This is a genomic window from Ruegeria arenilitoris (assembly GCF_013030985.1).
Classification (GTDB): Bacteria; Pseudomonadota; Alphaproteobacteria; order Rhodobacterales; family Rhodobacteraceae; genus Ruegeria; species Ruegeria arenilitoris_B.
The window spans coordinates 1-114,967 of record NZ_WPYP01000002.1 but is presented as its reverse complement, the minus strand read 5'-3'; the positions used below and the strand labels follow the sequence as shown (position 1 = coordinate 114,967).

Below are 114,967 nucleotides of genomic sequence, written 5' to 3'. Positions count from 1 at the left end.
TCGGCCAACCTCAAGGAATGTATCCGCGCCGCGAAATCGCGCGTGGCCTTCATCAATACCGGTTTCCTGGATCGGACGGGGGATGAGATTCATACCTCAATGGAAGCTGGCCCGATGTTGCCCAAGGGCGACATCAAGAACACGCCGTGGATTGCCTCTTATGAGGATCGCAACGTCGATATCGGTCTGGCCTGCGGCCTGAAGGGTAAGGCGCAGATCGGCAAGGGGATGTGGGCGATGCCCGACCGGATGGGCGACATGCTGGATGCCAAGATCGGCCACCCGCAATCCGGCGCCACCTGCGCCTGGGTACCGTCACCGACCGCCGCGACCCTGCACGCGACGCATTACCACAAGGTCGACGTTCTGGCCCGTCAGGACGAACTGGCCGCGGGTGGTGCCCGTGGCACGCTGGGCGATCTGCTGACCCTGCCGCTGCTGGGTGGCCGCAACCTTGGCGATGACGAGATCACGCGTGAGATCGAGAACAACGCGCAAGGCATTCTGGGCTATGTGGTGCGTTGGGTCGATCAGGGCGTGGGCTGCTCGAAAGTGCCCGACATCAACGATATCAGCCTGATGGAAGACCGCGCGACCTGCCGGATTTCCAGCCAGGCGCTGGCCAACTGGCTGCACCATGACGTTGTCTGGGAAGAACAGGTCATGGCGGCGATGCGCAAAATGGCCGCTGTGGTGGACCGCCAGAACGAAGGCGACCCCGCCTACATTCCAATGGCGCCTGGCTTCGACGGCATCGCCTTTCAAGCCGCCTGCGATCTGGTATTCAAGGGGCGGATCCAACCCTCGGGTTATACCGAGCCGGTCCTGCACGCCCGCCGTCTGGAGCTGAAAGCCAGCCTTTAAACCCGAATACAGAGAGGAAAGAACATGGCAGTTACTCTGCGCAAAGCCCGCACGATCATTCGCAAAACGCTGGAAAAAGGCCGCGAGATGGAGCTAAAGCCTCTGTCCGTTGTGGTGCTGGACGCAGGCGGCCACGTGATCGCGTTTGAGCGTGAGGACGGTGCGGCCCCCGGCCGATTTGCTATTGCCCATGGCAAAGCCTACGGCTCGGTCATGCTGGGTATGGCGGGTACGGCGCAAATGCAGAGGGCCGAAGCGCAGGCCTATTTCATGGCCGCTGTGAACGGCGTCTATGGCGGACAAGTTGTACCGGTTCCGGGCGGCATTCTTCTTCGCGACCGCAAAGGCGCAATCATTGGAGCTGTTGGTGTAACCGGCGATACCTCGGACAATGATGCGACCGCAGGAGTGACCGGAATTGAGGAGGCAGGTCTGATCGGAGAAATCTGATCTCGACCGGCCTTCATTGGTGGGAAAGGGCGGTTTCCGGGATATTTTTCCGGAAATCCAGCTAGTGCCGAAACAGAGTTCTGGAGAAATCAAAAAAATCGGAACGCTGTGTGCGTGATTGAACACGTCCTTGCGCTGTCATGCAGGGCGTGTTCTGTTGCACGTTTCCATTGCTGCGGATAGCTTTCCTGTTAAGCAAAATAACTGCAAGGAATACGGAATGTCTCGGCCCGTCGTCGGTATCATCGGCAACTCTTACCTCATGAACGATGAATACCCGACCCACGCGGGTGGTACTATGAATTCTGAAGCTGTGGCCAACGTTTCGCACTGCCTGCCGCTGCTGATCCCGTCTGATCCGCGTTATGTCACGGTCGAGGAATTGCTTGAGGTCTGCGACGGCTTTCTGCTGACCGGCGGGCGGCCGAATGTGCATCCCGAGGAATATGGCGAGGACGCCACCGACGCGCATGGAGAATTCGACCGGGCGCGGGACGCGATCACCTTGCCTCTGGTCCGGGCCTGCGTGGAACGCGGCCAGCCGTTCATGGGCATCTGCCGCGGGTTCCAAGAGGTCAACGTGGCGATGGGCGGGACGCTCTATCCGGAAATCCGCGATCTGCCGGGCCGGATGAACCACCGGATGCCGCCGGACGGTACGCTGGAGGAGAAATTCGCCCTGCGCCATGTGGTGGCATTGAACGACGGTGGCGTGTTTCACCAACTGTTCGGTGCTCCCGAGGTGATGACCAACACACTGCACGGTCAGGGCATCAAAACCGTCGGGCAGCGCGTCGTGATTGACGGGCACGCGCCTGATGGCACTCCCGAGGCGATCTATATCAAGGACGCACCTGGATTTACCCTGTCGGTGCAATGGCACCCGGAATGGGATGCGATCAACGATCCTGTCTCGCGGCCACTTTTTGAGGCATTCGGCGCGGCCGTACGTGCTTGGGCGACAGGATCGGACGCCGGGTTGATGCAGCAAACGGCGTGAATTTCGCGCCGGCCCGTAAGAGAGGGACCGGACCGGCGCAACGCGATCAGACCAGCAGGTTGAACTGATTGATCAGTGGTAGGGTGCGGGCGCGTTTTCCGGTCAGGTCGAACAGAGCATTGCCCAAGGCGGGCATGGACGGTGGCGTGCCGGGTTCACCCGCGCCACCCATATGACGGTTGGTTTCCAGCACCCTGACTTCGACCTGCGGCGCGGTGTGCATGCGCAGCGCGTCATAGTCGGGGAAGTTGAACTGCTCGACCTCACCCTCGGCAAAGGTGATCTCGCCATAGCAGGCTGCAGACAGACCGTACATCATGCCGCCGAACATCTGCGCCTTGACGTTTTCGGGATCCAGAGCCAGCCCCATGTCACAAGCAATCCACGCCTTGTTGATGCGGATGGTACCGTCTTCGTCGACCACTTCGATCACCTGAGCGACCGGAGTGCCGAAGCTGTAGGTGAACGCCACGCCGCGCCCGACACCATCCGGCGTTTGGCCGGTCCAGCCCGACATCTCTTTGACAGCTCCCAGGCAGCCCGCCGAAGGCGCGTGCTCGGATTTCATCAGTTCCAGTCGGAATTCCAGCGGGTCCTGACCGGCGGCGTGGGCCATCTCGTCCATGAAGGTTTCATGGAAGAACCCGTTGTGGCTGTTGCCGACCGAGCGCCAGAATCCGACGGGGACGTCAAGCTTGGCGATGTGGCCGCTCATCCGGTAATTCGGCACCGCGTAGGGTTGGTTGAAAAAGCCTTCGACCAGCACCTTGTCCGGGCCTGCGCCGGGCATTCCAGTGTACCGCGTCACTGCCTGTTGGGTGCAGGATTGCGCCGCCACCTTGCCGTCGATCAGAACCGCTTTGCCGTCCTGCACTGCTCCGCGCATCCGGGCGATGGCGCCGGGGCGGAAGTAGTCATGGCGCATGTCCTCTTCGCGGCTCCACGTGGTCTGAACCGGAGTGCCAGGCATGGCCATCGCAACCTTGGTGGCGATATCACCAAAGTCCAACTCACCCCGGCGACCAAAGCCACCGCCTAGATAGGTGGTGTGGATTTGCACGGCTTCGGTATCCAGGCCGGCTGTGTTGGCCACACGAAAGCGGATCAGGGTCGGGGCCTGGTTGCCGCACCACAGTTCCAAAGCGTCACCGGTATAAAGCGCGGTTGCGTTCATCGGTTCCATCGTGGCGTGAGCCAGATAGGGCAGACGATACTCTGCCGTGATCTCTGTCGCACCCTCGGGCGTTACATCGACATCGCCGTCATCGCGCATGGTCGAGTTTGGGGCGCCGTCAAATGCCTCGGCAATCTTGGCAAAGATACCATCCGTGTCGGGCGGATAGGGGGCGTCACCCCAATCAACGTCGATGGCCTCGACCGCCTGATTGGCGAGCCATGTGTTGTTGGCGATCACCGCAATGCCGGTGCCCAGATCGACAATCTTCTCGACCCCCGGCATGGATTTTGCGGTACTGTCATCGAAACCGTTCATTGCGCCGCCCAGCTTGGGGTTCATGCGGACGGCAGCAAATTTCATGCCGGGCAGGCGGACGTCCACACCGAACTCAGCTGTCCCAGTCACCTTTTCGACCATGTCCAGACGCGGCTGGGTCTGGCCCAGATAGCGCCACTCGGACGGATCACGCAAAGGTGCCTCGATCGGCTCAAGCTTGGCGACATCGACGGCAAGCTCGGTATAGGGAATCCGGTCTCCGTTTGCGGCGACGACGTGGCCCGAGGCGGTTTTCAGCTCGCTGCGATCCACGCCCAACCGGTCAGCTGCGGCCTGTTTCAGCGTCTCGCGAGCCGAGGCTCCGGCCTGACGCATCCGCTCGAACCCGTCTTTCATCGAGGTCGACCCACCAGTGACCTGCAGACTCAACGCCTTACCGAGCACACCCAGCGCCTCGCCCAGATTGTGTTGGAAGTCTGAGATGTCATAACCCTTGTTGGGCAGGCTTTCCCCCATCAGGGCCGAGTTGTAATAGGCCGCTGCCGCCGGACCGTGCAGAACGGTGATCTGGTCCAGATCCACGTCCAGTTCCTCGGCGATCAGCGCGGCCCATGTGGTTTTGACCCCTTGGCCCATCTCAGCGCGTGGAGCGAAGAGCGTCACGCCGTTCTGGTCTATCAGGACAAACGGGTTCAGCGCCGCCTGACCTTCACCGGGTTTCAGCGGGTTTGCAGCGGGGCGGCTGACGTAATAGGCGCCGAACGCCACGCCGCCGACAATCGCGGCGGAACCGATCAGGAAGGTGCGGCGGAGGATTTTTCCAACAGACGCCATCGTTTACGCCTCCTTCAGTTTAGCAGCCGCGTCATGGATCGCGGCGCGAATACGGGGGTAGGTGCCGCAGCGGCACAGGTTGCCTTGCATGGCTTCGTCGATTTCTTCGTCCGAGGGGGCAGGGTTTTCAGCCAGCAACACAGCGGCCTGCATGATCTGGCCTGACTGACAGTAACCACACTGCGCCACCTGATGATCGACCCAAGCCTGTTGGAGCGTGCTCATCGCACCGGGCGAGCCAATCCCCTCAATGGTGGTCACATCGCCCCAGACATCCGACAGCGTCACCTGGCAGGACCGCACGGCCTCGCCATTGATATGCACGGTGCAGGCTCCGCAGGCGGCCACGCCGCAGCCGAACTTGGTTCCGGTCAGGCCGACTTCATCCCGCAGCACCCAAAGCAGGGGGACGTCATCGGGCAGGTCAACCTGATGTTGCTTTCCATTGATCTTCAGGGCGGTCGCCATGGCGCACCTCATCTAGCTGTGGCAGGTTATGTGACATAATTGGCTTAAAGTGTCAGTATGTCAATTGACAAAATGTACAAAAAATGTCACGAGTTCTATCATGGTGGAAACAGTTGACGATTCACGGCAAAAGGCGATCCTGAATTCTGCTTTTCAGGCCTTTGCCACTTATGGATTTCGAAAAACCTCGATGGATGACATAGCGCGCGGGGCGGGAATGTCCCGGCCAGCCGTCTATCTGCATTTCAGGAATAAAGAAGCGATCGTCAGCAAACTGACCGAGATTTATTATGCCGAGAAAAGCGCGGCAGTCGCCGAAGCTCTGGCAGCTTCAGGGTCGGTGTCCGACGTTCTGGCCCGCGCGATAAAAGCCCAGACCGAGGGGATGGCAACGATACTGGCCTCACCTCATGGGCTCGAGATGCTGGACAATACCAAGTCCATGGCGGCCGAGATCATCTCGGAAGGTGAGGCCAGGATGGCGGGCCTCTATGCCGATTGGTTGACGCAACAGGCGCAAGCCGGGCGGGTGCGCCTGCTGGCCGATGCGGTCGAGACCGGTCGGACGATCACCGCCACGCTCAAGGGGCTCAAGCTGATTGGGGCCGGGGCCGAGGTCTATGAACAGCAGGTGGCGCAGGTCGCCGCGCTGATCGGCGCGGGGCTTGAGGTCAGGTAACCCGCTGGCGCACCTTGTATTCCGGTGCATCCCACAAACGGTTCTGCATGATGTCGGTCAGGATTTCGACGGCGCGCTCCACATCCTGTTCGTCGATGTAAAGCGGCGTGAACCCGAACCGCATGATATTGGGTGAACGGAAATCTCCGATCACGCCGCGGGCGATCAGGGCCTGTATGGCGGCGTACCCGTCAGCAAACCGGAACGAGACCTGACTGCCGCGCTGGCTCGGATCGCGCGGGCTTGCCAGTTGCAGTTCGGGGCAAGCGGCTTCGACGCGAGCGATGAACAGCTCGGTCAGGGCGATGGACTTGGCGCGCACATCCGCCATGTCCGCCATGTCCCAGATATCCATCGCCGCCGAAAGAGCGGTCATCTGGATGATCGGAGGGGTGCCAACCCGCATTCTCTCGATCCCGCTGCCCGGGCGGTAGTCCAGATCAAAGGCAAAGGGGGCCTCGTGCCCCAGCCATCCGGATAGGGCGGGGCGCGCACGATCGGCCAGACGCGGGGCGACATAGATGAAGGCGGGCGCGCCGGGGCCGCCGTTCAGGTATTTATACGTACACCCGACAGCGAAATCGGCATTGCAACCGGACAGGTCCACAGGGATCGCCCCGGCGGAATGGGCCAGATCCCAGACGGTCACCGAGCCGTTGGCATGGGCCAGTTCGGTCAGCGCCTTCATGTCGTGCATACGGCCACTGCGATAGTCGACCTCGGTCAGCATCAGGACGGCGACGTCTTCAGTGATGTGAGCGGCCACGTCCTCGGGCGCGACAACTCGCAATTCGTAACCCGGCCCCAGCGACTTCAACAGGCCGTCCACCATATACAGGTCCGAGGGGAAGTTGCCGTTATCCGAAAGGACAACCTTGCGATCCGGGCGCAGCTCAAGGGCCGAAGCCACGGCCTGATATACTTTGATCGACAGCGTGTCGCCGGTCACAACCGTTCCGGGTTCCGCGCCGATCAATCGGCCGATACGGTCGCCCAGCCCGGTCGGCAACGCCATCCACCCGGCCTTGTTCCATCCGGTGATCAGCATCTGGCCCCATTCGTTGACCAACATCTGGTTCACCCGATCAGTGGCGGCGCGCGGCAGCGGACCCAGCGAGTTGCCATCAAGGTAGATGACGCCCTCGGGCAGATCGAACATGGCTTTGGTCGCAGAGAAATCGGTCATCGGGGGGCTCGCCAGACTGTGTCACGAATTGGTGGTGTTCTTCGAACTATCCGATCCGCATTTGCCTGTCCATTGATGCGACATACTGAGCTTTTGCCAATTTGTTCCGAAAACGGTAGGACATCGTCCGGAAGCGACACTTTTTTCGCTTCGTCAATTGCGGAGAGTGAACATGCGCCGGATCGACTTACCGCCTGTCTGGCTGGTTGGATTTGCTTTGCTGGCTTGGCTGCAAGCGCGCCATTTTTCGCTGGGGCTGTCTTTGGACAGCGGCGTTACCGACCTGCTGAGCGGCATCCTGATCGGGGGCGGTATCCTGTTCGCAGTCCTGGCAATCGTCGAATTTCGCCGTCACAAAACGACGGTCATCCCGCATGAAACGCCCTCGTCTTTGGTGCAAACGGGTATCTACACCCGCAGTCGCAACCCGATTTACGTGGGCGATGTTCTGATCCTGGCCGGGCTTGTTCTGCGGTTTGATGCGGTGTTGTCTCTGATTTTGGTACCTGTCTTCGTGTGGGTACTGGAACGCCGCTTCATACTGCCCGAAGAAGACCGCCTGCGCCGCACATTTCGCGCGGATTTCGCTCGATACGAGCGTAAAACCCGCCGGTGGATTTAGAGTGGCCCATGTCATGACATTACGTAACAAATGCTGCGCTTGCGAAATAATGTTGCGCAGGATACATGTTTGCTGAACAAACATAACCGACCACACGCTCGGATCGAGTGAAAACTAGGGGGACTGCCAGTGAAGATAGGCACACCAAAGGAAATACTGGACGGTGAGAACCGGGTCGCGATGACCCCGGATTCGGCTGTGCAGTTGCAGAAGCTGGGCTATGAATGCGCCATCGAAAAAGGGGCGGGTGCTGCTGCTGGTTTTTCGGATGAGGCCTATGAGGCTGCGGGCGTCGAGATCGTGAAAACTGCCGCGTCGCTGTGGAAAACCGCCGATATCGTCGCCAAGGTCCGGATCCCGACCGAGGCCGAGATGAAGCGTCTGACCAAGGGCAAGACGCTGATTTCCTTCTTCAACCCTGCAGGCAACGAAGAGGGGATGGAGTTGGCAAAGTCCAAGGGCGCCAACGTCATCGCCATGGAAATGGTGCCGCGGATTTCGCGTGCTCAGAAAATGGACGCGCTGTCGTCGATGGCCAATATCGCCGGTTACCGCGCGGTGATCGAAGCAGGCAACAACTTTGGCCGCTTCTTCACCGGTCAGGTGACGGCGGCCGGTAAGGTTCCGCCTGCGAAGGTTCTGATCGTCGGGGCCGGTGTGGCCGGTCTGGCCGCCATCGGAACCTCGACCTCTCTGGGTGCGATCACCTACGCGTTCGACGTGCGCCCCGAAGTGGCCGAGCAGGTCGAATCCATGGGTGCCGAGTTTGTCTATCTGGACTTCGAGGAAGACCAGCAGGACGGCGCGGCGACCGGCGGCTATGCTTCGGTTCAGTCCGAGGAGTTCCGCGAAGCGCAGCTGGCCAAGTTCCGTGAGCTTGCTCCGGAAATGGACATCGTCATCACTACCGCCCTGATCCCCAACCGTCCGGCTCCCAAGCTGTGGCTGGAGGACATGGTCAAGGCGATGAAGCCGGGCTCGGTCATCGTTGACCTTGCAGCCGAGCGTGGCGGCAACGTGGAAGGCACCGTGCCGGACGAGAAGGTCGTCACCAACAATGGCGTGACCATCATCGGCTATACCGACTTCCCCAGCCGGATGGCGGCGCAGTCCTCGTCTCTGTACGCGACCAACATCCGCCACATGATGACCGACCTGACTCCTGAAAAAGACGGTCAGATCAATCATGACATGGAAGATGACGTGATCCGCGGCGCGACCGTGACCCACGAGGGCGAGATCACCTTCCCGCCGCCGCCGCCCAAGGTGCAGGCGATCGCGGCGCAGAAAAAGCCCGAGGTCAAGGAACTGACCGCGGAAGAGAAAAAGGCGCAGGAGATTGCGGCCTTCAAAGCGCAGACCAAGCAGCAGTTCACCCTGCTGGGTGTCGGCGGCGCGCTGATGCTGCTGGTGGGGCTGATCGCTCCGGCCAGCTTCATGCAACACTTCATCGTCTTCGTGCTGGCGATCTTTGTGGGCTTCCAGGTGATCTGGAATGTCTCGCACAGCTTGCACACACCGCTGATGGCGATCACCAACGCGATCTCGTCGATCATTATCGTTGGGGCCTTGATGCAGATCGGGTCGGGTTCGTTCCTGGTCATCCTGCTGGCGGCGTTGTCCGTCTTCATGGCCGGGATCAACATCTTCGGCGGCTTCCTCGTAACCCGGCGCATGCTCGCCATGTTCCAGAAATCTTAAGGAGGCCGGGCACATGGAATTTGGCTTCACCACTGCCGCCTATGTTGTTGCGGCTGTTCTGTTCATCCTTTCGCTCGGCGGTCTGTCGAACCAGGAAAGCGCCAAACGCGCGGTTTGGTACGGCATCGTCGGTATGGCTCTGGCGGTCTTTGCCACGCTTGTTGGCCCCGGTTCCGGCCTGTGGCTGCTGTCGCTGCTGCTGATCGCCGGTGGCGGCTTCATTGGCCAGTATGTTGCGCAGCGCGTGCAGATGACCGAAATGCCGCAGCTGGTGGCCGCGATGCACTCGCTGGTCGGTCTGGCAGCTGTGTTCGTCGGCTTCAACGCGCATTTCGAAGTTCTGAACGTCGCCGAAGTGATGGCGGTTGCAGATGCCTCGAAAGAGGTGCTGTACACCGGGCTCGGAGGGTTTGGGCAGCTGATCGCCAAGAAAACCCCGGCGGAACTGTCGATCCTGCATGTCGAGCTGTTCCTGGGTGTCTTCATCGGTGCGATCACCTTTACCGGCTCGGTCGTGGCCTATGGCAAGCTGGCGGGCAAGGTGACTTCGGCGGCAACCAAGCTGCCCGGCGGTCACGCGCTGAACGCAGCCGCAGCGGGTCTCTCGCTGATCTGCCTGATCTGGTACACCGCTTCGGGCGGCTTCTTCCCGCTGTTCCTGATGACGCTGGCGGCACTGTTCATCGGCTATCACCTGATCATGGGTATCGGTGGCGCCGACATGCCGGTGGTTGTGTCGATGCTGAACAGCTACTCGGGCTGGGCGGCCGCGGCCATTGGCTTCTCGCTGGGCAACGACCTGCTGATCGTGGTCGGTGCGCTGGTCGGCTCGTCAGGTGCGATTCTGTCTTACATCATGTGTAAGGCGATGAACCGGCACTTTGTCAGCGTGATCCTGGGCGGCTTTGGTGGCCCACAAGGGGAGCAGATGGCAGTGGAAGGTGAACAGGTTGCCATCGATGCCGACGGCGTTGCGGCCGCTTTGAACGACGCCGACAGTGTGATCATCATCCCCGGTTACGGCATGGCGGTGGCGCAGGCGCAGCAGTCGGTCTCAGAACTGGTCCGCAAGCTGCGGGCCAAAGGCAAAGAGGTGCGCTTTGCGATCCACCCCGTTGCCGGTCGTCTGCCGGGTCACATGAACGTGCTGCTGGCCGAGGCGAAGGTGCCGTATGACATCGTTCTGGAAATGGACGAGATCAACGACGACTTCCCGGACACAGACGTGGCCATCGTCATCGGCTCAAACGACATCGTGAACCCTGCGGCGCAGGAAGATCCCAACAGCCCCATCGCCGGCATGCCGGTTCTGGAATGCTGGAAGGCCAAGCAGGTATTCGTCTCGAAACGCGGTCAGGGTACCGGCTATTCGGGCATCGAAAACCCGCTGTTCTTCAAGGAGAACACCCGCATGTTCTATGGCGACGCAAAACAGTCGCTCGACAAACTCCTGCCAATGATCGACTGATCAGCAGGTTTAGCCAAACTGCAAAGGGCGCCTACGGGCGCCCTTTTCTCTTTTTCTTGGCAGGGGGGCTTTGCCCCCAAACCCCCCAAGATATTTTTGGCCAGATGAAGCAAGCGGGGTATCATTGGGCAACGCAACTCTGGGAGGCCGGTGATGCAAAAGGTGAATGGTATAGGCGGCATGTTCTTTCGCGCGCGCGATCCTGATACCCTGAGTGCCTGGTACGAAAAGCACCTTGGCGTCAATTACTATGATCCTGTGCCTTGGAAGCAGCGCGAGGGGTACACGGTGTTTGCCCCCTTTGCGCAGGACACCGAGTATTTCGGGCGGGCAGAGCAGCAATGGATGATCAACTTCCGCGTGGATGATCTGGCCGCGATGATTGCGCAGCTACAAGGTGCCGGGATCATGGTTGAAACCCGCGATGAATGGGACAGTGAAGTCGGAAAATTCGCCCGCATTCACGACCCCGAGGGCAATCCGATTGAGCTGTGGCAGCCAAATCAATGACATAGCTGGAAATGTATACAGTCGTATCCATGTAAGTATATGAAATAAAAAGAGAATTGATGTATTTCCGATGTCCCGTATAGTGCCGGGGTGAATCGGAGCCCTATATGACGCCCATCGACGACCATCCGCTGCGCTATGCGCTGGCCAATGAGCTGCACGCGCGCCCTTTTCCGGTGGCGGGAACCCCGTGCACTGTGGCTTTTCTTGCGATCAAAAAGCCCGAAGCCGCCGCGGCGCGGGATCGGGCTGAGGATCTGGCCCATTTGATCAATCTGCTGGATCGACACGGTGCACAGCATCCGCAGCCGCAGGCCACTCACTACGCAGGGCAGATCGGTCGTCACTGGTTGAAATGGGAACAGCATACCGAATTTGTTACTTACACCGCGATCACTCAAAACGTCAGTGACCGTGCCTTCAACCCTGCTGACTTTGAGGTCTTTCCACCTGATTGGTTGATGTCCAGCCCCGGCCAGCGCGTTACCTCGGCCATGATCCGTGTGGTCGAACGGCAGGAGGATGAAGCGGTCCAGGCGTCGCTGGCGGATTGGTTTGAGCCCGAAAGCCTGGCCGTGGCGCGGGTGTTGGACGATGCAGCCATCTGCGCCTGCGATTTCCGCATCGATCCGGCCGGTCACATGCGTTTTGCGCTGTTTGTAACCAAGGGCTCCGGGCGGCGCAGGACCGGTCGCATCATCCAGCGCCTGTGTGAGATCGAGACCTACAAGGCGATGTCGATGCTGGGTTTCGCTCGGGTCAAACAGCTGATGCCGCGCATTGGCGAGTTGGACAGAAGGCTGACCGGCTTGATGGGGCAAATGACCGACAATTCGGCGCATCCCGACGAATTGCTGCCCGACCTACTGTCAACCTCGACCGAGCTTGAGACCCTCTCGGCCCAATGCTCATTCCGCTTTGGGGCCACCGGCGCATACGAGGCGATTGTGAACCAACGGATCGAGGTGCTGCGGGAGGAGCGGTTTGAGGGGCGTCAGAGCTTTGCCGACTTCATGATGCGTCGTTACGATCCTGCCATGCGTACCGTGAAATCTACGGAACGTCGCCTGCAGGCGTTGTCTGACCGGGCCATTCGGGCGGGTGAATTGTTGCGTACGCGGGTTGACGTGGAGCGCAGTGCGCAGAACCAGGCGCTGTTGGAAAGCATGGATCGCCGCGCCGATCTGGCCCTGCGCCTTCAGCACACGGTCGAGGGGCTCTCGGTCGTGGCGATCAGCTATTATGCCGTCTCGCTGGTCAGCTATGTGCTGTACCCACTGACCAAGGCCGGGATGAGCAAGGGGATGTTGACGGCGGCGGTGACGATCCCGGTGGTGCTGGCGGTCTGGTTCTTTATCCGGCAGGTCCGCAAGCGGCTGGAATGAACGGCATTTGCCAATCCGCTGCAAGCCTGTAGAACGGGGGTGAGTGGCGCTTTTTGCGAAGGAAACCCGGTGATCGGACTTGTGGCCGCGTGGCGGGCCGTGGCTGCCATGTTCATCCTGAACGGTGCGCTGTTCGGCATCTGGGCGTCTCGTATTCCCGCCGTGCGCGACCGGCTGGACCTGACGCATGAGGCGCTGGGTTTTGGCCTTTTGTTCATGGCGGCTGGGGCTGTGTGTTCCTTCCCGGTGACCGGGCGGCTGACCGACCGGTTTGGTGCCGTAGCGCTGACTCGGGTCATAGCGGTTCTCTATACGCTGTCTCTAATCCTGCTGGCCATGGCGGGTGGGTTCTGGACGTTGGCGGCGTTCCTGTTTGTTTTCGGGGCATTTCACGGCTCGATGGACGTGGCGATGAACGCCTGGGCGGCCGAGGTGGAACAAGCCTATCGCAAGCCGGTCATGTCCTCGTTTCACGCGATGTGGAGCCTTGGGGCCGGGCTGGGAGCGCTCAGCGGATATGGCGCGGTGCAGATGGGGCTGACAGTGATGCAGCACTTCTTGCTGGCCGGTGGCGTGGTCGTGGCCTTGGCGCTGGCTTTATCTTGGGTGCGCTGGTCGTCCCGCAAGGCCGCATCGCCTGGGGGCACGTTTTTTGCACTACCCTCCGGCGCGCTGATCCTTGTCGGTTTCACTGCCCTGTGCGGAGCGCTGGGAGAAGGTGCCGTGGCGGATTGGAGCGCGATTTTCCTGCGCGACGTGACCGGAGCAGCGGAAAGCACCGCGGCCCTCGGGTACGCCGTGTTTTCGGTGACCATGGTGGCTTTCCGGTTGGTCGGGGGCTTTGTGATAGCCCGTTTTGGCCCTGTTGCCACCGCCCGTTTCGGTGGCGTTTGCGCGGCGTTGGGCGTGCTTGGAGTAGTCTTGGCAGGCGAGGCTGGGCTGGCGCTGGCAGGCTTTGCCATGATGGGGGTTGGTTATGCCGTGATCATGCCGCTGGCCTTCAGTCGCGCGGCCAATGACCCGCATGTCCCGCCCGGACAGGCCATAGCCAGCGTTGCGACGCTAGGTTACGGAGGGCTGTTGATCGGCCCGCCGCTTATTGGGTTTCTGGCGGAAATGCTTACATTACGACTGGCGTTCACAGCCTTGCTGCCTTTGGCTGTTCTAATTGTCCTGTTGTCCGGCGCGCTGCGGCCTGCGCCTCTGGATTGACGCCACGAATTCAAGCCGAGGTGTGCCTCGGTGAAAAGAACAAGATGGGAGATAACCATGCCGATCAAGAACCGTTTCGCCGAGTTGCAGGGTGAAATCACCGAATGGCGCCGGGACATTCATGAAAACCCCGAGATCCTGTTTGAGACCCACCGCACAAGCGCGTTGGTCGCGGACAAGCTTAAGGAATTCGGCTGTGACGAGGTCGTGACAGGTATAGGTCGCACCGGGGTTGTTGGTGTTATCAAGGGCAAGGTCGATACAGGCGGTAAGGTGATCGGCCTGCGGGCGGATATGGATGCGCTGCCGATCCATGAGGCGACGGGTCTGGACTATGCCTCCAAGACCGACGGGGCGATGCACGCTTGTGGTCATGATGGGCACACGGCGATGTTGTTGGGGGCGGCGAAATACCTCTCGGAAACCCGGAATTTCGACGGAACCGTTGTGGTGATTTTCCAGCCGGCGGAAGAGGGCGGCGGCGGCGGTCGCGAAATGTGCGAAGACGGCATGATGGACCGCTGGGGCATTCAGGAGGTCTATGGGATGCACAATTGGCCCGGCCGCCCTGTAGGCAGTTTCGCCATTCGTCCGGGCGCGTTTTTTGCGGCCACTGATCAGTTCGACATTACCTTCGAAGGCAAGGGTGGGCATGCGGCCAAACCGCATGAGACGATCGATACCACCGTGATGGCCGCGCAAGCGGTGCTGGCTTTGCAGACGGTTGCTGCGCGCAATGCTGATCCGGTGGACCAAGTGGTGGTTTCGGTGACGTCGTTTGAAACATCCACCACCGCCTTCAATGTGATCCCGCAGAGGGTGCAGGTGAAAGGAACCGTCCGTACGATGAGTTCGGAGATGCGCGATCTGGCAGAGAAACGTATCAAGGAGATTTGCAACGGTGTGGCCGCAACCTTTGGCGGGACCGTCGAGGTGACCTATTACCGGGGATACCCGGTGATGGTGAACAGTGACGCGCAGACCGATTTCGCGGCTGATGTGGCGCGATCCATTTCCGGCAGCTGCGACGAGGCGCCTTTGATCATGGGCGGCGAGGATTTTGCCTTTATGCTCGAGGAGCGTCCGGGGGCTTATATCCTGGTCGGCAATGGCGACACGGCCGCCGTGCATCATCCCGAATACAACTTCAACGATGAGGCTATTCCGGCAGGGTGCAGTTGGTGGGCCGAGATTGTGGAACAGCGGATGCCTGCGGCTTGATCTTGGGATGCCGAAGCGAGGGGCCAGCCCCTCGCGCTCCCCGAGATATTTTTAGACAGATGAAGTTGGATCCCGGTCAGACAAGCTGAGTTGGGTGCAGAGCGTTTCGACGATGGAATCCAGTGCGGTTTTTTGGGTGTTCACGCAGGATTTTGCAGCGCTGCGCGCCGTGTCCAGAGCGTTCTGATCCGACAGCCAGGTTGCCACGCCGGCGGCCAGGTCGGGGGCGGATTGGACTTGCAGCGCTCCACCTGTTTCGATCAGCGGGGCAAAGGTTTCGGCGAAGTTGAAATAGCCCGGTCCGGTGATCACTGCGGCTCCGGCCTGTGCGGGTTCGAACGGGTTGTGGCCGCCGATCTCTTTCAGTGATCCGCCCAGAAACACGATGGGGCAAAGGGCGTACCATGTGCCGGTCTCACCCAGAGTGTCAGCCACGTAGATCTGCGTTTCCCCGGTGATCTGATCTCCGGCAGACCGGAATGCCGCGGTTTGTCCGGCCTGCTCAATCAGCGCGGCCACGTCATTGCGGCGTTCAGGGTGGCGGGGGATCAGCAACAAAAGCAGATCGGGCCAGCGTTTGAGCAAATCTGCATGGGCCGTCAGTACGGTTTCTTCTTCACCCGCATGGGTGGAACTGGCGATCCAGACAGGGCGGTTTCCGATTTGCGCGCGGATGTCCGATAGCGTGGGTTCATCCACCGGCAGCGGGTCGGACATCGCCTTGAGGTTTGTGCCGGGTTGAACACGATCCGCCCGCGCGCCCATGTCGATCAGGTTTGCCGCCGTCTTGTCATTCTGTGTCAGGAACAGGCGGAAGTGGTCCAGAATGAAGCGCGCCGTGTCGGGGCGTTTCTTCCAACCTTGGACGGATTTGTCCGACAAGCGCGCGTTGAGCAGCGCCAGAGGGATACCACGCGCCGCGCCTTCGACGATCAGGCGCGGCCAGATTTCGCTTTCGACAAAGATACCGGCGTCGGGGCGCCAGTGATCCAGAAAACGCCGAACGGGGCCGGGCATGTCGAGGGGTGGGTATTGGTGGCGTGCGCGCGCCGGCATTCGCTTTTCGATCAGCGCGGCCGAGGTGGGCGTCCCCGAGGTGATCAGAAACTCGGCATCGGGCAGACGCTCACCCAACCGTTTGATCAGACTGATCACCGACAGGGTTTCGCCGACGCTTGCGGCGTGGAACCAGATCAGACGTCCATCGGGGCGGGGCAGGCTGGCGTGGCCCAGACGTTCTTGCTGTCGTAGCTCGGGAACGTCAGCGGCCTGCAGCTTGTTCCGCACCGTGCGCCAGACCAGAGGGCCGGCAACAGAGGTCAGGCCGCAATACAGTTGATAGAGCAGCGTTGGTCGACCCGGTTGATCCGGCATGTCAGCCGCCCGTGTGGCTCATGTGACGGCTCATCTGGCCGTCAACCGCCTGACGGGAATAGTCGAAATCGTGGCCTTTGGGCTTGAGGTTGATCGCGGCGCGGATCGCATCCTCGAGCGGTTGCTCGGTGTCGGTATGGTCGCGCAGGGCACCGCGCAGGTCGGCCATGTCCTCTTGGCCGAGGCACATATACAGCTCACCTGTGCAGGTCAGGCGCACGCGGTTGCAGCTTTCACAGAAGTTATGGGACAGCGGCGTGATGAAGCCGATCTTTTGCCCGGTCTCCTCCAACCGCACATAGCGCGCAGGTCCGCCGGTGCGTTCGGCCAGATCGGTCACCGTATAGTGGTTCTCGTATTCCTTGCGCACGTCTTTCAGCGACCAGTACTGGTCCAGCCGATCCTCGTTGCCGATATCACCCATGGGCATGACCTCGATCCAGGTCAGGTCCATGTCGCGTTCAGCGCACCAGTTCGTGATCGTCGGCAGCTCTGCTTCGTTAAAACCCTTCAGGGCCACCGCGTTGATCTTGATCCGCAGTCCGGCTTTTTGCGCCGCGTCGATGCCGTTCAGCACCTGTTTCAGGCGGCCCCAGCGGGTGATCTGCGCGAATTTGTCCTCGTCCAGCGTATCCAGTGAGATATTCACCCGGCGTACGCCTGCGGCATAGAGATCATCCGCAAAGCGATGCAGCTGCGAACCGTTGGTGGTCAGCGTCAGCTCTTTCAACGCGCCGCTGTCCAGGTGGCGGGTCATGCTGTTGAAAAACGTCATGATATTGCGGCGGACCAGAGGCTCACCACCGGTGATCCGCAGCTTTTCCACCCCCATTTTCACGAAGATGGTACACATGCGGTCCAGCTCTTCCAGCGTCAGCAGGTCTTTCTTAGGCAGGAACTTCATGTCCTCGGACATGCAGTACACACAGCGGAAATCGCAGCGGTCCGTGACGGAGACGCGGAGATAGGTAATCGCACGAGCGAACGGGTCGATAAGCGGAGCAGTCATTCGGTATAGGTAAAGCTGCGACATGGTCGCGACAAGGGCGAAGTTTCCTTTGCGCTGGTACAGATGCGCGCAGGGCAGTAGGCTGTCGGCATGAGATATTTGCTTTTGACTATGTGTGTTCTTATTGCGGGCTGCGACACTGTGCGGTCGACGACGGATCGCGTGTTGGGGTCGGATAGCGCACCTGTTGAAGCGGAAGAGGCCGTGACAGAGGAAACCGTCGAACCCGAACTGGTTGCGACCGCGCCTGCTGGCTGGGTCGGGGCAAAGACCACCATTGCCGGGTTGGGCGACCCGACGACGCCGGGCCGTTGGCTGCAGACGCCGCTGGTCGATACCGAGTTCACCGGCCGCGTGGTTGTGCCGAAAACCGGATCGCAGGCCTATATCACTCTGGTTCCGGCGCCCGGGCCGGAGAGTGGTGGCAGCCGATTGTCGCTGGACGCGATGCGAGCCTTGCTGCTGCCGTTTGACGAGTTGGTAGAACTTGAGGTCTATTCCAACTGATCTTTCAGGAACTTTCCGGCTTCGCGGCGGGCAAAGGGTTTCATTGCGCCGCCGTGATTGTTCAGGAAGGTGATTACGCGATCCGGGTCGTGTTTGGACAACTCACGCAGCCACCATGCGATGGCTTTCTGGATGAACCAATCGCGGTCGGGCACATAGCCTGCAGCCCAGCCGAGGATACGGTCGCGCCGCGCCAGATCATCGGGTTTGGGGTGGTTCTGCTTGGTCCAGGGCAGCGTCGCCACCAGCGCCGCGCGTCGCGTCCACATATGTTCCGATTGAGTCCAGCCTTCGACCTGATCCAGCCGGGACGGATCAGCCGATAAGCGTTTCTGCATCGCCATGCAGGCGTGATCGGCCACCGCCCAGGCATCGAAATCAGGCAGCCAGCTTTGCAGCAGCTCCCAAACCGCCTCATCGGGGCGAATGCGTGCCTGTGTCAGCAGTTTGGCTGCGGCCAGACGGCCTTCGTGGATGTTGGTCTGCCAGAGCGCATTTGCCAGTTCCACGCGCGCGGGCACATCCAGTTCCTGGCGCCAGGCTTTGGTCAGGTCATTCAGCACCGGGTTTCCAACGCCCAGATAGGGGCGGTCGGCCTTGTGATAGGCCGCCATCTGCTCGGCACGTTCGGCATCCGCATGAGCTTTGATCTGATCGAGGTAAGTGTTCAGCATCGATTTAGTTTGCGCGGGTCGGTTTGCCGTCGATGGTATGTTGGTTCTTTTCCACCCAATAGGCGCGGATATCGTTATCCGACTTGCCATCCACCCATTTCTGCATGGTTTCCCGGTCGGACTGATACTCCATAAATGGCACCGCATAGCCACAGGAGGTCTGAACGAGGTCGATATCCAGATCATAAATCTGCCGGGCGCTGCGGTGGTCGGGGAACAGATCGGCCAGTTCGTCCCAGCCAGTGTCCCCAACATGCAAAGTGCGCGCGGTCCCATAAGTGCGCAGGATCAGCGGGCGTGTGGTGAAAGAACACCACATCAGCGTCATGCGATTGGTTTCCAGCAGATGTCCGGCGGTTTCATTGCCACTGCCGGTCAGGTTCATCCAGACAATCCGGTTCGGCCCCAGAACGCGCAGCGAGTCCATTCCCTTGGGTGAGATATTCACCCGCCCATCAGGTGCGGCGGTGCCGACGAAAAAGATGTGCTGATCTTGGATGAACTTGCGCTGGGCGTCATCCAGTTCCGGGAATTGCTTGGCCATGCTTCACTCCACCGTGACGGATTTCGCCAGATTGCGCGGTTGGTCCACATCTGTGCCTTTGGCCACTGCCGTGTGATAGGCCAGCAGTTGCGCCGGAACCGAATACAGGATCGGGGCAAGGCTGGGGTGAATGTGGGGCATACGGATGGTGCTCCAGACACCGTCTTCCGCCTCGGCAATGCCATCATCGTCCGAGACCAGGATGACCTTGCCCTTGCGCGCCATGACTTCCTGCATGTTCGAGACGGTCTTGTCGAACACCGTATCGCGCGGGGCCATGACGACCACCGGCATGTGTTTGTCGATCAGGGCGATGGGGCCGTGTTTCAGCTCACCTGACGCATAACCTTCGGCGTGGATATAGCTGATTTCCTTGAGTTTCAGCGCGCCTTCCATGGCCAAAGGATACATCAGGCCGCGGCCCAGAAACAGCACGTCGCGGGCCTCGGACAGGCGCTGGGCCGATTTCTTTATGGCGCGGTTCTGATCCAGCGCGGTGTTGAGCGCCGTCGGCAGCCCGCGCAGCGCGGCGGCGTGATCAGCCAGTTCTTCGTCGCTGAGCGTGCCGCGGTCCGCCGCAGCCTTCAACGCCAGCATCAGCAACACGCTCAGCTGGCAGGTGAATGCCTTGGTCGAGGCCACGCCGATCTCGACCCCAGCATGGATGGGCAGGGCGAGGTCGCTTTCCCGGGCGATCGAGCTTTCGGGGACATTGATCACCGACACGATCTTGTCGGCCTTGCCCTCGCAATAGCGCAGGGCAGCCAGCGTGTCGGCAGTTTCGCCCGACTGGCTGACAAACAGTGCCGCCGTCCGGCCCGGGATCGGGGGTTCGCGATAGCGGAACTCGCTGGCGATATCGACCTCGACAGGCATCTTGGCCAACTGTTCGAACCAGTATTTCGCGGTCAGGCAGGCGTAGAAAGCCGTGCCACAGGCGACCATGGTCAGACGGTCAAGCTTGGTGAAGTCCAGATCACCGGGCAAGACGACCTCATCCCCGCCGGTGGGCAGGTAAGATCGGATCGCCTCGGCCACCACCACGGGCTGCTCGGCCATTTCCTTGGCCATGAAGTGTTTGTGACCGGCTTTGTCGGCCCGCGTCTGATCCAGCTTGATCTTCCGGGTTTCGCGGTTGGCCAGCTCTCCGGCCTCGTTGCGGATTTCCAGCGAAGTGCGGGTCAGGACCGCACGGTCGCCTTCCTCAAGATAGGTGATGCGGTCGGTCAGCGGCGCCAGCGCAATCGCGTCCGAACCCACGAACATCTCGCCAACCCCATGCCCGATGGCCAGAGGTGAGCCCTTGCGGGCCGCAACGATCAGATCGTCCTGTCCATCGAACAGGAAGGCCAACGCAAAAGCACCCTTGAGGCGGTTGATGGTCTTGAAGGCGGCGTCAACCGGGGACAGACCGGTGTTCAGGTAATGCTCGGCCATCAGGGCAACTGTTTCGGTGTCGGTTTCGGTCACGAAGTCCACGCCATGTTCAGCCAGTTCCGCCCGCAACTCACGATAGTTCTCGACGATACCGTTATGTACCACGGCGACCGGGCCGGCCTGGTGGGGGTGCGCATTGGTGACCGAGGGCGCGCCATGAGTGGCCCAGCGAGTGTGTCCGATGCCGGATTTGCCCGGCAGCGGGTCGTGCACCAGCAGATCGCTGAGGTTGACCAGCTTGCCCACCGCACGGCGCCGCCCAAGCGCGCCGTTATTGACCGTGGCGATGCCCGCGCTGTCATAGCCGCGATATTCCAGCCGTTTCAGGGCTTCGACCAGAATGGGGGCGGCTTCGTGTTCGCCCAGAACACCTACGATTCCACACATGGATCAGGCTCCTTTGTCGCGGCGAGCCTTCTTCGCCTTCAACATGTCAAACAGTTTACGCGCATAACCCGGCTTGTTGTCCTGCTTGGCGCGGGCCACAGCCAGCGCGTCAGCCTCTACGTCGCGGGTCACTACGGTTCCGGTTGCCGTCATCGCGCCGTCTCCCAGCGTGACCGGGGCCACCAGCATGGTGTTCGAGCCGATAAAGACATTCTCGCCAATCGTAGTGCGGTGCTTCATCACGCCGTCATAGTTGCAGGTGATCGTTCCCGCGCCGATATTCGTGGCCGCCCCGACCGAGGCATCGCCGATATAGCTGAGGTGGTTGACCTTGGCGCCCTCGGCGATTTCAGCGTTCTTGATCTCAACAAAATTGCCGATTCGGGTGTTTTCCGCCAACTCTGCGCCGGGGCGCAGGCGGGCATAAGGGCCAACGACGGCACCACGGCTGACATGGCAACCCTCCAGATGCGAAAACGCCCGGATCGTCGCGCCGCTTTCGACGGTGACACCGGGACCGAAGACCACGTTGGGCTCTATCACCGTATCGCGACCGATGACCGTGTCGGCGGCCAGATAGACGGTTTCAGGGGCCATCAGGGTGACGCCCAGTTCCAACAAGGCGGCACGTGCATTGGCTTGAAACACGGCATCCGCCGCGGCCAGATCAACACGCGAGTTCACGCCCAGCGTTTGTGCTTCGTCGCAGGCGACGGCGGTGACTTTCAGGTCGCGGTTGCGGGCGATTTCAACCACGTCGGTCAGGTAATATTCACCTGCTGCGTTGTCATTTTCCACTGCATCAATCAGGGAGAACAGCGTCTTTGCATCACACGCCAAAAGGCCCGAGTTACAGAAAGTTATGGCGCGTTCCTGATCCGAGGCATCCTTGAACTCGACGATCCGTTCCAGACTGTTGCCATTCATGACCAGGCGGCCATAGCGGGCGGGGTCGGCGGCCTCGAAACCCAGAATGACCAGATCGTTGTCCGTCCGGGCTGCGATCATGCGCTCCAGCGTGTCGGGTTGCAGAAACGGCGTGTCACCGTAGAGAACGACCACATCGCCTTCGAACCCCGTCAGCGCGTCACGAGCCTGTGCTACGGCATGGGCAGTGCCCAGTTGTTCTTCCTGTACCGCGATCTGCGCGGTGTCGTCCTCGTCCGCGGCGACTTTTGCCACGGCCTCGGCCCCATGGCCGGTGACGATCACGGTGCGCTCGGGCGACAGCACGGCACCGGCGCGCATGGCATGGACCAGCATGGGGGTCTGGGCGATGGGGTGCAGAACCTTGGGGGTATCCGAATGCATCCTGGTGCCTTTCCCGGCGGCAAGGATGACAAGGGCAGTGCTCATGAAATCGATTTCTCTTTGTGTTTTGTTGCCGTCCGTTTTATCCGCTGAGGTCAAAGGCGCAAGCGGTTCAGCCATCAAACAAGATTGCCGTTTGCAACAGGACACGGCAAAAAACCGCCGAGGCAGGAGGCACAATGCGCACGGTTATCTTCGATCTGGACGGAACTCTGGCCGATACGTCGGGCGATCTGCTGGCTGCGGCGAACCACTGTTTTCGGCAGATGGGACATGGCGATGTGCTGGTGCACGAGCAGGACGCGGCGGTTGCGTTGCGAGGCGGGCGGATGATGCTGACGCATGGGCTCAGGCGGGTCGGGGCCTATGACGAAGATACGGTTCACGCCTATTATCCAACGCTGCTCGAGGCGTATTCCCAGGCCATCGACACTCACACGCAGTTCTATCCCGGCGCGTTGGACGCGGTCGAGGTTTTGCGGTCGGCGGGCTATGGCGTGGGCATCTGCACCAACAAGCCAGAGGCGCTGGCGCATCAGTTGCTGACCCAGATGGGAGTGCGGGATGCGTTCGCTTCTCTGGTCGGGGCCGACACGTTGCCAGTGCGCAAGCCGGATCCGGAACCCCTGCGTGAGGCCGCGCGCCGTGCGGGTGGGCATCCCGATCTGTGCGTGCTGATCGGAGATTCAGATACTGACCGCAACACAGCGCGTGCGGCAGGTGTGCCCTCGGTTCTTGTCACGTTCGGCCCGTCCGGCGATGACATGGCCGCGCTGGAGCCCGAGGCGTTGCTGCATCACTTCGACGATCTGCATTCGGTGGTCGAAGGGTTGATCGGTGCGGCGGCGTGATCTCTTGACCCTCAACCTATGCAGCATCAGAAAAAGCCTATGACTGAGATATTCACTGGCAGCTTCACCCAGCAGGAACCTATCCCCGAAGAGGCGATCGAGGCCGCGATGGCCGTCCTGCGCCACGGACGCCTGCACCGTTACAACGTCGTGCCCGGTGAGTTGGGCGAAACCGCTTTGCTGGAGCAGGAATTTGCTGCGCAGATGGGGGCGAAATACTGTCTGGCGGTGTCCTCCGGCGGCTATGCATTGGCGACGGCGCTGCGGGCAGTAGGAGTGCAGCCGGGCGATCCGGTTCTTACCAATGCTTTCACACTGGCCCCGGTGCCGGGGGCGATTGCCTCGGTCGGGGCGCGGCCGATCTTTGTTGGGGTGACCGAGAGCCTGACGATTGATCTGGCTGACCTTGAGGCAAAGCTGGATCAGGCGAAGGTCCTGATGCTCAGCCATATGCGCGGACATTTGTGCGACATGGATCGACTGATGCAGATGTGCGATGCGGCAGGCGTTATCGTGATCGAGGATTGCGCCCACACGATGGGCGCGGCGTGGCACGGGCAGCTTTCGGGGCGGCAGGGGGCGATAGGGTGCTATTCCTGTCAGACCTATAAGCACGTCAATTCCGGTGAAGGCGGGTTGCTGATCACCGATGACGAAGAACTGGCGGCCAAGGCGACGATGCTGTCGGGGTCCTATATGCTCTACGAACGCCATCTTGCCGCGCCGGTGCCCGAGGTGTTCGAGCGGATCAAGTACACAACGCCAAACGTATCCGGCCGTATGGACAACCTACGCGCGGCCATTCTACGTCCGCAACTGCGCGATCTGGACCGGCAGGTCCAGCGCTGGAACGAACGCTATGATGAGATTGTCGCAGGGTTGCGCGGAACACCGGGTCTGACCATCGTCGAACGCCCCGAAGAGGAAACCTATGTCGGGTCGTCGATCCAGTTCCTGCTACTCGAGTGGTCGCCGGAGCGCATTGCCGAGGTGATCCGACGCTGTGCTGCGCGTGGGGTGGAGCTCAAATGGTTCGGCGGGGCTGAGCCGAGCGGGTTCACCTCCCGCTATGACAGTTGGCGTTATGCGGACAGCGTGCCTATGCCCGCCAGTGATCGCATTCTGGCCGGTATCATGGACATGCGTGTGCCTCTGACCTTTTCGCTGGAGGATTGCCGCCTGATCGCGCGTATCATCCGATCCGAGGTTGGCGCGGTCTATCAGTCCTGATCCAATTGAGTGCACCTGCGGTGCACGCTCTATTTGACAGCCGCCTTTGGGGCGGCTGTCTGCGTTTTGGGAGGTCGTGCCGATCAGGGTCGTTGACCAGATGCAATCCGGCTGCTATCAGTTTATTGAACATGTGTTCATTTATGCGAAGGAGGAGATCGCGTATGTTCTCGGCCACAATGCAATTTGATCTGGGCGAAGACGTGAATGCCCTGCGCGAGATGGTGCACCGCTGGGCGCAGGATCGGGTCAAGCCGATCGCGGCTGAGGTCGACAAGTCCAACGCTTTTCCCAATGAATTGTGGAAAGAGATGGGCGATTTGGGGATGCTTGGGATCACCGTGCCCGAAGAATACGGTGGGGCGGGGATGTCGTACCTGGCCCATACCGTTGCGGTAGAGGAGGTGGCGCGGGCGTCGGCCTCGGTTTCGTTGTCTTACGGGGCGCATTCGAATCTGTGCGTCAACCAGATCAAGCTGAATGGAACCGACGAGCAGAAGGCGAAGTATCTGCCGCGTCTGATTTCGGGAGAGCATGTGGGCGCATTGGCGATGTCCGAGGCCTCGGCGGGATCTGATGTGGTTTCGATGAAACTGCGCGCGGAAAAGCGCAACGATCATTATCGGCTGAACGGCAACAAGTACTGGATCACCAACGGGCCGGATGCTGACACTCTGGTTGTCTATGCCAAGACAGACCCGGAGGCAGGGTCAAAGGGGATCACGGCCTTTCTGATCGAAAAAGAGATGAAGGGATTTTCGACCTCGCCCCATTTCGACAAGCTGGGGATGCGTGGTTCGAACACGGCCGAGCTGATTTTTGAAGACGTCGAAGTGCCGTTCGAAAACGTTCTGGGCGAAGAGGGTAGGGGCATCGCTGTACTGATGTCCGGTCTGGACTATGAGCGCGTGGTTCTGGCCGGGATCGGGACGGGCATCATGGCGGCCTGTCTGGACGAGATCATGCCCTATCTGGCTGAGCGCAAGCAGTTCGGCAAACCCATCGGCAACTTTCAACTGATGCAGGGCAAGATCGCCGACATGTACACCGCGATGAATTCCGCGCGGGCTTATGTGTATGAGGTTGCCAAGGCTTGTGACCGGGGGGATGTGACCCGTCAGGACGCGGCGGCGTGCTGTCTTTACGCCTCAGAACAGGCGATGGTGCAGGCGCATCAGGCGGTGCAGGCGATGGGTGGGGCCGGGTTCCTGTCGGATTCGGCGGTCAGCCGAATTTTCCGTGATGCCAAGCTGATGGAGATCGGCGCGGGGACCAGCGAAATTCGCCGGATGCTGATCGGGCGCGAGTTGATGAGCGAAATGCTGTGATGAAAAAACGCCCCACATACAGGGAACTGTGGGGCGTTCTTTCAAAGGATCAGAAGCTATGGACGTAGGATACGCCGACCAGCCAAGGATCGATTTCGGCGGTGCCGACATCGGTGCCGCCCAGCGAAACGTCCGAGTCGATGTCGAACCAGCGGACGTTCAGACGTACGGCACCTTTTTCGGTGACCATGTAATCCAGACCAGCCTGCAGCGCGATGCCGAAGGAGTTGTCAAGCTCGAGTCCGGGCAGCTCTTCGTCGAAGAAAATTGTGTAGTTCAGGCCTGCACCGACATAGGGTTTCCAAACGCTGTTGGTCGGGAAGTGGTAGTTCAGCGACAGGGTGGGCGGCAGGTGCTTGACGCTGCCCGCATCAATGCTGCCGTTCAGAGTGATATCGTGTTTGAACGGGGTAGCCGCCAGAAGTTCGATACCCAGGTTGTCGCGGACGAAATATTCCACGGTAAAGATCGGGCGCGTGTCCGAATCCACTTCGACGTCGAGGCCACCGGTCAGTGTGCCATTGTCGGATTTCGGGTCGAGGTAGCCAACACCAATACCCACGGTCCAGTCACCTTGGTTCTGGGCCATTGCAGGGGCGGCAAGCGCGACAAGCGCTGTAGAGAGTGTCAAAGCGGCGAGTGTTTTGGTCATTTTAAGGCCTTTGAATTTGATGATGGGTTGGTTTTGCCGACCGAGGGCAAGGTAAACTCTGATCTGCATCAAGTTTCCGTGGGATATGAGGCGGGTATCCGTTCTGAAAATGTCATGAAAACAAGGGCTTTTGAGCATGCGTCCCGTTGAAATCATACCGGGTATGCGGGAATCGGGGAGGTGGGACATACCTGCCCGGCTCAACATGGCGCGGCAGTGCCTGAGCCATCCCGGTGACAGTATCGCCATCATTGATCTGACAGCGGGGGCGCGGGACGTCGTCACGTATGGCCAGCTTGGGCGCATGACCGATGGGATCGCGCGGACGATGCAGGAACAGGTGCAACCCGGTGACCGCGTCGGCGTGCTGCTCAGCCAATCGCCGTGGTGCGCGGCGGCGCATCTGGCGGTCTGGAAGCTCGGGGCGATTTCGGTGCCGCTTTTTAAGCTGTTCAAACATGACGCGCTGGCCTCTCGGGTTGGCGACGCCGGGGCGCAGGCGGTGCTGACGGATGGTGACGGTGCCGCATTGCTGGGCGATCTGGCGCAGCCGATCCGGGTTGATCAGATTGCGCCGTCCGATGATCCGCTGCCCTTTGCCGATACCGGCCCCGAGGACCCGGCGGTTTTGATCTATACCTCGGGCACCACCGGCAGCCCGAAGGGGGCGCTGCACGGGCACAGGGTTCTGACCGGGCATCTGCCGGGCGTTTCGATCAGCCACAACCACCTGCGGGACGGAGACTGCCTTTGGACGCCCGCCGACTGGGCCTGGATCGGAGGGTTGTTCGACGTGTTGATGCCAGGCTTGGCGCTGGGCATTCCCGTGGTGGCGGCGCGGCTCGAGAAGTTCACCCCTGAAGCCTGCGCCGATGTGATCGCGCGCGGCAATGTGCGCAACGTCTTCTTCCCGCCCACGGCCCTGCGAATGCTGAAGGCGGCGGATCAGAGCCTCCTGGGCCTGCGTTCGGTTGCGTCAGGTGGTGAACCTCTGGGGGCCGAAATGCTGACCTGGGGGCAAAAGGCGTTTGGCCTGACGATCAACGAGTTTTACGGCCAGACCGAATGCAACATGGTCGTGTCCTCCTGCGCCGAGGATTTCCAGGTGCGTCCCGGCTGTATTGGCAAGCCGGTGCTGGGGCATGAGGTGGAGGTGATCGACGAAAGCGGCAACCCGACCAGCGAGGAAGGCGACGTGGCCATCCGGCGCGGCTCGGCCTCGATGCTGCTGGAATACTGGAGCCGGCCCGATGCGACCGCTGAAAAGTTCCGCGGCGATTGGCTGATCACCGGAGACCGCGGCGTGTGGGAGGGTGACTATCTGCGCTTTGTGGGTCGTGATGACGACGTGATCACCTCGGCGGGCTATCGCATTGGCCCGGCTGAGATCGAGGATTGTTTGCTGACCCACCCGGCGGTGGCGACGGTGGGCGTGGTCGGCAAGCCCGACCCGCTGCGGACCGAGATCGTGAAGGCCTATGTGGTGCTGAAACCGGGGGCTGAAGTCGATGAGCGGGAGTTGCAAGAGTGGGTCAAGGACCGTCTGGCGCAGTATTCCTATCCGCGCGAGGTGACCTTTCTGGAGGAACTGCCGATGACGGTGACGGGGAAGGTGATCCGGAAAGAGTTGAAGCGATTGGCGAACGCGGAATTTCTAGAAAGCAGAGATGCCCGATGATAAAGTCAATTATCCTTTTGTTTTCTCTGATCGCGCTTGTTGTCTCTACTGGTTTCAGTTTGGCGCAGAATGAAGAAGAGTATTCCATCTCTGAACCAGAAGAGCCTATCGTTTGGATCGAAGACTGGTTTGATGGTTGCGCGGCACTGAGCAATTCAACAAAAGTCACCATCTCAAAAATGACACTTGATTCAGATTGCGTTACGCAAGCTCTAGACTATTGCATCGGTGACATTTCGACGGATTTAGAAGAATGGTGCCAAATGGTCTTAATTGATCATCTACGGCACACAAGCGGTGAAATTTTGAGTTCCCTGCCTTCACAAGTCAGTCTCAGAGGCTTCGAGCAGAAATCCTACGAACGTGCGGTGTCACGTGCATCAAGATCGACTTCGAAAATTTGCGATGACACTGTGCCAGAACTGGAGTGTCAACTGCTGGACACAACTTTGAGATGGCTTGACTTGAGGTACGCTCAAAGGTTGCTGAAGGACAAAGGTGAATGAAACTCACATCCAAAGCCATGCCCGCCTCTGAGGGCTTCAAGACAAACCGCGCGGCGCATCTCGACGCTCTGGCTCAAATCTCAGACGCTGCCGAAAAGGCCCGCATGGGGGGCGGTGAGAAATCTCGCGCGCGGCATGAATCGCGGGGCAAAATGCTGCCGCGTCGTCGGGTGGCGAACCTGCTGGACCCGGGGTCTCCGTTTCTGGAAATCGGCGCGACTGCGGCGCATGGAATGTATGGCGACGCCGCGCCTTGCGCCGGGGTGATTGCGGGCATTGGCCGGGTGCAGGGGCGTGAGGTTATGGTGGTCTGCAACGATGCCACCGTGAAGGGCGGCACATACTATCCGATGACCGTCAAGAAACACCTCCGCGCGCAGGAGATTGCCGAGGAAAACCATCTGCCCTGCGTCTACCTGGTCGACAGCGGCGGTGCGAATCTACCAAATCAAGATGAGGTCTTCCCCGACCGCGACCACTTTGGCCGCATCTTCTATAACCAAGCACGGATGAGCGCGAAGGGGATCGCTCAGATCGCGGTTGTGATGGGGTCCTGTACGGCGGGCGGAGCCTATGTGCCTGCAATGTCCGATGTGACCATCATCGTGAAGGAACAGGGCACGATCTTTCTGGCCGGGCCGCCTCTGGTCAAGGCCGCGACGGGTGAGGTGGTCAGTGCTGAGGACTTGGGCGGTGGAGATGTGCATACCCGCCTGTCCGGCGTGGCGGATTACCTGGCTGAAGATGACGCCCATGCGCTGGCCTTAGCCCGCCGCGCCGTCGGTTCGCTGAACCTGCGCAAGCCGCAAACTGTGGATTGGGCCAGCCCCGAGGACCCGGCCTATGACCCCGAGGAAATTCTCGGTGTCGTCCCGGCTGATCTGCGCACGCCCTATGACATCCGCGAGGTGATTGCGCGGCTGGTCGATGGTTCCCGCTTCGATGAATTCAAGCCTCGGTTCGGCGAGACTCTGGTAACCGGATTTGCCCATGTCAAAGGCTGTCCGGTCGGGATCATCGCCAATAACGGTGTGCTGTTTTCCGAGTCGGCGCAGAAAGGTGCGCATTTTGTTGAGCTGTGTTCTCAGCGTCGTATCCCGCTGGTGTTCCTGCAGAACATCACCGGCTTCATGGTCGGTCGCAAATACGAGAACGAAGGCATCGCGCGGCACGGCGCCAAGATGGTGACGGCGGTCGCGACGACGAACGTGCCGAAGGTTACGATGCTGGTCGGCGGGTCCTTCGGGGCCGGTAATTACGGCATGTCGGGGCGGGCTTATCAGCCGCGGTTCCTGTGGACCTGGCCAAACTCACGCATTTCCGTGATGGGCGGAGAGCAGGCCGCAGGCGTTCTGGCCACTGTCAAGCGCGACGGGATCGAGCGGCAGGGCGGCACGTGGTCGGCCGAGGAAGAGGCCGAGTTCAAGCGCCCGACGCTTGAGATGTTCGAGGAGCAATCGCACCCGCTCTATGCCTCGGCGCGGTTGTGGGATGACGGCATAATCGACCCGCGCAAAAGCCGCGGCGTGCTGGCCCTGTCGCTGAGCGCGGCATTGAACGCCCCGATCGAGGAGACACGTTTCGGCGTGTTCAGGATGTGATGAACATGACAATGCAAGATGTATTGATCCGGTATCCCGGCGCACAAACTTTCAAATTTGGCGACAGCGCAAAGATGAGTGCCGAGTTGCTTTCACTGGTGCGTGCGGGCCGGAAAACGGCAACCTGTGGAGCGCTGAGGGACTATCCCGATGGCAGCCCCGAAACACCGGTCGTTGGGCGCCGCGACATCGCTTTGGAATGGGATGAAAGCCCTGCTTTGGTGATCGAGACCGTCGATGTTTCGGTCTGTCGTTTCTGCGATATGACCGAGGATTTCGCGTTGGCCGAGGGCGAAAATGAAACGCTTGAGGGATGGCGCGAAGATCATCGCCGGTACTTTGAGCGTAATGGTGGTTTTGATCCAGAGATGGAACTGTTGTGCGAACGGTTCCGCCTAATCGAAGATCTGGCGGTTGAGGGGTAAGAGATGTTTAACAAAATCCTGATTGCCAATCGTGGCGAAATTGCCTGTCGCGTGATGGAAACCGCCCAAAAGATGGGTGTAGCCTGCGTCGCGGTTTATTCGGATGCGGATGCGTCAGCCAAGCATGTGCAGATGGCGGATGAGGCCGTGCATATTGGTGCGGCCGCCCCGGCACAGAGTTACCTGAAAGGTGATGTGATCATTCAGGCCGCGCTGGAAACCGGCGCGCAGGCAATCCATCCGGGTTATGGTTTTCTCTCCGAAAACCCCGAATTCGTGGATGCCGTTGAGGCCGCGGGTCTGACCTTTATCGGTCCCTCGGCGAATGCGATCCGCCAGATGGGCCTGAAAGACGCGGCCAAGGTTGTGATGGAGCAGGCGGGCGTGCCTGTCGTGCCCGGCTATCACGGTGACAATCAAGACCCCGAGCACTTGGCCGGGGCCGCGGACACCATCGGCTATCCGGTATTGATCAAGGCCGTGGCCGGCGGCGGAGGCAAGGGGATGCGGCTGGTCGAACGCCCTGAGGATTTCGCCTCGGCATTGGACAGCGCCCGCAGCGAGGCCCGCACCGCCTTTGGCAATGATGCGGTGCTGGTCGAGAGATTCGTCGCCAAACCTCGCCATATCGAAGTGCAGGTGTTCGGAGACGGCACCCACGCCGTGCATCTGTTCGAGCGCGACTGCTCGCTGCAACGGCGGCACCAAAAGGTGATCGAAGAGGCTCCGGCCCCCGGCATGACATCCGAGATGCGCGAGGCGATGGGGCAGGCGGGCGTCCGCGCCGCTGAGGCGATCGGTTACAAGGGGGCAGGGACGGTTGAATTCATCGTCGATGCCTCGGACGGGCTGCGCCCGGATCGGTTCTGGTTCATGGAGATGAACACGCGCCTGCAGGTCGAACATCCGGTGACCGAAGCGATAACCGGTGTGGATCTGGTCGAATGGCAGTTGCGGGTCGCCTCGGGTGAGACTCTGCCAAAGCAGCAGGACGACTTGTCGATCAATGGCCACGCGTTCGAAGCCCGGCTGTACGCCGAAGACGTGCCCAAAGGGTTCTTGCCTGCAACCGGCACTCTGACGCATCTGCAGTTCCCGTCTGCTTGTCGCGCTGACAGCGGTGTGCGTACGGGGGACACGATCAGCCCGTGGTATGACCCGATGATCGCAAAGGTCATTGTCCACGGCCCAACCCGCGAGGTTGCGTTGGAGCAGCTTCACCGTGCCCTGCAAAAGACCGAAGTGGCGGGTACTGTCACCAATCTGGCCTTTCTTGGCGCACTGACCCGACATCAGGGATTTGCGGCGGGGGACGTGGATACCGGGCTGATCGGCCGGGATCTGGATGCACTGACACAGGATACCCCGGCCTCTGCCGCGACGTGCGTGGCCGCCGCCATGACCGCGCTAGGTCTGGTCGAGACCTCTGATGAGACCGGGTTCTCTCTGTGGGCGCCCTTGCATCGTGCTGTTCAGTTGATGGCCGACGAGTTGATTGATCTGGATGTGCAGGTCGAGGGTCCTGACCGGCAGGTCTGGCAGATCGGCGAGGAAACCCTCATCGCAGAACGCAGTGGCGAGGGCTGGTTGATCAGTGGTGCGCCTATGCCGCGTGTTGCGGTGTCTGGTTCACGGATCACTGTGTTTGAGAATTATGGGCGGGCCTTCGATGTCGTTGACCCCCTGGACCGTGACACCAGCGCTGCCGGTGATACCAATGTGATCGAGGCTCCCATGCCGGGTCTTGTGAAGGCCGTGTTTGCCGCGGTCGGGCAAGCGGTGAAAGGGGGGGATCGGCTGGCCATTCTGGAGGCCATGAAGATGGAGCACTCGCTGCTGGCTGCCCGTGACGGCATCGTGGCCGAGGTTCTGGCCGAAGACGGCGCGCAGGTTGAGGCCGGAGCCGCCCTTGTCCGGTTGGAAGAGGAGTAGCCTGTTCCTGCGCCGCATCGCGTGGCACAGTCGGGTCAACATGTTGGGAACGAAACCGGGAGGAACGCTGTAATGGACGAGCGGGTCGAGATTTTCGAAGCGGGGCCACGCGATGGCCTGCAAAACGAACAGCGTGAAATTCCTGTGTCCGAGAAGGTTGCGCTGATCGACTGCCTCAGCCGCGCCGGGTTCAACCGGATCGAAGTGGCCAGCTTCGTCTCGCCCAAATGGGTGCCGCAGATGGCGGGCAGCGCTGACGTGCTGGCCGGAATCAAACGCGCGGAGGGGGTGCGCTATGCCGCGCTGACGCCGAATATGCGTGGCTACGAGGACGCTCTGGCGGCCAAGGCGGATGAGATCGCGGTGTTCGCCTCGGCGTCCGAAGGGTTCTCGAAGGCCAATATCAACGCCACGATTGAGGAATCCATCGAACGGTTCACTCCGATCCTCGAGGCCGCGCGCCACATTGACCTGCCGGTGCGTGGATATGTCTCTTGTGTGACCGATTGCCCCTATGACGGGCCAACCCCGCCCGAGAAAGTGGCTGAGGTCGCGGATCGTCTGTTCGCGCTGGGCTGTTATGAAGTCTCGCTGGGCGACACCATCGGGCAGGGGACGCCGGATACCATCGCGCATATGCTGCTTGCGGTGCGGGAGCGGGTTCCGGTCACCCGGTTGGCGGGCCATTTCCATGACACCAATGGCCGCGCCATCGACAATATTGACGCCGCGCTGGCGCTGGGCGTCCGGACCTTCGACTCGGCGGTCGGTGGGTTGGGCGGCTGTCCCTATGCGCCGGGTGCTTCGGGTAATGTCGCAACCGAAGCCGTCGTCGCGCATCTGGAACGGCTGGGATATCAGACCGGGATAGATCAGGCAGTTGTCGAAGAGGCCGCTCAGTTGGCCCGAGCAATGCGAGCGGAGTAAAGGGCCATGTTCGAAACAATTTCGGTTACGCAGGACGCGCGCGGTGTGGCGACTTTGACGCTCGACCGTCCGGAAAAGCACAACGCAATGTCAGCGCAGATGATTTCCGAGCTGACGCAGGCGGCGGCGCAGTTAGGGGCGGATGACACGGTTCGGGTCGTGGTTCTGACCGGCGCAGGGAAAAGCTTTTGTGCCGGTGGGGATCTGGGTTGGATGCAAGCGCAGATGGCTGCCGACCCTGAAACCCGGTTTGCCGAGGCACGCAAGCTGGCCGAGATGCTGCAGGCACTGAACACGATGCCCAAACCTTTGATCGGGGCGCTTCAGGGTAATGCTTTTGGTGGTGGTATCGGGCTGGCTGCGGTTTGCGATGTGGCCGTGGGCGTGGATGGGATAAAGATGGCGCTGACCGAAACCCGATTGGGCCTGATCCCGGCAACCATCGGCCCCTATGTCATCGCCCGCATGGGTGCGACCCGCGCCCGACGCGTGTTCATGTCGGCCCGGGTGTTCGACGCTGCGGAAGCCGTGGACCTTGGGCTGTTGGCCAAAGCTGTCCCAGCAGCGGATCTGCAGGATGCGGTCGAGGCCGAAGTCCAACCCTACCTCTCCTGCGCGCCGGGGGCCGTGGCGTCGGCCAAGAACCTTGTGCAGGCGTTGGGCCCACGCATTGACGATGCCGTGATTGACCGGACGATCCAATCGCTGGTCGAACGGTGGGAAACAGACGAGGCGCGGGAAGGCATCAGCGCCTTCTTCGATAAACGAAAACCTGCATGGAATACTCAGGTTTAGCGCGTTTTCAGGGTGAAAACAGATTCGCTCAAATGCCAGGTTTTCCATTTGTGGAAGCAAGTGGATTATTAAGCCCCTGCGCGTTTGTGTTCGGTTGACCCTCTGACCCGGCGCGGATAGAGAATGTCCAGTCAACACGCCAATTGACGGCGCGTCCCCGGGGGGTATGCGCAGGAAAGGAGCTATTCGTGGAAGACCTGCTGCGGGAGTACCTCCCGATTCTGGTGTTTCTGGCCGTCGCCGTGGGCCTTGGAATCGTACTGATTCTTGCCGCTGTGGTACTGGCCGTCCGCAATCCCGACCCTGAAAAGGTCAGCGCATATGAGTGCGGTTTCAACGCCTTCGACGATGCGCGGATGAAATTCGACGTCCGATTCTATCTGGTTTCGATTCTCTTCATCATCTTCGATCTGGAAATTGCCTTCCTGTTTCCGTGGGCCGTGGGCTTCAAGGACATCAGTGATGTGGGCTTCTGGTCCATGATGGTGTTCCTGGCGGTGCTGACCATCGGCTTTGCCTATGAATGGAAGAAAGGGGCCCTGGAATGGGAGTGATGACGGGTGCAAACACCGCTGGCGTCGATAAAGAAGTCGCCACCCAGGCCCTGAATGCCGAGCTGCAGGATAAAGGGTTCCTGCTGACCTCGACCGAGGACATCATCAACTGGGCGCGCACCGGCTCGCTGCATTGGATGACATTCGGTCTGGCCTGCTGCGCGGTTGAGATGATGCACACCTCGATGCCGCGTTATGATGCGGAACGGTTTGGCATCGCGCCGCGCGCCTCTCCGCGTCAGTCCGACGTGATGATCGTGGCCGGCACCCTGACCAACAAGATGGCCCCGGCGCTGCGCAAGGTCTACGATCAGATGCCAGAGCCGCGCTATGTGATCTCAATGGGGTCCTGCGCCAATGGCGGTGGCTATTACCACTATTCCTATTCCGTTGTGCGTGGTTGCGACCGGGTTGTTCCGGTGGACATCTACGTGCCCGGTTGCCCTCCGACGGCTGAGGCGTTGCTGTACGGTCTGATGCAGCTGCAACGCAAAATCCGCCGCACCGGCACCATCGTACGCTGAGGAGAGGGCAGATGAGCGAAGCACTCAAGGAACTCGGCGCCCAGCTGGAGCTGAAGCGGGCTGATTGTGTCCTGTCCTGGGACGTGACCCATGGCGAGCTGAACGTTGATGTGGCCCCGTCGAACATCGTGGAGTTCGTGGAATTCCTGCGGTCCGACCAGAACTGCAAGTTCTCGACCCTGGTGGATATCACCGGTGTCGATTACCCCGAACGCGCCAAGCGGTTCGACGTGGTTTACCACTTCCTGTCGATGTACCAGAACCAGCGCATCCGCCTGCGGGTCTCGATCCGCGAGGAGGACATGGTACCCTCGATCGTGGACGTTCACCCCTCGGCCAACTGGTTCGAGCGCGAGGTGTTCGACATGTTCGGCATCCTGTTCTCGGGCCACCCGGATCTGCGGCGCATCCTGACCGACTATGGCTTCCGCGGCTATCCGCTGCGCAAGGATTTCCCGACCACCGGTTACACCGAGGTTCGGTATGACGAGGCGCAAAAGCGCGTGGTCTACGAACCGGTCAGCCTGGTGCAGGAATACCGGCAATTCGATTTCATGTCCCCATGGGAAGGTGCGAATTACATTCTGCCGGGGGATGAAAAACAGGAGTAGTCATCATGTTTGAGTTCCTGATCTGGATTGTACTGGTGGTTGCAACGGTCGTACCGATGACCAAGCTGCTGCCGCATTTCGGGATCAACAAGAACTGGGCGTTTGCATGCATCATCTCTCCGGTCGTGATTGTCCTGCTGTGGATGATGGCGATGAAGCTGCAAGAGATGGAGCGACGCTGACATGATGGGCGAATTGATCATTTTAGGCGCATTGGGCGTCTTGCTTGCAGGGGCTGCTGCAAAAGCGGCCGAAGCCGAAAAGGTCCGGGTCCGGGCCGAGGCGAAAAAGAACAAACGAGGGCGTTGATGGACGGCTCAAGATACGATGACGGCAGCACAGACGCGCTGAGCGGAGAACAGAAGATCCGCAACTTTAACATCAACTTCGGCCCGCAACACCCTGCGGCGCACGGAGTTTTGCGTCTTGTGCTTGAGTTGGACGGCGAGATTGTCGAGCGTTGCGACCCGCATATCGGCTTGCTGCACCGAGGCACCGAAAAGCTGATGGAAAGCCGGACGTATCTGCAGAACCTGCCGTATTTCGATCGTCTGGATTACGTGGCGCCGATGAACCAGGAACATGCCTGGTGTCTCGCCATCGAAAAGCTGACCGGTGTGGAAGTGCCGCGCCGGGGCTCGCTGATCCGGGTTCTGTATTCCGAGATCGGCCGCATTCTGAACCACCTGCTGAACGTGACCACGCAGGCGATGGACGTGGGCGCGCTGACGCCGCCGCTCTGGGGCTTTGAAGAACGCGAAAAGCTGATGGTGTTCTATGAGCGTGCTTGTGGTGCGCGTCTGCACGCCGCCTATTTCCGCCCCGGTGGTGTACACCAGGACCTGCCGCCGGAACTGCTGGACGATATCGAAGCGTGGAGCCACGAATTCCCCGCTGTTCTGGATGACATTGACGGTCTGCTGACCGAAAACCGCATCTTCAAGCAGCGTAACGCCGATATTGGCGTCGTGACCGAGGATGACATCCAGAAATACGGCTTCTCGGGCGTGATGGTTCGTGGATCGGGGCTGGCATGGGACCTGCGCCGCGCGCAGCCTTATGAATGTTATGATGAGTTCGAATTCCAGATCCCCGTCGGCAAGAACGGCGACTGCTATGACCGTTACCTCGTCCGCATGGAAGAGATGCGCCAGTCGCTGCACATCATCCGACAGGCTATCGGCAAGCTGCGCGACTGCCCGGGCGACGTTCTGGCCCGTGGTAAGATCACCCCGCCGAAACGCTCGGACATGAAGACCTCGATGGAGAGCCTGATCCATCACTTCAAACTGTATACCGAAGGCTTCCACGTCCCTGCGGGCGAGGTCTACGCCGCCGTCGAGGCCCCCAAGGGCGAGTTCGGCGTCTATCTGGTCGCTGACGGCTCCAACAAACCCTACCGCGCCAAACTGCGCGCACCGGGTTATCTGCACCTGCAAGCCATGGACCACGTCGCCAAGGGCCACCAACTGGCCGACGTCGCCGCCATCATCGGCACCATGGATGTGGTGTTTGGGGAGATTGACCGGTGAGAGTTACCTTGCTCATAGCAGGGGTGCTCGGAATGTGCCTGAGTTCTGCAGCATTGGCGGCAGAAGAGACCCGGGAACAACGTTTCATCGGATGGATGGACTTTGTCGATTCAGGGAATGACAGTTTCAGCGCGAATTTGGACGCAATGCTCGCACTTGTTGATGGGTGCGAGTTGCCTGGTTCAATTTGCGAAGACATCATCAATGTTTCGCAAGAGATGCACAAATTCGTCCCTCATGCCGTTTCAGCACGAGTTTTGAGTTCTGCTAGCTTGGGTTTCAAAGACATCACATCCGCTTGCCTTAGCGAGCGAGCCGGAATTGTTCAGTCGTGGATAATACCCACTGGAACTCGCAACTTTGTAATTATGTCAAACGAAAGCGACGCACATACCTTGTGTTTTGTGCGCGACTTAGGAGCCAGTTGATGCTCAGACGCCTCCACCCCGAACAACCCGAGAGCTTTGCCTTTTCCGCTGCAAACCAGCAATGGGCAGAAGCGCAGATCACCAAATACCCCGAAGGGCGTCAGGCCAGCGCGGTCATTCCGCTGCTGTGGCGTGCGCAGGAGCAGGAGGGCTGGCTGAGCCGCCCGGCGATTGAATCCGTCGCTGACATGCTGGGCATGGCCTATATCCGCGTGCTTGAGGTTGCGTCATTCTACTTCATGTTCCAGCTGCAGCCGGTTGGCTCGGTTGCGCATATTCAGGTCTGCGGCACGACGTCCTGCATGATCTGCGGGGCCGAAGATCTGATCGCGGTCTGCAAGGAAAAGATCGCGGCCAAGCCGCATGAACTGTCCGCCGATGGCAAGCTGAGCTGGGAAGAGGTGGAATGCCTCGGGTCCTGCACCAACGCGCCGATGGCGCAGATCGGCAAGGATTATTACGAAGACCTGACTGCCGAGAGCTTTGGCAAGATCGTCGACGATCTGGTGGCGGGCAGGGTACCGACCCCGGGTCCGCAGAACGGGCGTTATGCAGCGGAACCGCTGAAGGGCCTGAGCAGTCTGGCTGAATATGAAGCGGGCAAGCCTCAGTACAACGCAAGTGTCGAATTGGCGATTGATCTGGGTGACACGGTCAAGCGCATTGACGGGACCGAGGTTCCGATCCTGACCCCTTGGCTGGGCAAGGACGGTAAGGCGGCGGCGACCAAGGCGGCTCCGAAACCTCCGAAAGCGCCTGAAACGCCCAAGCCGGCTGTAAAGCAGGCAGAAGAGGCGAAAGCCAAGCCCGAACCGGCAGAGGTCAAAGAGGACCAGCCCGAAACGCTGACCGCGGCGCGGGACGGCAAGGCGGATGACCTCAAGCTGCTGAAAGGCGTTGGGCCAAAGCTGGAAGAAACACTGAACGAGCTGGGCTTCTTCCACTACGACCAGATCGCGGCCTGGACGCCTGAACAGGTGGCCTGGGTGGATGCGCGTCTGAAGTTCAAAGGCCGGATCGAACGCGATGGCTGGATCGAACAGGCGGCCAAGCTTGCGGCGGGTGAGGAGACCGAATTCGCCAAACGTGCCAAGGAAGACGGCACTTACGAAGACTAAACGACGGTGCCCATCCGGGGCATCAGGGTAAGATGGACAAGGACAAGGAACAGGCCATAGCCCGAAAGGGCCGACATATCGGCGTTGTCATTGCGGTGACGATGGTGATCTGGCTTGCCATGAACCTGTACGTCGGCCCCGCACTGGAACTGACGACGCGCCACGCGCTGTTGTTCGATCTCGCCGCTCTGGCAGGATTTATCTATGCGGGCGTCAACATATTTCAACTCTGGCGTATGCGTCAGGACAGCTGAAGGTAACACACGATGCTGAAGGATCAGGACCGGATCTTTACCAACATCTACGGGATGCATGAGCGCACGCTGAAAGGCGCGCAGGCCCGGGGGCATTGGGACGGCACTGCTGGCCTGATCGAAAAGGGCCGTGACTGGATCATCCAGACCATGAAGGACTCGGGTCTGCGCGGTCGCGGCGGCGCGGGCTTTCCGACTGGTTTAAAATGGTCGTTCATGCCGAAGGAAAGCGACGGGCGTCCGGCCTATCTGGTGGTGAACGCCGACGAATCCGAGCCCGGCACCTGTAAAGACCGCGAGATCATGCGCCATGATCCGCATACGCTGATCGAGGGTTGCCTGATCGCGTCCTTCGCGATGAACGCACATACCTGCTACATCTACCTGCGCGGCGAATACATCCGCGAGCGTGAGGCGCTGCAGGCCGCGATTGATGAAGCCTATGATGCGGGCCTGCTTGGCAAGAACGCGGCTGGTTCGGGCTGGGATTTCGACCTGTTCCTGCATCACGGCGCGGGTGCCTATATCTGTGGCGAGGAAACTGCCCTGATTGAAAGCCTTGAGGGTAAAAAGGGTATGCCGCGGATGAAACCTCCGTTCCCGGCGGGTGCGGGTCTCTATGGCTGCCCGACCACGGTGAACAACGTGGAATCCATCGCCGTTGTGCCCACCATCCTGCGCCGCGGCGCGGATTGGTTCGCGGGCTTTGGTCGCCAAAACAACGCAGGTACCAAGCTGTTTGCGATCTCGGGCCATGTGAACAACCCCTGTGTCGTCGAAGAGGCGATGTCGATTTCCTTTGAGGACCTGATCGAGACCCATTGCGGCGGCATTCGTGGCGGCTGGGACAATCTGCTGGCTGTAATCCCGGGTGGGTCGTCGGTGCCCTGTGTGCGCGGCGAGAACATGCGTGATGCGATCATGGATTTCGACTATCTGCGCAACGATCTGGGTTCGGGGCTTGGAACGGCGGCGGTGATCGTGATGGACAAGTCCACCGACATCATCAAGGCGATCTGGCGTCTGTCCAAGTTCTACAAACACGAAAGCTGCGGCCAGTGTACGCCGTGCCGCGAAGGCACCGGCTGGATGATGCGCGTCATGGACCGCCTGGTGCGCGGCGAGGCCGAGCTGGAAGAGATCGACATGCTGTTCGACGTGACCAAGCAGGTCGAGGGCCACACGATCTGTGCCCTTGGGGACGCGGCAGCATGGCCGATCCAGGGTCTGATCCGTAACTTCCGCGAAGAGATCGAAGATCGCATCAAGGCGCAGAAGTCGGGTCGCATGGGTGCGATGGCGGCGGAGTAAAACAGATGGAAGTCTTCGCGGAATATGGGCATGCAGTTGCGTCGCTGGTGATCTTCACCCTGGTGGTGCTGTTCTTGTCACCGTTTTCGGCCTTGGCCAAGCAAGGTAAAGGACTGGCGCCCGGGGCGACACCCGATCAGGACTATTCCGACAAGGCGTACCGCCTGAACCGGGCCTACCTGAACGGGACCGAAACGCTGCCTGCCTATCTGACGGTCACTGTCGCCGCGATCCTGATGGGGGTCAGCCCGTTTTGGGTGAACCTTCTCGCTTCGGTTGCGCTGTTGGCGCGTCTGTTGATGTTGGTCGTGCATATGCGCGGAATCGGCAAACCTCACAGCGGGTTGCGATCGGTTCTTTATGTCGTTGGCTGGGCCTGCATGTTTGTCATGGGCCTCATGGCGCTTGTTGCAGCGTTCTGATGAAGGGGCTGGGGAAACATCGGATGTTGGGGCTAAGGCATCTTAGAAATCACAGCGTTGTGCTGAGTGTGGTTGTCGCGATGGCAACGGTTTCGGCTTGCGGGATTGTCACCCCGTCTTCGGATCGGATTCTGTTTGACGGTCACGCGTTCCGGGCCAAGGCGAAACCCGTCGACAAAAAAGCGTCACCCGCTGACTTTACGGTTGTCGTGAACGAAGTCTCTGCCTCGCTGGATGGCGCGCGCGAGGCTGGCCGGTTTGAGGGAACCAAGTTCTGTATCAAGAACTTCGGCTCTTCCAAAATCGTTTGGAAGGTCGGTCCGGATACCGAGCCGCAGAACCTGCGCATCAGTGACGACAAACTGACATTTGCCGGAACGTGCCAGCGACCATGAAGTGTGTTTTTGCATATCAGGCCATGAAGCGGGAGGTGTTATTGCATAGCGCCCCGACAGCCCTTCGTCTTGGGTTTCCCAAGACGAAAGGAATTGTCATGTCTGGTATGAAAACGCTCGCATTGATCTCGGTATTGGCCCTGCCTACCCTAGCCGAAGCCAAACCGCCCTTGCGCGAAGTCAAAGAGATCGACAACGAACTCTACTACATCGCCATTGCAAACGAGATTTCAGAGTATTGCCCGTCGATCAGCGGGCGCCGTCTGAAGGCGATAGGTGTGATGTGGGATCTGCGATCTAAGGCGAACAAGCTGGGCTACTCGGACAAGGAAATCCGGGCCTATGTGGATTCCGACGCTGAAAAGGACAGGATGCGCGCCAAGGGCGAGGCGTACTTGGCCCAGCACGGCGTCACGTATGAAAATCCGAACTCTTTCTGCACGTTGGGGCAGAAGGAAATCGAAAGAAACAGCGCCATTGGCGTTTATTTGAGGGCAAATTGACGGATGGGTATTGAAACTCTGAAAACTGGCGCAATCGGTGTCGCGCTGCTGTTGGCACTTAGTGCCTGCGCGACCACGACTGACAGCTCTGCCAACTCTTCCGTTTCCCGTGCCGAGTTCCGAGGCGAGCTGCCATCAGACGTTTACGACTTCGCATTTGCGAATGCGATAGCCGATCAAATAGCAAGCGAATGTCGTTCTCTGACTCTCAACCGTTCGCAGATAAACAAAACGAGCAAATCCCTGACTGAGAAATACGAAGCAGAGGGATACCGTGAGAGCGATTTTAAGTATCTTGCTCGAAACCTGCCACGCAAGCGGGTTCAGGATGATGCAATTGCGTACATACAAAAACGCGGGATCGTAATTGGAGAAGCTGAGACTTTCTGCGCAGCCGGTCGGCTCGAAATTTCCAATGAAACCTCGATTGGCGCTTTTCTGAAAGGGTAACGTCATTATGTCTGACCTCCGCAAAGTGAATATCGACGGGCAGGAAATCGAAGTCGATGGTGCGATGACCCTGATCCAGGCCTGTGAAGAGGCCGGGGTCGAAGTGCCGCGTTTCTGCTATCACGAACGTCTGTCGATCGCCGGCAACTGCCGGATGTGTCTGGTTGAGGTTGTCGGCGGTCCGCCGAAACCTGCCGCCTCCTGCGCGATGCAGGTGCGTGACTTGCGCCCGGGACCGGAAGGTCAGCCGCCGGTGGTCAAAACGAACTCACCGATGGTCAAGAAGGCCCGTGAAGGGGTGATGGAGTTCATGCTCATCAATCACCCGCTGGATTGTCCGATCTGCGATCAGGGTGGCGAATGTGACCTGCAGGATCAGGCGATGGCCTATGGTCTGTCGGGTACGCGCTTCAAGGAAGCCAAGCGCGCAGTTGACGATCTGGACCTTGGTCCTCTGGTCAGCACCGCGATGACCCGCTGCATCAGCTGCACCCGGTGTGTGCGCTTTACCACCGAGGTTGCCGGGATTACCCAGATGGGCCAGACCGGGCGGGGTGAGGATGCCGAGATTACCTCGTATCTGAACCAGACGCTCGATTCCAACATGCAGGGCAACATCATCGACCTGTGCCCGGTCGGCGCGCTGACCTCGAAGCCCTACGCCTTTACCGCGCGTCCTTGGGAACTGACCAAGACCGAGAGCATCGACGTGATGGACGCTCTGGGGTCGAACATCCGCGTGGATACCAAGGGCCGTGAAGTAATGCGCTTTTTGCCGCGCAACCATGACGGCGTGAACGAAGAGTGGATCAGCGACAAGACCCGCTTTGTCTGGGACGGCCTGCGTCGCCAGCGTCTGGACAAGCCTTACATCCGCGAAAACGGCAAACTGCGCCCGGCTACGTGGCCCGAGGCACTGACGAAAGCCGCCGAAGCGCTGAAGGGTGCCGAGAAGCCAGCTGGCATCGTGGGTGATCTGGCCCCGGTCGAGGCGATCTTTGCGCTGAAGCAGATGATCGAGGGGCAGGGCGGCGTTGTTGAATGTCGCACCGACGGTGCCAAGCTGCCAGCGGGGAACCGTGGCGCCTATGCCGGGACTGCGGCGATCGAAGACATCGACGGCGCCGAGCGTATCCTGCTGATCGGAACCAACCCGCGCGACGAAGCGCCGGTACTGAACGCCCGTATCCGCAAGGCTTGGGCGCACGGGGCCGAGGTTGCTCTGGTCGGTCCGGCTGCGGATCTGACTTATGAATATCACCACATGGGTAACGACCGCGCGGCACTGCAAAAAGTTGTCGGCATGGGCGGCGATGATGAGATCAAGAGCAAGCGCTCGTTGGTCATCATCGGGCAGGGCGCGTTGCAAGAGGCTGACGGCACTGCCGTTCTGGCCGCCGCGCAAACCATTGCGGCCAATACCGAAAGTGGTCTGATCGTTCTGCACACTGCGGCCTCGCGCGTCGGCGCAATGGATGTGGATGCAACCAATGAAGGCGGCATGGATGCGGTCAGTGCGGCGGATGTCATCTACAACCTCGGCGCGGATGAGGTCGAAATCGGTGACGGTGCCTTTGTGATCTATCAGGGCAGCCATGGTGACCGGGGCGCACATCGCGCCGACGTGATCCTGCCAGGCGCGGCCTATACCGAGGAAAACGGCCTGTTCGTGAACACCGAAGGACGCCCGCAACTGGCGATGCGCGCCGGGTTTGCGCCGGGTGAGGCCAAGGAAAACTGGGCCATTCTGCGGGCGCTGTCGGCAGAACTGGGCGCGACGCTGCCCTTCGACTCGCTGGCGCAGCTGCGCACTGCATTGATTGAGGCGGTTCCACATCTGGCCCGCATCGACGAAGTGGCCCAGAACGAGGTTCAGCCGCTGGAGGCAGGCCCTCTGGGCAAAGCAACCTTCCGCAACGCGGTCAAGGATTTCTACCTGACCAACCCGATTGCGCGCGCTTCGCAACTGATGGCCGAGCTTTCGGCACAGGCGCTGGCCCGTAAATCCGAGAAGATCGCAGCGGAATGAACCAGACCTGTTTCATACCACAGGCAAACGCGACTGCCGGGTGGCAGTACGCCGCGGCTGATTTGTGTGTGAAACCCAAGATTAAGGGTGGCGTAATGGCGGCAGATGCTGTTTACACCAACGCGCCGACCCAGCCGCAGTTTGCGCAGGCACATGGCCTTTGCATCGCTCGCGGAAAACGGAATACCCACGGTGTGAGGACCAATGGCTGATTTCTTTAACACCCCAGGCGGAATAGCCATCATCATTCTGGCGCAAGTGCTTGCTGTCGTTGCCTTTGTGATGATCTCGCTGTTGTTCCTTGTTTATGGCGACCGCAAGATCTGGGCGGCAGTTCAGATGCGCCGCGGACCCAACGTGGTTGGCGTCTATGGCATTTTGCAATCGGTAGCCGACGCGCTGAAATACGTCGTGAAAGAGGTCGTGATCCCCGCCGGGGCAGATCGCGCCGTCTTTATTCTGGCCCCGATGACAAGCTTTGTTCTGTCGCTGATCGCCTGGGCGGTGATCCCGTTCAACGACGGCTGGGTTTTGTCAGACCTGAACGTGGCGGTTCTGTATGTGTTTGCTGTGTCCTCGCTTGAGGTTTATGGCGTGATAATGGGCGGTTGGGCGTCGAACTCAAAGTATCCGTTCCTTGGGTCGCTGCGGTCTGCGGCGCAAATGATCTCATACGAAGTGTCAATTGGATTGATCATCATCGGTGTGATCATCTCGACTGGATCAATGAATTTTGGCTCCATCGTGGGCGCGCAGGATACCGGCTATGGCTTCTTTGGCTGGTACTGGCTGCCGCATTTCCCGATGGTCTTCCTGTTCTTTATCTCGGCGCTCGCCGAAACCAACCGCCCGCCCTTCGACCTGCCCGAGGCGGAATCGGAACTCGTGGCCGGATATCAGGTGGAATATTCTGCCACGATGTTCCTGCTGTTCATGGCTGGTGAATATATCGCGATCTTCCTGATGTGCGCGCTGACCACGCTGCTGTTCTTCGGCGGCTGGCTGTCGCCGATCCCGGGTCTTCCCGACGGTGTCCTGTGGATGGTCGGCAAGATGGCGTTCTTCTTCTTCATCTTCGCGATGGTCAAGGCAATCACGCCCCGCTACCGCTATGACCAGTTGATGCGGTTGGGCTGGAAAGTGTTCCTGCCGTTCTCGCTGGCCTGGGTGGTGTTCGTGGCCTTTGCGGCGAAATTCGAATGGTTCTGGGGCATCTTCGCCCGGTGGAGCGTAGGAGGCTGATCATGACGCAAATCGACTATACCCGCGCCGCCAAGTATTTTCTTCTGCAGGACTTCTGGGTCGGCTTCAAACTTGGAATGAAGTACTTTTTCGCCCCCAAAGCCACCATCAACTATCCGCATGAGAAGGGCCCTCTGTCCCCGCGTTTCCGCGGTGAGCACGCCCTGCGCCGTTACCCGAATGGCGAGGAGCGCTGCATCGCCTGCAAGTTGTGCGAGGCCGTGTGCCCGGCGCAAGCCATCACCATCGACGCCGAACCGCGTGAGGACGGCAGCCGCCGCACCACACGCTATGACATCGACATGACCAAGTGCATCTATTGCGGTTTCTGCCAAGAAGCCTGCCCGGTCGATGCCATCGTCGAAGGCCCGAACTTCGAATTTGCCACGGAAACCCGTGAAGAGCTGTTCTACGACAAGCAGAAGCTGCTGGATAACGGCGAACGCTGGGAAGCCGAGATCGCCCGCAATCTGGAAATGGACGCGCCGTACCGATGAGTGACACGCCGACAAATCCGTTCGAGCTGATGATGAAGCAGGCTCAGGACATGGCCAAGGCGATGAACCCGGCGATGGAAAACTTCTCGCCCAAGGGGTTCGAGGCGCTGTGGCCGACCATGCCCAAAGAGGTCATGGAAATGATGTTCGGCAACACCGTCAACAAGGACGGTCTGGATGCCAAAACCCGCCTGCTGCTGACACTTGCCGGGCTGACCTGTCAGGGCGCACAGGCGGACTCGGCTGTTCGTCAGACCGTGCGTCACGCGCTGGAAGCGGGTGCCAAGAAACAAGAGATCGTGGAAACGATCGGTCAGATGTCGGTCTTTGCCGGCATCCCGGCCATGACCCGCGCGCTGGATCTGGCGCAGGAGGTCATGGGCGACAACGAGGATGAGGATCAATGACCGTCTTTGCCTTCTATCTGTTTGCCATCAGCGCCATCACCGGCGGGCTGTTCACGGTGATCAGCCGCCAGCCGGTGCACTCGGTGCTGTGGCTGATCCTGGCGTTCCTGTCCTCGGCGGGGCTGTTCGTTCTGCTGGGCGCCGAGTTCGTGGCGATGCTGCTGATCATCGTCTATGTGGGCGCGGTCGCGGTTCTGTTCCTTTTTGTGGTGATGATGCTGGATGTGGACTTTGCCGAGCTCAAGGCCGAGATGGCGCGCTATATGCCGCTGGCCCTGCTGATCGGTCTGGTGATCCTGATGCAGTTCGTCATGGCCTTTGGGGCATGGGACAGCGCGCAGGGCGCGGCGGCCAATCTTGCCCAGCCGGTGCCAGTGGACCGCCACAACACCGAGGCGCTCGGCGTCATTCTTTATGATCAATACTTCCTTCTGTTCCAACTGGCAGGCCTGATCCTGCTGGTGGCCATGATCGGTGCCATCGTTCTGACGCTGCGCCATCGCAAGGACATCAAGCGTCAGGACATCGTCGGCCAAATGATGCGCGACCCGGCCGAGGCGATGGAGCTGAAGGACGTGAAACCGGGGCAGGGGTTGTGATGAAGAAACTAATTCTCGGCACTACCTTGGTCGCGTTGTTCGTTGTGCAGTTTGCTTCCAACGATCTTGGCGGGACTCACTATTGGGCTTCCGACATGGGGCCGACTATTCATTCGATTGTCGCAAAAGAACTGGATTTTACCAAAAGCTTGGCGGGTGAAGACGGCTACTACCACTGTGGCTACTCTGGTGTGTGCTCTTGGATTCCGTCGATCGAAAACTACCGGGCAGAGGTCATGCTATGATCGGACTTGAACACTATCTTACGGTCGCGGCGACGCTGTTCGTCATCGGCATCTTCGGGCTCTTCCTGAACCGCAAGAACGTCATCATCCTGCTGATGAGCATCGAATTGATGCTGCTGGCGGTGAATATCAACCTCGTGGCGTTTTCCAGTTTCCTCGGCGATCTGGTCGGGCAGGTGTTTACACTGTTCGTTCTGACCGTTGCGGCGGCCGAGGCGGCGATTGGCCTGGCCATTCTGGTCTGTTTCTTCCGCAACCGTGGCACCATCGCGGTTGAAGACGTCAACATGATGAAGGGGTAAGGGAACATGGAAACCACCATCCTCTTTGCCCCGCTTGTGGGCGCACTGATCTGCGGCTTTGGCTGGCGCTTCATTGGCGAGAAAGCCGCCATGTGGACCGCCACGGGCCTGCTGTTTCTGGCCTGTTTGCTGTCGTGGCTGGTTTTCTTCAGCTTTGATCCCTCGGCCTATCCCGGGGGATCCTATTCGGTGCCGGTACTTCGGTTCATTGAAAGCGGTTCGCTATCGACCGAATGGGGCATCCGTCTGGACCGGCTGACAGCAATCATGCTGATCGTGGTGACGACTGTCTCGGCGCTCGTGCACCTCTATTCCTTCGGGTACATGGATCACGACCCGCAATGGCGCGAAGGTGAAAGCTATAAGCCGCGCTTCTTTGCCTATCTGTCCTTCTTCACCTTTGCCATGCTGGCGCTGGTGACATCGGACAACCTGGTTCAGATGTTCTTTGGCTGGGAAGGCGTGGGTGTCGCGTCCTACCTGCTGATCGGGTTCTACTACCGCAAACCCTCTGCCAACGCCGCTGCGATCAAGGCCTTCGTGGTGAACCGGGTCGGTGACTTTGGTTTTGCGCTGGGGATCTTTGCGCTGTTCTTCCTGACCGACAGCATCAACTTCTCTGACATCTTCGCGTCGGCACCGGAACTGGCGGAAACGCAGCTGCACTTCCTGTGGGGTGAGTGGACCGCCATCGAGGTGATCTGTGTGTTGCTGTTCATCGGTGCGATGGGTAAATCGGCGCAGCTGATCCTGCACACGTGGTTGCCGGACGCGATGGAAGGCCCGACGCCTGTGTCGGCACTGATCCACGCCGCGACCATGGTGACCGCCGGTGTGTTTCTGGTCTGCCGCATGTCGCCGCTGATGGAGTTCGCACCGGGTGCCACCGGGTTCATCACCGTGCTGGGTGCATCGACCGCGTTCTTTGCCGCAACGGTGGGTCTGGTGCAGACCGACATCAAGCGCGTCATCGCCTATTCGACCTGTTCGCAGCTGGGCTACATGTTCGTGGCTGCGGGTGTGGGCATGTACTCGGCGGCGATGTTCCACCTGTTCACGCACGCCTTCTTCAAAGCGCTGCTGTTCCTTGGCGCCGGTTCGGTGATCCATGCGATGCACCACGAGCAGGAGATGACCGAATACGGCGGTCTGCGGAAAAAGATCCCCTATACATTCTGGGCGATGATGGTCGGTACGCTGGCCATCACCGGCGTTGGCATTCCGCTGACCACATTCGGGTTCGCCGGGTTCCTGTCCAAGGATGCGATCATCGAGAGCGCCTATGCAGGTGGGTCGGCCTATGGCTTCTGGCTGCTGGTGGTCGCCGCTGCGTTCACCTCGTTCTATAGCTGGCGTCTGATTTTCCTGACCTTCTACGGCAAGCCACGCGGCGACCAGCATACGCATGATCATGCGCATGAAAGTCCGATGTCCATGCTGGTGCCTTTGGGCGTGCTGTCGCTGGGTGCGGTCTTTGCCGGCATGATCTGGTACGGCAACTTCTTTGGTCACGCGGACAAGGTCGGCAAGTTCTACGGCATTCCGGTTGCCGAGGCGTCCGAGCATGCTGAGGCGGGCGAACACGGCCAGGCGGATGCACATGCTGATACGGCTCATGCACATGCTGATACGGCTCATGCGGATGATGACCACGCGTCGGACACTCAAGCGGATGACGGCCACGGAGATGAGGCTGCGCACGCTGACGAGGCAGCCCATGGTGGGGATCACCACTATGTCTTCACGGGCAAGCCGGGCGAGGGTGCCCTGTATATCGCGCCGGATAACCATATTCTGGACGACGCACACGCGGCTCCGAAATGGGTCAAGGTTTCGCCCTTCGTTGCGATGGTGCTGGGTTTTGTCATGGCCTACTGGTTCTATATCGTGAACCCGTCTCTGCCGGGACGTCTGGCACAGAACCAGCGGCCGCTGTACCTGTTCCTGCTGAACAAGTGGTACTTTGACGAAATCTATGACGCGATCTTCGTCAAACCCACCGTGGCGCTTGGCCGGTTCCTGTGGAAACGCGGCGATGGCAACACCATCGACGGCTTCCTGAACGGTGTCGCCATGGGCGTTGTTCCCTTCTTCACCCGCCTCGCAGGCAAGGCGCAGACGGGCTACATCTTTACTTACGCCTTCTGGATGGTTCTGGGCATCGCTGCCCTGGTCACCTGGATGTCGATCGGCGGAGGCGCACAATAATGGATAATATCCTCTCCATCGTCACCTTCATCCCCGCAGTGGCGGCCGGTATTCTGGCCCTGTTCCTGCATGGCGATGACGTGGCCGCGCAGCGCAACGCGAAATGGGTTGCACTCGTGGCGACCACGGTGACCTTCCTTGTCTCGATCGGCATCTATACGGGCTTTGACCCATCAAACACCGGCTTCCAGATGGTGGAAGAGGGTGAGTGGTTGCTGGGCCTGAAATACAAGATGGGCGTGGATGGCATCAGCGTTCTGTTCGTGCTGCTGACCACCTTCATCATGCCGCTGACCATTCTGGCCAGCTGGCAGGTCACGGACCGGGTCAAGGAATACATGATCGCCTTCCTGATGCTGGAAACGCTGATGCTGGGCGTGTTCATGGCGCTGGATCTGGTGCTGTTCTACCTGTTCTTCGAGGCAGGCCTGATCCCGATGTTCCTGATCATCGGCGTCTGGGGCGGCAAGGACCGCATCTATGCCAGCTTCAAGTTCTTCCTCTACACCTTCCTCGGTTCGGTGCTGATGCTGGTGGCGATGGTTGCCATGTATTCGGACGCGGGCACCACGGACATTGAAGCTCTGATGAGCCACCACTTCTCGTCCGAAGGGTTCAGCGTACTTGGCATCTATGTCGTTGGCGGGATGCAGACACTGATGTTCCTGGCTTTCTTTGCTTCGTTTGCTGTGAAGATGCCGATGTGGCCAGTGCACACCTGGTTGCCGGACGCGCACGTTCAGGCGCCGACGGCGGGTTCGGTTGTGCTGGCGGCGATCCTGCTGAAGATGGGCGGCTATGGCTTCCTGCGGTTCAGCCTTCCGATGTTCCCTGTCGGCTCGGCGGTGATGACTGATCTGGTGCTGTGGATGTCGGCCATCGCGGTTGTCTACACCTCGTTGGTGGCGCTGGTGCAGGAGGACATGAAAAAGCTGATCGCGTATTCCTCGGTCGCGCATATGGGCTTTGTGACCATGGGTATCTTTGCGGCGAACCAGCAGGGTATCGACGGCGCGATCTTCCAGATGCTCAGCCACGGTTTCATCTCGGCCGCGCTCTTCCTGTGTGTTGGCGTGATCTATGACCGGATGCACACCCGCGACATCGAGGCTTATGGCGGTCTGGTGATCCGGATGCCCGCCTATGCTCTGGTCTTCATGCTGTTCACCATGGCCAATGTCGGCTTGCCGGGCACCTCTGGATTTATCGGTGAATTCCTGACCCTGATGGGCACGTTCCAGGTCAACACCTGGGTCACCGCTGTGGCGGCGTCCGGTGTGATCTTCTCGGCGGCCTACGCGCTGTGGCTGTATCGCCGAGTGGTCTTTGGCGATCTGATCAAGGAAAGCCTCAAGGCGATGACCGACATGAACTCGCGCGAGCGGCTGATCTTCGCACCGCTGGTCGTGATGACCATTCTGCTGGGCGTTTACCCGTCGCTGGTCACGGATGTGATCGGTAACTCGACCGCTGCACTGATTTCGAACTATGACACGGCTCTGGCCGCGGCTGAGGCCGCGCTCCAGACGGCCGCTTCGCATTAAGGAGGCTTTGGAGACATGATCCAGGCTGATCTGACAATAATCCTGCCAGAGATCGTTCTGGCCGTATATGCGATGGCCGCTCTGATCGGGGCTGTCTACACGGCGAAGGACGCGCTGGCGCCGATCCTGGTGTGGTCGACCGCTGGCCTGATGGCGCTGCTGGCCATCTGGATTGCCACAAATGGCGACGGCGTCAATGTTGCCTTCAACGGCATGTTCATCGACGACGGGTTCTCGCGCTTTGCCAAGGTCGCGATCCTGCTGTCCGCCGCTGCCGTTCTGGTAATGAGCCAGGATTACATGTCGCGCCGCGGGCTGCTGCGGTTCGAATACCCGCTGCTGGTGGCTCTGGCTGCCGTGGGCATGATGATGATGGTCAGCGCCGGTGATCTGATGTCCCTTTACATGGGGCTTGAACTGCAATCGCTGTCGCTCTACGTCGTGGCCGCCTTGCGCCGTGACAGCGCGAAATCGACCGAGGCCGGTCTAAAATACTTCGTGCTGGGCGCGCTCAGCTCGGGCCTGCTGCTGTACGGCGCGTCGCTGGTCTATGGCTTTACCGGAACCACGCTGTTCTCGGGCATCATCCAGACCGTGCATCACGGAGACATTTCGGTTGGTCTGCTGTTCGGTCTGATCTTCCTGATCTCGGGCCTGGCATTCAAGGTCTCGGCCGTGCCGTTCCACATGTGGACACCGGACGTCTACGAAGGCTCGCCCACGCCGATCACTGCCTTCTTTGCCACCGCGCCGAAAGTGGCCGCGATGGCGCTGTTTGCCCGCCTGATGCACGACGCCTTTGGCGGAGTGGTCAAGGACTGGCAGCAAGTGATCGTTCTGCTGTCCGTTCTGTCGATGCTGCTGGGCGCGGTTGCCGCGATTGGTCAGCGCAACATCAAGCGTCTGATGGCGTTTTCGTCGATTGCCCATATGGGCTATGCACTGATCGGTCTGGCGGCCGGTACGGAACTGGGCATCAAGGCGATGCTAATGTATCTGGCGATCTACGTGACCATGAATATCGGCACCTTTGCCTTCATCCTGATGATGGAGCGTGACGGCAAACCCGTCACCGATATCGACGCGCTGCGTCAATACTCCAAGCGTGATCCCGGCAAGGCTCTGGCCGTGCTGATCCTGATGTTCAGCCTTGCGGGTGTGCCGCCGATGCTGGGCTTTTTCGCCAAGTTCGGCGTATGGCAGGCCGGTGTCGGCGCGGGTCTGACCGGGCTGGTCATTGTCTCGGCCATCGCATCTGTGATTGGTGCGTTCTATTACCTGCGGATCGTGTTCTACATGTACTTCGGGGAAGAGAACGAAGATCCAATCGAAACGCGCTCCACTCCGGTTCTGTGGGTGGCGCTGATGGGCTCGGCCGCGCTGATGCTGGTTGGTGTGTTCTATCAATTCGGCATTGAAGGCGCGGCAGCTGCTGCGGCGGCAACGCTTGTCAACTGATTTGCCTAACATCCAATTGCAGGAGGCTCGGTCAAAAGACCGGGCCTTTTTGCCATGACCGATTGGCCGCAAGGATACGGCCTGCACATTGTGCAGGAGGTCGACAGCACCCTGAACGAGGCCGCTCGGCTTGCCCCGACGGCACCGGGTCCGGTTTGGATCATGGCGCATCATCAGACCGCCGCGCGCGGACGGCGAGGCCGCGCCTGGGCCAACCCCAAGGGCAATCTGGCAGCGACCTTGTTGATGCGCCCGCAGGGTAATCCGGAACAGGCGGCGCTGCGCAGCTTTGTCGCGGCGCTGGCACTGTTTGACGCCTGCGTTGCGGTCACCGGTCGGGCGGCGGGGCTGTCATTGAAATGGCCCAATGACGTGCTGCTGAACGGCGGCAAGCTGGCTGGCATCCTGCTGGAAAGCACCGGGCAGGGGCGTGAGCTGTCGCATCTGGCCATCGGCATCGGTGTGAACCTTTCTGAGGCGCCCCCGGCCTACGCAGTCGAACAAAGCGCCGTTCGGCCCGTGTCTTTGCTGTCTGAAACCGGTGCGGCCGTCATCCCCGAGGATTTTCTGACCGAACTGGCCTCGGCCTATGCGGGGTATGAAACTCAATTTGTCACCTACGGTTTCGAACCGATCCGAACGGCCTGGTTATCCCGCGCCGCCAAATTGGGCGAGGTGATCACCGCCCGGACCTCGACCTCTGAGACGGTGGGAACATTTGAAACCGTGGACTCGAACGGCAACCTTGTCCTAAAGACGGCCAAGGGCCGCGTCAGCATTCCGGCGGCGGATGTGTTTTTCTGAAGGAGGCGCAGATGCTTCTGGCAATTGACTGCGGCAACACCAACACCGTTTTCTCGATTTGGGATGGCGAGAAGTTCCTGTGCACGCTGCGCACCTCGACCCACCATTCCCGCACGGCGGACGCCTATTTCACCTGGTATTCGACGCTGGTGAAACACTATGGGATTCACGCAGATATCACCGATGTGGTAATTGCCTCGACCGTGCCGCGCGTGGTGTTCAACCTGCGCATTTTTGCCGACCGCTTCTTTGGCTGCCGCCCTTTGGTTGTGGGCAAGCCGGAATGTCTGCTGCCCGTGGCACCGCGCGTTGACGAGGGCACCGTTCCCGGACCCGACCGGCTGGCCAACGCGGTCGGTGCGTTCGACCGTCACGGCGGTGACGTGGTGGTTGTCGATTTCGGGACGGCGACGAATTTCGACGTGGTCGCCTCGGACGGGGCCTATGTTGGGGGCATCATCGCGCCCGGCGTGAACCTCAGCCTTGAGGCGCTGCACCAGGGGGCGGCGGCCCTGCCGCATATCGATATCACCCGTCCGGAAAAAGTGATTGGTACGAATACGGTTGGCTGCATTCAATCCGGCGTGTATTGGGGCTATTCCGGTTTGATCGAGGGACTGATTGCCCGGATCAAAGAGGAATACGGGATGCCGATGAAAGTGGTCGGCACCGGCGGGCTTGCGCCTTTGTTCGATCAGGCGGATGTCGGGTTTGACGCAATCGAAGACGATTTGACGATGCACGGTCTCACCGTGATCCATCGCTATAACAAGGAAAATGGCTCATCATGAGCAGTGAACGACTGATCTATCTGCCGCTGGGCGGTGCCGGTGAAATCGGGATGAACGCCTATGTCTATGGCTACGGCAAGCCGGGGCAGGAGCGGCTGATCCTCGTCGATTTGGGGGTGACCTTTCCGGACATGGACACGACGCCCGGTGTCGATCTGATCCACGCCGATATCTCATGGCTGCAGGAACGTGCTGACCGGCTGGATGCCGTGTTCGTCACCCATGCGCACGAGGATCACGTGGGCGCGGTTGCGCATTGCTATGAAGCACTGGGGGCTCCGGTCTATGCGCGTGCCTTCACTGCCAATATTGCGCGCCGCAAGATGGAAGAACATGGTCACCCGGAGGACGCGGTTCAGACGGTGTCCGCCTGGCCCGAGCAGATTTCGGTTGGACCGTTCAAGGTCGGGTTCCTGCCGGTTTCGCATTCGATCCCCGAAAGCGCCGCGCTGGTGATCGACACACCCGAAGGCCGGATCGTACATTCCGGGGACTTCAAGCTGGATACGCAGCCGGTGGTGGGCGAACCCTTCGATCCCGATCTGTGGGCAGAGGTTGCCAAACCCGGCGTCAAAGCGCTGGTCTGTGACAGCACCAATGTGTTTTCGCCCCATGATGGACGCTCGGAATCCGAGGTTGGCCCCGAGATCACCAAGCTGGTCGAAAGCGCCGAGGGCATGGTGATCGCGACCACCTTTGCTTCGAACGTGGCGCGGGTGAAGACACTGGCCGAAGCGGGCGCGCGGGCAGGGCGCTCGGTCGTGTTGCTGGGCCGTGCGATGCGGCGGATGATCGAAGCGGCGACTGAAACCGGCATCCTGTCGGATTTCCCCAAAGTCATCAGCGCGGAAGAGGCTGTGGACCTGCCGCGCCAGAACCTGATGCTGATCGTGACCGGAAGCCAGGGCGAACGCCGCGCCGCCAGCGCGCAACTGGCACGTGGCAAGTATCGGGGGATCGAACTGAAAGAGGGCGACTTGTTCCTGTTTTCATCCAAGACCATCCCCGGCAACGAGCGTGGTGTGATCTTCATCATCAACCAGCTCAGCGAAAAGGGCGTGGACGTGGTGGATGACAGCTCGGGCCTGTACCACGTGTCCGGTCACGCCAATCGCCCCGATCTTGAAAGGGTGCACGCGCTTATCGACCCGCAGATGGTGATCCCGATGCATGGCGAACACCGGCATCTGCGTGAACATGCCAAGCTGGCCGAAGCAGGTGGACGGACGGGCATCTTGGCCGTGAACGGCACGATGCTGGACCTGACCGGCAATGAACCCAAGGTGGCCGACTATATCGAAACCGGCCGAACCTATCTGGACGGCACCGTCAAGGTCGGTGCGCTGGACGGGATCGTGCGCGATCGTATCCGCATGGCTCTGAACGGGCACGTGACGGTCACGGTCATTCTGGACGAAGAGGATGAGCCGCTGGGCGAGCCGTGGTGCGATACAATGGGCTTGCCCGAGATCGGAACCTCCAAGGCCGCGCTTGTCGAAGTGCTGGAGGAGGATCTGAACCAGTTCCTGATGCGCGCCGACGCCAAGACCTTGCGCGACGATGACAAGCTGGAAGAAGCCATGCGCCGCATCGTGCGTCAGACCGCCAAGGCCGAGATCGGCAAAAAGCCCGAAGTGACGACGGTAATCAGCCGTATGAAGTGACGCCTAGTCGGCGTCCGGCATCGGGTAGCCTTTGAGCTGCAGAAACAGGCTTTGTTCCTCGGTATGCAGGTAAAGTGGCACGATCGCAGGCGGCTCGGGATTTGAAGCCCGGGCCGCGATTTCGGCCAGAACCACCTCGGTAATAAACGGCAGGTCCAGATCGCGCGCGCGGTCAAGCGGGACCCATTGCAGGTGGGACAACTCATCCGAGGCACGGCTGAAGTCGTCCAGATCGCCCTGAATCGCGCTGGCATCGACCAAAAAGAACCGCGCGTCGAACCGACGAGGGCGGCCCGGCGGTGTCACCGCGCGGAACACAAATTGCAGGGCATCGGCAGCGGGGCGAAAGCCCATGGCGGCAAAGCCCTGCCAGTCCTCGGGCACCGTGTCGTCCCACGTGCCGGGTTCACCCAGAATCAACCCGGTTTCTTCCCACAACTCGCGGATTGCTGCCGCGGCCAGCGCAGTCTGAAGCCCCGGTTCGGACTTCTCGTCCAGCCGTTCTCGGCAAAGCTCGGGCATAGGGGCGGTCAGAGGGATGTCCTTGTCCGCCGCATCGACCGCGCCACCGGGAAACACGAACTTGTTGGGCATGAAGACGGCTTTTGCGCCTCGCTGTCCCATCAAAATCGACGGTTCGGTCAAACGGTTCCGCAGAACGATGACTGTCGCCGCGTTCCGAATCGCTGATTTGTCTTCTGTCATAAGCTGATCGACCTGTTCACGCGGATCACTATGCTTTTTCAAACCCGTGCATCCGGCGCGCCCACTGATAGGCGATCATAGCGCCTTTCAACCGGGGCAGAAGGAACAGCGACAGCGCCGTGCATCCGATGGCAAAGATCAGGAACATGGTCAGGGGCTCGGGGCGAAATTCGACATATGTCACGTGCAGCGCCGGGGCCAGCAGGTGACCAACCAGCAGAATGGTCAGATAGGCCGGGCCATCATCTGCCCGGTGATGAAACAGCTCCTGCCCGCAATCGCTGCAGGTATCGTTGACCTTCAGGTAACCGTGCAAAATTTTGCCTTCACCGCATTTCGGGCAACGGCCGCGAAACCCTTTGATCAAAGCTGGCCGTGTCGGACGGTCACTCTCGGTCGTGGTGTCGATCGTCTGATCTGTCATTTTGAAACTCGCGCGTTCGATTGCGCAGGATAATGCGCTTGTTTTGTTCCGCTGAAAAGGGGGTGCGGCGCTTTGTGACTTAGGTTGACTACAACCGGTTGCCAAAATTTATCCAGTATTTGCGACGGAACCCGCGTACCGAGCCGTTTGAACTTATGTGAGCAGCGGCGATGGGGCCGCAAAACAAAGGAAAAACGATATGAAAAGCGCGAAATTCATTCCGGCCATCCTGATCTCGGCCGTTGCAGTCACAGGCACCTCGGTTCTGGCGGCCGGGCCGAAAGATCGCGAACCGGTGAGCTTTCAGGAACTGGATGCCAATGGTGACGGTCAACTGACCAAGGAAGAGATGGAGGCCCACCGGACGCAGAAATTTACCGAGGCCGACACGAATGGCGACGGTAAGCTGAGCGTCGAGGAAATGCAGGCCGCTGCGCAAAAAAGAGCAAATGACCGCGTGACCAAGATGTTCGAAAGGCAAGACGCCAACAAGGACGGTTTTCTGAGCGAGGACGAGTTGCCCAAACCGCGCCGCGCTGGCAAGATGTTTGACCGTATTGACGCGGATGACAGCGGAACGATCTCGGAACAGGAATATACCGATGCGAAAGAGCGGATGGGCCGGAAGCATAAAAAGCATGGCAATGCGGGCTCTGACGACAGCTGATGAAGGATGGAGGATCTGACCTCCCCCCTGCACGAAATCCGTGGCGCGTCTTGCGCCGCGGATATGTCGGACGACGTGTTGTTGCGGCAGTTCGCCAACGGCGATGCTGCCGCTGCACGCGAATTGACTGATCGGCTGGCGCCGCGGTGTTTGTCGGTGGCTATGCGGATGCTGGGCAACCGGGCCGAGGCCGAAGACGTGACGCAGGACGCGATGATGCGGTTGTGGCAGATGGCACCGAACTGGGTGTCCGGTCAGGCCAAGGTGTCAACCTGGCTCTACCGCGTGACGCTGAACCTGTGTGTGGACGTACAGCGAAAGAAACGGCCGGACCGGCTGGACGATGTGCCCGAGCCCGAGGATGGCGATCTCAGCGCGGCGGAGCGTTTGCAGGACGCGGCGCGCAAGGACGCGCTGCAGGCGGCGTTATCGCAGCTGCCGGATCGTCAACGGCAGGCGGTGATCTTGCGGCATATCGAGGAATTGCCCAACCCGGAAATCGCCGGGATCATGGGCGTTTCGACGGAAGCAGTGGAGAGCCTGACCGCGCGCGGAAAACGCGCTTTGGCGGCGATATTGGCCGGACGACAGGATGAACTGGGGTACGAAGATGGCTGAGAACGACATGGAACTTGACCAGTTGTTTGCCCAAGCACGGCAAACCCGACCCGAACTGCCCGATGATCTGTCGGTGCGCATTCTGACGGATGCCGAAGCGGTGCGTCTGGATCGGCTGAAACCTGCAGCACCGCCGCGCTCTGTCTGGGCGCGGATACTGGACGGGATCGGAGGCTGGCAGAGCATGAGCGGCTTGGTTGCGGCTAGCGCGGCAGGGGTCTGGATCGGAGTGTCGGCGCCAGACTTTCTGCCTGACCCGGCGACGATTATCTACCCGCAAGAGACCAGCTTTGTGGTCGCCGACCTTGGCCTGGACACAACATTTCTGGAGGACGCCGAATGAGCGATAATGCCAAGCCCAAAAGACGGTGGGTAACGGTTCTTTTGACCGTATCACTGGCGTTGAACCTTTTGGTTGTCGGGGTTGCTCTGGGCACGGTTTACCGGATCAAGGGCGGGGATCGCGGTAAGCCGCCTCCCGGGTTTGGACCGGCGATTTATCGGGCGCTGCCCAAAGAGGATCGGAAAGCCCTGCGCGGGGAATTGTCCGAGCGGCATGTGAAGGGGGCAAAACTTCGGTCACAAGATTTTGCCGCGCTGGAAGCCGCCTTGCGGGCAGAGCCATTCGATCCAATGGTTGTTCAGGCCCTGCTGCAACAACAGGCGCAGGCCATGGCAGACTTGCAAGGCGCCTTGCAGAAGGAATGGCTGGACCGGGTCACCGCGATGACGGATGCCGAACGTCAGGTCTATGCAGACCGCCTGCAAGAGGTGGTGCAGCACAAACGTCACGGTCGTAAGCGCAAGGATTGACGGTCTCAGGCCGCGCTTTGCCGGACCCGAACCTGATTGCGCCCGGCGGTTTTGGCGGCATAGAGCGCGGTGTCGGCCGATTTGATCAACCCCTCGAGCCTTGCGGGCTGATATGATGGTGATGCCACATTGGGCTGGGTTGCGATCAACCCGATACTGATTGTGACCGGGACCGGGGCAGGTGTGTCCGGCAGGTCGAAAGGCCTCTCGCGGATGCAATCACACAGGCTGCGGGCCAGTTTGAGGGCCTGGGCCTGCGTGGTCTCTGACAGGCCGATCATGAATTCTTCCCCTCCGATCCGGGCAATGAACCCGGCCGAACCGACGGTCTGCTTCAACCGTTTGGCCGCCGCGGTTAGAACCAAATCCCCGCCGGTATGGCCGAACTTGTCATTGATGGCCTTGAAGTGGTCCAGATCGGCCAGCATCACCGCAAAACCTTTTCCGGTGCGGGTGGCCTGATGGGCGATCTGATCCATCGCACGCATCGCATAACGGCGGTTGTGCAACCCGGTCAGAGGGTCCACCCAGGATTCGACCAGCCCGCGTCGCAGCGACGCGCGCATCTGATCCAGCCGAGCTTTGCGCTTGATCTGGCTGTCCAGACGCAACAGTGCCTCTTCCGCACAGAATCCGTCCATGCAGATCGCGTCAGTACCCCGGTCCAGCGCCTCCGACGCCAATCCTGCATTATCATCCGCAAGAATGCCGATCAGAACCGTATGCCGGGTGGTGCTGCGAGATTTCAGATCGGCCAGCAGGTTCAGGCCAGATGGGTCTGCGTTGATTTCAAAGATGATGGCGTCCGGTACAGGCCCGGACAAAACGCCCTGAAGATTTGTCGTAGTATGCGCCGACAGGTTGTGCTGCGTGCGTTTCGACAGGGCGTTCTGCCACAACGCTCCGGTCCGTGCGGTTTGCGTCAGAATGGCCACGCGGGCCGCTTTGGGGGGCATGATGGGCGCGGCACCGGGTTCCGCAAATCCGATGGGATGCGAACCGGACTCCACATGTAGATCCTGCGTCTCGGCCCGTGCGCGCAAAAGGCTGCGCACCCTTGCCAGCAGGAACGTGTCTTTGAACGGGTGCACCAGAACATCGTCCAGCCCGTCCGCCAAGGCTTTCAACCGGGCGGCCTTGTCGTTTTGCGGCGCGATCGCAACTACCGGCACCCCGATCAAATCCGGATCAGCCAAGACCAGCCTTTTGACATCCGCCGCCGCCCCATCCGGCAAGGTCTGAGATGTCAGCACCAGATCGGGCTTGGCGCGCCGCAACAATCCGGCAAGTCCTTGAAGCCGTTCGCCTTGAACGACGTGATACCATGCCGCAGTCAGCTGAACCTTCAGCATGATGCGATTGGTTGAGGTCCCGTCGAGGACAAGGATGGTTCCCTGCACGGACATATCAGTCACCATTGATTGCATGCGTTGCCAAAGTGTTTATGAGTCTGGTTAACAAACCCTTTCCGTGACCTGATCCGGGGCAATTTTATGTCAATCTCTGCCCAATCTGCAGAAACGCTGGCGCTCAATGTTCTGGGCTGGCTGGTCGGTAACGACGAATTGCTGCCGATTTTTCTGGGATCTACGGGCGCCTCGGCGCAGGACCTGCGCGACCGGGCGGGTGAACCGGAGTTTCTGGGATCGGTGCTGGAATTTCTAATGCTTGACGATTCGTGGGTGATCGCTTTCTGTGACGCTAACTCCGTGCCCTATGATCAGCCCGGTCAGGCCCGTGCGGTGTTGTCCGGTGGCGCCGACGTTCACTGGACCTGATCCAACAACCTTGCAGGAGCATTCAATGCCCATCGACGCAATCCTGTTCGACAAGGACGGAACCTTGTTTGATTTTGCCAATACCTGGGGCGCGTTTGGGCGCAACATGGTGTTGCGTCTGGCCGATGGTGACCACGTGCGCGCCGCCGAACTGGGGCGGGTTATCGGGTTCGATCTGGAACAGGTCACCTATTCTGAAGACAGCATCGTCATCGCTGGTACGGTCGAAGAAATCGCCGAGGACCTCGCTCCGCATTTGCCGGATATGACGCAGGACGAGCTGATCGATGTGCTGAACGCCGAATCGGCCTCGGCCCCGCAGGCGCAGGCGGTTCCGTTAGAGCCTTTTCTCGAAGGGTTGCGGCAGGCCGGGTTCAAGCTTGGCGTGGCAACAAATGACGGAGAGATGCCCGCGCTGCAGCATCTGGCCTCGGTCGGGATTCGCGATCATTTCGACTTTGTCGCTGGCTATGACAGTGGCCACGGGTTCAAGCCCGGTCCCGGGCAATTGCTGGCCTTTGCAACTCATGTGGGCGTGGACCCGGACCGGGTCGCGATGGTCGGAGACAGCTTGCATGACCTGCAGGCCGGACGTGCCGCCGGGATGACCACCATCGGTGTCCTCACGGGAATGGCTCCGGCGGAAGCGCTGGCACCGATGGCGGATGTCGTGCTGCCGGATATCGGGCATATTCCCGACTGGCTGTCCAAAAACTGATCGCCGGCGGTCAATTTCGGCGCATCGGAATAAGAAACCGACATAGACTGTCGCAGACAGAGCGGCCAGACACCCGCCTTCGGGGCTTGCATGGGATAAAGCAAGTTCCGGAGGATCAAATGGCTGACACGAAAACGCGCAGACGTCGCAGTGGGGGACGTGCCGGCGCTGCTGAACGCAGGGGCAGTGCGGTGATCGATCAGATGCCGTGGAGCCCTCCGATCAATATCGACAATCCGACCGAACCACTGGATCAGGCGGGGATCGAGGCGATCCATGACGGCGCCATGCGTATCCTCGAAGAGATCGGGATCGAGTTTTACAACGAAGAGGCCATCGGCATCTTGCGCCAAGCCGGATGTACAATCGACGGCAGTAATATCCGCATGGGTCGGGACTTCGTCATGGAGATGGTGGCCAAAGCGCCATCGCGTTTTACCATCACGCCACGTAACCCCGACCGGACGATTGAAATCGGTGGCCGGACCATGTTGTTCGGCAACGTGTCGTCTCCGCCAAACTACTGGGACATGGAGATCGGCACCAAGGTACCCGGCAGTCGTGAGATGTGTCGGAATCTGTTGAAACTGACGCAGTATTTCAACTGTATCCACTTTGCCGGGGGCTACCCGGTCGAGCCGGTCGATATCCACGCCAGCGTCCGGCATCTGGATGTCCTGTACGATAAACTCACTTTGACCGACAAGGCGATGCACGCCTATTCGCTGGGCAAGGAACGCGTCGAAGACGTGATGGAGATGGTCAGAATCGCGGGCGGCCTGAGCCATGAAGAGTTCGAATCCACGCCGCGGATGTACACCAACATCAACTCGACCTCGCCGCTGAAACACGATCACCCGATGATCGACGGCTGTTTGCGCCTGGCACGTCGGGGGCAGGCGATCGTGGTAACTCCGTTCACCTTGGCCGGGGCGATGGCCCCGGTGACGATGGCCGGGGCTGTGGCGCAATCTCTGGCCGAGGCGCTGTGTGCAATTGCTCTGTTCCAATATGTCCGTCCGGGAATTCCCTGCGTGATCGGGACGTTCACGTCGAATGTGGACATGAAGTCGGGGGCACCGGCCTTTGGAACGCCGGAATATATGCGGTCGACTCAGATGACCGGGCAAATGGCGCGGTATTACGGCTTGCCAATGCGGTCATCGGGGGTGTGTGCGGCCAACGTGCCTGATGGGCAGTCAGTGTGGGAGACGTCGAACTCTTTGTGGGCGGCCGTCCAGTCGGGCACCAACATGGTCTATCACGCGGCGGGATGGCTTGAGGGCGGGCTGATCGCCAGCCCTGAAAAATTCATCATGGATTGCGAAATCCTGCAGCAAATTCAACGCTATATGCAGCCAGAGGTAACGGCGACCGGGCCAGATGAGATCGCTCTGGATGCGATCCGCGCGGTTGGCAATGATGGTCATTTCTTTGGCGTTCAGCACACGCAGGATCGATACTCCACGGCGTTTTACCAGCCTTTCCTCAGCGACTGGAGAAACTACGAAGGCTGGAACGTTGCGGGCGGTATCTGGACGGCCGAACGGGCGCATCACATGTTCAAGGAAATCATCACCAGCTTTGAACCACCGGCGATGGATGAAGGTATCCGCGAGGAACTGGCCGAATTTGTCACCCGCCGGAAGGCCGAAGGCGGGGCACCGACGGATTTCTAGTTTTCTGTCAGTGGCTTCCAGTGTGAAACTTGATCAGAATGTGGGTATCTCACCGGCTGTATTGGGGGTTTGTTAAGGATTGTCAGGCCAGATTGGTGCAGAAACCAATCTGGGGCATCTCATGCATGGTCTGATCAATCGGGCGGTACAGTCTTTTGTATGCGCGACTTACGGACAATCGTGCTGGCTGCGCGTAACCGAGGCCGCCGAACTTGGATTTGTCGAGTTTGAGGCCATGCTGGTCTATGACGATGACATGACCATTCGGGTTCTGAACGCGCTGTGTGTTGACCTGAACCGCCCGCGCGCCGAAATCCTTGAGGATCTGGGGACCTATCTGGTTTCTCATCCCAACATGGAGGATTTGCGGCGGCTGTTGCGCTTTGGCGGTGTCACCTATGTCGAGTTTCTGCATTCGCTTGACGATCTGTCCGACCGGGTGCGGCTGGCCGTTTCGGACCTCAGCCTGCCAGCACTGGAGCTGAGAGAGATGGCGCCAACGGAATACCAGTTGTTCTGCCACCCAGGTCTGCCCGGCTATTCCAGTGTGATGGTCGGGGTTTTGCGCGCCATGGCCGATGACTACGGAGCTTTGGCGATACTGTCCCATGACGGGCAGGAAGGTGAGGCTGAGGTCATCTCGATTGTTCTTGTTGAAAGCGCATTTTCCGAAGGGCGTCATTTCGATCTGGGGGCGCGAAAAACATGATGGAAACCGGTGATCTGGCGGCGCTTTTGGAAACGCTGTGTCCGATGTTTGTGCTGGTGGACGATAACGGGCGCATATTGCGCGTTGGACCGACATTGCAAAAACTGCGCCCTGATCAGCCGATGGCCGGAAAAGACTTTCTGGAGGTCTTCGAACTGGTTCGACCGCGCGCCGTGACGACGCTGTCGGCGCTGATGTCGCTCGCCGGGGCCAAGCTTCACCTCAAGCTTCATGACACGCCACGCACGGCGCTGAAAGGGCTGATCGCCCCTCTGCCGCAGGGGAAGGGGGCGGTCATCAACCTGTCCTTTGGTATCTCGATTCTGGATGCGGTGCGCGACTATGCCCTGACCAGTGCGGATTTCTCGGGCACCGATCTGGCCATCGAATTGCTGTACCTGGTCGAGGCCAAATCCGCCGCGATGGAGGCCTCGCGGTCGCTGAACCTGCGGCTGCAAGGGGCGATGTTGGCAGCCGAAGAGCAAGCCTTTACCGACATGCTGACTGGGCTTAAAAACCGGCGCGCGATGGATGTGTTGTTGGGGCATCTGATCTCTGGGAATTCCCCGTTTGCCCTGATGCATCTGGATCTGGATTTCTTCAAATCGGTCAACGATCAGTACGGGCACGCCGCGGGGGACTATGTGCTGCAACAGGCTGCCCGGATCATGGTGGAAGAGACCCGCAACGATGACACGGTTGCGCGCGTTGGTGGGGATGAGTTTGTTATAATTTTCAAAGGTTTGTCGGACGAATCTGTTCTGTCTGCAATTGCGGCCCGCCTCGTAGACCGGTTGCGAAAGCCGATGGAGTTCGAAGACAATATCTGCCGGATCTCTGCCAGTATCGGAACCGCTTTGTCCACTCAGTTCAAGCCCCCCAAAGCCGCTGAGATCCTGAATGCGGCGGACTTGGCGCTGTATGAAGCCAAAAGAAAGGGCAGGTCGCGCCACTGCCTTTACTCGGCGCTTGTGGGGCAGCGATAGAGAGGCGCTTCCGAGATTACTTTAGGGTAGCCCCGGTTGCGTCAAACCCTGCAGCTTCTCGGTCGGTCATGTCTCGTGGAAAAGACGGGACAGGGTGGTTGCTATGTGGTGCTTGATCCGGGGCAGCTCTCCGACCACGGGCATCACTTGGCCCTGGAACGCTGCCGCGTTCAACTCTTGCGGAACGTCCTCAAGCACATGGCCGCCGTGGCATGCGAAATACGGCAGACACAGCGCCTGAGCCGACAGCCCAGCTGCGGCTTCTGCAATGGAGGGCGGCTCTTCTACAAAGCCCAGACGCATCGACTTGAATGTCAGGTGTTGCGCCAAGTCAGTCGCAAAGGCGCGGGCAACCGAAGATGGGTTGCGGCTGCGGCCGGATCCGTGGGCGGCCAACACAAGATCGGTTTCCTCTGGGGTCCATTGGCATTCGTTCAGCGTATCACGCAGAGCGGCCGCGACCAGGCTTGGCAGGTCGGCATCAACCCCCAGCGGATCGAGTATACGCAGGTTTCGCCCGGCAAGACGTTTGGGTAGGGCACCGGTTACGAACCACCCTTTGGCCATGAACAGCGGATAGATCACAGCATCATCCGGCAGCTGTGACACGCGCTGCTCGAATACGCCCGGAGCGGCCAGAGTAGCTGAGCGAACGGTCACGCCGTCACAAAGGGCTTCCACCTCGGCGGCGTAGGCGGCCAACGCCTGTTCTGCCGGGATCGGCTCAGACGGTTGGCCATGGGCAACTATGAGGGCGTGAGGCATCTACTTGATCCTGTGTTCTTTCCCGATAGGTGTTCCCTGACGTGCCAAAGTCAATCCAATCCGTCCCAACATCAGCCCAAAAGTGTCAGCCAGAACCAGACCGTTAGGATGGAAGCTGCCGTCCCGACCAGTACGGACGATGCCGCGACCCTTTTGGCCCGGCCATACATGCTGGCAAAGATATAAGCGTTAAAACCGGGGGCCATTGCTGCGGTCAGAACGCCCGAGCGGAACAGGTCCTGCGGCAAGCCCACCGTCGTACCAAACAGCCACACGAGGCTGGGGTGCAGCATCAGCGAAATGGCGCAGACATAGACAATCGCACGCAGGTCGCCCTCGGGCTTGTATTTGACCAGTACACCGCCCAACGCAAACAGGGCTCCGGGAAGGGCGGCGCGGGTAATGAGGCCAAGCGCTTCGTCCACTACTGATGGCACGCCTATTCCGGACAGGTTGACGACAAAACCCAACGCGATGCCAAGGATCAGGGCGTTGCGGAACATGGCCGTCAGGACCGACCGCACCATAAGTGTGCCACCGTTGCCCCGGTTACGAACCACCTCCATCACGGTGATGCCGACGGCATAGCAAAACGGGGCGTGGAAGGCGATGATCGCGTAGTTGCCGGACAGGTTTCCGGGCCCGTAGGCGCGTTCGGTAATCGGCAGGCCCAGTAGCACCGAGTTCGAGAACAGGCAGCAAAACCCGATGGCGACACAATCCTCCCACTCGCGGCGAAAGATCAGGCGGGCACCGACCAGGCCGGCCGTGAAACACAGTGCCGCCGCCGTATAAAAGCTGGCCAACAGTCGGGGGTCGAAGCTGGCGCTCAGGTCCAGATGCGCGATGGCCAGAAACAGCAGGCAGGGGATGGCGAACCCTTGGGTGAACTTCATCAGGCCGTCTACATGGACCTCTTTAAAGTACCCCAATAGTGTCGCCGTGTATCCCGCTCCGATCACAAGAAAAACCGGCAGAATGACGTCGATCAGATTTTGCAGCATCTTGCCACCCCGGGGGATATCGCAGGCCGCATCCGCAGCGTTCTAAAGAGCCTGACGGATCACCATGCCGTCATAGGCCGGGGTGATGTGACTGGCGGTCTCAGATTCGACCGTGGCATAGTCGAGGTCGATATGCATGTTGGTCAGAACCGCACGTTTGGGTTTCAACTGGTCGATCCATCCCAGCGTCTTTTCCAGATGCGCGTGGGTGGGGTGCGGTGACCGGCGCAGGGCGTCGATGACCAGACAGTCCAACCCCTCCAACAAAGGCCAGGAGTCGTCGTAGAATTCGGCCACGTCCGGCAGATAGACCAGCTTGCCCATCTTGAAGCCCAGCGAGTCGATCGAGCCGTGGTTGACCTTGAACGGATGAAACGGGATCGGACCACCGGGGCCGTCGATCTCGAACGGGCCGTCGATGGTCTTCAGGTCCAGGATCGGCGGGTACGGAGAGCTTTCGGGCTGAATGAAGGCATATCCGAACCGCCCCAACAGGTCGTTTTGGGTGTCCCCATCCGCCCAGACGGGAACGCGCGTTTTCATGTTGAAGACAATCATGCGCAGGTCGTCGATGCCATGAACATGGTCCGCGTGGCTGTGCGTGTAGACTACACCGTCCAGCCGCCCGGTGCCGGTGCTCAGCAACTGGCTGCGCATATCTGGCGTGGTGTCGATCAGGACAGATGTGGTGCCCTCGGGGCCGTCGCGCTCCACCAGCATCGAACAGCGGCGGCGGATGTTTCGGGGGTTGTTCGGATCACACGCGCCCCAATGCCCACCCAGCCGGGGCACACCGCCGGAAGAGCCGCAGCCGAGGATGGTGCAGCGCAGCTCGGTCATGCGGCTGCCTTGTAGGTTGCGGCTTTGGTGAACAGCCGGTCGAAATTGGCCTGCGTCTGGGCGGCGAAATCGGCAAAGCCCATGCCGAATACCTCGGCCCCTTTGCGGGCGGTGTGGGCGGTATAGGCCGGCTCGTTGCGTTTGCCGCGATAGGGGGGCGGGGCCAGATAGGGCGCGTCGGTTTCCACCAATACGCGGTCAACCGGGGCAGCAGCGAAGATATCGCGCAGTTCCTGACTTTTGGGGAAGGCGGCGATGCCGGACATGGACAGGTAAAACCCCAGGTCCAGCGCGGCTTTGGCCAGTTCCGCCGAGGACGAAAAGCAGTGCATCACGCAGGAGTAGGGCGCGTTGCGGTGTTCCTCGGACAGAATACGCGCCATATCATCGTCTGCGGCACGCGCGTGAATGATCAGGGGTAGGCCGGTGCGCTGGGCGGCCTCGATATGGATGCGCAGCGATTGCTTTTGCACCTCGGCGCTGTCGGCGGTGTAGTGGTAATCCAGCCCGGTTTCACCAATGCCCACGAATTTGGGGTGCTGAGACAGCGCGACCAGTTCGTCAACGGTTGCCATCGGTTCATCCGCCGCGCTCATGGGGTGGGTGCCGGCGGCATAGAAGACGGGTGCGTGGGCCTCGGCAATTGCGCGGACGGTGGGTTCGTTGCGCAGGCGCGTGCAGATCGTGACCATGCGGGTCACGCCTGCCTCGGCGGCGTTGGCGATGATCTGGTGCAGTTGCCCCTCGAAGTCGGGGAAGTCCAGATGGCAATGGCTGTCGGTGATCTGGGGGGTGTCGCTCATCTGCTCTGACCGGCGGTTTCCTGTATCTTGAACACCGTATCTAGGACCAGAGCGGCAGGGTCAAGGTTCACCGCCTGACCATGTCGCGCGCGGGCTGTGATTGTCGCCGAGACCTCGGCCCATTGGCGAGCCTGATGCGGAGAGGTGGACAGGCGCGCCAGCGTTTCAGCCTCATTCGGGGCAGCCTCGGGGCTGGGTGGCGCACCGGTTGCACCGGTCAGCGCAAGGCGCGACAGGGCGACGTCGATCAGGGTCAACAGCAGCTCGAACCGGTCCGCCGCACCGCGCTGGGCGGCGGCCTCGGCCAGGGCCAGTGCGCGCTGACGGTCCATCCGGGGCAGGGTACCCAGAATGGCGATCAGCTCGGCGTAAGTCTCCATCCCACCCAGATTGATCAGCCGCACCGCATCACCCACAGACCCTGCGGCCAGTGCGGCCAGGTGATCTGTTTGGACGGGCAGTTCGGAACCGGTTTGGGAGAGCGCAGCCTGCATGTCCTCGGCCCCCAACGGCGACAGCCGCAGGGTGCGACAGCGCGACCGGATCGTCGGCAACAGACGCGACGGCTGGTGCGAGATCAGCAGCAGTGTCGTGCGCGCGGGCGGTTCTTCGAGCATTTTCAGCAACGCATTGGCTGCGCTGACATTCATTTCGTCCGCCGAATCCACGATCACAACCCGGCGACCGCCATCCGCCGAGGATAGGCCGAAGAACTTCCCAAGCTTGCGGATGTCGTCGACCACGATTTCGTTGCGCAGCCGCCCCTGATCGTTCAGCGAACGGGTGATGCCCGCAAGGCCCGGCTCGGCACCAGCCAGAATACGGTGCGCGACGGGATGGTCGGGATCAATCTCCAGCGACTCAGGCGGCGGCGGAGCGCCGAACAGCCCATCGTCCTCAGCCGGTGGCGTTGCCAGCAGAAAACGGGCGATCCGCCAGGCCAGCGTTGCTTTACCCACCCCACGCGGGCCGGTCAGAAGCCAGCCATGATGCAGTCGGTCCGAGGTGTAAGCGCTCAGAAACGCCTGCTCGGCCTCGGCCTGTCCAAACAGGTGCTGGGTTTCGCGCGGGTGTGGCGCTCCGGGGGCCTGATCCGGGGTTGGGGTGTCGTCGCTCATCTATCGCCGTTCACAGTGTTTGCTGAACGATTTCTGTCACATCCTGTGCAACGCTGTCCATGTCCCGGTTGCCGTCGATGACGCGGAAACGGTCCGAGAACTCAGCAGCCAGCGCCAGAAAGCCCGCGCGCATCTTTTCCTGCAAGTCGATGCCGAAATCTTCGAACCGTTCCTCGGTGCCTTGTCGCCCCTTGGCGCGGGTCAGGCCGGTTTGGGGGTCCATGTCGATCAGCAGGGTCAGGTCCGGCTCGCGCCCGATCATGAGTGCGTGCAACTGATCAACCAATCCACGCAGGTTTCCCCGTGACAAACCCTGATACATGCGGGTGCTGTCCGCGAAACGGTCGCAGATCACCACTTTGCCTGCCGCCAGCGCCGGTTCGATGGTGCGTTCCAGATGGTCCCGCCGCGCGGCAGTGAACAGCAGCAGTTCGGTTTCGGCCGACCAGCGGTCGGGGTCGCCCTCCAGAACCAGCCGCCGGATCTCCTCGGCCCCGGGCGAGCCACCGGGCTCGCGCGTCAGCACAACTTCACGGCCCAGATCGCGCAGGTGATCCGCAAGCATTCGCGCCTGCGAGGATTTGCCCGATCCGTCAATGCCTTCGAAGGTCAGAAACAACCCGGATCCCGTCACAATGCGTCCAGTGGATTGCCGATCACATCGGTCAGAACGATCCCGCCCACAGTCATCATGCGGACCACGAACCCTCCGGTCGCGATGCTTTCAGCAGCCACCAGCGGGCGCCGGATTTCCGGCAGACCTTCGGGTTTGATCACCAGCTCTGCCAGTTGTTGACCCTTTTCAACAGGGGCATTTACTGGACCGTCATAGACTACCTCGGCCTCGACATTCTTGTCGCCCAGCACCGGAAACAACAGGGACAGATCCTCTTCGGGAACCAGGTCCACGGTCTTCTTCGCCCCCATCCAGATCTTGGCCTGGGCTATCGGCGTGTCCGCGTTGGCAACTGTCCTCTCGACAAAATTTCGAAACGACCAGTTAACCACGGCCTCAGCCTCCTCTGCCCGCTTGCCGGTGCTGTCGAGGCCAGTGAGAACGAATATCACCCGGCGATCCCCCTGCTTGGCGGAGCCAACAAGGCCATACCCGGCCTCTTGCGTGTGGCCGGTTTTCAGGCCGTCGGCACCGATCCCCAGTTTCAGCAGCGGGTTGCGGTTGCGCTTGTTCGATGGCGCGCGGCCGTCAAATTCAAACACTTCCTCGGCGAACAGGGGATAGTATTCGGGGAAGTCGGAAATCAGCCGATCCGCCAGGATGGCGAGATCATGGACCGACATCATGTGACCCGCCGCAGGCCAGCCGTTGGAATTCGAGAAGTTCGAGTGGTCCATGCCCATCTGCTTGGCGCGCTGGGTCATGTAGCGGGCAAAACCGGCCTCGGTCCCATCGGGGCTGAGCGCCTCGGCGATCACCACGCAGGCGTCATTCCCCGACAGAACGATGATGCCGCGCAATAGGTCCTCGACCCGGACGCGGTCCTGTGTGTTCAGGAACATGGTCGAGCCGCCATAGCTCATCGCGTGTTCGGAAACCGGCAGGGTTTCATCCAGCGTCAGGCGGCCATCGCGCAGCGCCTCGAACGCGACGTAGAGCGTCATCAGTTTGGACATCGACGCCGGCGGAAGCGGCTGATCCGCCTCTTTGGACAGAAGCACGGTCCCGGTTGTCTGGTCCATCACATAGGCCGCGCGGGCCTGTGTGTCGAAAGCATGGGCAGGCAGGGCCAGCAACGCCAGGCCGAGGGTCAAAACAGATGATCGCAGTGAGGACAGCACAGGGGGCCTCCTTTGTTTCAGTTTTTGACGGTGAACGCGTCGGTAAAGCCAAGATCCTTGACGTCGCGCTGTATCGCATTGCGTTCCGCGCGGGTATTTGCCGGGCCAACCAGCACGCGCCAGACAGTTTTGTCGTCGGTCTTGAGTTCGCGAATATCGGCGGACATACCATTCCGTTCGATCTTCGAGACCGCGCTTTTGGCGTTGGCTTCGACATTGAAGGTTCCGACTTGAACATAAGGCTTGGACAGCGAGCGCGCAGCCTTTTGCTGAGAGGTTGCAGCGGCGGTTGCGGCGACCGGGGTCGGCTCTGACGCGTCAATGGCTGCGGCTGCGCCCGCGATGGGGTCCAGCGGCGTTTCGGTGATCGTGTCGGATTTTTTCTTCTGCCACCATTTCCGTTTGGCGGGTTTTTCTTCGGGTGCGGTGATTTCGGGGTCCGAAAGGGTGGGGGTCGGAGTTGCCTCGGCGGCTGTTTCAACCACTTGTTCTGCCGCCTCGGTCGTTGCCTCGGCTGCAGTTTCGGTTGCCGCTGCCGCGGCTGCTCCGGTTGCGCCAGCTGCGGCAACCGTTTCCTTCTTTTGCCACCACTTGCGCTTGGCGGGCTTTTCAGTTTCAGCCGCTGCGGTATCGACTGCATCGTCCTGGGGCTTGGCGTCTTCGGCAGCAGGCGTGTTTTCTGCGGTTTCGATTTCCGGGGTCTCTTCCGGTTCTGGTTCTTTTTCTTCGACCGGTTTGCGCCGCAGGGCGGTGACCTCGACCTTGGTTGGCGCTCCGGCCAGGATGCCCAGCTTCTCAGCCGCTGCTGAGGACAGTTGCAACGCTGGTCCGGGCTGGCTTCTTTCCCGCCGGAACAAAGCGCCGGTGATGGATTTGTTGTTGGTCGTGTTCTTGATCACCACACGTTCGGGTTGGGTGACGTCGGGATGGGCAACCCAGATACCGCCCAAGGATGGGCGGCCATCCCAAAGGCCCGCCTCAACCACGTTGAACACGTCTGGTGCCTCGACGGATGCACCTGAGGCGTTCGAAAAATCCGGGAACAGCTCGACCTTGTCATCGGCCTGGGCGTCATCACTTGGGGCTTCTTTTGAGGCCCCCTCCGGAGACAACCCCTCCTCACAACCAGCCAGAACTGCCAATGCCACGATAAGTGCCGCCAGCGATCGCGGATTTGCGGGTGTCTCACTCGCTCGATTCATTTTGTCATCCCTTGCCTGAAGGACCTCATTTCCTGAGCCCTGCCGCCGATCACCGGTTCTGTCGTGCCGGCCTGCTACGGTCTTTCCTGCGAAGCATAACGTGGGCAATGTGTCATGGAAAGACCACTGCGCGCGCTTCGGCGAGATTTCCCTATTTGCTCTTGCCACCGTTTCAACTTGGCCTTAGACCCGGCCCCACGCGGGGAGGTGGCAGAGTGGTCGAATGCGGCGGTCTTGAAAACCGTTGAACGTGAGAGCGTTCCCAGGGTTCGAATCCCTGTCTCCCCGCCACCCATACCTGTCTCACTTCAATTATGTTTTCTGACCCGGAATTGCGTCGCAATACCCGCGAGTTGGCACGTGGGTTCTCAATCAGAGACAGAGCAGACCGTACACTCAGGGTGAAAATCAGGCCCCAGTCTCAGTGCTGCATTAGGGCGGGGTCGCTTTGGGCGAGATATGCCTGATAACCACCAATTTACAGGGAATTTTCGCTAAGCGGGTCTGACTTCCACCATTTCTCCTGTCAGAACTGTATGTTTTTCAGAGGCTTATGTTGCAAATTCCCTAAAAGGTGGAGCAGGGGGTCTTTTTAGAAGAACTTTGGTTGAGCGGGGCAGGGCGGTTGCGTAGCTTTTGCCCATGACCAGACCTGCCTCCTTTAAATACTTCAAAATCGGTCCCGAGATCATCCGCCTTGCGGTGATGCTGTACATCCGTTTCCCGCTCTCGCTTCGGAATGTCGAAGATCTGCTGCACGAGCGAGGCATCGACGTGAGCCACGAAACTGTCCGATATTGGTGGAACTAGTTTGGCCCGATGTTTGCTGCTGAGATCAGACGGAAGCGTGTTCAGCAGCTGCGCGTTCTCCAAATGAAAATGGCACGTGGACGAGGTTTTAGTGAAGGTGAATGGCAAGCGGCATAATCTTTGGCGGGCTGTTGATCACGAAGGTGAGGTGCTGGAAGCCGTTGTCAGCAAACGCCGAAACAAAGCTTCCGCATTGAAATTCCTAAAGAAATTGATGAAGCGACACGGTAAAGCGGAAACCGTCACCACGGATCGCTTCGCATCGTATCGGGCTGCTCTCAGAAAGCTTGGTGCTACAGAAAAACAGCAGACCGGCAGGTGGCTCAACAACCGCGTTGAGAATTCGCACCTCCCGTTTCGACGACGCGAACGCGCCATGCAGCGTTTCAGGCGCATACGCAGTTTACAGACATTCGCTGCCGTCCACTCCTCCGTCTATAACCATTTCAACCAGGAAAGATCGCTAACTAGCCGGCACACCTTCAAGCTGACACGCACCGCCGCTCTTGCCGAGTGGCGTCAACTTTGCTCCGGATAGGTTCACGGTTTGCGCGGCAAACTGAGACTGGTTCGAATTCGTCTGACAGCACCTAAATTATGTTAGGTCCAATGCAAGATGGGCCAGAGCACTCCGGTCAGAGGTAGACTTGCTTGGAGATCCTGAGACGTAGACTTCCTCGATCGCGCGATCGTCTCCCATCATCTGCAAAACAAATAATTCCTCTGCTAGGCTACCGACGCGATCCATGCGCAGGGCCATGGCTGGTGTGCTGCGCGCGTTCAGGATAACGACGTCCGCCTCGGTTCCGGGATCGAGATTGCCGATTTTGTCTTCCAGACCCAGAACACAGGCATTTCCATGTGTTGCCCAATGGAAGGCTTGCAGTGGATGCAGGGCCAATCCTTGCAATTGCAGGATCTTGTAACCTTCGTTGAGAGTTTGGAGCATCGAGTAACTGGTGCCAGCACCAACATCTGTTGCAATTCCGTTTGCGATACCGCGTGCCCTCAGACCCCCATGGTCAAATAGGCCGCTGCCAAGAAACAGGTTCGAGGTCGGGCAGAAAACGGGATGCGCGCCGGTTTCGGCAAGCGCGTCGATCTCGCGCGACTCCAGGTGGATGGAGTGACCCAGCAATGTCTTTTGTCCCAGCAGGCCGTAAGACTGATAGACATCCAGATAATCGCGCGCTTGTGGGTAGAGTTGCTTGGTAAAGGCGATCTCATCCTTGTTTTCCGACAGGTGCGTCTGGATGTGGCAGTCCGGATGCTCCCGCGCGAGCGCCTGTGCCATTGCCATCTGTTCCGGCGTTGATGTGATCGCGAACCGAGGGGTGATGACATAGCCGTTGCGACCCTTCGCGTGCCAGTCCGCGATCAGGGCGTTGGTGTCATCGTATCCGGATTGCGGTGTGTCCTGCAGGCCCTCTGGCGCATTGCGATCCATCAGGACTTTGCCGCCAAGCATGCGCATGTTTCGTCTGGTTGCTTCGGTAAAGAAAGCGTCCGCCGATGTCCTGTGGACCGAGCAATAGGCCACGGCGGTCGTGGTGCCGTGGGTAACGAGCTGATCGAAGAATGCCCGCGCCATGAGGGCGCTATGTTCGTCCGAAGCGAAGCGGGTCTCTTCCGGGAAGGTGTAGTTGTTCAGCCAGTCCAAAAGCTGCGCGCCCCACGAGGCGATCACTTGCACTTGCGGGAAGTGAATATGCGTGTCGATGAAACCGGCCATCATCAGGTGCGGACGATGGTCTGTCACCGGCACTTCCCCGGCTTTTACGCTGATCTCGGCGAACGGGCCGGCATTCTGGATGATCCCGTCCTGGATCAGCAGGGCGCCGTCCTCAAGATAAGTATACGCGCCGGAATCTTCACCGCTCTCGGGTTCGCGATGAAAGGTCAGTAGACGACCGCGCAGCAATCTCTGTGTCATGAATGGTCTCGTTCATAGGGTAGGGGATGGGTAGGGGGCAGTCATGCGACTGCCCCGCTATGGGTCAGGCCTGTTGTGCAGGCGAGTCGTCGTCGATCAGATCGGGCTCGTCAGGTACGATAACGCGATGTTCGAGGTCCTCTTTGGGTGCGAATATCGGGTAGAGGTACAAGAATGCGCCAATGATCAGGTAGCCGACGGTGATCCCGTCAAACTGCGGCATCTGCAGCGTGTAGGAGTGAATGATCCCGACGGACGACATCAGCCCGCCTGCCGCAGCAAACAACCCTGCCATCCGAAAGCGTCCGTCGATCACATCAGCCACAATGGCACCCCAGATCAGACCGGTAATGATCGCACCCTGGCTCAGGGCAAGATGACCCTCGTAATGGGCGCCTTCCATCAGAAGGGCCGCAGTCAGGCCTTCGTCACCCAGCGCGGGCAAACCTTCGACACCGGTGCTGCGCAGCGCATTCATCAATGATCCCCATTTGACCATCAGGAAGGCCGAGATGTGGGGCAGGATCGCAAAGGACACGGCAGCCATGTGCATCGGCTTCACAGCCCATGCCGTATTGGTGATCAGGCTCACAGAGACAAAGACCAGAACGGGTGCGGCGGCAGCAATCGGGATCAGGCCTGCAAGGAATGACAGGAAGCCGAGGAAAGCTGCCGCAGCGATTACAACAGCCACACCGACGATGTAGCCTGCGTGCGCATCAAGCCGCTTGTAGGCCGGGTGACCGATGTAAACGGTTGTCGGGAAAGGCGAGCCAAACAGCGCACCCAGCATCGTACCCGCACCATCCGTCACCTGGCACAATCCGACCGGGTAGTGGTCCCCAGCTGCTTCGGCCGACTCCACGTTGTTCATGGTTTCGATGAAGTTGTAGATTTGCACGGGGATCAGCACCAGGAACAGCTCGGGGTTTGCGAACAGGTACTGCACGCCAGCGATGAGGTCGCCGATATAGGGAATCGGAGGATAGAAGCCGATGCCGCTTACGTCGATCTTGGACTCACCAAGAATGATAGCAATCACGGTACCGGCAGCAATCGCAACAAGACCGGCTGGTACGTTACCCGGAAGGCGGAACCGACCGATCAGACCCCAAAGGATGAACAGTAGTGACGTGAAGCCGATGATGGGGTTTTCGAAAACTTCGGCCAGCGGCACGGAGCCAATGAAGACCAAGGCGATGCCGCAAAGCGTGCCCAGCATCCCGGCGCGTGGTGTGATCCGTTTAAGATATGGCCCCACGATGGCGCCCAAAGCCGCAACGATGCCGCCCATGAACCCGGCGCCGATGCCCACTTGCCATGCCAGCATTGGGTCATTTGTGGCCCAGTAGATGGGTCCTATCACACCGAACAGGTAGACGAACATAACCGGCGTCGAGATGCCGTACGGCAAGGCGGTTACATCCTTACCCTGCTTGTTCGCGGCATATTTGGCGAGGTATGTGTAAACAGCAACCCCGGCCAAAATCGCGATGGCCGCCCCGGGAACGATGCGGCCAAAGACGATTTCCGCCGGCATCTGGAACACGAACTGGCAAACTCCTGACAGGATCAGCAGGTTCACAAGGTTGTCGGTAAACAGCGCCCAAAAAGCGCTGAAATCGCTGCGGGTAAACAGCTTGTAGTCGTAGGTCCTCCCGTCCATGACGGTCTCCTCCTCTGATGTGCCGGAATGGCCCGACAGATGTCAGGCCGATCTCCCTTTCCGGTCGTGATGGTGGGCCTGCAAGGGCGCCTGGTTTGCCCCGGTCGGGGCGGTCGCGGCAGTTTCAGAGGTCAATTCAGCCATCACCTCGGCCACCACGAAGGCGGCGATGACGCTGGGCCGCTTGTCGCGGCTACCGCTTGCCCCGATGGGGCATTTCAAGTGTTCGATAGACTGTCCGTCACAGTGTTTGTTCGCCCAGTTTCTCAGCTTTACCCGCTTTGTGGCGGAACCGATCATCCCCACATAAGCGGCGTCCTGACGTTCAAGTGCTGCGGACGTGAGCAGGAAATCCAGCCCGTGATCATGGGTCAGAATGATAAAGGCACTGCCCGCGGGCGCCCCCCAGATATCGGCTTCGGGGAGTGCGCTGACCCGGGATTCGACATTGGCTGTGCAAAGCTCAATCTCTTCGGGCCGGGTATCGACGAGGATGCAGCGCACTGGCAGATGCTGAAGTTGATTGGCCAGCGCACGTCCAACGTGGCCCGCACCCATGACATACACATGGGGCAAAGCATCTTCGCGTTGGGTCGCGCGTTCTGTTGCGGCCCATTTGTCCGACACGCGCATGCGAGACAGTTTCATCTCGACCCGTCCGCCGCAGCATTGCCCGATTTCAGGGCCAAGGGGCACATCCAGATCTTGGTGCAGCGCGCCGTCGCGCAGCATGTCCCGTGCGGCGTTGATAGCAATATACTCAAGTTGCCCACCGCCGATGGTTCCCCACAGTGCGCCGGGCGCCACGAACATTTCAGTGCCTTCATCGCGCGGAGAGGACCCGCGCACGCGCGTCAGCGCAACGTGGATCACGCAATGCTTCGCGGATAGAAATTCGCTCAGAGAACCCAGGGCAGCCATGGCTCAGGAAACTTCCTGCAGCCGCGTAACAGCCATCAGGACACGCTCAGGGGTGGCCGGAGCGTCCAGGCGTGGGCATTCCCGGTAATCGGCAACAGAGGCCACAGCCATCGACAGCGCTTCGAATACCGAGATTCCCAGCATGAACGGAGGTTCACCAACCGCCTTGGACCGTTTGATGGTCAACTCACGGTTTTCCGACCAGTCAGCGAGGTTCACGTTGAAGATGCGCGGGCGATCCGAGGCGAGCGGAATTTTGTATGTCGACGGTGCATGCGTGCGCAGGCGGCCTGCATCGTCCCACCAAAGTTCTTCGGTGGTCAGCCACCCCATTCCCTGAATAAAGGCACCTTCGACCTGCCCCTTGTCGAGTACTGGGTTCAGCGAGCGGCCAACGTCGTGCAATAGATCAGTACGCTCTACCCGGTACTCACCTGTCAGGGTGTCAATCGTCACCTCGGAACACGAAGCGCCGTAAGAGTAGTAGTAGAACGGACGGCCTTGTCCCTTGTCCCGGTCCCAGTGGATTTTGGGGGTTTTGTAGAACCCGGCCGCCGACAGCTGCACACGTGCCAGATAGGCTTGTTTGATGAACGCATCGAAGGGCAGAACTTCGTCGCCGATGAACACCTGATTGGCGTGGAAGGCCACCTCCTCAGGGGTGACGTTCCAGTTCTCGGCTGCGAACTTTACCAGACGCGCTTTGATCTGCTCGACCGCGTTCAACGCGGCCATGCCGTTCAGGTCGGTCCCGCTGGAGGCTGCAGTGGCCGAGGTGTTCGGAACCTTCTCGGTGGTTGTTTTGGTAATCTTGATCCGGCTGAAGTCAACCTGAAAGGCCTCAGCCACGACCTGCGCAACCTTGGTGTTTAGACCTTGCCCCATTTCGGTACCACCGTGGTTCAGGTGGATCGAACCGTCATTGTAGACATGCACCAGTGCGCCAGCCTGATTGTACCAGGTCGCGGTAAACGAAATGCCAAACTTGACCGGTGTAAGCGCGATGCCTTTTTTCAGGATTGGCGATGTCTTGTTGAATTCAATGATGTCCTGACGGCGTTGGCGGTATTCCGATGTCTCTTCCAATTCTCCGATCAACCGGTCGAGGATGCTGTCTTCGACCACTTGGTGATACGGCGTTATGTTGCGATCTTCGGTGCCGTAGAAATTCGCTTTGCGCACATCCAGCGGGTCCTGCCCGGTGGCATAGGCGATTTCTTCGATCATCCGCTCTGCTGCGATCACGCCCTGTGGCCCGCCAAACCCGCGGAACGCGGTATTGGACACAGTGTTGGTTTTCATCGGATGGCTGTTCAGGCGCACATTCGGATAGAAATAGGCGTTATCCGCGTGGAAAAGCGCCCGGTCGGTCACAGGGCCGGACAAGTCCGCCGAGAACCCGCAGCGCGCGGCAAAGCTGCCTTCGACCGCCTGAATACGGCCGTCGTCATCAAAGGCGACGTCATAGTCGATTACGAAGTCATGACGTTTTCCCGTCGCCGTCATGTCCTGATCCCGATCAGGGCGGATTTTCACGGCGCGGTTCCACTTTTTGGCAGCCATAGCGGCAACAGCGCAGAACAGGTTCATCTGGCTTTCTTTGCCACCAAATCCGCCGCCCATGCGGCGCACGTTAACGACAACGGCGTTGGACGGTACCCCAAGAACATGCGCCACCATATGCTGCGCTTCGGACGGGTGCTGGGTGGAGCAATGCACGACCACATCGTCGTCTTCGCCCGGAATGGCAAAGGCGATGTGACCCTCGAGGTACATGTGATCCTGGCCGCCAACGTTCATGCGGCCTTTGATCCGGTTTGGTGCCGCGGCCTGCGCCGGGGCGACGTCGCCGCGTTCCAGCTTGAGGGGGGCTGTGACATGCGGGTAACCGGCTTCCTGCGCGGCAATCGGGTCCAGCGCGTGAGGCAGGGTTTCGTATTCGATCTTTGCCAGTTCTGCGGCCCGGCGTGCAATGTCACGGGTTTCCGCTACAACGGCAAACAAAGGCTGCCCGTGAAACTGAATGGCGTCGGTCGGGAAAACCGGCTCGTCGTTCAGATGTGTCGGGCTGATATCATTGGCCCCCGGCACGTCGTCTGCGGTCAGTACGCCGACAACGCCGGATGTGGCCAGAACGTCGGTGAAATCGATGCCCAAAAGCTTGGCATGCGCGACGTCAGAGACACCAAGATATGCGTGCAATGTGCCTTCGGGCTGTGCAATATCGTCGGTGTAGTCGGCCCGGCCGGTGACATGCTTGATCGCACTGTCATGATTGACGTTGGTGTGGGCTGATCCAATGATGGAAACGTTATCTTTCATTTTCTCGTCTCCTAATTAGGCGCAAGCCAGTTGAACGGGGGTGTCGGTTTTGGCGTCGTTTTCAAGGAAGAACCGACGCAGAAGGTTTTGGGCAGACAGCATTCGGTAGTCGGACGATGCACGCCAATCGGTGAGAGGGCTGAAATCCTCTGCCAGTGCTACGGCGGCAGCTTCAAAGCTTTCGCGCGCCCAGGGTTGACCGTTCAGCGCGGCTTCGGCCGCAGCCGCACGCTTGGGCGTGGCGGCCATACCGCCGAATGCAATGCGCGCATTGCTGATGGTGCCGTCTGTGGTCGTCATATGTATACCCGCAGCGACGGAAGAGATGTCTTCGTCACGACGCTTGGAAATCTTGTAGGCAGCGTCCAGATCGTTGGGTCCGGGCAGAGGCACGCGGATGCTTGCGACAAATTCGTCGGGTTGGCGGTCTTGCTTGCCGTAGTCGATGAAGAAATCAGCCAGAGGCAGCGTCCGGCTTTCGGAACCGCGCCGCAGTGTGATTTCTGCGCCAAGCGCGATCAGAACCGGTGGCGTATCCCCGATAGGGGAGCCGTTGGCGATATTCCCGCCAACAGTTCCCATATTCCGCACCTGCCACCCTGCGATGCGATCCCAGTAGGAGGACAGGTGTGGCAGGTGCACAGACAGAAGTTCCTGGCAATCGGTGTAGCTGGCGCCAGCACCAATCAGGAGGAGGGAACCTTGTCTTTCGACTGTTTTCAGGTCTTCGAGATGACCGGTGAAGATGGCAGGCCCGATGTTGCGCAGGAATTTGGTGACCCAAAGCCCTACATCCGTGGCACCAGCCACGATTGTTGCGTTTGGATAGGTCTGCAGACACTCGGCAAGATCATCAATGCTGGACGGGATAATGCTCAGGTTATCCTCTGGCCCGGATACAACGCGCCGTCCGTCTTTGAGGGCGGTCAGACGCGCGGTCATGGTTTCACGTTCGGTGTTCAGGTGGTCCGACGCAGGGGTGCCATAGCGGCTGACGGCAACAGCCGCGCGGATGATCGGTTCATACCCGGTGCAGCGGCACAGATTGCCTTGCAACGCGGTTTCGACCTGTGTCTCGGTCGGCTCAGGCGTTTGCATCCACATCGCATAAAGCGCCATGACGAAACCCGGCGTGCAGAACCCGCACTGGCTGCCGTGATGATCGATCATCGCTTGTTGAACCGGGTGCAGACGACCGTCCGGGCCGGACAAGTGCTCCACTGTTACGACATGACAGCCATCGACCGAGGCAAGAAACCGGATGCAGGCATTCACGGGAACATAGACCAGCCCTGCATTGCCAAGCCGACCGACAAGCACGGTGCACGCGCCGCAGTCGCCTTCGGCGCAACCTTCTTTTGTGCCTGTCAGCCGACGTTCCAACCGCAAGAAGTCCAAAAGCGTCTGGTCTGCTGATACGTTTGGAACGGACACATCCTTGCCATTCAGGACAAATTGGATGTCGGTGCGATGCGTCATGGTATTCTCCCTATGCCCCTGCCTGTCAGGTGGGTGATCTGGGGGACCATAGGCGCAACGATTGAGTCTTAAAATCGCCGGAAACGGCAAATACTTTCAACAGATCGTTGAAAAAGAAAACGCCATGGCGCAGTCTTTCTGCAAGGAGAGGATCGAATGTCGTACATCGAAAGCCTGCGTGTTTTTGTCAGAGTGATGGAGCTGGGCAGCATTACATCCGGCGGGCGCGACCTGCGGTTAACCCCGGCTGTGGCCAGCAAACGGTTGAAAGAGCTTGAGAACCATTTGGGCGTGCGACTGTTCAACAGAACGACCAGGTCAATGACACCAACCGAAGTTGGATCGGTTTTTTACGATGAGGCCAAGGCCGTTCTGCTTGCGCTCGATCATGCCGAGGCGCGTGTCGCCAGCTTTTCAGACGCCCCGCGAGGCGCGATTCGCATAACCGCACCGCTTGGAGTTGGGCGCAGAATCGTTGCGCCACTGGTTCCGGATTTCTCGGATCGCTACCCCGAGACAGAGATTCGGATGCGACTGTCCGACCGCAAGGTGGACATTCTGGCCGACGGTCTGGACATTGCCTTTTTCATTGGCGATCTGGACGACTCCACGATGAAACTGCGGAAGTTCGCGGACTGTGATCGCGTTCTATGTGCGTCGCCAGAGTATCTATCGCAATTTGGTGTGCCCAAGACACCTGATGACCTGTTGCATACGCCCCATAATTGCCTGTTGCTGCGCTACCCCAGATCACCCGAATATTTCTGGACGCTCCGCACCGACATGGGCCCGCGAAAACTTGAGGTTCGGGGCAAGTATGATGCAGATGACGGTGACGTCCTGACCGACTGGGCCTTGGCGGGTAGGGGGATCGTCAACAAGCCGCGATTTGATGTGCGCGAGTTTCTTGAAGATGGTCGGTTGGTTGAAGTTTTGCCCAACACGCCCCCGTTGCCAACGATTTTCGGATGTCTTTATCCACACAAAAAGCTTCAGGACCCAAAGGTGCGTCTGTTCGTCGAACATATTGCGCAACACAGCAAAAGATTTTTTGAGTAGTACGCAGAGTTTGGTGAAATTACCTAATTTGTCTGTCGGTGATCACTGGATGGATGCCTACTGATCCCTGACTTCGCGCACCCATGCGATGATTGTCTGGCGTGCTTCGTCATCCATTTGAACCGCAGATGGCGGTGGCATTGCGTGGCTGATCCCGGCCTGCAGGTAAATCTGGTCGGCCTGACGCGCCACATCGCCGGGTGTTTCGAGGTAGACTTTCTTTGGGGCCCATTTCATCGTGCCATAAACCGGTTCTCGGGCATGACACATTGAACAGTTGCCCAGAACAGTATCGTAGGCTTCCTCGAAACCGGCGGCTGACGCATATTTCTGCTCATATGGCGTCATTTCGCGCGCTTCGGCGTCTTCCCAGGTCTCACCGTTTCTGACCGAAGACAGCCAGGCAATTACGACCATAAGCAGAACCGTGACAGCCCAGGTCCAGTGAGGGCCTTTTCCGGTTGCATGCATCGTGTTGAAGTAATGACGGATGGTGACACCAGTCAGGAAGATCAGGCTGGCGATGATCCACGAATACTCGGTGCCGAAAGCCAGCGGATAGTGGTTCGACAGCATCAGGAACACGACCGGTAAGGTCAGATAGTTATTGTGCGTGGAACGCACCTTGGCGATCTTCCCGTATTTCGCGTCTGGGGTGCGACCGGCCTTAAGGTCTTCAACGACGATCCGCTGGTTCGGCATGATCTGGAAGAACACATTGGCCGTCATGATCGTCGCTGTGAAGGCACCAAGATGCAAAAGCGCAGCGCGGCCCGTGAAGATCTGGTTATAGCCCCAGGACATGATCACCAGGATCACGAACAGCAGCAGCATCAGAACGGTCGGGTGATCGCTCAACTTCGATTTGCACATCTGATCGTAAAGCAGCCAACCAATTGTCAGCGATCCGCCAGAGATCAGAATCCCCTGCCAAAGCGACAGATCCACTTTGGTTGGATCAAGCAAGAATAGTTCGCCCCCAACCCAGTAGATGATCATGAGCAAGGCCGCGCCAGAGAGCCACGTCGTATAACTCTGCCATTTGTGCCAGGTCAGATGCTCGGGCATGCGTGCGGGCGCCACGAGGTATTTGACGGTGTGATAGAACCCGCCCCCGTGCACTTCCCATTCCTCGCCGTAGGCCCCTTCCGGCAGTGCAGGGTTCGGCTTGAGCATGAGGTCAAGCGCGATAAAGTAAAACGACGCTCCAATCCACGCCATCGCGGTGATCACATGCAGCCAGCGGACGGAAAAGGCGATCCACTCCCACATTACGGCCAGGTCATACATGGCTTTGCTCCTAAGAATCTTTGGTTCCAACCACTCTATGCGAGACTGCTTTATTCTGGTATTGCTGGTAAAGACCAAGCAGTATCAAAAAACACAAAATAATGTCCTATCTTGATAACATCAGAACCTTTGTCCGCGTTTACGAGTTGGGTAGCATGTCTGCCGCCGGCCGCGATCTGCGGGTTTCACCTGCCGTGACTTCTGCGCGAATTGCGCAATTGGAAGAGCATCTTGGGGTGCGACTGTTTCAACGCACGACACGCAGCCTGACGCCCACTGAGCAAGGAAAATCTTTCTATAGGGGAGCAGCCGAAATCCTTGAGGCGGTGGAAAGCGCGGAAGCTCAGATCGTCAACTTGACAGAGAACCTGAAAGGGTCACTCTACGTTGCCGCACCACTGGGCGTCGGTCGGCGTTTAATAGCTCCACAGGTGCCCAAGTTCCTCGCCGAGTATGCTGAGGTGAGTGTTAGGCTGCGGCTGACCGATCGAAATGTGGATCTGACGACCGAAGGTCTGGACCTGGCCTTTTTTCTTGGTCAGCCTGAGGACAGCAATCTACGAATTCGCAAGATTGCTGATGTTGAGAGAGTTCTTTGTGCATCGCCGAAATACATCAAGCAACGTGGGATGCCTCAAAGTGGCGACGATATTATCACAGATGAGCATGAGTGCCTTAATTTACGCTTTCCGGGCGCGACGGAATTCCAATGGCTCTTAAAAACCGACACGGGACCAAAACGGTTCCGTGTGTCCGGACGCTACGAGTCAGACGACGGCGACGTGTTGACGGACTGGGCCCTTGCCGGTCATGGCATCGCGTTGAAGCCAGTATTTGAGGTAGCTCAGCACCTTAAGGCCGGAAACCTGGTTCCGGTGGCAGAAAAAACGCCGCCGGAACCGATTCAAATGGCATGTCTTTTTACGCACCGCCGGATGCAGGATCCCAAAACACGGCTATTCATGGAGTTCATAATAGAACGTATCGGATCATCGATTGCCGCAGCAAATACGTCCCGGTAAGTCGCTCAGCTGCCGCGATAGGTCGAGTAACCGAAGGGCGAAAGAAGCAGTGGGACGTGATAATGCGAGTGCTCAGACATTCCAAAGCGGATCGGGATGACGTTCAGAAAACGGGGGTCCTCAGGCGGGGTGCCAGAGGCATCCAGGTATTCTCCGGCGTAGAAGACCAGTTCGTACTCGCCTGTTGAAAACTCTGTTTCGGGCAGAATCTGTTCGTCGGTCCTGCCATCGTCATTGGTGATCAGAGTTTTCAGCAAGGTGCGCTCTGTGCCTTCGACCCGAAAAAGTTCAATTTTCAAGCCTTCAGCGGGACACCCCCGAGCCGTATCCAGAACATGTGTTGAAAGGTATCCAGTCATTTGTGCCTCTCCAATAGTTAAGACGTTACTAATCCGATCACCTTGCAAGAGGCAAAGGCAGTCTGTTCGAAGCTGTTTTCCGTATTTTTTGAAAAACATCTCAGATTATTTGGGGTAAGGATCAAAAGAAGAAAAAGGAAACTGATGTGACGCGCTATCCACGAGACATGACCGGTTATGGTGGGCAAGTGCCTAAAGCCAACTGGCCCAATGATGCCAAGATCGCAGTTCAGATTGTACTGAACTATGAAGAGGGCGGCGAAAACAACGTTTTGCACGGCGATGCCGCGTCTGAGGCGTTCTTGTCCGAGATCACTGGTGCTGCGCCGTGGCCGGCGCAAAGGCACTGGAATATGGAGTCGATCTACGAATATGGCAGCCGCGCCGGGTTCTGGCGGGTGCATCATCTTTTGCAGGATCTGCCTGTTACCGTCTATGGCGTCGCGACCGCGCTTGCCCGCGCACCGGCGCAGGTAGCGGCGATGAAGGATGCGGGCTGGGAGATCGCCAGCCACGGTCTCAAGTGGATTGAACACAAGGACATGGACGCAGAAGAAGAGCGCGCCCAGATCCGGGAAGCAATTCGGCTGCATGCCGAGGTCACGGGCCAACCGCCGCGCGGTTGGTACACGGGTCGCTGTTCGATGAATACAGTCGATCTGGCCGCTGAAGAAGGCGACTTTGCCTATATCGCTGACAGCTACGCCGATGATTTACCGTACTGGGTAAAGGCAGGGGGTAAGGATCAGCTGATCATGCCCTACACAATGGATTGCAACGATATGCGTTTTGCGATCCAGGCGGGCTACACCAATGGCGAACAGTTCGAGAGCTATCTCAAAGACAGCTTTGACATGCTCTATGCCGAGGGTGAAGCTGGTGCGCCGAAGATGCTGTCGATTGGACTGCACTGCCGGTTAATTGGTCGCCCGGGACGCGCGATGGCGCTGAAACGCGCGTTGGAACACTTCATGAAGCATGAGGGCGTCTGGTTCGCCACACGCGAACAGATCGCTGATCACTGGGCAAAGGAGCACCCACCAATGCAACGCCTGACCCCGTCTGAAATGGATCAGCAATCCTTTGTCGCCGAGTTCGGCGGTGTGTTTGAACACAGCCCATGGATTGCAGAAGGTGCATTTGAACTGGAGCTGGGACCGACGCATGACAATGCAGCCGGTGTTCACAACGCACTGGCGCGTGTATTCCGGACGGCCACTAGCGAACAGCGCCTCGGTGTTCTGACTGCACACCCGGATCTGGCCGGCAAGCTTGCTGCGGCCGGTCGTCTGACCAAGGAAAGCACGGCGGAGCAGGCCGGTGCCGGCCTGGACATGTTGACCGATGAAGAACGTGCGACGTTCACGGCGTTGAACGAGGCTTACACGACCAAATTTGGCTTTCCGTTTATTATCGCGGTCAAGGACAACACCAAGGCCAGCATTCTAGACGCTTTTCACCGCCGCATTGACAGTGACCGCGACACCGAATTTGCCGAAGCCTGCCGTCAGGTCGAGCGGATCGCCGAATTGCGCCTGATCGAGAAGTTTGCGGAATGACGACCGCATTGAAACTCCAGCCTCTGACGGCCGAGGCCTTTGCGCCGTTTGGTAATGTCATCGAAGCGTCGGGCCAAGTCGACAAACTCATCAATCAGGGCAAGTGCGCGCGGTACCACGACCGCGCCGCGCTGGATTTCCATGACGGGCGCGCTGGGATCAGCGTGTTTCAGTCCGAGGCTTTCAGCCTGCCGATCAAACTGGAAATGGTTGAGCGTCACCCAGATGGTAGCCAGGCCTTTCTGCCCTTGTCCGATAAGCCTTTTGTTGTGGTTGTGGCCCCGGACGAAGACGGAACGCCGGGGAGGCCCATCGCATTCAAAACAGCGCCCGGACAGGGCGTAAATTATCATCGCAACACTTGGCATGGCGTGCTGACCCCACTTCATGCGCCCGGACTATTTGCGGTGGTCGACCGAATTGGAGCCGGGCCCAACCTCGAAGAGCATTGGTTCGAGGAGGCTTTTGCAATCACGGAATGAGGAACGTTGCCGGAAGAGGAGCCGGCCAACGTATCTCAAGGGAGGAAAGACAAAATGTCAGATGCATCCATCGGAACGCCGGAACAGCTCCGCGATCCGAATTACACGCCACCGCTGATCAAAGCGGTTCCGCTGGGAATTCAGCATGTGCTGGCGATGTTCGTGTCCAACGTCACGCCAGCCATTATCGTTTGTGGCGCGGCCGGATTCGGGTTCGGTTCAAACAGTCCCGATTTTCCACAGATGATCTACATGATTCAGATGTCGATGTTCTTTGCGGGTGTCGCCACTTTGTTTCAGTCCATTGGCCTGGGTCCTGTAGGCGCCCGGCTGCCCATCGTGCAGGGGACTTCGTTTGCCTTCATCCCGATCATGATCCCCTTGGTGGTTGGAAAGGGCGTTGATGCCATTGCCGTTTTGATGGGCGGTGTCGTCGTCGGTGGTTTGTTCCATGCCTTCCTTGGGTTGTTCATCGGGCGCATTCGCTTTGCGCTTCCGCCGTTGGTGACGGGCCTTGTGGTAACCATGATCGGATTGGCTCTTGTTAAGGTCGGCGTTCAATACGCCGCTGGAGGTGTTCCTGCCATCGGCACCGAGGAATATGGCTCGGGCCTGAACTGGTTCATGGCCGGAATTGTGATCGTTGTGACACTGGGACTGAAGTTCTTTGCGCGTGGTATGCTGTCTGTATCAGCTGTTTTGATCGGCCTACTGGTCGGCTACGCAGTCGCATTCGTCCTTGGACAAGTAAATTTGGGTAACGTCGGTAACGCTGCTTCGTTCGCACTGCCGAATCCGCTGCATTTCGGCATTGAATTCTCGGTCGCTGCCATCATCGGTTTCTGCGCGATGTCCTTTGTCTCGGCGGTCGAGACGGTGGGGGACGTGTCCGGGATCACCAAAGGCGGCGCCGGGCGCGAAGCGACCGACAAGGAGATACAGGGTGCCACTTACGCTGATGGTATCGGAACCGCGATTTCTGGTCTCTTTGGAGCGTTGCCAAACACCTCGTTCAGTCAGAATGTCGGCTTGATTGCCATGACCGGGGTCATGAGCCGGATGGTGGTGACCATCGGCGCACTCTTCCTGATACTGTGCGGGCTGGTTCCGAAAATCGGCGCAATTATCTCGTCGATCCCGATTGAAGTTCTTGGCGGCGGTGTCATCGTGATGTTCGGCATGGTGGTTGCAGCCGGTGTCTCGATGCTGTCCGATGTGAACTGGAACCGCCGCAATATGGTGATCTTTGCAATTTCCCTGAGCCTTGGTTTGGGTCTGCAACTGGAACCAGGTGCACTGCAGTATCTTCCGGGTACGTTAAAGGTTCTAGCAACATCGGGTATCCTACCCGCTGCGGTCATCGCCATTATCTTGAACCTTGTTTTGCCCGAGGAGCTATCGGACGAAGCGACGGAAGAAGTTTCTGGCGGTATGGCCGGACACGGTCTTGGCTCCATTGGGCATGACGATCACGTCTGATGAATCTGGCGTGATGCGCTGAATCCCAACGCAAAAAAAAGAAAAGCGGCGTGCCGGGGGGGCGCGCCGCTTTTTTCGTGGTGCTCATTCGAGAGAGCAGGCTGATATCTTTAGCCGTAGGTCGATACGTCTGTTCCCGCCAGCGCCGCGATATTGAGCAGTCCACGCGGGGTCACTCCAGGCGTCACGATATGGGCGCGATTGCCCATGCCCATCAGGATAGGGCCGACCTCAAGGCCGTCTGCCGCGCTTTTCAAAAGATTGCGGGCCGCTCCTGCCGCATCCGTGTTGGCATAGATCAGAACGTTTGCGCGACCGGTCAGGCGATTGCCGGGCAATAGCTTTTCGCGCAGCTCCGGATCAAGGGCGGCATCTGTGTGCATTTCGCCTTCGTATTCGAAATCGCAGGGTTCGTCGTCCAGAATGTCCAGCGCCGCACGCATGGTACGACCGGAACGGCTGTCGAGATTGCCAAACTGAGAGCCCGAGCACAGACCAACGCGTGGTTCCAACCCAAAGCGCCGGACGTGCCGCGCGGCCGCAATGACCGTTCGCGCCAGAGTTTCCGGCGTGTGTTCTACATTCACGTGGGTATCCGCAACAAACAGCGGTCCGTCATCGAGGATCACCAGCGACAATGCTCCGGCAGGGGACAGCTGGTCTGTTTGCAGCATCTGAGAGACGTAGTTCAGGTGCCAGTGATATTGGCCAACAGCGCCACAAACCATGCTGTCCGCATCTCCGAGATGAACCATCGTCGCGGCGATCGCTGTCGTGTTTGTGCGCATGATCGCCTTGGCGAGATCCGGCGTGACCCCATGGCGCTGCATTTGCGTATGATAGGCCCGCCAATAGTCGCGATAGCGTTGGTCACATTCCGGGTTCACGATCTCAAAATCGATATTTGGCCTTATGGTCATTCCGGCTCTTTCAAGACGCTGTGTGATGACTTCGGGGCGACCGACGAGGATGGGGGTGTCAACTCTGTCTTCCACCAAGGCCTGCGCGGCGCGCAGGACACGATGGTCCTCTCCCTCGGCAAAGACGATCCGACGCTTTGATTTCCGCGTCGCTTCGAAGACGCGGCGCATAATCTGCGATGACTTGAACACCTCGGCCTCAAGCGTCTGATGATACGCGTCGAGATCAAGAATGCGACGGGCGGTTCCAGATTCAATTGCAGCTTTGGCCACAGCTACGGCAACCGTCGGCAAAAGGCGGGGATCAAAGGGTTTGGGGATCAGGTAATCCGGGCCGAACGTCAGTTCTTCGCCCTCGTAGGCTACACCGACTTCTGCCGAAGTGGTCTGACGAGCCAGAGACGCGATTGCATCGACGCAAGCCAGCTTCATTGCATCGTTGATTTCCTTGGCCTCTGCATCCAGCGCCCCGCGAAAGATGAAGGGGAAACACAGTACGTTGTTGACCTGATTGGGGAAATCCGACCGGCCGGTCGCGATCATCGCCCCGGGCGCTGCCGCCCGTGCCTCTTCCGGCATGATTTCCGGAACCGGGTTCGCGAGCGCAAAAATAATGGGTTTCTCCGCCATTTTGCCGACCAGATCTGCCGCAAGCGCTCCCGGACCGGACAGGCCAAGAAACATATCCGCACCTTTCAGTGCTTGCTCGAGCGTGGTGCCCTCGACCGCGTTGGCGAAGATCGCCTGTTCCGGTGCAAGGTTTTCGCTGTTTTCGTGAATTACGCCCGAGCGGTTGAACACGGTCATGTTCTTAAGTGGAACGCCCATTTTATTGAGCATCGTAAGGCATGCGACGCCGGCCGCGCCGGCGCCAAGTGCCACAATCCGAATATCTTCGGGCCGTTTGCCCGCGATGCGCAGCGCATTCTGGGCGGCAGCGGCAACCACAATGGCGGTGCCGTGCTGATCGTCATGAAACACCGGAATTCCCATGCGTTCGCGACAGAGACGTTCGACCGTAAAGCAATCCGGGGCTTTGATGTCTTCAAGGTTCACCGCACCAAAGGTTGGCTCCAGGCGACACACCAGATCCGCCAGCTTTTCAGGATCGGCTTCGTCGACCTCAATATCAAAGCAGTCAATTCCGGCAAATTTCTTAAACAGTACAGCCTTGCCTTCCATCACGGGCTTTGACGCCTGCGCCCCGATATTGCCAAGCCCAAGAACGGCCGTGCCATTCGAGATTACGGCAACAAGGTTGCGCTTGGCTGTATAGCGCGTGGCAAGGGCCGGATCGGTCGCAATCTCTGTGCACGCCTCGGCCACACCCGGTGAATAGGCTCGGGACAGGTCACGGGCCGTGGCCATGGGTTTTGTTGGCCGTATCTCCAGTTTTCCCGGCTTGGGAAACTCGTGATAATCCAGCGCAGCCTGTCGTTCGATGTCCTTTTTGGACCCGTCCAAAGCCATTTCAATTCCTCCAGTAAAAAGTTGTGCTGCAAACGTGCTGAACCGGCCCGCAAAGGGCGGGATCAATCGCACATGCGTTGTTGGCTGACCTCAGCCTTTGTTGGTGAGATAGTTGAGAACTGTTTCCGCGTTCCCGGCAGGGTTCGTTATGGGATGGAGCACACGCAGAATTTGCCCATCACGAAGGACCATGGCAAAACGCTCTAGCAGCGCCATGCCACCAGCTTCGAAAGCCGGAAGCGACAGTGCAGTTTGCAGCTTCAGGTCTTCGTCAGACAGAATGTCGAATAGTAAGTGCAACCTGTCCGCGTCGAAAGGTCGATATCGCTTCCACTAGTCGCCTTAAGCAGCACACTAGGAATGGATGTACCAACAAGGCGATGGGGCAGGTTGCTACCGTTTTGCATCAGAAATCGACCTCGATTGCGATCCCTTTCTGAACGGCAAGGTCAACCACGGACGCGGCAACAGCAAGATCCTGAAGTCCCACACCTGTACCATCGAACAAGGTGATCTGATCGTCCGATGCCCGGCCCGGGTTCGTGCCGTTGATTACCGCGCCGAGCTGCGCCACATCACTTTCTTTGATCAGGCCCTGAGCGACCGCGTGTTGCGCCTCACCGATGGAGATTGATTGCGCGACTTCGTCAGTGAAGACTGACGCTTTGGTCAGCAGAGCGGCTTCCACCTCTTGCTTGCCTTTGGTGTCCGTTCCCATGCAGGCGACATGCGTCCCGGGGCTGACGTGGTCCGCCATCAGCGACGGCGCGAATGCTGAGGTGATCGAGATGATCACGTCCGCCTCTGTCATGCCGTCAAGTTCGACCGCTTCAAAAGGAATACCGGCTTCATTGGCGACCTTTTCGATGTTCGGCAACATCTCGGGGTGATAGTTCCAGCCAATGACTTTTTCAAAGACGCGTTGTTCCAGTGCCGCGCGCAGCTGAAAGGCCGCTTGGTGGCCAGCGCCGATCATGCCGATGACCTTGGCGTCCGCACGAGCGAGGTGTTTGATCGACACGGAGGACGCCGCTGCAGTACGTAGGGCTGTCAAAAGATTTCCGCCAACCATCGCCGACGGCTTTCCAGTGTCGGGGTCAAAAAGAAATACGGTGGACTGGTGGTTTATCAGCCCACGTTTTTCTAGGTTGTTTGGCCAATAACCACCCGCTTTTAAGCCAAGTGTGAGGCCCGCGCGGTCAAACCCACCCTTGAAGCCGTATAGTGCATCTTCGTGCCCGATGGCTTCGCGCACGACGGGAAAATTGTAGGCGTCGCCGGACGCCATGGCAGCAAAGACCTGTTCGACGGCATCAAAGGCCGCTTGGCGGGTCATGAGGTCAGCGATCTCGCGCTCGGGTACGATCAGCATATCTTTCTCCAATCAAAAATTCGTGCGCCCGTGTGCCACCGCCGGAAGGAGAGCATACACACAGGCGACTACCTGACTTCCTCCGAGTCAGACCTCCCTACCTACGTAAGGTTGGATCAGTAAGCGCGGCCGCGCGCGGACACCGGCCAAACGGATTCGACCTTGCCGTTGCGAACGCCAACATACCAATCGTGTACGTTTGCGGTCGGGTCGCAGTGTCCCGGCACCAGCTTCAGCTTGTCGTTGACCTTGAGCACACCGTTCGGGTCCATAACAACGCCATGTTCGTCCGAACACTTGATGTACTCGACATCGTCGCGCCCGAAGACAACTGGCAGACCGCTGTCAACCGACTGAGCTTTAAGACCCGCGTCGACAATTGCTTTGTCCGCTTTGGCGTGGCTCATGACACTGGTCAGGATGAAGAAGGCATTTTCCCACTCGCCCTGGTCGATCCGGTTGCCGTCCTTGTCCAGGATGCGACCGTAATCGGCATCCATGAACGCGTAGGATCCGCACTGCAGTTCATTGTACACGCCCGAGTTGGCCTCAAAGTAGTAGGAACCGGTGCCACCGCCCGAGACCAGCTCGCATTCGATACCTTCGGCTTTGAGGCCCTCAACGGCGTCTTTCACCATCGCGATTGCGGTGTCGAGCTTTTCCTTGCGCGCCTCGTAACTGTCGAGATGCTGCATCGCGCCCTGATAGGCTTGGATGCCGGTGAATTTCAGGTTGTCGGCGGCTTCCACTGCTTTGGCGATCTCGATCACTGCGGGTGTCGTGGTCACACCGCAACGGCCGGCTCCGCAGTCGATTTCGACGAAAACTTCCAACTGTGTCCCGTGATCGACCGCTGCACCCGAAAGATCTGCGACGTTGTCCAGATCATCAACACAAACGATAATGCGGCTGCCCAGCTTCGGCAGGCTGGCAAGGCGGTCGATTTTGGCGGGATCGCGCACCTGGTTCGACACCAGAACGTCCTTGATGCCACCGCGCACGAAGACTTCGGCCTCGGAAACTTTCTGACAGCAGACACCGACGGCTCCGCCGATTTTCTCCTGCAATTTGGCCACGTCCACCGATTTGTGCATTTTTCCGTGCACTCGGTGACGCATGCCATGAGCCTTGGCATAATCGCCCATCTTCTTGATGTTGCGCTCAAGCGCGTCGAGATCCAGAATCAGACTGGGGGTCTGGATATCTGCTTCATCCATTCCGGGCTTGGCCGGAATGTCATAGCCTACTTCGAAGTTGTCGAGATTGGTCATATCTTTCATTTCCGTATTCCTATGTCGGGATTGATGTCTGTTGGGTTACTGTCACGCATTCAGCCACGGCAGCTTGTCCAGATCGACATTGCCCCCGGTGATGATCAGACCCACACGCTTACCTTTGAAAGCGTCCGGGTTCTTCAGGATTGTGGCCAGCGGAACGGCCGAGGATGGTTCCATCACGATCCGCAGGTGTTTCCACGTCAGCTTCATCGCATCGATGATCTCTTGTTCCGAGGCGGTGTAGATCTCGGATACGTGGTTTGACACGAAGTGCCAGGTGAGGTCCTTCAGCGGGACCAGCAGCCCGTCGGCAATCGTCTTTGGGGCATCATCGGCGATGATGTGGCCAGCCTTGAAGCTTCGATAAGCATCGTCGGCCTGTTCGGGTTCTGCCGCGATGATCGCAGTTTCAGGAGCCAGAGTAGACAATGTCAGGCAGGTGCCGGACACCATGCCGCCACCTCCGATTGGGGCGACAACCGCATCAAGACCATCGGTCTGCTCGATGAACTCGCGCGAACACGTTCCCTGTCCCGCGATCACACGCGGATCGTTGTAGGGATGTACAAAATCCCCACCTGTGGCCGCCTGAACCTCGGCAAAGGTCGCTTCACGAGACGAGGTCGAGGGTTCACATTCGGTGATTTTCCCGCCGTAGCGTCGAACCGTGTCTTTCTTTGCCTGTGGCGCTGTACGCGGCATGACCACGTTACAGGGAATGCCCCGCTTCATTGCGGCATAGGACAGGCACGAGGCATGGTTGCCCGAAGAATGCGTCGCAACGCCTTTCTTGGCCTGCTCGTCATCAAGCCCGAAGACCGCATTGGTGGCACCGCGTACCTTGAATGCACCCGGTTCCTGAAAGTTCTCACACTTGAAGAACAGTTGCGCTCCGGTCAACTCGTTCAGATAGTCGGAAGTGCGGACCGGGGTGCGGCGGATGAAAGGTTTTATCCGATCATGCGCCGCGAGCATGTCCTCATACGTTGGGATGTACATGTTACAATCCTTCATCATGCAGCGTCCTTCTGAACTTCCGCTGGATGACCGCGGTAGTATTCTTGTGCCGCGGCCACGCCGGAACCCAGTTGGATGTTCAGGCCGAGGTCGGCCATGCACATTTCTGCGGTGGCGATTCCGGACAGAGCCATAACATCCGTCAGGCTGCCAAGGTGGCCGATCCGGAATACCTTGCCGGCGACTTCTCCAAGGCCCACACCGAAGGCAACGCCGTATTTTTCCGCTGCATGTGTGACGATATCGGTTGCATTGAAGCCGTCAGGCGTGCGGATCGCGCTTACGGTGTCAGAATACACCGATGGGTTGGCGGCGCAAAGCTCCAGCCCCCAGGCACCTACGGCGGCGCGAACACCTTCGGCGATCCGATGATGCCGGGCAAAAACGTTTTCCAGACCTTCACTCAGCAGCATATCGCAGGCCTGATTGAGGCCATTCATCAGTCCAACCGCTGGCGTGTAGGGATAGGCGTTGTTGGCGTAGCCCTTTGCCATGTCGTGTACATCAAAGAAGGTGCGGGGCAGGGTGCCGGTCTTGGTCGCATCCATTGCCTTCTGGCTGAAGCCGACGATGGCCAGGCCCGCCGTCAGCATGAACCCTTTTTGCGAACCCGTGACGGCAACATCGACGCCCCATTCGTCAAAGCGGAAGTCCATGGACGCGATTGAAGACACCCCATCAACGAACAGCAGGGCCGGGTGCCCCGCAGCATTCAGTGCTTTGCGCACAGCAGCAATATCCGACTTTACGCCTGTCGCCGTTTCGTTATGCGTGGCAAGAACAACCTTGATTTCATGGTTTGTATCGGCGGTCAGAATCTCTTCGTAACGATCGGCTGGCAGCCCTTCGCCCCATGGGGTTTCGACGATCTCGACATTCAACCCATGACGTTGGCACATATCGATCCAGCGATGGCTGAACATGCCGTTGCGCGCCGCCAGAACCTTGTCACCGGCGGACAGGGTGTTGGTCAATGCGGTCTCCCAGCCTCCGGTCCCGGTCGACGGGAAAATGAAGACTTCGGCGCTGTCGCTTTTCAGAATTTTCTGCACACCCGCGCGCGCAGGATGAAGAATTTGTCCGAACAGCGGCGAGCGATGGTCGATCGTGGGCATATCGCAGGCCTTGCGCAGGCTTTCAGGGATATTGGTCGGGCCCGGGATGAAAACAGGGTTTTGAAAGCTCATGGGTGGTCTCCTTCCGTCGTTGACCACACAGTAGATTCCCGCCGCTCACCCCGATATATTTTTGAAAAAAGCCATTAAAGTAACCAGAGGCGAATATAATTTATAGTTGTCAATGGGTTATATTTTTCATATGGTGAATTAGTCTTTCACAATTAGTCAAAGGGTTTTTATGGATTCTCGAGATAATGACCCCGGATCCCGCCGGAAAGCCCGTGGAAGACCACGGGGGTGGGACGACAAGACGGCGCAGAACACGATCAAATCTCTTGATCGTGCGATGGAGGTTTTTGAGTATTTGAGCGAGACGCGCGGCAAAGCTTTGACCGCGCTGTCCGATGAATTGAAACAGTCGCCAGCCACCGTTTACCGAATACTGATCACACTGGAAGGCAGGGGGCTTGTAGAGTTCGATCATAACGAGCAGGTTTGGCACATAGGTCCACGTGCGTTTGTAATCGGCTCACGTTTCCTGCGCCAAACCAGCCTTGTGGACCGGGCCAGGCCAATCATGCGGAAATTGATGGAATCCACAGGCGAGACCGCTAATCTGGGCGTCGAGAAGGAAGGTTCGGTGCTATTCCTGAGCCAGGTGGAAACCCACGCCAGCATCCGTGCGTTCTTTCCACCCGGAACGCTATCACCAATGCACGCGTCGGGAATTGGGAAGGCTCTGCTGGCTCACATGGACGAAGACAGGTTGGACCGGCTGCTGGCCACTGTGGAGTTACAGGCATTCACGAGCCGATCCATTACCGACCCTGGAGCGCTGAAGGAGGACCTCGCAAGCATCAGGGCTAGGGGTTTCTCATTCGACGACGAAGAGAAGAACTCGGGCATGCGGTGTATTGCAGCGCCAGTCTTCGATATCAACAAAGAGGCGATTGCCGGAATTTCGGTTTCCGGGCCAACCAGCCGGGTCAGTGAGGCTGAAATCGAAAGATTAAGCCACCTCGTCATGGAGGCGGCTCATCTGTTGACCCTTGCAATCGGCGGTATTGTTACTCGGCCGCCGTCCTGAGGCGCTGGTTCTGCGGGTACGCGGAATGTGCGGGTCGCAGTGACATATGCCGATTCACGTCCTTGTAAAGCAGGTAGCGGAACTTGCCCGGCCCACCTGCATAGCAAGCTTGGGGGCAGAACGCGCGCAACCACATGTAGTCGCCTGCCTCAACTTCGACCCAGTCATTGTTCAGCCGATAGACTGCTTTTCCCTCAAGAACGTAGAGACCATGTTCCATCACATGGGTTTCCAGAAACGGGATGACGGCGCCGGGCTCAAACGTCACCACGGTTACATGCATGTCGTGGCGCAGATCACTTGGGTCGACAAATCGCGTTGTGGCCCATTTGCCGTCTGTCCCGGGCATTGGGGTTGGCTCAATGTCATTTTCGTTGAGGATCAGAACATCGGGAGTTTCCAGCCCTTCGACCGGTTCGAAAGCCTTTCGAATCCAATGGAACCGCAGCGTAGCATCCGCACGATTGTGTAAGGTCCATTCACTTTTTGGCGGCAGATAGGCATAGCCGCCGGGCGTCAGATCATAGGTCTTGTCTTCGACGACCAACGTTGCTGTACCTTCGACTATGAACAAAACGCCCTCGGCCTCGGGATCGGTCTCGGGTCGATCAGAGCCGCCACCCGGTTGAACTTCCATGATGTATTGCGAGAAGGTTTCAGCAAAACCACTCAGCGGTCGCGAGATCACCCACAGACGCGTTTCTTCCCAAAACGGCAGGTAACTGGTCACAATGTCCCGCATCGTGCCCTTCGGAATCACGGCATAAGCGTCAGTAAAAACAGCGCGGTCGGTCAACAATTGCTCCTGACCGGGATGACCACCCTTTGGTGCAAAATACTTGGTGCTCATGTGTGCTCCTGAAGAAATAGTATGTGTTCCGAAATATGCGCCGGGTGAGTTGTGTGGACCACCCGCAAAAATGCGACAGCACTATTCAGGAAGATTTGAAAAATCCGAATAACCCAAACGAATAGGGCTCCGTTGCAACCGTTTGACTGATGAGGCAATTGAATCCAGGCTCAGGACTCATAGCCAGTAGATGACGGTTGCTGCCAAAGCGATGACCGACAGGAACACCTTTGGGCATCTGTCTTAGCCGGTTGCCATGCGCCGCCAGTCCTTGAGCTTGCCGAACATAATCGCGATCCGATTGCGCCGCTAATAGCGGCGTTTGTCGTATTTCACGCCCGTCTTGCCGTGGGGCTTGGAAAATATGGTTGCAGACGGGCCATTTGGTCGTCGGTCAGCCAGAAGAGATCGCCCATATCACCGCTCGTGAATCATGCCACTTGGCTGAAATCAATGGGTCCTGAGCCTTGTGCGACCGATTTTAGTCGGGCTGAGCTGCACCTCTCCATTGCTATGAAGTAGACTAGCAAGACCTTTTCTTTCCCTTGTGAGCTAGCTCCAAGTGTTGCACTTGCAGCGAATAGCGGAAATGCGGGCTGCAAACGCAGCATGGCGATCTGCTGCCAGATGTCTACTTTGGGCCGTCCGCGTGATCGGCTGCTATCGGGGCAGGGAGCTTTGCTGCATCGGCACCGAAGTCGGCTTCGAGCCCTCCCTGTTTCTTCTGGTTTGTCGCTGCACGCGCTCGCAGCGCGACAATAGCTGCAGTCGCATCAGTTTTGGTGCCTCCGCGAGGTGTATAAACCGGTCAATTAAGGTGCCCGCAGCGAACAAAAAAAGAATTGAACTTATTGATCGCTGACAATCTGAACTTGCGCTAAAGTATAATTAATAAAGGGAAATATTTCTTTGGTCACCGCCATCTGAACACAAATCTCACGCAATCAAGTGACCGAATAGTACCCTCTAGATCGCGAGTTTGTTCTCTATGACTGGCCAGCGAATAAGGGGAACGAACTCGGTTTTCGAACTTTTAGCGCCAAGCGGTTGTGTTCGAAATCTAAGGAAGAAACGCTCTCAGAATGGGATGTTTCGAATTCAATGGGCCTCTGCTTTGTGTTGGCTAATTGCGGCATCGCCTGTGTAGGGCAACCTTCTAGCGATACAGGCGTAAGGGATTTTTTCCAGATCGCAGAGAAAAGTACCAGGCGAAGAGACCGGAAATACATCTCCTGCAATCGGTTCGAAGTCTGCTCGAAAGTGTGTGGTGCTCTTGACGCATATCACCGAATAACTTTTCGGATTCAGCCCAATGTGCGTAAAATGCGCGCGATCCAGACATTGGTTACGTACGCTTGTGGCGACGAGGTCAATCTCGGCCTCGTGTCCAACCAGACGCAGCGCTGCCGTCTTGCCCAGTGTTGCTACACCACCTCCATACATTTCTCCGGTATAGCGGCAAGTGCCGTCCCCCAAAGCCAAAACTTCAAACTCGGCCTTGACCGGAACATGTCCCGCCAAGCCGGACTTTGCACCGATGGCCAGTTGGACCAATGCACCTTCTCCGGCCTCATGAGCTTGTCTTGCGCTTTCCGGATCGTAGAACAGACCCATCAGGGCCTTCTTTGCACCGCCTTTAATCAATGCTGCCAGCAACCCTGTGGTATCAGATGTCCCACCTGCACCAGCGTTGTCCTGAACATCTGCGAGAACAATGGGTTTACCCCACTTCTGACGACATTTCGAAACGGCTTCGTCTAGTGACAACATCGAGCAATCAAGATCAGCTTCCCGGGCCAAAAACAAATCGACAATTTCCCCGGCGGCAGCGGTGGCTTGCTGGGCCGTGGCTGCATAGGCAACGCAGGACGGGCCGGTGTCGGGGAAATCCGCCGCTGTGAAACCCAGAGCGATTTCGGCCAGGACGTCCTTCTGCTCAAATTCTACCGGCAATTGATAGATTTCATCGAACGGTGTGGAACCTGTATATTGAGCATGCAGGGGAATGAGATACGGTACCGCTTGGAATGCTTTGTATAGTGGTTCACCTGCCAGCAAGCGCTTCAGGACGGGAACACACCGTGCACCCGTATCTGCCATGTCCAGATGTGGGTAAGTGCGAAAAATTGCCAGATAATCTGCATGTTCGACCATTTCGGCTGAAATGTTGGCATGAAGGTCCAGACTTGCGACCACTGGAAATTCTGGACCCACAACTTCGCGCACGCGTCGCAAAATCTCCCCTTCGCCATCAGCAAGGCTTTCGGTGACCATTGCCCCGTGGAGATCCAGATAAACGCCGTCAATGTGGCCGGCATCTCGGATTCCATTCAACAACATCCCGCAAATCGCTTCGAATGCATGATCGGTTACATGTGCGGACGGTTCGGCAGAACACCAAAGGATTGGAACAACCTCAATCCCTGCGGCTTGAGCAGCCGCGGCAAAACCTGCGATGGGTAAGTTCATACCTTCAGTTTCCAAGATGACCTTTTCGCCATGCAACAAGCCGGGCCAGGAATCTGCCATCTCAAACTCGGGGAGACCAGCTTTTGTTACACCAAAGCAATTGGTTTCATGCTGAAACCCCGCGATCGCGATACGCTTGGCCGTCATTATATGTGCTCGATTTCTTGTTCGGCGTGCGGTGCGGCAAATACACTCTGACCGTTGCGAATTGTTTCAAGCACTCGTGTATCTGTCAGGCGCTCTGGCGCGTGCAAAGGATTGCGCGAAAGGACAGCAAAATCAGCAACCTTGCCCGGCTCGATAGACCCGCGTTGATCCTCCTTGAAAACCTGCCAAGCCGCGTCGATGGTCTGCGCGCGTAGCGCTGACAGTACGCTGATCTTTTGATCCTCGCCGAGCACACGGCCCGAAGCGGTTGTGCGATTCACCGCGCAATGTGCCAAGTGGATCGGACGTGTTGGCGTAACCGACGCATCGTTGTGAATCGTATATCGCACGCCGCACCGTTCAGCTGACGCTGCCGGTGATATCCGCGCAGCCCGCTCGGGTCCCAGGAAAGTGTCGTAATGACGATCCCCCCAAAAATACACATGAGCGGGAAAGAAGCTGACGGTGAGACCAAGCTGGGCCATACGCTCTAGCTGATCGTCCCTTAGGGCCTGACCGTGGATGATGGTATGACGATGATCTGTGCGCGGGTGCGCATGCAGAGCTTTTTCAACCGCATCAATGAACATCTCGGCGCCGGCATCACCATTGCAATGGCAATGAATTTGCAAGCCACTGCCATGAAGCTTGCTGACGTCGACATCCAGCTGCTTTTGCGAGGTGTAAACCATTCCGCACGGATGATCCGGATCCGTAGGTCTGAAATACGGGGCCGACAGATAGGCGGTCTGCAGCTGAAAAGCTCCATCCGTGAAAAGCTTGCGCGGACCCAATGTGAAATGTGGATTGCCGGGCCAGTTCGGTTCAATCCAGTGCGTGGTTAACTCGGGCTCTAGGTTTCCGACAGGTAAAAGCTCGATGTCAATGCCCGGGTCCTGATCCGCGGGCAGGCTGGCAAAGTGCTCCAGCATGGCTTGCGACGTCCAGGCATTCTGGGCGTAGGTCACGCCGTGGGCGAGGTATTCGTCGCGGCAGGCGTCAAAGCCTTGCCAAAACCTTTCCCGGTTGATGAGAAAATCAGTATCGCCCATCTCGCCCATGGCCGATAGACCATCAATCAATCCGGTCAGCGCTCCGGTTTCAGGGTCACGGCCAAAGCGGCCGCCTTCCGGATCAGGTGTTTGACGATTTACTCCGCTCCTCTCAAGCGCCAGAGAATTGGCTGCACCATTGTGACCTGACGCGTGAATAACCCAGATTGGATGACGCCGTGATACACCGTCCAACTCGGCCCGCGTGGGCATACGACCTTCGAGAATGGACGTATTGTCGAAAGACACCCCCATGACCCAATCACCCTCGGGCGTTGCGTCGGCCTTCTCTCGCAGCCTGTCCAGCGCCTGTGCCATTTGCCTGCAATCCCCCAAAGGAGGCGGAGACAGATCAACGCGGAACAGCCGGATGAACCCCGGATCCGGGAAATGCCCATGTGGATCAATAAACGCGGGCATCAGAGTGTGGCCTTGCAGGTCGTGTTCCTGAAAACCTGCGGGCCTGCGTGCGCGCAGGTCAGCCTCGGTCCCCACGGCCTGAATCCTGTCTCCTTCGGTCAGAACTGCCTCGGGTGAAGAATTCTGCGCATCCATAGTCAGGATTGTGCCGTTAAAATAGAGTGTGCTTGGCATCGGATTTCCTATTGCGACAGCGGGGCCAGACAACGCAGCCCGTGGCTGCCGTCGACTTCCCATTGAGGGGTCTGGGTGCAAATGTCCTTGGCAAAGGGACAACGCTCGCGGAATTCGCACCCCGAAGGCCGTTTGAGCAGGCTGGGTGGTTCCCCCTTGAGGGCAATCCGTTCCAATCGCGCATCAGGATCAGGCTCTGGGTTGGCGCTCAGCAGGCACCGCGTATAGGGATGGCGCGGATCGTTGAAAATCGTCTCGGTTGAGCCTTCCTCGACCAAACGACCCAGATACATGATGCCCATTCTGTCGGCCACGTGGCGCACGACGCTGAGGTTATGGGTGATGATCACCATCGCCAGTCCCAGCCGTTCGCGAAGATCGTTGAGCAGGTTCAGCAACTCGCCCTGTACCGAGACATCGAGGCCCGCGGTCGGTTCATCCGCTAGGATCAGCTTGGGTTCCAACGCCAACGCGCGTGCCACACCCACGCGCCGTGCCTGACCGCCAGACAGCTGATAAGGGTAACGATCCGCGAAATGCGTGGGCAGGTTTACCATTTCCAACAGGCGCTTAGCCTCGGCATCCAGATCGCGATCCTTCATGCCCTGAATGCGGTAGGGTTCGGTGATCAGACTGCGGATTGTCAGGCGCGGAGACAGGCTTCCGACCGGGTCTTGAAACATCATTGCCATGTCTTTGCGCAGGGGGCGCATGACACTTTCCGGCGCTCCACGGATTTCCTGACCCTCAAAGGTAACCGAGCCATCCTGCGCAGGTGCAAGCCCAGCAATGGCACGAATAACCGTTGTTTTGCCAGAACCGCTTTCACCGACTAGCGCGTAGGTCTCGCCGGGTTCTACGGTGAAGCTGACACCCGCCAGCACATTGACCGGCCCATAGCTGGTGTGTAGGTCCACAACGTTCAGCAAGCTCATGATGTGACCTCCTCGTGGTTCAGCCAGCATGCAGCGTGATGACCTTCTTTCAATTGATCCAGCGGTGGCACTTCGGTCGCGCAGCGTGGCATGGACTGATCGCAACGATCCCGGAAAATGCAGCCCCCCGGCAGGTTGGCCAGATCGGGCACTTCGCCGGGAATGGTGGGCAATACACGGGCGCGCTCTTTGATGTGACCGGGATCGCATTCGATCAGACGGCGGGTGTAGGGGTGTTTGGGGTTGTGGAAAATCTCACGCACATCCCCGCTTTCGACAACTGCACCGGCATACATCACAACCACCCGGTCGCAGAGTTCTGCAATCACGCCCAGATGGTGCGAGATAAACAGGATGGCACAGTGAAATTCGCGCTGTAGTTCTTGCAGGCGTTCGATGATCTGCACCTCAAGCGTTGCATCTAGCGCCGTGGTCGGCTCATCCGCGATCAAAAGATCGGGCTCGGACATCAGCGCCATGGCGATAGCGATCCGTTGGCGCATACCGCCGGAGAATTCATGCGGATACTGTTTCAGGCGCGCTTCGGGATCGGGAATGCCAACAGCACCTAGCATCTTGGCTGCGTGGGCCAGCTTGTCCACCTTTGACTGTTTGGAGCGATGCTGAATATCCAGCATCTGCTGCCCAATGGTCAGAACCGGATTATGCGTTTGCATCGGGTCCTGAAAGACAATGGATATGTCCGCCCCACGCAGATCACGCATCTGACGCTCAGACGCCTTCAGCAAGTCCTGTCCTTTGAACCGAACCTCTCCCTCACGGAACCGCGTATTGGGTGCGGTCAGGCGTAGGATGGATGAGATCAGGGTGGATTTGCCGCAGCCGGATTCCCCGACGATGCCGACAATTTCACCTTTGTTGACGTTGAAGGTGATGTCTCTCAGCGCCTTGAGATCGCCACGGCCAGTTTCGTAGTCGACGCTGAGATGGTCGATTTCCAGAAGTGTGTCGGTCATCGCTGTTTCCTCAGTTTCGGGTCAACCACGTCGCGCAGGCTTTCACCCAGAAAGGTGAATCCAAGCGTTGCCAGAATGATTGGCAGGCCCCCGCCCACCACCAACCACGGTGTTTGGCGGATCAGCGAATAGCCATCCTTGAGCAATGCGCCCCAGCTGGGTGTCGGGGGTTTAACGCCCAGTCCCAAGAAGGACAGGCCAGCCTCAAGCGCGATGACGGTGGGGATATCCATCGCCGCCAACACCGCCAGAACGCCGATGATGTTGGGCAGCATATGTACACCAAGGATGCGCGCCATGCTGGCCCCCATCGAACGTTCGGCCAATATGAACTCGGAGTTGCGCAGCGTCAGTGTCTGGGTCCGCGCCACGCGCCCGTATGTCGGGATTGAGGTCGCCATGACCACAAACACCACCGTCTGCAAGCTGGGCCCAACCAAGGCAACAACAGCCAGCGCGAACATCACGGTCGGAAAGGACCTGATGGTGTCGAAAAACAGCATCAGAAGGTTATCCAGCCATTTCGGCCCATACCCGGCAATCATGCCCAGCGTCAGGCCAATCGCCATCGCGCCGAACACGGCGGGCAACGCCACCTTGAGCGCGACCTGACCCCCGGCGATAACCCGAGAAAACGTATCGCGGCCCAGCTGGTCGGTACCCAGCAGGTGCGCAGCAGACGGGCCTTGCATGCGGGATTTGATATCCATCGCAATCGGATCATAGGGTACGATCCAATAGGCGAAGATGGCGCAGAACACGATAACACCGACGATGATCAACCCCATAAGGCCAAGCGGGTCACGGGCAACGCCGACGATGATCTGACCCAGTTCGGAACGAGATTTTTCCATGCCTCTCTCCCCTCAGTGAGCCGTGCGTGCACGTGGATCGAGCAACGCATTGATCAGGTCTGACAAGGCCGTCGACACCACGAACAATGCCGTTGATATGAGGACCGAGCCCATCACAATCGGATAGTTTCGGGTGGTGATGCTATCGATCACCAACTTGCCCAGGCCGGGGCGGGCAAAGACGATTTCCGCAAAAACGGCCGAGCTGAGAAGAAAGCCCATCCCAACGCCGATCACGGTAACCACCGGCAGAATGGCGATGCGCAGCGCATAAACCATGACCACGCGACGTTCGGCGATGCCAAAAGCCCGCGCTGTGCGCACATGGCTTTCGCCCATAACCTCCAACATCGAGGCCCGCACCAGCCGGGCAATATAGCCAACCCAGCTGAGCCCGATGGCAAAGGCGGGTAGAACCAGATGGTCGAGACGGTCCCAAAACCCTTCGCCCGCGCCAATGGCAGGGAACCATTGCAGATGCACGGCAAAAACTAAAAGCGCCAGAAGCGCGACAACAAAGGCAGGTGCAGCCACGAAGCTGACAGATATTGCGGCCGCGATGCGATCAATCAACGTGTTGGGGTGCGCAGCCGCATAGGCGCCAAGTGCAATGCCCAGTGTTGCAGACCACAGAATCGACGCAAAAATCAGTTCCAGCGTGAATGGCAATTGCTGGAATACGATGTCCGTCACGGGCCGGCCCGAAAAGACATCGGTCCCTAGGTCACCCTGCAGAAGATTCCCATAAAAGATCAAAAGCTGTTTCCAGATAGGTTGATCCAATCCCAGCGCCGCGGTGAGTTGAGCCTGAAGCTCGGGCGTGGCGCGCGGGCCCAGCATGATTTGGACCGGATCGCCAGGCACAGCGCGGATCATCAGGAACATGACGGTGACCGCCACGAACAGGATGAGCAGCGACAGCCCGAAGCGACGGGTTGCGAAATTCAGCATGGCCAACTGGCTCCTTATGGCTTGATGGCGTTCAATTTGGCACGGCGAGCATCACGCGCTCGCCGTACCCGGTCGACCTGGGGAGATCAGGTCGCCTTGCCGAAATAGCGCAGCAACGACAGGCCATCCGGCCGCAGCGCTGGAATGACACGAGCACTGTGAATTACCGGTGTCGCCTCGTGGGTGATGAAGCGATAAGCGCCGCTTTCTTCCATCAGATCCTGCGCGCGCTGGTACATCTCCGCCCGCTTTGCGATGTCCGTTTCAGCAGCCGCAGTTTCATGAATTTCGTTGAATTCCGGGCTGTTAAAGCGCTCCCAGTTCCATTTTCCGATCTGTTCAGGCGTGAACCACGACGTCGCATAATACGGGTCCGGGGTCATCGAGAAACGGTTCAGAACAAGCTGCAGACTTTCATTGTCACCAGACGCCCAGAACGCCCCGGATTCCAGAACGTTGACTTCAACCGTGATCCCGATCTGTGCCAGCGTCGCCTGAATGATCTGGGCAGTTGTCGTAAAGGTCGTCTTGTTTAGCGTGTCGAGGGTCAGCGTGACATTGGTTTCACCGGATTCCGCGAGCAACTGCGCCGCTTTTTCGAAATTTGCCTCAGGTGGCACAAGCGACGAAGGCCGATGCCCGGCAAGTCCAGGTGCTATGATACCGGTTGCCGGTTCCGCAGCACCAAAATAGGCCGCTTCAAGAATGCTGGGCACATCTACCGCGTGCTGAATCGCCTGCCGCAGCTTTTGGTTTTGCAGCTTCGGATGCTCGACGTTCATGCCCATCCAGACATAGTAAAGCGAGGGTTTCTCAACCAGCGATCCGCCATTGGGAACCCCGGCGCGGTATCGTTCGACCGAACCCAGCGACACGCGGGTGACGTCCAGTTCACCTGCCTCAAACGCAATCTCGGCCGTGTTTTCATCGTCGATCGGGTAGATCTCGACAGTGTCCCAAGCGGGAGCATCGCCTTTCCAGTCCGGGTTGCGCTTGAGGACCGTCTTTTCCTTGGGCGACCAGCTGTCTCGCAGATACGGGCCGGATTCCGCAACCGGATCAGCGCCGATCCGACCACCAGCGGCTTCGACCGCCGCTTTCGAGACGATGTTCCCAGTTATGTAAGGCAGGGCAATCGACCAGATTGGTGCGAACGGCTTGTTCAGAACGATCGTCCCTTCGCGTTCACCGGTCACTTCAACATGGCTGAACGGTCCCAGGTCGGGCTTGTTCGGACTGTCGGTCGCGTCGTCCACGATCCGTTCCATGCTGAATTTGACGTCCCCGGCCGTCATGGCGCCAAACCCGTTGGTGAACCCGATATCGTCACGCAATGCGAACTTGATATGGGTCGGATCAACCTGCTCGATCATCGTCGCCGCATCCATCTGCCAGCCCCATTCCTCGCCCGGCTTGTACTGGATCAGCTTGTTGTAGATCGAGGCATGTACTTCTTCTTCGACGACACCAACGGAATGGGCCGGATCCATGTTTTGCGCGTCACCATAAGCCCGCACCCGCAGAACGCCGTCATCTGCCGCGAATGCGCGGTTCGCCCACCCCATCGGAAGCGCTGTAGCGGCCCCAAGCGCGGTCGCGCCCTTTAAGAACCCTCGGCGACCAACATTGGCCTTTGTCCATTCGATCTTCATAGTATCCTCCCTTGGATTAAGTCAGAGAAGCCCGCGCGGAACGGTTTCGGACCATTCCTTTGTCAGGACTTCGATTTCATCTGCGCCTTCGGTGGCGCGTAGTTTGCGGTAGAGATAGAAATTCTGCGTGTCGCAACTCATGCGGCATTCGGTCGAAATGGCGACCTGCCAATCCGTCCGTTCAAAGGTAAAACTCCAGGCGGTCTCGAAACATGCGGAGGCCGGATCGTTGGGGTGAATGCTGTAGTGCATGCGCACGTCGCTGCCGACGATCAACTCGTGGTAGGGGTCGCAAGTTTTACCGTAATCATCAAAAGTCTCCAGAACCACCCGGCCATCTTCAGTCATAGAATGTTCGGACTGCGCCCCAGGTGACCGCAGTTGATCGGCTGCAAGAACTGGATACTCCTGCGCCGGACCGGGTTCCGAGGCTTGAATTTCATGTGCGACTTCGCGCACTGGCAGATGCAGACCACAATCCTGCAAGTGCAATGTCACCTTGGCCGAACGTGGCGCCGGCCAGACGATCGGCCAGTAAGACGTCGACAAGGCCAATCGCAAAACATGGCCCTCGCGCAAATGGTGCGCACATTCATTCAGGGAAATCTCAGCCTCATAAATCTCACCCGGTTGCAAGGCTTCGGGCGTTTCGTGACTGCTGTAGTGGCACAGGTTCAACGGACGATAGCTGATACGCTGCGATACACCTTCAGGTGAAACATCGCATAACCGCGCGACAAGCTGGGCAACAGGCTGATCCACGGAAAACCGAAACTTCAGCTTCGCGCGGCCCAACAACTCCAGCGGCGCCTGCAGTGGCGCGCTGTCAAAACACGCCGACAAGGCATCATCACGTGCCTGATCTCCGGCAAGTTCGTTATCAATTCGCAATCCCGCACAGAAGTACCCGCCTTCCGCACCGACATGGCTGGGCGACGTGACGGCGACCGTGCCAGCAGTCGGTTCCTGAGAAAACCCGCCGGGTGTCAAATGCCAAACCTGTTCAGAAACATGCGGCGACGGCCATGTGGCTTCCGCAACCCAACGACCTTGCCGGGCAGAGTTGTGCGCTGTCGGATTGAAGTGTTCCTGCATGTATGTCCTGTACGCAGGCAGGTCCTCGGCCCCATTTTCCTGCCCTTTCAGCCAGCGGTCAAACCAGCCGATGACTTCGGAATGAAAGTCCGCAGGATCAAGCTGCGAGATATGTGCATAGCGGTGCTCCCACGGCCCAATGACGGCCTTTGTCGGCACCGTCAGGTTCTCCGCCAAAGCCGGGGGTGCATTGACGTAGGCATCTGCCCAACCTGTAATAGCTAAAACAGGAGATTGGATCGCGGACCAATCCTCGCAAACCGAGCCATGTTTCCAAAATGAATCACGCGTCTGATGGCGCAGCCAATCCGCGGCAGAGAATGGAACGCTTTGCAGTCGATCCAGCCAATCCTTGCGCCAATCTGGACGAAGGTCAGGATCAGCGGGACGGGTCAGATAAGCAAACATCTGACTGCCCCAGTTCATATTGTCGCTCAGCAGGCACCCACCCATGAAATGGATGTCATCGGCATATCGATCCACGGTCGAGGCAACGCTGACCACCGCTTTCAACGCTGGTGGTCGCCGGAAGGCCAATTGCAGACCATTGAACCCGCCCCACGAAATTCCGATCATCCCGACATGGCCGTCACACCAATCCTGCGCAGCGATCCAGGCTATGACCTCTTCACCATCACGTAGTTCCTGCTCGGAGTACTCGTCGTCGAAATGCCCTTCGCTGTCCCCGGTACCAGCTATGTCGACCCGAATGCAGGCATAGCCAGCCTCGGCAAATACCGTGTGTGTTGTTTCATCTCTCGGCGCAGTGCCGTCGCGTTTGCGATAAGGCAGGTATTCCAGAATGGCCGGTGCAGGGCCCGTTTTGGGTAGCCAGAGTCGCGCAGCAAGCCTCCGCCCGTCGGAGAGTGTGATCCATGTGTTTTCGATGGTTTCAATGGGCATCTGGAAGCTTGTCTGTTGCGAGCTGATGCCGAAGAAGAAACCGATTTGCAGATAAATCAAATTGTGCGATCTTGCGCGAGTTGACGCTGTTTGCTGTGATATAGCGTCAGAACGCGAAAGGTTTTGCTTGTGACAGAGAATTTTTCTGCCAACCTAAGGTCGTTATGCGCAGAACACGGCAGTATTTCACAGATTTGTCGTGATATCGGCGTCAACAGACAGCAATTCAATCGCTACCTGAATGGCTCCAGCCTGCCTTCGGCCCACAACATGCGCCGGATTGCGCGTCATTTCGACCTGACAGAAGCTGAGCTGTTCGCTGAAACTGCGAGCTTTGAACGAATGCTAAAGGGTGTCCTACCACAAGTTGGTAAAACGCCCACAGACGCATTTATGGATCCATTTCGCGGGCAACAGAAAAACCTCAGGCGCTATGTTGGTTTCTACCATTCATTTTTCTGTACACCTTCTTGGGAAGGAAAAATCTTCTGTTCTTTGATCCGCATTCAGGAAGTCGACGGGCTTTTCACGATCCGCTCTCGCGAAATTGCCACATCCCCAGACAAAAGCACGCACCAGATTTCGCGTTACGCTGGTTTGGTGACTATGCGAGGAAACAGGATATTCGTGACTGAACACGAACTCGTACGAGAAGGCAGCGTCGCCAATACAATCTTGTACTCCGCACACCGTCAACAATTGAAATATCTGCGAGGAATGACCATGGGTGTTGCATGGCGCCCCTACCCACATCCCTACGCAGCCAAAACAATCTGGAAACGCTTGCACGAGCGTGTACCAGCGCGCGAGGCTATAGCCGCTTGTGGTATCTATCCGATCCAAAGCACTAAGATTGATCCGACGGTCAGGAAGCACCTGACCGAGGCTTGAAGCGTCGAACTGGTCTTGTCAGAAGAACTTGTCTTGAGGCGGGCAGGGGGCTTTCGTAGCTTCTATTCACGAAAAGGCGATCGCCTTTTAAGTACTTTAAAACCAGCCCCGAGATCATTCGGCTAGCCGTAATGCTATATGTTCGGTTTCCACTATCGCTTCGCAATGTAGAAGACCTGCTGCATGAACGTGGCATCGAAGTGAGCCACGAGACAGTGCGGTATTGGTGGAACCGTTTCGGCCCGATTTTCGCATCGGAAATCCGGAGAAAACGGGTCCAGCAATTGCGGGCATACTCAAAATCGAAGTGGCATGTGGATGAGGTCTTCGTAAAGGTGAACGGCAAGCGGCACTACCTGTGGCGCGCAGTAGATCATGAAGGCGAGGTGCTTGAAGCAGTTGTCACCAAACGTCGAAACAAGCTGGCGGCATTGAAATTCCTCAAGAAATTGATGAAGAGACACGGCACAGCGGAAACCGTCATCACAGATCGCTTCGCATCGTATCGGGCTGCTCTCGCCGAGTGGCGGGAACTTGGCGTGGCGTAAAGGGCAGCGATACTAGCCTAGCTGAGACTGGTTCGAATTCGTCTGACAGCACCGCCACTTATACCCATCTCATGTCATCAGCGGTTTTAACCCGGTATTGTGCTGCAATTCCCGCGCGTTCCGAAACAGAGACTGTTTAGTTCGCACTCCCTTGGCGCAACTAGAGCCCAAGTCTCTGAGAGGGATCACATAGGGCGGCTTCCCCTGCTCACCGGCTATTGCTAGGAAATTATGGGGGACCGACCGAAGAGCCGAGTTTCATGCGCGAGTAGTCGATATTTTTGAAGGGCATGGGGAAATCCCTGAGACTCAGATCAGAGAGCTTTCGTTCGCGAACAGTGGCTATGAGTCCTGAGCCTCGTCTGCTATTTCCTTTATCAACCGTGTCTCCAACAGTTGACCATTCCGGTAAAGGACCGGGTAGGCGACAGAAGCTATGTGACTGTTGAACTCTCGGAATGCCCGCAAAGTCTCCAGATGAATGTCGCTGGTTTCGAAGCTTTCCCTGGTGCCGCGTTGCAATCGGCGCAGATGCCGCTTGCGGCTGTCACGTTCCACGCGTTTGATTTCGGTTTTTTCCAGGCTGAGAAGCCGCGCGCTTTCCAAATCGTCTGAAATGAGCACGTTCGAAGCCAGCTTCATGTTTGCCAGAATACCCTCGTGCATCTGAACAAGTTCCGACCAGCCGTCCTGTGAGAAACTTGATCCCTTGGTCCGCATTTCGCTGGCCAATACGGTTAGGCGTTTGGCGACAACATCCCCCGCCGTTTCAAGCCGGATTGCAATCTCCATAAGATCGCGCGCGGTTTTTGCATCCTGTTTTTCATATAGATCAGGGGGGATCGCGGCGACAAAGGCGCGAATACCCGAGAGGCACTGGTTAACGTCCTCGTCAATAGCCTGAACCGACTGAATCTGTTCTTTGTCCCCGCTGCGGTATAGCTCCAGGGTAGGGCGGAACATGGTTTCGAGAAGGTCGCTCATCCGCAGCAACTCACGCTTGAGGCTCGGCAAAGCCTGGCTGGGATTTGCCACGGTTTCCATGTCCAATGCGCTGACCGGCCGTGCGGGTTTCGGTTTTTGCTCTTTGTTCCGGTCTGGCAAGAACCTTTCGTACAAGGCTGCCAATCGTCCGCAAAACGGAAGGGCCAAAACCAACAGTGACAGGTTGAATGCAATATGCACGTTGACCAGCATTTGCCCCCCTTGCGGGTCGCCCAAAAGTCCGGTTCGCAGGGCAAGGTTTGCCGCAAACAAGGTTGCCAGCGCCCAACTGCCACGCAGCGCCAGATTTGCGTAGGGTATTCGCTGGGCGGTCACTGGCATGCCTCGGGTCAGCCAGACCGGAAGAAAAGCCGATCCGAAATTCGCACCAAAGACCAATGACATACCAGCGGCGAACGGGATTGCACCGATCTGCACAAGCGTCACACACATTAGGATTGCCGCGACCGACGAGTGCATAACAAAAGCAAGGGCACCGCCGACAAGGAAAGCCGTGATGTAATCGCGCGCCAGATAATCGGCCACAGCAGGTAAAAACGCACTGTCCCGGATGGGGTCCATCGCTTCGCGCAGGAACCTGAGCGAGATCAGGATAAAAGCCACGCCCATCAGGATGCGTCCAAGCTGCCGTGCTTTCTTGGCCTCGGTCTTGACGAACAGATAGCCCCCGATCGCCAAAAGCATCGGCACGAGCCAATCCAGTTGGAAAGACAGGACCTGGATAATCAACGCCGAGCCCAGATCACCACCGAGAACAATTGCCAGCCCCACTGGAAAACTCAGCATTCCACTGGCGGCAAAACCCGAGGTCAACAACGCCACGGCTGCCGAACTTTGCAAGACGACCGCCATCGTCAACCCAACCAACGAGGCCTGCAGGTAACTGCGCTGCCGCGTCATCACTCGCTGGAATGACGCACCGTAGCTGCGTTCAATCCCAGTGCGCACCATACGTACCGCGAAAAGCAACAGCATGGTTGCCCCGGTCAGGCTTATTAGGAATGTGACAATTGCCATACTTCACTCCGACGTCACAGCTGGTTCAGTCGATTTCGCAGTTTCCTTTTCAAGTTGCTCCGTGTGCTTCCCTTGCCAATCCGAATAGACGAATGTCCCCCGGCATTTTTTGCGTTTATCGCGTACTACGGCCAGACAGGTCAAATTTCGTCCTTGATCGCAGCAATGACGATGTCGATTGCCCGATCCAGTTCAGCTTGCGAAATTGTCAGTGGCGGCGACAGGGTCAGAACGCATCCCTGGCTAATCTTAAAGCTCAACCCCGCCTCGAGGCAGGCATAATAGATCTGTTCTGCACGCGCATTCCCCGGTGTCTTGCTGGAACGGTCATCGACAATCTCGACCCCGAACATAAGGCCACGGCCCCGGATGTCGCCGACGACGGGAACATTCTGAAGCGCGTCCATCAAGCGCCCGATCGCGTGCTCGCCCAATTTAGCCGAGCGTTCGACCAACCCTTCATCTTCGATGATCTGGAGTGTCGTCAGTGCGGCGCGGGCGGTAACGGGGTTCTTTTCGTGCGTATAGTGCCCGATGGCAAAATCCCCGCAAACATCCAGATTTTCCCGGGCGATGCAGGCGGCGATGGGTAGGATACCCCCGCCCAACGATTTGCCGATGGTGACAATGTCGGGAACGATTTCGTCATGCTGGAACGAGAACATCTGCCCGGTCTTGCCCAAACCTGTCGGGATCTCGTCCAGGATCAGCAATGCGCCGTGGCGGTTGCAAATCTCGCGCACCCGCTTCCAGAAACCCGGCGGCGGTACGATGGGCACGGCGCGCATCGCCTCGGCCACCACGGCGCAAATGTCGCCTTCGCGCTCCAGCACATAATCGATCATGTTGGCGCAGGCTTCGGCGCTGGCCTCAAGCGTTGTGTGACCATAAGGACAACGGGAGGGGTGGAAAGGGGCCACATGCTCGGTTCCTGGCAAAAGAGGCCCGGCAATGTGGCTGCGGAACGTGGCCTCGCCGCCAATGCTTGCGGCTCCAAAGCCTGCGCCGTGGAAGGCGTCCCAAAAACTGAGTGTCTTGAAGCGGCCCGTCGCTGCACGGGCGATCTTGAGTGCGACTTCATTGGCGTCCGAACCGCCAGTGGTGAATAGCACCTTGCCCAGATCACCAGGGGTGATGGCCACCAGCTTTTCGGCCAGTTCCACCGCCGGGTCATTGGTGAAGCGGCGCGGGGCAAAGGGCAGGTCGTCCAGCTGATCCTTGATCGCCTGAACCAGCCGGGGGTGGCCATACCCGATGTGATGCACCGAATTGCCGTGAAAATCCATGTAGCGGCGACCATCGAGATCCTCGATCCAGATGCCTTCGGCCTTGGCAATCGTACTGACGCAGGGGCTGGACAGAGATTGATGCAGGAACACATCCGCATCGCGTTTCAGCAACGGCGAGGATTTGGGCCCGATGGACTTTTTCAGCCAGTTTTTGCGGGCTTCAGAGGTGTTTGATTCCCCTTCGGTATGGACAATCTGTGGCATATCCGCTCCTCGTTGTCGTTTTGAAAAGATGCGGACCTCGTAAGGTCCGCCAGTTCCGGCGAGGAATTGTTCGTGCCCCTCCCGATTGCGAGAGGGGCCTGTTTCTCACTCTGGCCAGGGTAGTGAGTATGTTTTGACGTTTGTGAAGAACTT

Annotated in this window: 108 protein-coding genes, 1 tRNA gene and 3 pseudogenes (1 of these 112 cut by a window edge); 67 read left to right on the top strand and 45 right to left on the bottom strand. The window is 58.9% G+C overall.

Features of this window, described 5'->3' with window-relative positions; genetic code table 11:
* The 3 genes from GOX88_RS06400 to GOX88_RS06390 all read left to right on the top strand — a co-directional run.
* Positions 1–864: the 3' end of a malate synthase G gene (locus GOX88_RS06400; RefSeq protein WP_170400365.1), read on the top strand. The gene continues 1,269 nt to the left of window position 1, outside the view; only the last 864 of its 2,133 coding nucleotides appear in the window; the start codon falls outside the window, past its left edge; the stop codon is at positions 862–864.
* 24 nt (positions 865–888) lie between these two features.
* The gene (locus GOX88_RS06395; protein WP_170400364.1) at positions 889–1,314 is read left to right on the top strand and encodes a GlcG/HbpS family heme-binding protein; all 426 of its coding nucleotides are present in this window, start codon (positions 889–891) and stop codon (positions 1,312–1,314) included.
* Positions 1,315–1,534: 220 nt separating this feature from the next.
* Positions 1,535–2,314: a gamma-glutamyl-gamma-aminobutyrate hydrolase family protein gene (locus tag GOX88_RS06390; protein WP_170400363.1), complete on the top strand. Its 780-nt coding sequence runs from the start codon at positions 1,535–1,537 to the stop codon at positions 2,312–2,314.
* Between the two features lie 46 nt (positions 2,315–2,360).
* Here the strand turns inward: GOX88_RS06390 and GOX88_RS06385 are convergent, their stop codons facing one another.
* Positions 2,361–4,601: a xanthine dehydrogenase family protein molybdopterin-binding subunit gene (locus tag GOX88_RS06385; RefSeq protein ID WP_170400362.1), complete on the bottom strand. Its 2,241-nt coding sequence runs from the start codon at positions 4,599–4,601 to the stop codon at positions 2,361–2,363.
* Positions 4,602–4,604: 3 nt separating this feature from the next.
* Positions 4,605–5,069, bottom strand: a complete 465-nt coding sequence (locus GOX88_RS06380; protein ID WP_170400361.1) for a (2Fe-2S)-binding protein — start codon at positions 5,067–5,069, stop codon at positions 4,605–4,607.
* 100 nt (positions 5,070–5,169) lie between these two features.
* Here GOX88_RS06380 and GOX88_RS06375 point away from each other — a divergent pair, with 100 nt between their 5' ends.
* The gene (locus GOX88_RS06375; protein ID WP_170400360.1) at positions 5,170–5,748 is read left to right on the top strand and encodes a TetR/AcrR family transcriptional regulator; all 579 of its coding nucleotides are present in this window, start codon (positions 5,170–5,172) and stop codon (positions 5,746–5,748) included.
* Here the strand turns inward: GOX88_RS06375 and kynU are convergent.
* Entirely contained in the window at positions 5,741–6,934 is a 1,194-nt protein-coding gene (kynU, locus tag GOX88_RS06370; RefSeq protein WP_170400359.1) for a kynureninase, read from the bottom strand. The two genes, GOX88_RS06375 and kynU, sit on opposite strands and share 8 nt — an antisense overlap.
* A 172-nt stretch (positions 6,935–7,106) precedes the next feature.
* Between kynU and GOX88_RS06365 the strand changes: the two genes are divergently transcribed.
* From GOX88_RS06365 to GOX88_RS06335, 7 genes are all read left to right on the top strand, one after another.
* A complete protein-coding gene (locus tag GOX88_RS06365; RefSeq protein ID WP_170400358.1) occupies positions 7,107–7,556 on the top strand; it encodes a methyltransferase family protein in 450 nt (149 codons plus the stop codon).
* Between the two features lie 129 nt (positions 7,557–7,685).
* Positions 7,686–9,257, top strand: coding sequence for a Re/Si-specific NAD(P)(+) transhydrogenase subunit alpha (locus tag GOX88_RS06360; RefSeq protein ID WP_170400357.1), 1,572 nt, complete (start codon positions 7,686–7,688; stop codon positions 9,255–9,257).
* Between the two features lie 13 nt (positions 9,258–9,270).
* Positions 9,271–10,725 (top strand): NAD(P)(+) transhydrogenase (Re/Si-specific) subunit beta, encoded by a 1,455-nt coding sequence (locus tag GOX88_RS06355; RefSeq protein ID WP_170400356.1) that lies wholly within the window; start codon positions 9,271–9,273, stop codon positions 10,723–10,725.
* Between the two features lie 153 nt (positions 10,726–10,878).
* On the top strand, positions 10,879–11,235 hold the full coding sequence (locus tag GOX88_RS06350; RefSeq protein ID WP_170400355.1) for a VOC family protein: 357 nt from the start codon (positions 10,879–10,881) through the stop codon (positions 11,233–11,235).
* A gap of 107 nt (positions 11,236–11,342) precedes the next feature.
* Entirely contained in the window at positions 11,343–12,620 is a 1,278-nt protein-coding gene (locus tag GOX88_RS06345) for a DUF3422 family protein (protein WP_170400354.1), read from the top strand.
* Between the two features lie 69 nt (positions 12,621–12,689).
* Positions 12,690–13,832 (top strand): MFS transporter, encoded by a 1,143-nt coding sequence (locus GOX88_RS06340; protein ID WP_367647760.1) that lies wholly within the window; start codon positions 12,690–12,692, stop codon positions 13,830–13,832.
* 57 nt (positions 13,833–13,889) lie between these two features.
* Entirely contained in the window at positions 13,890–15,053 is a 1,164-nt protein-coding gene (locus GOX88_RS06335) for a M20 aminoacylase family protein (RefSeq protein WP_170400353.1), read from the top strand.
* Positions 15,054–15,104: 51 nt separating this feature from the next.
* Here GOX88_RS06335 and GOX88_RS06330 read toward each other — a convergent pair whose 3' ends face one another.
* The gene (locus GOX88_RS06330; RefSeq protein ID WP_170400352.1) at positions 15,105–16,427 is read right to left on the bottom strand and encodes a 3-deoxy-D-manno-octulosonic acid transferase; all 1,323 of its coding nucleotides are present in this window, start codon (positions 16,425–16,427) and stop codon (positions 15,105–15,107) included.
* Position 16,428: 1 nt separating this feature from the next.
* A complete protein-coding gene (moaA, locus tag GOX88_RS06325; RefSeq protein ID WP_170400351.1) occupies positions 16,429–17,436 on the bottom strand; it encodes a GTP 3',8-cyclase MoaA in 1,008 nt (335 codons plus the stop codon).
* A gap of 204 nt (positions 17,437–17,640) precedes the next feature.
* On the opposite strand from moaA, the gene GOX88_RS06320 reads away from it, so the two are divergent.
* The gene (locus GOX88_RS06320) at positions 17,641–17,943 is read left to right on the top strand and encodes a hypothetical protein (RefSeq protein WP_254443294.1); all 303 of its coding nucleotides are present in this window, start codon (positions 17,641–17,643) and stop codon (positions 17,941–17,943) included.
* On the opposite strand, the gene GOX88_RS06315 is transcribed toward GOX88_RS06320, so the two are convergent.
* Genes GOX88_RS06315 through glmU form a run of 4 tightly spaced genes read right to left on the bottom strand, consistent with a single transcriptional unit; the run spans position 17,931 to position 22,341 of the window.
* Complete coding sequence (locus GOX88_RS06315; RefSeq protein ID WP_170400349.1) at positions 17,931–18,617, bottom strand: DNA alkylation repair protein; 687 nt, start codon at positions 18,615–18,617, stop codon at positions 17,931–17,933. The genes GOX88_RS06320 and GOX88_RS06315 overlap by 13 nt on opposite strands.
* A 4-nt stretch (positions 18,618–18,621) precedes the next feature.
* Positions 18,622–19,161, bottom strand: a complete 540-nt coding sequence (locus GOX88_RS06310; RefSeq protein WP_170400348.1) for a pyridoxamine 5'-phosphate oxidase family protein — start codon at positions 19,159–19,161, stop codon at positions 18,622–18,624.
* A gap of 3 nt (positions 19,162–19,164) precedes the next feature.
* Positions 19,165–20,985, bottom strand: coding sequence for a glutamine--fructose-6-phosphate transaminase (isomerizing) (gene glmS, locus GOX88_RS06305; RefSeq protein ID WP_170400347.1), 1,821 nt, complete (start codon positions 20,983–20,985; stop codon positions 19,165–19,167).
* 3 nt (positions 20,986–20,988) lie between these two features.
* Positions 20,989–22,341: a bifunctional UDP-N-acetylglucosamine diphosphorylase/glucosamine-1-phosphate N-acetyltransferase GlmU gene (glmU, locus tag GOX88_RS06300; RefSeq protein ID WP_170400346.1), complete on the bottom strand. Its 1,353-nt coding sequence runs from the start codon at positions 22,339–22,341 to the stop codon at positions 20,989–20,991.
* 134 nt (positions 22,342–22,475) lie between these two features.
* On the opposite strand from glmU, the gene GOX88_RS06295 reads away from it, so the two are divergent.
* From GOX88_RS06295 to GOX88_RS06285, 3 genes are all read left to right on the top strand, one after another.
* A complete protein-coding gene (locus tag GOX88_RS06295; protein WP_170400345.1) occupies positions 22,476–23,147 on the top strand; it encodes an HAD-IA family hydrolase in 672 nt (223 codons plus the stop codon).
* A 39-nt stretch (positions 23,148–23,186) separates the two neighbouring features.
* On the top strand, positions 23,187–24,377 hold the full coding sequence (locus GOX88_RS06290; RefSeq protein WP_170400344.1) for a DegT/DnrJ/EryC1/StrS family aminotransferase: 1,191 nt from the start codon (positions 23,187–23,189) through the stop codon (positions 24,375–24,377).
* A gap of 164 nt (positions 24,378–24,541) precedes the next feature.
* Entirely contained in the window at positions 24,542–25,705 is a 1,164-nt protein-coding gene (locus tag GOX88_RS06285; RefSeq protein WP_170400343.1) for an isovaleryl-CoA dehydrogenase, read from the top strand.
* Between the two features lie 49 nt (positions 25,706–25,754).
* Here the strand turns inward: GOX88_RS06285 and GOX88_RS06280 are convergent, their stop codons facing one another.
* Positions 25,755–26,357 carry an OmpW/AlkL family protein gene (locus GOX88_RS06280; protein WP_170400342.1) on the bottom strand — a complete coding sequence of 201 codons (603 nt, stop codon included), beginning with the start codon at positions 26,355–26,357 and terminating at the stop codon, positions 25,755–25,757.
* A gap of 136 nt (positions 26,358–26,493) precedes the next feature.
* On the opposite strand from GOX88_RS06280, the gene GOX88_RS06275 reads away from it, so the two are divergent.
* The 33 genes from GOX88_RS06275 (at position 26,494) to GOX88_RS06115 (ending at position 56,113) form a co-directional block, all read left to right on the top strand.
* Positions 26,494–28,035 carry an AMP-binding protein gene (locus tag GOX88_RS06275; protein WP_170400341.1) on the top strand — a complete coding sequence of 514 codons (1,542 nt, stop codon included), beginning with the start codon at positions 26,494–26,496 and terminating at the stop codon, positions 28,033–28,035.
* Complete coding sequence (locus GOX88_RS06270; protein ID WP_170400340.1) at positions 28,032–28,541, top strand: hypothetical protein; 510 nt, start codon at positions 28,032–28,034, stop codon at positions 28,539–28,541. Before GOX88_RS06275 ends, GOX88_RS06270 begins: the two co-directional genes overlap by 4 nt.
* A complete protein-coding gene (locus GOX88_RS06265; protein ID WP_170400339.1) occupies positions 28,538–30,142 on the top strand; it encodes a carboxyl transferase domain-containing protein in 1,605 nt (534 codons plus the stop codon). The genes GOX88_RS06270 and GOX88_RS06265 overlap by 4 nt, the downstream gene beginning before the upstream one ends.
* Positions 30,142–30,567 (top strand): ASCH domain-containing protein, encoded by a 426-nt coding sequence (locus tag GOX88_RS06260; RefSeq protein WP_170400338.1) that lies wholly within the window; start codon positions 30,142–30,144, stop codon positions 30,565–30,567. The genes GOX88_RS06265 and GOX88_RS06260 overlap by 1 nt, the downstream gene beginning before the upstream one ends.
* 3 nt (positions 30,568–30,570) lie before the next feature.
* The gene (locus GOX88_RS06255; RefSeq protein ID WP_170400337.1) at positions 30,571–32,499 is read left to right on the top strand and encodes an acetyl/propionyl/methylcrotonyl-CoA carboxylase subunit alpha; all 1,929 of its coding nucleotides are present in this window, start codon (positions 30,571–30,573) and stop codon (positions 32,497–32,499) included.
* A gap of 72 nt (positions 32,500–32,571) precedes the next feature.
* A complete protein-coding gene (locus tag GOX88_RS06250) occupies positions 32,572–33,426 on the top strand; it encodes a hydroxymethylglutaryl-CoA lyase (RefSeq protein WP_170400336.1) in 855 nt (284 codons plus the stop codon).
* A gap of 6 nt (positions 33,427–33,432) precedes the next feature.
* Positions 33,433–34,221, top strand: coding sequence for a crotonase/enoyl-CoA hydratase family protein (locus tag GOX88_RS06245; RefSeq protein ID WP_170400335.1), 789 nt, complete (start codon positions 33,433–33,435; stop codon positions 34,219–34,221).
* 188 nt (positions 34,222–34,409) lie between these two features.
* Complete coding sequence (locus GOX88_RS06240) at positions 34,410–34,775, top strand: NADH-quinone oxidoreductase subunit A (RefSeq protein WP_170325678.1); 366 nt, start codon at positions 34,410–34,412, stop codon at positions 34,773–34,775.
* Positions 34,766–35,299 (top strand): NuoB/complex I 20 kDa subunit family protein, encoded by a 534-nt coding sequence (locus tag GOX88_RS06235; RefSeq protein ID WP_010442777.1) that lies wholly within the window; start codon positions 34,766–34,768, stop codon positions 35,297–35,299. Before GOX88_RS06240 ends, GOX88_RS06235 begins: the two co-directional genes overlap by 10 nt.
* A gap of 11 nt (positions 35,300–35,310) precedes the next feature.
* Positions 35,311–35,910 carry an NADH-quinone oxidoreductase subunit C gene (locus tag GOX88_RS06230; protein WP_170400334.1) on the top strand — a complete coding sequence of 200 codons (600 nt, stop codon included), beginning with the start codon at positions 35,311–35,313 and terminating at the stop codon, positions 35,908–35,910.
* Between the two features lie 5 nt (positions 35,911–35,915).
* A complete protein-coding gene (locus GOX88_RS06225) occupies positions 35,916–36,092 on the top strand; it encodes a hypothetical protein (RefSeq protein WP_170325676.1) in 177 nt (58 codons plus the stop codon).
* A 126-nt stretch (positions 36,093–36,218) separates the two neighbouring features.
* Entirely contained in the window at positions 36,219–37,442 is a 1,224-nt protein-coding gene (locus tag GOX88_RS06220) for an NADH-quinone oxidoreductase subunit D (protein ID WP_170400333.1), read from the top strand.
* Positions 37,439–37,870: a hypothetical protein gene (locus GOX88_RS06215; RefSeq protein WP_170400332.1), complete on the top strand. Its 432-nt coding sequence runs from the start codon at positions 37,439–37,441 to the stop codon at positions 37,868–37,870. Before GOX88_RS06220 ends, GOX88_RS06215 begins: the two co-directional genes overlap by 4 nt.
* A complete protein-coding gene (nuoE, locus tag GOX88_RS06210) occupies positions 37,870–38,988 on the top strand; it encodes an NADH-quinone oxidoreductase subunit NuoE (RefSeq protein WP_170400331.1) in 1,119 nt (372 codons plus the stop codon). Before GOX88_RS06215 ends, nuoE begins: the two co-directional genes overlap by 1 nt.
* 32 nt (positions 38,989–39,020) lie before the next feature.
* Positions 39,021–39,242, top strand: coding sequence for a DUF5337 domain-containing protein (locus GOX88_RS06205; protein ID WP_170400330.1), 222 nt, complete (start codon positions 39,021–39,023; stop codon positions 39,240–39,242).
* A 12-nt stretch (positions 39,243–39,254) separates the two neighbouring features.
* Positions 39,255–40,553, top strand: a complete 1,299-nt coding sequence (nuoF, locus tag GOX88_RS06200) for an NADH-quinone oxidoreductase subunit NuoF (protein WP_170400329.1) — start codon at positions 39,255–39,257, stop codon at positions 40,551–40,553.
* Positions 40,554–40,558: 5 nt separating this feature from the next.
* Entirely contained in the window at positions 40,559–40,975 is a 417-nt protein-coding gene (locus GOX88_RS06195; RefSeq protein ID WP_170400328.1) for an MAPEG family protein, read from the top strand.
* An 80-nt stretch (positions 40,976–41,055) separates the two neighbouring features.
* Positions 41,056–41,370, top strand: coding sequence for a hypothetical protein (locus GOX88_RS06190; RefSeq protein WP_254436163.1), 315 nt, complete (start codon positions 41,056–41,058; stop codon positions 41,368–41,370).
* 98 nt (positions 41,371–41,468) lie between these two features.
* Complete coding sequence (locus GOX88_RS06185) at positions 41,469–41,873, top strand: DUF5333 domain-containing protein (RefSeq protein ID WP_254443293.1); 405 nt, start codon at positions 41,469–41,471, stop codon at positions 41,871–41,873.
* A 3-nt stretch (positions 41,874–41,876) separates the two neighbouring features.
* Entirely contained in the window at positions 41,877–42,323 is a 447-nt protein-coding gene (locus GOX88_RS06180; protein WP_170400326.1) for a DUF5333 family protein, read from the top strand.
* Between the two features lie 7 nt (positions 42,324–42,330).
* Positions 42,331–44,352 carry an NADH-quinone oxidoreductase subunit NuoG gene (nuoG, locus tag GOX88_RS06175; RefSeq protein ID WP_170400325.1) on the top strand — a complete coding sequence of 674 codons (2,022 nt, stop codon included), beginning with the start codon at positions 42,331–42,333 and terminating at the stop codon, positions 44,350–44,352.
* A 204-nt stretch (positions 44,353–44,556) separates the two neighbouring features.
* Entirely contained in the window at positions 44,557–45,594 is a 1,038-nt protein-coding gene (gene nuoH, locus GOX88_RS06170) for an NADH-quinone oxidoreductase subunit NuoH (RefSeq protein ID WP_170400324.1), read from the top strand.
* Between the two features lie 2 nt (positions 45,595–45,596).
* The gene (gene nuoI / locus GOX88_RS06165; RefSeq protein ID WP_170400323.1) at positions 45,597–46,091 is read left to right on the top strand and encodes an NADH-quinone oxidoreductase subunit NuoI; all 495 of its coding nucleotides are present in this window, start codon (positions 45,597–45,599) and stop codon (positions 46,089–46,091) included.
* Positions 46,088–46,498 carry a carboxymuconolactone decarboxylase family protein gene (locus GOX88_RS06160; RefSeq protein ID WP_170400322.1) on the top strand — a complete coding sequence of 137 codons (411 nt, stop codon included), beginning with the start codon at positions 46,088–46,090 and terminating at the stop codon, positions 46,496–46,498. Before nuoI ends, GOX88_RS06160 begins: the two co-directional genes overlap by 4 nt.
* Positions 46,495–47,097: an NADH-quinone oxidoreductase subunit J gene (locus GOX88_RS06155; protein WP_170400321.1), complete on the top strand. Its 603-nt coding sequence runs from the start codon at positions 46,495–46,497 to the stop codon at positions 47,095–47,097. The genes GOX88_RS06160 and GOX88_RS06155 overlap by 4 nt, the downstream gene beginning before the upstream one ends.
* On the top strand, positions 47,097–47,342 hold the full coding sequence (locus tag GOX88_RS06150) for a hypothetical protein (protein WP_170400320.1): 246 nt from the start codon (positions 47,097–47,099) through the stop codon (positions 47,340–47,342). The genes GOX88_RS06155 and GOX88_RS06150 overlap by 1 nt, the downstream gene beginning before the upstream one ends.
* Positions 47,339–47,644 carry an NADH-quinone oxidoreductase subunit NuoK gene (gene nuoK, locus GOX88_RS06145; RefSeq protein ID WP_005984024.1) on the top strand — a complete coding sequence of 102 codons (306 nt, stop codon included), beginning with the start codon at positions 47,339–47,341 and terminating at the stop codon, positions 47,642–47,644. Before GOX88_RS06150 ends, nuoK begins: the two co-directional genes overlap by 4 nt.
* A gap of 6 nt (positions 47,645–47,650) precedes the next feature.
* A complete protein-coding gene (gene nuoL, locus GOX88_RS06140) occupies positions 47,651–49,852 on the top strand; it encodes an NADH-quinone oxidoreductase subunit L (RefSeq protein WP_170400319.1) in 2,202 nt (733 codons plus the stop codon).
* On the top strand, positions 49,852–51,396 hold the full coding sequence (locus tag GOX88_RS06135; protein ID WP_170400318.1) for an NADH-quinone oxidoreductase subunit M: 1,545 nt from the start codon (positions 49,852–49,854) through the stop codon (positions 51,394–51,396). Before nuoL ends, GOX88_RS06135 begins: the two co-directional genes overlap by 1 nt.
* A gap of 15 nt (positions 51,397–51,411) precedes the next feature.
* Entirely contained in the window at positions 51,412–52,854 is a 1,443-nt protein-coding gene (gene nuoN / locus GOX88_RS06130; protein WP_170400317.1) for an NADH-quinone oxidoreductase subunit NuoN, read from the top strand.
* A gap of 54 nt (positions 52,855–52,908) precedes the next feature.
* On the top strand, positions 52,909–53,658 hold the full coding sequence (locus GOX88_RS06125) for a biotin--[acetyl-CoA-carboxylase] ligase (protein ID WP_170400316.1): 750 nt from the start codon (positions 52,909–52,911) through the stop codon (positions 53,656–53,658).
* 11 nt (positions 53,659–53,669) lie between these two features.
* The gene (locus GOX88_RS06120) at positions 53,670–54,449 is read left to right on the top strand and encodes a type III pantothenate kinase (RefSeq protein WP_170400315.1); all 780 of its coding nucleotides are present in this window, start codon (positions 53,670–53,672) and stop codon (positions 54,447–54,449) included.
* Positions 54,446–56,113, top strand: a complete 1,668-nt coding sequence (locus GOX88_RS06115) for a ribonuclease J (RefSeq protein WP_170400314.1) — start codon at positions 54,446–54,448, stop codon at positions 56,111–56,113. The genes GOX88_RS06120 and GOX88_RS06115 overlap by 4 nt, the downstream gene beginning before the upstream one ends.
* 3 nt (positions 56,114–56,116) lie before the next feature.
* On the opposite strand, the gene GOX88_RS06110 is transcribed toward GOX88_RS06115, so the two are convergent.
* Together GOX88_RS06110 and GOX88_RS06105 are read right to left on the bottom strand one after the other, a co-directional pair.
* The gene (locus GOX88_RS06110) at positions 56,117–56,818 is read right to left on the bottom strand and encodes an NUDIX hydrolase (RefSeq protein ID WP_170400620.1); all 702 of its coding nucleotides are present in this window, start codon (positions 56,816–56,818) and stop codon (positions 56,117–56,119) included.
* Positions 56,819–56,846: 28 nt separating this feature from the next.
* Complete coding sequence (locus GOX88_RS06105) at positions 56,847–57,242, bottom strand: DUF983 domain-containing protein (protein ID WP_170400313.1); 396 nt, start codon at positions 57,240–57,242, stop codon at positions 56,847–56,849.
* 199 nt (positions 57,243–57,441) lie between these two features.
* Between GOX88_RS06105 and GOX88_RS06100 the strand changes: the two genes are divergently transcribed.
* The 4 genes from GOX88_RS06100 to GOX88_RS06085 are packed head-to-tail and all read left to right on the top strand — an operon-like array spanning position 57,442 to position 59,340.
* Positions 57,442–57,909 carry an EF-hand domain-containing protein gene (locus GOX88_RS06100; RefSeq protein ID WP_170400312.1) on the top strand — a complete coding sequence of 156 codons (468 nt, stop codon included), beginning with the start codon at positions 57,442–57,444 and terminating at the stop codon, positions 57,907–57,909.
* 6 nt (positions 57,910–57,915) lie between these two features.
* Positions 57,916–58,527: an RNA polymerase sigma factor gene (locus tag GOX88_RS06095; RefSeq protein ID WP_170400311.1), complete on the top strand. Its 612-nt coding sequence runs from the start codon at positions 57,916–57,918 to the stop codon at positions 58,525–58,527.
* A complete protein-coding gene (locus GOX88_RS06090; protein ID WP_254436161.1) occupies positions 58,520–58,870 on the top strand; it encodes a hypothetical protein in 351 nt (116 codons plus the stop codon). The genes GOX88_RS06095 and GOX88_RS06090 overlap by 8 nt, the downstream gene beginning before the upstream one ends.
* Positions 58,867–59,340: a periplasmic heavy metal sensor gene (locus GOX88_RS06085; RefSeq protein WP_170400310.1), complete on the top strand. Its 474-nt coding sequence runs from the start codon at positions 58,867–58,869 to the stop codon at positions 59,338–59,340. Before GOX88_RS06090 ends, GOX88_RS06085 begins: the two co-directional genes overlap by 4 nt.
* 5 nt (positions 59,341–59,345) lie before the next feature.
* On the opposite strand, the gene GOX88_RS06080 is transcribed toward GOX88_RS06085, so the two are convergent.
* Positions 59,346–60,746, bottom strand: a complete 1,401-nt coding sequence (locus tag GOX88_RS06080; RefSeq protein WP_170400618.1) for a diguanylate cyclase — start codon at positions 60,744–60,746, stop codon at positions 59,346–59,348.
* An 87-nt stretch (positions 60,747–60,833) separates the two neighbouring features.
* On the opposite strand from GOX88_RS06080, the gene GOX88_RS06075 reads away from it, so the two are divergent.
* The 5 genes from GOX88_RS06075 (at position 60,834) to GOX88_RS06055 (ending at position 65,210) form a co-directional block, all read left to right on the top strand.
* Positions 60,834–61,118: a DUF3572 domain-containing protein gene (locus tag GOX88_RS06075; RefSeq protein ID WP_170400309.1), complete on the top strand. Its 285-nt coding sequence runs from the start codon at positions 60,834–60,836 to the stop codon at positions 61,116–61,118.
* 25 nt (positions 61,119–61,143) lie between these two features.
* On the top strand, positions 61,144–61,836 hold the full coding sequence (locus GOX88_RS06070) for an HAD family hydrolase (RefSeq protein WP_170400308.1): 693 nt from the start codon (positions 61,144–61,146) through the stop codon (positions 61,834–61,836).
* A gap of 119 nt (positions 61,837–61,955) precedes the next feature.
* Positions 61,956–63,515: a trimethylamine methyltransferase family protein gene (locus tag GOX88_RS06065; protein ID WP_170400307.1), complete on the top strand. Its 1,560-nt coding sequence runs from the start codon at positions 61,956–61,958 to the stop codon at positions 63,513–63,515.
* A 121-nt stretch (positions 63,516–63,636) separates the two neighbouring features.
* Positions 63,637–64,224, top strand: coding sequence for a heme NO-binding domain-containing protein (locus GOX88_RS06060; protein WP_170400306.1), 588 nt, complete (start codon positions 63,637–63,639; stop codon positions 64,222–64,224).
* A complete protein-coding gene (locus GOX88_RS06055; protein ID WP_170400305.1) occupies positions 64,221–65,210 on the top strand; it encodes a GGDEF domain-containing protein in 990 nt (329 codons plus the stop codon). The genes GOX88_RS06060 and GOX88_RS06055 overlap by 4 nt, the downstream gene beginning before the upstream one ends.
* A 66-nt stretch (positions 65,211–65,276) precedes the next feature.
* Here the strand turns inward: GOX88_RS06055 and GOX88_RS06050 are convergent, their stop codons facing one another.
* From GOX88_RS06050 to GOX88_RS06015, 8 genes are all read right to left on the bottom strand, one after another.
* On the bottom strand, positions 65,277–65,975 hold the full coding sequence (locus tag GOX88_RS06050) for a CbiX/SirB N-terminal domain-containing protein (protein ID WP_170400304.1): 699 nt from the start codon (positions 65,973–65,975) through the stop codon (positions 65,277–65,279).
* Positions 65,976–66,046: 71 nt separating this feature from the next.
* Positions 66,047–66,979: an AEC family transporter gene (locus GOX88_RS06045; RefSeq protein WP_170400303.1), complete on the bottom strand. Its 933-nt coding sequence runs from the start codon at positions 66,977–66,979 to the stop codon at positions 66,047–66,049.
* Positions 66,980–67,021: 42 nt separating this feature from the next.
* Positions 67,022–67,819, bottom strand: coding sequence for an MBL fold metallo-hydrolase (locus GOX88_RS06040; protein WP_170400302.1), 798 nt, complete (start codon positions 67,817–67,819; stop codon positions 67,022–67,024).
* Positions 67,816–68,622 (bottom strand): TatD family hydrolase, encoded by an 807-nt coding sequence (locus GOX88_RS06035; RefSeq protein WP_170400301.1) that lies wholly within the window; start codon positions 68,620–68,622, stop codon positions 67,816–67,818. Before GOX88_RS06035 ends, GOX88_RS06040 begins: the two co-directional genes overlap by 4 nt.
* Positions 68,619–69,740, bottom strand: a complete 1,122-nt coding sequence (locus GOX88_RS06030) for a DNA polymerase III subunit delta' (protein ID WP_170400300.1) — start codon at positions 69,738–69,740, stop codon at positions 68,619–68,621. The genes GOX88_RS06035 and GOX88_RS06030 overlap by 4 nt, the downstream gene beginning before the upstream one ends.
* 10 nt (positions 69,741–69,750) lie before the next feature.
* Entirely contained in the window at positions 69,751–70,374 is a 624-nt protein-coding gene (gene tmk, locus GOX88_RS06025; protein WP_170400299.1) for a dTMP kinase, read from the bottom strand.
* A complete protein-coding gene (locus GOX88_RS06020) occupies positions 70,371–71,537 on the bottom strand; it encodes a D-alanyl-D-alanine carboxypeptidase family protein (RefSeq protein ID WP_170400298.1) in 1,167 nt (388 codons plus the stop codon). Before GOX88_RS06020 ends, tmk begins: the two co-directional genes overlap by 4 nt.
* A gap of 17 nt (positions 71,538–71,554) precedes the next feature.
* A complete protein-coding gene (locus GOX88_RS06015; protein ID WP_170400297.1) occupies positions 71,555–72,739 on the bottom strand; it encodes an SPOR domain-containing protein in 1,185 nt (394 codons plus the stop codon).
* Between the two features lie 201 nt (positions 72,740–72,940).
* Here GOX88_RS06015 and GOX88_RS06010 point away from each other — a divergent pair.
* A tRNA-Ser gene (locus GOX88_RS06010) sits at positions 72,941–73,030 on the top strand.
* 351 nt (positions 73,031–73,381) lie between these two features.
* Positions 73,382–74,087 (top strand): annotated as a pseudogene (locus tag GOX88_RS06005) (IS6 family transposase).
* A gap of 57 nt (positions 74,088–74,144) precedes the next feature.
* On the opposite strand, the gene guaD reads toward GOX88_RS06005, so the two are convergent.
* The 5 genes from guaD to xdhA form a co-directional block, all read right to left on the bottom strand.
* A complete protein-coding gene (guaD, locus tag GOX88_RS06000) occupies positions 74,145–75,482 on the bottom strand; it encodes a guanine deaminase (RefSeq protein ID WP_170400296.1) in 1,338 nt (445 codons plus the stop codon).
* 64 nt (positions 75,483–75,546) lie between these two features.
* The gene (locus GOX88_RS05995; protein ID WP_170400295.1) at positions 75,547–77,148 is read right to left on the bottom strand and encodes a xanthine/uracil/vitamin C permease; all 1,602 of its coding nucleotides are present in this window, start codon (positions 77,146–77,148) and stop codon (positions 75,547–75,549) included.
* 42 nt (positions 77,149–77,190) lie between these two features.
* Positions 77,191–78,069 carry a xanthine dehydrogenase accessory protein XdhC gene (gene xdhC, locus GOX88_RS05990; RefSeq protein WP_170400294.1) on the bottom strand — a complete coding sequence of 293 codons (879 nt, stop codon included), beginning with the start codon at positions 78,067–78,069 and terminating at the stop codon, positions 77,191–77,193.
* Positions 78,070–78,072: 3 nt separating this feature from the next.
* A complete protein-coding gene (gene xdhB / locus GOX88_RS05985; RefSeq protein ID WP_170400293.1) occupies positions 78,073–80,391 on the bottom strand; it encodes a xanthine dehydrogenase molybdopterin binding subunit in 2,319 nt (772 codons plus the stop codon).
* Between the two features lie 15 nt (positions 80,392–80,406).
* A complete protein-coding gene (gene xdhA / locus GOX88_RS05980; RefSeq protein WP_170400292.1) occupies positions 80,407–81,870 on the bottom strand; it encodes a xanthine dehydrogenase small subunit in 1,464 nt (487 codons plus the stop codon).
* 156 nt (positions 81,871–82,026) lie between these two features.
* Between xdhA and GOX88_RS05975 the strand changes: the two genes are divergently transcribed.
* Positions 82,027–82,929, top strand: coding sequence for a LysR family transcriptional regulator (locus GOX88_RS05975; RefSeq protein ID WP_170400291.1), 903 nt, complete (start codon positions 82,027–82,029; stop codon positions 82,927–82,929).
* Positions 82,930–82,986: 57 nt separating this feature from the next.
* On the opposite strand, the gene GOX88_RS05970 is transcribed toward GOX88_RS05975, so the two are convergent.
* Complete coding sequence (locus GOX88_RS05970; protein ID WP_170400290.1) at positions 82,987–84,219, bottom strand: urate hydroxylase PuuD; 1,233 nt, start codon at positions 84,217–84,219, stop codon at positions 82,987–82,989.
* 101 nt (positions 84,220–84,320) lie between these two features.
* Between GOX88_RS05970 and GOX88_RS05965 the strand changes: the two genes are divergently transcribed.
* Positions 84,321–85,241 (top strand): LysR family transcriptional regulator, encoded by a 921-nt coding sequence (locus GOX88_RS05965; RefSeq protein ID WP_170400289.1) that lies wholly within the window; start codon positions 84,321–84,323, stop codon positions 85,239–85,241.
* Between the two features lie 5 nt (positions 85,242–85,246).
* Here the strand turns inward: GOX88_RS05965 and uraH are convergent, their stop codons facing one another.
* Positions 85,247–85,600, bottom strand: coding sequence for a hydroxyisourate hydrolase (gene uraH, locus GOX88_RS05960; RefSeq protein WP_170400288.1), 354 nt, complete (start codon positions 85,598–85,600; stop codon positions 85,247–85,249).
* Positions 85,601–85,746: 146 nt separating this feature from the next.
* Here uraH and puuE point away from each other — a divergent pair, with 146 nt between their 5' ends.
* From puuE to GOX88_RS05945, 3 genes are read left to right on the top strand one after another with little or no spacing between them, the layout of a single operon-like run.
* Positions 85,747–87,159, top strand: a complete 1,413-nt coding sequence (puuE, locus tag GOX88_RS05955) for an allantoinase PuuE (RefSeq protein ID WP_367648057.1) — start codon at positions 85,747–85,749, stop codon at positions 87,157–87,159.
* The gene (locus GOX88_RS05950) at positions 87,156–87,641 is read left to right on the top strand and encodes an ureidoglycolate lyase (RefSeq protein WP_170400287.1); all 486 of its coding nucleotides are present in this window, start codon (positions 87,156–87,158) and stop codon (positions 87,639–87,641) included. Before puuE ends, GOX88_RS05950 begins: the two co-directional genes overlap by 4 nt.
* Positions 87,642–87,695: 54 nt before the next feature.
* Positions 87,696–89,120 carry a uracil-xanthine permease family protein gene (locus GOX88_RS05945; RefSeq protein ID WP_170400286.1) on the top strand — a complete coding sequence of 475 codons (1,425 nt, stop codon included), beginning with the start codon at positions 87,696–87,698 and terminating at the stop codon, positions 89,118–89,120.
* 110 nt (positions 89,121–89,230) lie between these two features.
* Here the strand turns inward: GOX88_RS05945 and GOX88_RS05940 are convergent, their stop codons facing one another.
* From GOX88_RS05940 to bhcA, 5 genes are all read right to left on the bottom strand, one after another.
* Positions 89,231–91,510: an NADP-dependent malic enzyme gene (locus GOX88_RS05940; RefSeq protein ID WP_170400285.1), complete on the bottom strand. Its 2,280-nt coding sequence runs from the start codon at positions 91,508–91,510 to the stop codon at positions 89,231–89,233.
* A gap of 406 nt (positions 91,511–91,916) precedes the next feature.
* Positions 91,917–92,882, bottom strand: coding sequence for an iminosuccinate reductase BhcD (gene bhcD / locus GOX88_RS05935; protein WP_170400284.1), 966 nt, complete (start codon positions 92,880–92,882; stop codon positions 91,917–91,919).
* A 116-nt stretch (positions 92,883–92,998) separates the two neighbouring features.
* Positions 92,999–94,162 (bottom strand): 3-hydroxy-D-aspartate aldolase BhcC, encoded by a 1,164-nt coding sequence (gene bhcC, locus GOX88_RS05930; RefSeq protein WP_170400283.1) that lies wholly within the window; start codon positions 94,160–94,162, stop codon positions 92,999–93,001.
* A gap of 42 nt (positions 94,163–94,204) precedes the next feature.
* Positions 94,205–95,173 carry a beta-hydroxyaspartate dehydratase BhcB gene (gene bhcB, locus GOX88_RS05925; RefSeq protein ID WP_170400616.1) on the bottom strand — a complete coding sequence of 323 codons (969 nt, stop codon included), beginning with the start codon at positions 95,171–95,173 and terminating at the stop codon, positions 94,205–94,207.
* Entirely contained in the window at positions 95,173–96,363 is a 1,191-nt protein-coding gene (gene bhcA, locus GOX88_RS05920) for an L-aspartate--glyoxylate aminotransferase BhcA (RefSeq protein ID WP_170400282.1), read from the bottom strand. Before bhcA ends, bhcB begins: the two co-directional genes overlap by 1 nt.
* 169 nt (positions 96,364–96,532) lie before the next feature.
* On the opposite strand from bhcA, the gene bhcR reads away from it, so the two are divergent.
* The gene (bhcR, locus tag GOX88_RS05915) at positions 96,533–97,381 is read left to right on the top strand and encodes an HTH-type transcriptional regulator BhcR (RefSeq protein ID WP_170400281.1); all 849 of its coding nucleotides are present in this window, start codon (positions 96,533–96,535) and stop codon (positions 97,379–97,381) included.
* Here bhcR and GOX88_RS05910 read toward each other — a convergent pair.
* The 10 genes and pseudogenes from GOX88_RS05910 to GOX88_RS05865 form a co-directional block, all read right to left on the bottom strand.
* Positions 97,362–98,231, bottom strand: a complete 870-nt coding sequence (locus tag GOX88_RS05910) for a bifunctional allantoicase/(S)-ureidoglycine aminohydrolase (protein ID WP_170400280.1) — start codon at positions 98,229–98,231, stop codon at positions 97,362–97,364. The genes bhcR and GOX88_RS05910 overlap by 20 nt on opposite strands.
* A gap of 177 nt (positions 98,232–98,408) precedes the next feature.
* Positions 98,409–98,636, bottom strand: a pseudogene (locus GOX88_RS05905) (transposase); the annotation flags it as partial.
* 693 nt (positions 98,637–99,329) lie between these two features.
* Positions 99,330–100,847 (bottom strand): M81 family metallopeptidase, encoded by a 1,518-nt coding sequence (locus GOX88_RS05900; protein ID WP_170400279.1) that lies wholly within the window; start codon positions 100,845–100,847, stop codon positions 99,330–99,332.
* Positions 100,847–102,454: an amidohydrolase gene (locus GOX88_RS05895; protein ID WP_254443297.1), complete on the bottom strand. Its 1,608-nt coding sequence runs from the start codon at positions 102,452–102,454 to the stop codon at positions 100,847–100,849. Before GOX88_RS05895 ends, GOX88_RS05900 begins: the two co-directional genes overlap by 1 nt.
* Before the next feature lie 47 nt (positions 102,455–102,501).
* Positions 102,502–103,428 carry an oligopeptide/dipeptide ABC transporter ATP-binding protein gene (locus GOX88_RS05890; protein WP_170400277.1) on the bottom strand — a complete coding sequence of 309 codons (927 nt, stop codon included), beginning with the start codon at positions 103,426–103,428 and terminating at the stop codon, positions 102,502–102,504.
* On the bottom strand, positions 103,425–104,405 hold the full coding sequence (locus tag GOX88_RS05885; protein ID WP_170400276.1) for an ABC transporter ATP-binding protein: 981 nt from the start codon (positions 104,403–104,405) through the stop codon (positions 103,425–103,427). The genes GOX88_RS05890 and GOX88_RS05885 overlap by 4 nt, the downstream gene beginning before the upstream one ends.
* The gene (locus GOX88_RS05880; RefSeq protein WP_170400275.1) at positions 104,402–105,259 is read right to left on the bottom strand and encodes an ABC transporter permease; all 858 of its coding nucleotides are present in this window, start codon (positions 105,257–105,259) and stop codon (positions 104,402–104,404) included. The genes GOX88_RS05885 and GOX88_RS05880 overlap by 4 nt, the downstream gene beginning before the upstream one ends.
* Before the next feature lie 12 nt (positions 105,260–105,271).
* Entirely contained in the window at positions 105,272–106,210 is a 939-nt protein-coding gene (locus GOX88_RS05875; protein ID WP_170400274.1) for an ABC transporter permease, read from the bottom strand.
* 86 nt (positions 106,211–106,296) lie between these two features.
* Positions 106,297–107,862 carry an ABC transporter substrate-binding protein gene (locus GOX88_RS05870; RefSeq protein WP_170400273.1) on the bottom strand — a complete coding sequence of 522 codons (1,566 nt, stop codon included), beginning with the start codon at positions 107,860–107,862 and terminating at the stop codon, positions 106,297–106,299.
* Positions 107,863–107,883: 21 nt separating this feature from the next.
* Positions 107,884–109,860, bottom strand: coding sequence for a CocE/NonD family hydrolase (locus GOX88_RS05865; RefSeq protein ID WP_170400272.1), 1,977 nt, complete (start codon positions 109,858–109,860; stop codon positions 107,884–107,886).
* Positions 109,861–109,989: 129 nt separating this feature from the next.
* Here GOX88_RS05865 and GOX88_RS05860 point away from each other — a divergent pair, with 129 nt between their 5' ends.
* Complete coding sequence (locus GOX88_RS05860; protein WP_170400271.1) at positions 109,990–110,751, top strand: helix-turn-helix transcriptional regulator; 762 nt, start codon at positions 109,990–109,992, stop codon at positions 110,749–110,751.
* Positions 110,752–110,825: 74 nt separating this feature from the next.
* Positions 110,826–111,275, top strand: a pseudogene (locus tag GOX88_RS05855) (IS6 family transposase); the annotation flags it as partial.
* Positions 111,276–111,641: 366 nt separating this feature from the next.
* Here the strand turns inward: GOX88_RS05855 and GOX88_RS05850 are convergent.
* Both GOX88_RS05850 and pbfA read right to left on the bottom strand, forming a co-directional pair.
* Complete coding sequence (locus GOX88_RS05850; protein ID WP_170400270.1) at positions 111,642–113,321, bottom strand: Na/Pi cotransporter family protein; 1,680 nt, start codon at positions 113,319–113,321, stop codon at positions 111,642–111,644.
* Between the two features lie 140 nt (positions 113,322–113,461).
* Positions 113,462–114,814 carry a (R)-1-hydroxy-2-aminoethylphosphonate ammonia-lyase gene (gene pbfA, locus GOX88_RS05845; RefSeq protein WP_170400269.1) on the bottom strand — a complete coding sequence of 451 codons (1,353 nt, stop codon included), beginning with the start codon at positions 114,812–114,814 and terminating at the stop codon, positions 113,462–113,464.
* Positions 114,815–114,967 lie beyond the last annotated feature (153 nt).

Coding starts and splice junctions, on each gene's coding strand:
- GOX88_RS06395 (WP_170400364.1), top strand. CDS start 889: ATGGCAGTTACTCTGCGCAAAGCCCGCACGATCATTCGCAAAACGCTG.
- GOX88_RS06390 (WP_170400363.1), top strand. CDS start 1,535: ATGTCTCGGCCCGTCGTCGGTATCATCGGCAACTCTTACCTCATGAAC.
- GOX88_RS06385 (WP_170400362.1), bottom strand. CDS start 4,601: ATGGCGTCTGTTGGAAAAATCCTCCGCCGCACCTTCCTGATCGGTTCC.
- GOX88_RS06380 (WP_170400361.1), bottom strand. CDS start 5,069: ATGGCGACCGCCCTGAAGATCAATGGAAAGCAACATCAGGTTGACCTG.
- GOX88_RS06375 (WP_170400360.1), top strand. CDS start 5,170: ATGGTGGAAACAGTTGACGATTCACGGCAAAAGGCGATCCTGAATTCT.
- kynU (WP_170400359.1), bottom strand. CDS start 6,934: ATGACCGATTTCTCTGCGACCAAAGCCATGTTCGATCTGCCCGAGGGC.
- GOX88_RS06365 (WP_170400358.1), top strand. CDS start 7,107: ATGCGCCGGATCGACTTACCGCCTGTCTGGCTGGTTGGATTTGCTTTG.
- GOX88_RS06355 (WP_170400356.1), top strand. CDS start 9,271: ATGGAATTTGGCTTCACCACTGCCGCCTATGTTGTTGCGGCTGTTCTG.
- GOX88_RS06350 (WP_170400355.1), top strand. CDS start 10,879: ATGCAAAAGGTGAATGGTATAGGCGGCATGTTCTTTCGCGCGCGCGAT.
- GOX88_RS06345 (WP_170400354.1), top strand. CDS start 11,343: ATGACGCCCATCGACGACCATCCGCTGCGCTATGCGCTGGCCAATGAG.
- GOX88_RS06335 (WP_170400353.1), top strand. CDS start 13,890: ATGCCGATCAAGAACCGTTTCGCCGAGTTGCAGGGTGAAATCACCGAA.
- GOX88_RS06330 (WP_170400352.1), bottom strand. CDS start 16,427: ATGCCGGATCAACCGGGTCGACCAACGCTGCTCTATCAACTGTATTGC.
- moaA (WP_170400351.1), bottom strand. CDS start 17,436: ATGACTGCTCCGCTTATCGACCCGTTCGCTCGTGCGATTACCTATCTC.
- GOX88_RS06315 (WP_170400349.1), bottom strand. CDS start 18,617: ATGCTGAACACTTACCTCGATCAGATCAAAGCTCATGCGGATGCCGAA.
- GOX88_RS06310 (WP_170400348.1), bottom strand. CDS start 19,161: ATGGCCAAGCAATTCCCGGAACTGGATGACGCCCAGCGCAAGTTCATC.
- glmS (WP_170400347.1), bottom strand. CDS start 20,985: ATGTGTGGAATCGTAGGTGTTCTGGGCGAACACGAAGCCGCCCCCATT.
- glmU (WP_170400346.1), bottom strand. CDS start 22,341: ATGAGCACTGCCCTTGTCATCCTTGCCGCCGGGAAAGGCACCAGGATG.
- GOX88_RS06295 (WP_170400345.1), top strand. CDS start 22,476: ATGCGCACGGTTATCTTCGATCTGGACGGAACTCTGGCCGATACGTCG.
- GOX88_RS06290 (WP_170400344.1), top strand. CDS start 23,187: ATGACTGAGATATTCACTGGCAGCTTCACCCAGCAGGAACCTATCCCC.
- GOX88_RS06285 (WP_170400343.1), top strand. CDS start 24,542: ATGTTCTCGGCCACAATGCAATTTGATCTGGGCGAAGACGTGAATGCC.
- GOX88_RS06280 (WP_170400342.1), bottom strand. CDS start 26,357: ATGACCAAAACACTCGCCGCTTTGACACTCTCTACAGCGCTTGTCGCG.
- GOX88_RS06275 (WP_170400341.1), top strand. CDS start 26,494: ATGCGTCCCGTTGAAATCATACCGGGTATGCGGGAATCGGGGAGGTGG.
- GOX88_RS06270 (WP_170400340.1), top strand. CDS start 28,032: ATGATAAAGTCAATTATCCTTTTGTTTTCTCTGATCGCGCTTGTTGTC.
- GOX88_RS06265 (WP_170400339.1), top strand. CDS start 28,538: ATGAAACTCACATCCAAAGCCATGCCCGCCTCTGAGGGCTTCAAGACA.
- GOX88_RS06260 (WP_170400338.1), top strand. CDS start 30,142: ATGAACATGACAATGCAAGATGTATTGATCCGGTATCCCGGCGCACAA.
- GOX88_RS06255 (WP_170400337.1), top strand. CDS start 30,571: ATGTTTAACAAAATCCTGATTGCCAATCGTGGCGAAATTGCCTGTCGC.
- GOX88_RS06250 (WP_170400336.1), top strand. CDS start 32,572: ATGGACGAGCGGGTCGAGATTTTCGAAGCGGGGCCACGCGATGGCCTG.
- GOX88_RS06245 (WP_170400335.1), top strand. CDS start 33,433: ATGTTCGAAACAATTTCGGTTACGCAGGACGCGCGCGGTGTGGCGACT.
- GOX88_RS06235 (WP_010442777.1), top strand. CDS start 34,766: ATGGGAGTGATGACGGGTGCAAACACCGCTGGCGTCGATAAAGAAGTC.
- GOX88_RS06230 (WP_170400334.1), top strand. CDS start 35,311: ATGAGCGAAGCACTCAAGGAACTCGGCGCCCAGCTGGAGCTGAAGCGG.
- GOX88_RS06225 (WP_170325676.1), top strand. CDS start 35,916: ATGTTTGAGTTCCTGATCTGGATTGTACTGGTGGTTGCAACGGTCGTA.
- GOX88_RS06220 (WP_170400333.1), top strand. CDS start 36,219: ATGGACGGCTCAAGATACGATGACGGCAGCACAGACGCGCTGAGCGGA.
- nuoE (WP_170400331.1), top strand. CDS start 37,870: ATGCTCAGACGCCTCCACCCCGAACAACCCGAGAGCTTTGCCTTTTCC.
- GOX88_RS06205 (WP_170400330.1), top strand. CDS start 39,021: ATGGACAAGGACAAGGAACAGGCCATAGCCCGAAAGGGCCGACATATC.
- nuoF (WP_170400329.1), top strand. CDS start 39,255: ATGCTGAAGGATCAGGACCGGATCTTTACCAACATCTACGGGATGCAT.
- GOX88_RS06195 (WP_170400328.1), top strand. CDS start 40,559: ATGGAAGTCTTCGCGGAATATGGGCATGCAGTTGCGTCGCTGGTGATC.
- GOX88_RS06190 (WP_254436163.1), top strand. CDS start 41,056: ATGGCAACGGTTTCGGCTTGCGGGATTGTCACCCCGTCTTCGGATCGG.
- GOX88_RS06185 (WP_254443293.1), top strand. CDS start 41,469: ATGTCTGGTATGAAAACGCTCGCATTGATCTCGGTATTGGCCCTGCCT.
- GOX88_RS06180 (WP_170400326.1), top strand. CDS start 41,877: ATGGGTATTGAAACTCTGAAAACTGGCGCAATCGGTGTCGCGCTGCTG.
- nuoG (WP_170400325.1), top strand. CDS start 42,331: ATGTCTGACCTCCGCAAAGTGAATATCGACGGGCAGGAAATCGAAGTC.
- nuoH (WP_170400324.1), top strand. CDS start 44,557: ATGGCTGATTTCTTTAACACCCCAGGCGGAATAGCCATCATCATTCTG.
- nuoI (WP_170400323.1), top strand. CDS start 45,597: ATGACGCAAATCGACTATACCCGCGCCGCCAAGTATTTTCTTCTGCAG.
- GOX88_RS06160 (WP_170400322.1), top strand. CDS start 46,088: ATGAGTGACACGCCGACAAATCCGTTCGAGCTGATGATGAAGCAGGCT.
- GOX88_RS06155 (WP_170400321.1), top strand. CDS start 46,495: ATGACCGTCTTTGCCTTCTATCTGTTTGCCATCAGCGCCATCACCGGC.
- GOX88_RS06150 (WP_170400320.1), top strand. CDS start 47,097: ATGAAGAAACTAATTCTCGGCACTACCTTGGTCGCGTTGTTCGTTGTG.
- nuoK (WP_005984024.1), top strand. CDS start 47,339: ATGATCGGACTTGAACACTATCTTACGGTCGCGGCGACGCTGTTCGTC.
- nuoL (WP_170400319.1), top strand. CDS start 47,651: ATGGAAACCACCATCCTCTTTGCCCCGCTTGTGGGCGCACTGATCTGC.
- GOX88_RS06135 (WP_170400318.1), top strand. CDS start 49,852: ATGGATAATATCCTCTCCATCGTCACCTTCATCCCCGCAGTGGCGGCC.
- nuoN (WP_170400317.1), top strand. CDS start 51,412: ATGATCCAGGCTGATCTGACAATAATCCTGCCAGAGATCGTTCTGGCC.
- GOX88_RS06125 (WP_170400316.1), top strand. CDS start 52,909: ATGACCGATTGGCCGCAAGGATACGGCCTGCACATTGTGCAGGAGGTC.
- GOX88_RS06120 (WP_170400315.1), top strand. CDS start 53,670: ATGCTTCTGGCAATTGACTGCGGCAACACCAACACCGTTTTCTCGATT.
- GOX88_RS06115 (WP_170400314.1), top strand. CDS start 54,446: ATGAGCAGTGAACGACTGATCTATCTGCCGCTGGGCGGTGCCGGTGAA.
- GOX88_RS06110 (WP_170400620.1), bottom strand. CDS start 56,818: ATGACAGAAGACAAATCAGCGATTCGGAACGCGGCGACAGTCATCGTT.
- GOX88_RS06105 (WP_170400313.1), bottom strand. CDS start 57,242: ATGACAGATCAGACGATCGACACCACGACCGAGAGTGACCGTCCGACA.
- GOX88_RS06100 (WP_170400312.1), top strand. CDS start 57,442: ATGAAAAGCGCGAAATTCATTCCGGCCATCCTGATCTCGGCCGTTGCA.
- GOX88_RS06095 (WP_170400311.1), top strand. CDS start 57,916: ATGGAGGATCTGACCTCCCCCCTGCACGAAATCCGTGGCGCGTCTTGC.
- GOX88_RS06090 (WP_254436161.1), top strand. CDS start 58,520: ATGGCTGAGAACGACATGGAACTTGACCAGTTGTTTGCCCAAGCACGG.
- GOX88_RS06085 (WP_170400310.1), top strand. CDS start 58,867: ATGAGCGATAATGCCAAGCCCAAAAGACGGTGGGTAACGGTTCTTTTG.
- GOX88_RS06080 (WP_170400618.1), bottom strand. CDS start 60,746: ATGTCCGTGCAGGGAACCATCCTTGTCCTCGACGGGACCTCAACCAAT.
- GOX88_RS06075 (WP_170400309.1), top strand. CDS start 60,834: ATGTCAATCTCTGCCCAATCTGCAGAAACGCTGGCGCTCAATGTTCTG.
- GOX88_RS06070 (WP_170400308.1), top strand. CDS start 61,144: ATGCCCATCGACGCAATCCTGTTCGACAAGGACGGAACCTTGTTTGAT.
- GOX88_RS06065 (WP_170400307.1), top strand. CDS start 61,956: ATGGCTGACACGAAAACGCGCAGACGTCGCAGTGGGGGACGTGCCGGC.
- GOX88_RS06060 (WP_170400306.1), top strand. CDS start 63,637: ATGCATGGTCTGATCAATCGGGCGGTACAGTCTTTTGTATGCGCGACT.
- GOX88_RS06055 (WP_170400305.1), top strand. CDS start 64,221: ATGATGGAAACCGGTGATCTGGCGGCGCTTTTGGAAACGCTGTGTCCG.
- GOX88_RS06050 (WP_170400304.1), bottom strand. CDS start 65,975: ATGCCTCACGCCCTCATAGTTGCCCATGGCCAACCGTCTGAGCCGATC.
- GOX88_RS06045 (WP_170400303.1), bottom strand. CDS start 66,979: ATGCTGCAAAATCTGATCGACGTCATTCTGCCGGTTTTTCTTGTGATC.
- GOX88_RS06040 (WP_170400302.1), bottom strand. CDS start 67,819: ATGACCGAGCTGCGCTGCACCATCCTCGGCTGCGGCTCTTCCGGCGGT.
- GOX88_RS06035 (WP_170400301.1), bottom strand. CDS start 68,622: ATGAGCGACACCCCCCAGATCACCGACAGCCATTGCCATCTGGACTTC.
- GOX88_RS06030 (WP_170400300.1), bottom strand. CDS start 69,740: ATGAGCGACGACACCCCAACCCCGGATCAGGCCCCCGGAGCGCCACAC.
- GOX88_RS06015 (WP_170400297.1), bottom strand. CDS start 72,739: ATGAATCGAGCGAGTGAGACACCCGCAAATCCGCGATCGCTGGCGGCA.
- guaD (WP_170400296.1), bottom strand. CDS start 75,482: ATGACACAGAGATTGCTGCGCGGTCGTCTACTGACCTTTCATCGCGAA.
- GOX88_RS05995 (WP_170400295.1), bottom strand. CDS start 77,148: ATGGACGGGAGGACCTACGACTACAAGCTGTTTACCCGCAGCGATTTC.
- xdhC (WP_170400294.1), bottom strand. CDS start 78,069: ATGGCTGCCCTGGGTTCTCTGAGCGAATTTCTATCCGCGAAGCATTGC.
- xdhB (WP_170400293.1), bottom strand. CDS start 80,391: ATGAAAGATAACGTTTCCATCATTGGATCAGCCCACACCAACGTCAAT.
- xdhA (WP_170400292.1), bottom strand. CDS start 81,870: ATGACGCATCGCACCGACATCCAATTTGTCCTGAATGGCAAGGATGTG.
- GOX88_RS05975 (WP_170400291.1), top strand. CDS start 82,027: ATGTCGTACATCGAAAGCCTGCGTGTTTTTGTCAGAGTGATGGAGCTG.
- GOX88_RS05970 (WP_170400290.1), bottom strand. CDS start 84,219: ATGTATGACCTGGCCGTAATGTGGGAGTGGATCGCCTTTTCCGTCCGC.
- GOX88_RS05965 (WP_170400289.1), top strand. CDS start 84,321: ATGTCCTATCTTGATAACATCAGAACCTTTGTCCGCGTTTACGAGTTG.
- uraH (WP_170400288.1), bottom strand. CDS start 85,600: ATGACTGGATACCTTTCAACACATGTTCTGGATACGGCTCGGGGGTGT.
- GOX88_RS05950 (WP_170400287.1), top strand. CDS start 87,156: ATGACGACCGCATTGAAACTCCAGCCTCTGACGGCCGAGGCCTTTGCG.
- GOX88_RS05945 (WP_170400286.1), top strand. CDS start 87,696: ATGTCAGATGCATCCATCGGAACGCCGGAACAGCTCCGCGATCCGAAT.
- GOX88_RS05940 (WP_170400285.1), bottom strand. CDS start 91,510: ATGGCTTTGGACGGGTCCAAAAAGGACATCGAACGACAGGCTGCGCTG.
- bhcD (WP_170400284.1), bottom strand. CDS start 92,882: ATGCTGATCGTACCCGAGCGCGAGATCGCTGACCTCATGACCCGCCAA.
- bhcC (WP_170400283.1), bottom strand. CDS start 94,162: ATGAAAGATATGACCAATCTCGACAACTTCGAAGTAGGCTATGACATT.
- bhcB (WP_170400616.1), bottom strand. CDS start 95,173: ATGAAGGATTGTAACATGTACATCCCAACGTATGAGGACATGCTCGCG.
- bhcA (WP_170400282.1), bottom strand. CDS start 96,363: ATGAGCTTTCAAAACCCTGTTTTCATCCCGGGCCCGACCAATATCCCT.
- bhcR (WP_170400281.1), top strand. CDS start 96,533: ATGGATTCTCGAGATAATGACCCCGGATCCCGCCGGAAAGCCCGTGGA.
- GOX88_RS05910 (WP_170400280.1), bottom strand. CDS start 98,231: ATGAGCACCAAGTATTTTGCACCAAAGGGTGGTCATCCCGGTCAGGAG.
- GOX88_RS05900 (WP_170400279.1), bottom strand. CDS start 100,847: ATGACGGCCAAGCGTATCGCGATCGCGGGGTTTCAGCATGAAACCAAT.
- GOX88_RS05895 (WP_254443297.1), bottom strand. CDS start 102,454: ATGGATGCGCAGAATTCTTCACCCGAGGCAGTTCTGACCGAAGGAGAC.
- GOX88_RS05890 (WP_170400277.1), bottom strand. CDS start 103,428: ATGAGCTTGCTGAACGTTGTGGACCTACACACCAGCTATGGGCCGGTC.
- GOX88_RS05885 (WP_170400276.1), bottom strand. CDS start 104,405: ATGACCGACACACTTCTGGAAATCGACCATCTCAGCGTCGACTACGAA.
- GOX88_RS05880 (WP_170400275.1), bottom strand. CDS start 105,259: ATGGAAAAATCTCGTTCCGAACTGGGTCAGATCATCGTCGGCGTTGCC.
- GOX88_RS05875 (WP_170400274.1), bottom strand. CDS start 106,210: ATGCTGAATTTCGCAACCCGTCGCTTCGGGCTGTCGCTGCTCATCCTG.
- GOX88_RS05870 (WP_170400273.1), bottom strand. CDS start 107,862: ATGAAGATCGAATGGACAAAGGCCAATGTTGGTCGCCGAGGGTTCTTA.
- GOX88_RS05865 (WP_170400272.1), bottom strand. CDS start 109,860: ATGCCCATTGAAACCATCGAAAACACATGGATCACACTCTCCGACGGG.
- GOX88_RS05850 (WP_170400270.1), bottom strand. CDS start 113,321: ATGGCAATTGTCACATTCCTAATAAGCCTGACCGGGGCAACCATGCTG.
- pbfA (WP_170400269.1), bottom strand. CDS start 114,814: ATGCCACAGATTGTCCATACCGAAGGGGAATCAAACACCTCTGAAGCC.